The sequence below is a fragment of the Streptomyces albidoflavus genome (assembly GCF_000719955.1).
GTDB classification, from domain to species: domain Bacteria; phylum Actinomycetota; class Actinomycetes; order Streptomycetales; family Streptomycetaceae; genus Streptomyces; species Streptomyces albidoflavus.
In genome coordinates this window covers 56,723-170,862 of record NZ_JOII01000017.1, presented here as the reverse complement: position 1 = coordinate 170,862, position 114,140 = coordinate 56,723, and the positions used below count along the sequence as shown (strand labels likewise).

107 protein-coding genes (1 of these 107 cut by a window edge) are annotated in these 114,140 nt (G+C 72.2%); 71 read left to right on the top strand and 36 right to left on the bottom strand.

Annotated features, from left to right (window positions below; translation table 11 throughout):
• Positions 1–63 precede the first annotated feature (63 nt).
• The gene (gene pssA, locus IF45_RS0119285) at positions 64–963 is read left to right on the top strand and encodes a CDP-diacylglycerol--serine O-phosphatidyltransferase (RefSeq protein ID WP_030308586.1); all 900 of its coding nucleotides are present in this window, start codon (positions 64–66) and stop codon (positions 961–963) included.
• 102 nt (positions 964–1,065) lie between these two features.
• Here pssA and IF45_RS0119280 read toward each other — a convergent pair whose 3' ends face one another.
• Together IF45_RS0119280 and IF45_RS0119275 are read right to left on the bottom strand one after the other, a co-directional pair.
• A complete protein-coding gene (locus tag IF45_RS0119280) occupies positions 1,066–1,902 on the bottom strand; it encodes a DUF3558 family protein (RefSeq protein WP_008403616.1) in 837 nt (278 codons plus the stop codon).
• A 125-nt stretch (positions 1,903–2,027) separates the two neighbouring features.
• A complete protein-coding gene (locus IF45_RS0119275; protein WP_030308585.1) occupies positions 2,028–2,960 on the bottom strand; it encodes a hypothetical protein in 933 nt (310 codons plus the stop codon).
• Between the two features lie 235 nt (positions 2,961–3,195).
• On the opposite strand from IF45_RS0119275, the gene IF45_RS0119270 reads away from it, so the two are divergent.
• Positions 3,196–4,389 carry an RtcB family protein gene (locus tag IF45_RS0119270; RefSeq protein WP_030308583.1) on the top strand — a complete coding sequence of 398 codons (1,194 nt, stop codon included), beginning with the start codon at positions 3,196–3,198 and terminating at the stop codon, positions 4,387–4,389.
• Positions 4,390–4,857: 468 nt separating this feature from the next.
• Entirely contained in the window at positions 4,858–6,291 is a 1,434-nt protein-coding gene (locus IF45_RS0119265) for a SulP family inorganic anion transporter (RefSeq protein WP_030308580.1), read from the top strand.
• Here IF45_RS0119265 and IF45_RS0119260 read toward each other — a convergent pair.
• The 4 genes from IF45_RS0119260 to IF45_RS0119245 all read right to left on the bottom strand — a co-directional run bounded on the left by IF45_RS0119260 (position 6,275) and on the right by IF45_RS0119245 (position 8,393).
• On the bottom strand, positions 6,275–6,484 hold the full coding sequence (locus IF45_RS0119260) for a hypothetical protein (protein WP_003948819.1): 210 nt from the start codon (positions 6,482–6,484) through the stop codon (positions 6,275–6,277). The two genes, IF45_RS0119265 and IF45_RS0119260, sit on opposite strands and share 17 nt — an antisense overlap.
• Before the next feature lie 7 nt (positions 6,485–6,491).
• Complete coding sequence (locus IF45_RS0119255) at positions 6,492–7,265, bottom strand: SDR family NAD(P)-dependent oxidoreductase (RefSeq protein ID WP_003948818.1); 774 nt, start codon at positions 7,263–7,265, stop codon at positions 6,492–6,494.
• Positions 7,266–7,375: 110 nt separating this feature from the next.
• Complete coding sequence (locus IF45_RS0119250) at positions 7,376–7,807, bottom strand: GNAT family N-acetyltransferase (RefSeq protein WP_030308576.1); 432 nt, start codon at positions 7,805–7,807, stop codon at positions 7,376–7,378.
• A 79-nt stretch (positions 7,808–7,886) separates the two neighbouring features.
• Positions 7,887–8,393, bottom strand: a complete 507-nt coding sequence (locus IF45_RS0119245) for a GNAT family N-acetyltransferase (protein ID WP_030308574.1) — start codon at positions 8,391–8,393, stop codon at positions 7,887–7,889.
• Positions 8,394–8,745: 352 nt separating this feature from the next.
• Here IF45_RS0119245 and IF45_RS0119240 point away from each other — a divergent pair, with 352 nt between their 5' ends.
• Complete coding sequence (locus tag IF45_RS0119240) at positions 8,746–9,849, top strand: LLM class flavin-dependent oxidoreductase (protein WP_015507684.1); 1,104 nt, start codon at positions 8,746–8,748, stop codon at positions 9,847–9,849.
• The gene (locus IF45_RS0119235; RefSeq protein ID WP_003948815.1) at positions 9,846–10,574 is read left to right on the top strand and encodes an FMN reductase; all 729 of its coding nucleotides are present in this window, start codon (positions 9,846–9,848) and stop codon (positions 10,572–10,574) included. Before IF45_RS0119240 ends, IF45_RS0119235 begins: the two co-directional genes overlap by 4 nt.
• 89 nt (positions 10,575–10,663) lie before the next feature.
• On the opposite strand, the gene IF45_RS0119230 is transcribed toward IF45_RS0119235, so the two are convergent.
• The 3 genes from IF45_RS0119230 to IF45_RS0119220 all read right to left on the bottom strand — a co-directional run bounded on the left by IF45_RS0119230 (position 10,664) and on the right by IF45_RS0119220 (position 12,905).
• Positions 10,664–10,948 carry a twin-arginine translocase TatA/TatE family subunit gene (locus tag IF45_RS0119230; protein ID WP_030308570.1) on the bottom strand — a complete coding sequence of 95 codons (285 nt, stop codon included), beginning with the start codon at positions 10,946–10,948 and terminating at the stop codon, positions 10,664–10,666.
• 127 nt (positions 10,949–11,075) lie between these two features.
• The gene (locus tag IF45_RS0119225; protein WP_030308568.1) at positions 11,076–12,104 is read right to left on the bottom strand and encodes a sporulation protein; all 1,029 of its coding nucleotides are present in this window, start codon (positions 12,102–12,104) and stop codon (positions 11,076–11,078) included.
• Between the two features lie 171 nt (positions 12,105–12,275).
• A complete protein-coding gene (locus IF45_RS0119220; protein WP_078842895.1) occupies positions 12,276–12,905 on the bottom strand; it encodes a hypothetical protein in 630 nt (209 codons plus the stop codon).
• Between the two features lie 136 nt (positions 12,906–13,041).
• On the opposite strand from IF45_RS0119220, the gene hemL reads away from it, so the two are divergent.
• From hemL to IF45_RS0119180, 8 genes are all read left to right on the top strand, one after another.
• Positions 13,042–14,358 (top strand): glutamate-1-semialdehyde 2,1-aminomutase, encoded by a 1,317-nt coding sequence (hemL, locus tag IF45_RS0119215; protein ID WP_008415763.1) that lies wholly within the window; start codon positions 13,042–13,044, stop codon positions 14,356–14,358.
• 49 nt (positions 14,359–14,407) lie between these two features.
• On the top strand, positions 14,408–15,052 hold the full coding sequence (locus IF45_RS0119210; protein WP_008415765.1) for a histidine phosphatase family protein: 645 nt from the start codon (positions 14,408–14,410) through the stop codon (positions 15,050–15,052).
• Between the two features lie 502 nt (positions 15,053–15,554).
• The gene (locus IF45_RS0119205) at positions 15,555–16,883 is read left to right on the top strand and encodes a polysaccharide deacetylase family protein (RefSeq protein WP_008415768.1); all 1,329 of its coding nucleotides are present in this window, start codon (positions 15,555–15,557) and stop codon (positions 16,881–16,883) included.
• Positions 16,884–17,027: 144 nt separating this feature from the next.
• Entirely contained in the window at positions 17,028–17,654 is a 627-nt protein-coding gene (locus IF45_RS0119200) for a TlpA family protein disulfide reductase (protein ID WP_030308566.1), read from the top strand.
• Between the two features lie 5 nt (positions 17,655–17,659).
• A complete protein-coding gene (locus tag IF45_RS0119195; protein WP_030308563.1) occupies positions 17,660–18,442 on the top strand; it encodes a cytochrome c biogenesis CcdA family protein in 783 nt (260 codons plus the stop codon).
• Positions 18,443–18,444: 2 nt separating this feature from the next.
• Positions 18,445–20,268 (top strand): cytochrome c biogenesis protein ResB, encoded by a 1,824-nt coding sequence (gene resB / locus IF45_RS0119190; RefSeq protein WP_018470408.1) that lies wholly within the window; start codon positions 18,445–18,447, stop codon positions 20,266–20,268.
• Complete coding sequence (gene ccsB / locus IF45_RS0119185; RefSeq protein WP_008415776.1) at positions 20,265–21,350, top strand: c-type cytochrome biogenesis protein CcsB; 1,086 nt, start codon at positions 20,265–20,267, stop codon at positions 21,348–21,350. Before resB ends, ccsB begins: the two co-directional genes overlap by 4 nt.
• A 137-nt stretch (positions 21,351–21,487) precedes the next feature.
• Entirely contained in the window at positions 21,488–22,006 is a 519-nt protein-coding gene (locus IF45_RS0119180) for an SRPBCC domain-containing protein (RefSeq protein ID WP_003948803.1), read from the top strand.
• A gap of 18 nt (positions 22,007–22,024) precedes the next feature.
• Here IF45_RS0119180 and IF45_RS0119175 read toward each other — a convergent pair whose 3' ends face one another.
• A complete protein-coding gene (locus tag IF45_RS0119175) occupies positions 22,025–22,438 on the bottom strand; it encodes a PLD nuclease N-terminal domain-containing protein (RefSeq protein ID WP_018895850.1) in 414 nt (137 codons plus the stop codon).
• Positions 22,439–22,524: 86 nt separating this feature from the next.
• Here IF45_RS0119175 and IF45_RS0119170 point away from each other — a divergent pair, with 86 nt between their 5' ends.
• The 3 genes from IF45_RS0119170 to IF45_RS0119160 are packed head-to-tail and all read left to right on the top strand — an operon-like array spanning position 22,525 to position 25,614.
• Positions 22,525–23,976 carry a menaquinone biosynthesis decarboxylase gene (locus IF45_RS0119170; protein WP_008415781.1) on the top strand — a complete coding sequence of 484 codons (1,452 nt, stop codon included), beginning with the start codon at positions 22,525–22,527 and terminating at the stop codon, positions 23,974–23,976.
• Positions 23,973–24,896 carry a menaquinone biosynthesis prenyltransferase MqnP gene (gene mqnP / locus IF45_RS0119165; RefSeq protein WP_003948800.1) on the top strand — a complete coding sequence of 308 codons (924 nt, stop codon included), beginning with the start codon at positions 23,973–23,975 and terminating at the stop codon, positions 24,894–24,896. The genes IF45_RS0119170 and mqnP overlap by 4 nt, the downstream gene beginning before the upstream one ends.
• 40 nt (positions 24,897–24,936) lie before the next feature.
• Positions 24,937–25,614 carry a UbiX family flavin prenyltransferase gene (locus IF45_RS0119160; protein ID WP_003948799.1) on the top strand — a complete coding sequence of 226 codons (678 nt, stop codon included), beginning with the start codon at positions 24,937–24,939 and terminating at the stop codon, positions 25,612–25,614.
• A 126-nt stretch (positions 25,615–25,740) separates the two neighbouring features.
• On the opposite strand, the gene IF45_RS33390 is transcribed toward IF45_RS0119160, so the two are convergent.
• On the bottom strand, positions 25,741–25,878 hold the full coding sequence (locus IF45_RS33390; protein WP_003948798.1) for a hypothetical protein: 138 nt from the start codon (positions 25,876–25,878) through the stop codon (positions 25,741–25,743).
• A gap of 170 nt (positions 25,879–26,048) precedes the next feature.
• On the opposite strand from IF45_RS33390, the gene IF45_RS0119150 reads away from it, so the two are divergent.
• The 6 genes from IF45_RS0119150 to IF45_RS0119130 all read left to right on the top strand — a co-directional run bounded on the left by IF45_RS0119150 (position 26,049) and on the right by IF45_RS0119130 (position 30,692).
• Entirely contained in the window at positions 26,049–26,504 is a 456-nt protein-coding gene (locus IF45_RS0119150; RefSeq protein WP_008415787.1) for an Lrp/AsnC family transcriptional regulator, read from the top strand.
• A gap of 120 nt (positions 26,505–26,624) precedes the next feature.
• Entirely contained in the window at positions 26,625–27,788 is a 1,164-nt protein-coding gene (gene mqnE, locus IF45_RS0119145; protein WP_008415789.1) for an aminofutalosine synthase MqnE, read from the top strand.
• Between the two features lie 92 nt (positions 27,789–27,880).
• Positions 27,881–28,402 (top strand): GNAT family N-acetyltransferase, encoded by a 522-nt coding sequence (locus IF45_RS0119140; RefSeq protein WP_030308560.1) that lies wholly within the window; start codon positions 27,881–27,883, stop codon positions 28,400–28,402.
• A gap of 135 nt (positions 28,403–28,537) precedes the next feature.
• Entirely contained in the window at positions 28,538–28,837 is a 300-nt protein-coding gene (locus IF45_RS0119135; protein WP_003948794.1) for a DUF4229 domain-containing protein, read from the top strand.
• 161 nt (positions 28,838–28,998) lie between these two features.
• On the top strand, positions 28,999–29,121 hold the full coding sequence (locus IF45_RS33965) for a hypothetical protein (RefSeq protein ID WP_255246336.1): 123 nt from the start codon (positions 28,999–29,001) through the stop codon (positions 29,119–29,121).
• 221 nt (positions 29,122–29,342) lie between these two features.
• Positions 29,343–30,692, top strand: a complete 1,350-nt coding sequence (locus IF45_RS0119130) for a dicarboxylate/amino acid:cation symporter (RefSeq protein ID WP_030308558.1) — start codon at positions 29,343–29,345, stop codon at positions 30,690–30,692.
• 70 nt (positions 30,693–30,762) lie between these two features.
• On the opposite strand, the gene IF45_RS0119125 is transcribed toward IF45_RS0119130, so the two are convergent.
• Positions 30,763–32,541 (bottom strand): glycosyltransferase family 39 protein, encoded by a 1,779-nt coding sequence (locus IF45_RS0119125; protein ID WP_030308556.1) that lies wholly within the window; start codon positions 32,539–32,541, stop codon positions 30,763–30,765.
• Between the two features lie 104 nt (positions 32,542–32,645).
• The gene (locus IF45_RS0119120; protein WP_018470401.1) at positions 32,646–33,200 is read right to left on the bottom strand and encodes a GbsR/MarR family transcriptional regulator; all 555 of its coding nucleotides are present in this window, start codon (positions 33,198–33,200) and stop codon (positions 32,646–32,648) included.
• A 127-nt stretch (positions 33,201–33,327) separates the two neighbouring features.
• On the opposite strand from IF45_RS0119120, the gene IF45_RS0119115 reads away from it, so the two are divergent.
• Together IF45_RS0119115 and IF45_RS0119110 are read left to right on the top strand one after the other, a co-directional pair.
• A complete protein-coding gene (locus IF45_RS0119115; protein WP_003948790.1) occupies positions 33,328–34,269 on the top strand; it encodes an ABC transporter ATP-binding protein in 942 nt (313 codons plus the stop codon).
• On the top strand, positions 34,266–35,879 hold the full coding sequence (locus IF45_RS0119110) for an ABC transporter permease (RefSeq protein ID WP_030308551.1): 1,614 nt from the start codon (positions 34,266–34,268) through the stop codon (positions 35,877–35,879). The genes IF45_RS0119115 and IF45_RS0119110 overlap by 4 nt, the downstream gene beginning before the upstream one ends.
• A 115-nt stretch (positions 35,880–35,994) precedes the next feature.
• Here IF45_RS0119110 and IF45_RS0119105 read toward each other — a convergent pair whose 3' ends face one another.
• Both IF45_RS0119105 and IF45_RS0119100 read right to left on the bottom strand, forming a co-directional pair.
• Positions 35,995–36,678 (bottom strand): hypothetical protein, encoded by a 684-nt coding sequence (locus IF45_RS0119105; RefSeq protein WP_242534335.1) that lies wholly within the window; start codon positions 36,676–36,678, stop codon positions 35,995–35,997.
• 19 nt (positions 36,679–36,697) lie between these two features.
• On the bottom strand, positions 36,698–37,687 hold the full coding sequence (locus tag IF45_RS0119100) for an arsenic resistance protein (RefSeq protein ID WP_030308548.1): 990 nt from the start codon (positions 37,685–37,687) through the stop codon (positions 36,698–36,700).
• A 369-nt stretch (positions 37,688–38,056) separates the two neighbouring features.
• Between IF45_RS0119100 and IF45_RS0119095 the strand changes: the two genes are divergently transcribed.
• Positions 38,057–38,671, top strand: a complete 615-nt coding sequence (locus IF45_RS0119095) for a TetR/AcrR family transcriptional regulator (protein ID WP_010639030.1) — start codon at positions 38,057–38,059, stop codon at positions 38,669–38,671.
• Between the two features lie 7 nt (positions 38,672–38,678).
• On the opposite strand, the gene IF45_RS0119090 is transcribed toward IF45_RS0119095, so the two are convergent.
• Both IF45_RS0119090 and IF45_RS0119085 read right to left on the bottom strand, forming a co-directional pair.
• Positions 38,679–39,563: a MaoC/PaaZ C-terminal domain-containing protein gene (locus IF45_RS0119090; protein ID WP_030308546.1), complete on the bottom strand. Its 885-nt coding sequence runs from the start codon at positions 39,561–39,563 to the stop codon at positions 38,679–38,681.
• 2 nt (positions 39,564–39,565) lie between these two features.
• A complete protein-coding gene (locus IF45_RS0119085) occupies positions 39,566–40,891 on the bottom strand; it encodes a 3-oxoacyl-ACP reductase (protein ID WP_030308545.1) in 1,326 nt (441 codons plus the stop codon).
• Between the two features lie 70 nt (positions 40,892–40,961).
• Between IF45_RS0119085 and IF45_RS0119080 the strand changes: the two genes are divergently transcribed.
• Both IF45_RS0119080 and IF45_RS0119075 read left to right on the top strand, forming a co-directional pair.
• Positions 40,962–42,251, top strand: coding sequence for an acetyl-CoA C-acetyltransferase (locus IF45_RS0119080; RefSeq protein WP_030308544.1), 1,290 nt, complete (start codon positions 40,962–40,964; stop codon positions 42,249–42,251).
• A gap of 202 nt (positions 42,252–42,453) precedes the next feature.
• Positions 42,454–44,406, top strand: coding sequence for an AMP-dependent synthetase/ligase (locus tag IF45_RS0119075; protein ID WP_030308543.1), 1,953 nt, complete (start codon positions 42,454–42,456; stop codon positions 44,404–44,406).
• A 121-nt stretch (positions 44,407–44,527) separates the two neighbouring features.
• Here the strand turns inward: IF45_RS0119075 and IF45_RS0119070 are convergent, their stop codons facing one another.
• Positions 44,528–44,731, bottom strand: coding sequence for a cold-shock protein (locus IF45_RS0119070; RefSeq protein WP_003948780.1), 204 nt, complete (start codon positions 44,729–44,731; stop codon positions 44,528–44,530).
• 323 nt (positions 44,732–45,054) lie between these two features.
• Between IF45_RS0119070 and IF45_RS0119065 the strand changes: the two genes are divergently transcribed.
• Both IF45_RS0119065 and IF45_RS0119060 read left to right on the top strand, forming a co-directional pair.
• Positions 45,055–45,960 (top strand): menaquinone biosynthetic enzyme MqnA/MqnD family protein, encoded by a 906-nt coding sequence (locus tag IF45_RS0119065; RefSeq protein WP_010639020.1) that lies wholly within the window; start codon positions 45,055–45,057, stop codon positions 45,958–45,960.
• A 119-nt stretch (positions 45,961–46,079) separates the two neighbouring features.
• Positions 46,080–50,525, top strand: a complete 4,446-nt coding sequence (locus IF45_RS0119060; protein WP_030308542.1) for a type VII secretion EssC family protein — start codon at positions 46,080–46,082, stop codon at positions 50,523–50,525.
• Positions 50,526–50,609: 84 nt separating this feature from the next.
• Here the strand turns inward: IF45_RS0119060 and IF45_RS0119055 are convergent, their stop codons facing one another.
• Positions 50,610–50,870, bottom strand: a complete 261-nt coding sequence (locus IF45_RS0119055) for a WXG100 family type VII secretion target (RefSeq protein WP_003948777.1) — start codon at positions 50,868–50,870, stop codon at positions 50,610–50,612.
• A 206-nt stretch (positions 50,871–51,076) separates the two neighbouring features.
• On the opposite strand from IF45_RS0119055, the gene IF45_RS0119050 reads away from it, so the two are divergent.
• From IF45_RS0119050 to IF45_RS33385, 4 genes are all read left to right on the top strand, one after another.
• Entirely contained in the window at positions 51,077–51,340 is a 264-nt protein-coding gene (locus tag IF45_RS0119050) for a WXG100 family type VII secretion target (RefSeq protein WP_008415822.1), read from the top strand.
• Between the two features lie 38 nt (positions 51,341–51,378).
• Complete coding sequence (locus IF45_RS0119045) at positions 51,379–52,233, top strand: hypothetical protein (protein WP_030308541.1); 855 nt, start codon at positions 51,379–51,381, stop codon at positions 52,231–52,233.
• Between the two features lie 43 nt (positions 52,234–52,276).
• Positions 52,277–52,918 carry a hypothetical protein gene (locus IF45_RS0119040; RefSeq protein WP_030308539.1) on the top strand — a complete coding sequence of 214 codons (642 nt, stop codon included), beginning with the start codon at positions 52,277–52,279 and terminating at the stop codon, positions 52,916–52,918.
• A 221-nt stretch (positions 52,919–53,139) separates the two neighbouring features.
• Positions 53,140–53,295 (top strand): hypothetical protein, encoded by a 156-nt coding sequence (locus IF45_RS33385; protein ID WP_165395710.1) that lies wholly within the window; start codon positions 53,140–53,142, stop codon positions 53,293–53,295.
• Between the two features lie 52 nt (positions 53,296–53,347).
• Here the strand turns inward: IF45_RS33385 and IF45_RS0119030 are convergent, their stop codons facing one another.
• The 10 genes from IF45_RS0119030 to IF45_RS0118985 all read right to left on the bottom strand — a co-directional run bounded on the left by IF45_RS0119030 (position 53,348) and on the right by IF45_RS0118985 (position 65,342).
• Positions 53,348–54,070 (bottom strand): hypothetical protein, encoded by a 723-nt coding sequence (locus tag IF45_RS0119030; RefSeq protein WP_030308537.1) that lies wholly within the window; start codon positions 54,068–54,070, stop codon positions 53,348–53,350.
• A gap of 29 nt (positions 54,071–54,099) precedes the next feature.
• On the bottom strand, positions 54,100–55,515 hold the full coding sequence (locus IF45_RS0119025) for a hypothetical protein (protein ID WP_008415836.1): 1,416 nt from the start codon (positions 55,513–55,515) through the stop codon (positions 54,100–54,102).
• Between the two features lie 158 nt (positions 55,516–55,673).
• The gene (locus IF45_RS0119020) at positions 55,674–57,086 is read right to left on the bottom strand and encodes a hypothetical protein (RefSeq protein ID WP_030308535.1); all 1,413 of its coding nucleotides are present in this window, start codon (positions 57,084–57,086) and stop codon (positions 55,674–55,676) included.
• Positions 57,087–57,146: 60 nt separating this feature from the next.
• Complete coding sequence (locus IF45_RS0119015) at positions 57,147–57,836, bottom strand: hypothetical protein (protein WP_030308533.1); 690 nt, start codon at positions 57,834–57,836, stop codon at positions 57,147–57,149.
• 16 nt (positions 57,837–57,852) lie between these two features.
• The gene (locus IF45_RS0119010) at positions 57,853–58,512 is read right to left on the bottom strand and encodes a hypothetical protein (RefSeq protein ID WP_018895871.1); all 660 of its coding nucleotides are present in this window, start codon (positions 58,510–58,512) and stop codon (positions 57,853–57,855) included.
• Between the two features lie 128 nt (positions 58,513–58,640).
• The gene (locus tag IF45_RS0119005; RefSeq protein ID WP_030308530.1) at positions 58,641–60,059 is read right to left on the bottom strand and encodes a hypothetical protein; all 1,419 of its coding nucleotides are present in this window, start codon (positions 60,057–60,059) and stop codon (positions 58,641–58,643) included.
• A 126-nt stretch (positions 60,060–60,185) separates the two neighbouring features.
• Positions 60,186–60,797: a hypothetical protein gene (locus IF45_RS0119000; RefSeq protein WP_030308528.1), complete on the bottom strand. Its 612-nt coding sequence runs from the start codon at positions 60,795–60,797 to the stop codon at positions 60,186–60,188.
• Positions 60,794–62,239: a membrane protein gene (locus tag IF45_RS0118995; RefSeq protein WP_030308526.1), complete on the bottom strand. Its 1,446-nt coding sequence runs from the start codon at positions 62,237–62,239 to the stop codon at positions 60,794–60,796. Before IF45_RS0118995 ends, IF45_RS0119000 begins: the two co-directional genes overlap by 4 nt.
• Before the next feature lie 115 nt (positions 62,240–62,354).
• Positions 62,355–63,281 carry a hypothetical protein gene (locus tag IF45_RS0118990; RefSeq protein WP_030308524.1) on the bottom strand — a complete coding sequence of 309 codons (927 nt, stop codon included), beginning with the start codon at positions 63,279–63,281 and terminating at the stop codon, positions 62,355–62,357.
• Positions 63,282–63,341: 60 nt separating this feature from the next.
• Entirely contained in the window at positions 63,342–65,342 is a 2,001-nt protein-coding gene (locus IF45_RS0118985) for a hypothetical protein (protein ID WP_030308522.1), read from the bottom strand.
• Positions 65,343–65,572: 230 nt separating this feature from the next.
• Here IF45_RS0118985 and IF45_RS0118980 point away from each other — a divergent pair, with 230 nt between their 5' ends.
• The 19 genes from IF45_RS0118980 (at position 65,573) to IF45_RS0118885 (ending at position 85,096) form a co-directional block, all read left to right on the top strand.
• A complete protein-coding gene (locus IF45_RS0118980) occupies positions 65,573–66,148 on the top strand; it encodes a hypothetical protein (RefSeq protein WP_030308520.1) in 576 nt (191 codons plus the stop codon).
• A 577-nt stretch (positions 66,149–66,725) separates the two neighbouring features.
• Positions 66,726–68,624: an alpha/beta hydrolase gene (locus IF45_RS0118970; RefSeq protein WP_030308516.1), complete on the top strand. Its 1,899-nt coding sequence runs from the start codon at positions 66,726–66,728 to the stop codon at positions 68,622–68,624.
• Positions 68,625–68,678: 54 nt separating this feature from the next.
• Positions 68,679–69,383 (top strand): hypothetical protein, encoded by a 705-nt coding sequence (locus tag IF45_RS0118965; protein ID WP_030308514.1) that lies wholly within the window; start codon positions 68,679–68,681, stop codon positions 69,381–69,383.
• A complete protein-coding gene (locus IF45_RS0118960) occupies positions 69,380–69,991 on the top strand; it encodes a hypothetical protein (RefSeq protein WP_030308512.1) in 612 nt (203 codons plus the stop codon). The genes IF45_RS0118965 and IF45_RS0118960 overlap by 4 nt, the downstream gene beginning before the upstream one ends.
• 390 nt (positions 69,992–70,381) lie before the next feature.
• A complete protein-coding gene (locus IF45_RS0118955; RefSeq protein ID WP_003948756.1) occupies positions 70,382–71,119 on the top strand; it encodes a hypothetical protein in 738 nt (245 codons plus the stop codon).
• 11 nt (positions 71,120–71,130) lie between these two features.
• The gene (locus tag IF45_RS0118950) at positions 71,131–71,958 is read left to right on the top strand and encodes a hypothetical protein (RefSeq protein WP_003948755.1); all 828 of its coding nucleotides are present in this window, start codon (positions 71,131–71,133) and stop codon (positions 71,956–71,958) included.
• Positions 71,955–73,253: a TadA family conjugal transfer-associated ATPase gene (locus tag IF45_RS0118945; protein WP_018895884.1), complete on the top strand. Its 1,299-nt coding sequence runs from the start codon at positions 71,955–71,957 to the stop codon at positions 73,251–73,253. The genes IF45_RS0118950 and IF45_RS0118945 overlap by 4 nt, the downstream gene beginning before the upstream one ends.
• 5 nt (positions 73,254–73,258) lie before the next feature.
• Positions 73,259–74,266 (top strand): type II secretion system F family protein, encoded by a 1,008-nt coding sequence (locus tag IF45_RS0118940; RefSeq protein ID WP_010638993.1) that lies wholly within the window; start codon positions 73,259–73,261, stop codon positions 74,264–74,266.
• On the top strand, positions 74,263–75,186 hold the full coding sequence (locus IF45_RS0118935; protein ID WP_003948752.1) for a type II secretion system F family protein: 924 nt from the start codon (positions 74,263–74,265) through the stop codon (positions 75,184–75,186). The genes IF45_RS0118940 and IF45_RS0118935 overlap by 4 nt, the downstream gene beginning before the upstream one ends.
• Positions 75,187–75,266: 80 nt before the next feature.
• Positions 75,267–75,515, top strand: coding sequence for a hypothetical protein (locus IF45_RS0118930; RefSeq protein WP_008415871.1), 249 nt, complete (start codon positions 75,267–75,269; stop codon positions 75,513–75,515).
• 237 nt (positions 75,516–75,752) lie between these two features.
• A complete protein-coding gene (locus IF45_RS0118925; RefSeq protein WP_010638991.1) occupies positions 75,753–76,130 on the top strand; it encodes a TadE family protein in 378 nt (125 codons plus the stop codon).
• On the top strand, positions 76,130–76,609 hold the full coding sequence (locus tag IF45_RS0118920) for a TadE/TadG family type IV pilus assembly protein (protein WP_008415873.1): 480 nt from the start codon (positions 76,130–76,132) through the stop codon (positions 76,607–76,609). The genes IF45_RS0118925 and IF45_RS0118920 overlap by 1 nt, the downstream gene beginning before the upstream one ends.
• A complete protein-coding gene (locus IF45_RS0118915; protein ID WP_008415875.1) occupies positions 76,606–77,067 on the top strand; it encodes a pilus assembly protein TadG-related protein in 462 nt (153 codons plus the stop codon). Before IF45_RS0118920 ends, IF45_RS0118915 begins: the two co-directional genes overlap by 4 nt.
• A 920-nt stretch (positions 77,068–77,987) precedes the next feature.
• Complete coding sequence (locus IF45_RS0118910) at positions 77,988–80,927, top strand: AfsR/SARP family transcriptional regulator (RefSeq protein WP_030308508.1); 2,940 nt, start codon at positions 77,988–77,990, stop codon at positions 80,925–80,927.
• Positions 80,924–81,652 carry a prepilin peptidase gene (locus tag IF45_RS0118905; protein WP_030308507.1) on the top strand — a complete coding sequence of 243 codons (729 nt, stop codon included), beginning with the start codon at positions 80,924–80,926 and terminating at the stop codon, positions 81,650–81,652. The genes IF45_RS0118910 and IF45_RS0118905 overlap by 4 nt, the downstream gene beginning before the upstream one ends.
• Before the next feature lie 132 nt (positions 81,653–81,784).
• Positions 81,785–82,444 (top strand): flavin reductase family protein, encoded by a 660-nt coding sequence (locus tag IF45_RS0118900; RefSeq protein WP_030308505.1) that lies wholly within the window; start codon positions 81,785–81,787, stop codon positions 82,442–82,444.
• Positions 82,445–82,486: 42 nt separating this feature from the next.
• Entirely contained in the window at positions 82,487–83,686 is a 1,200-nt protein-coding gene (gene mqnC / locus IF45_RS0118895) for a cyclic dehypoxanthinyl futalosine synthase (protein WP_003948743.1), read from the top strand.
• Positions 83,687–83,700: 14 nt separating this feature from the next.
• A complete protein-coding gene (locus tag IF45_RS0118890; protein WP_030308504.1) occupies positions 83,701–84,333 on the top strand; it encodes an imidazolonepropionase-like domain-containing protein in 633 nt (210 codons plus the stop codon).
• 67 nt (positions 84,334–84,400) lie between these two features.
• The gene (locus IF45_RS0118885) at positions 84,401–85,096 is read left to right on the top strand and encodes a demethylmenaquinone methyltransferase (protein ID WP_010638970.1); all 696 of its coding nucleotides are present in this window, start codon (positions 84,401–84,403) and stop codon (positions 85,094–85,096) included.
• Positions 85,097–85,733: 637 nt separating this feature from the next.
• Here IF45_RS0118885 and IF45_RS0118880 read toward each other — a convergent pair.
• Positions 85,734–86,240: a GNAT family N-acetyltransferase gene (locus IF45_RS0118880; RefSeq protein ID WP_030308501.1), complete on the bottom strand. Its 507-nt coding sequence runs from the start codon at positions 86,238–86,240 to the stop codon at positions 85,734–85,736.
• Positions 86,241–86,342: 102 nt separating this feature from the next.
• Here IF45_RS0118880 and IF45_RS0118875 point away from each other — a divergent pair, with 102 nt between their 5' ends.
• Positions 86,343–87,629, top strand: coding sequence for a geranylgeranyl reductase family protein (locus IF45_RS0118875; protein ID WP_008409051.1), 1,287 nt, complete (start codon positions 86,343–86,345; stop codon positions 87,627–87,629).
• Between the two features lie 97 nt (positions 87,630–87,726).
• On the opposite strand, the gene IF45_RS0118870 is transcribed toward IF45_RS0118875, so the two are convergent.
• Positions 87,727–88,515, bottom strand: a complete 789-nt coding sequence (locus tag IF45_RS0118870; RefSeq protein ID WP_008409046.1) for a C40 family peptidase — start codon at positions 88,513–88,515, stop codon at positions 87,727–87,729.
• Between the two features lie 870 nt (positions 88,516–89,385).
• Here IF45_RS0118870 and IF45_RS0118865 point away from each other — a divergent pair.
• The 15 genes from IF45_RS0118865 (at position 89,386) to recQ (ending at position 108,022) form a co-directional block, all read left to right on the top strand.
• Positions 89,386–89,745 carry an NADH-quinone oxidoreductase subunit A gene (locus tag IF45_RS0118865; protein ID WP_003948737.1) on the top strand — a complete coding sequence of 120 codons (360 nt, stop codon included), beginning with the start codon at positions 89,386–89,388 and terminating at the stop codon, positions 89,743–89,745.
• Between the two features lie 51 nt (positions 89,746–89,796).
• Positions 89,797–90,351 (top strand): NuoB/complex I 20 kDa subunit family protein, encoded by a 555-nt coding sequence (locus tag IF45_RS0118860; RefSeq protein WP_003948736.1) that lies wholly within the window; start codon positions 89,797–89,799, stop codon positions 90,349–90,351.
• Positions 90,348–91,103 (top strand): NADH-quinone oxidoreductase subunit C, encoded by a 756-nt coding sequence (locus IF45_RS0118855; protein WP_018893914.1) that lies wholly within the window; start codon positions 90,348–90,350, stop codon positions 91,101–91,103. The genes IF45_RS0118860 and IF45_RS0118855 overlap by 4 nt, the downstream gene beginning before the upstream one ends.
• On the top strand, positions 91,103–92,482 hold the full coding sequence (locus tag IF45_RS0118850) for an NADH-quinone oxidoreductase subunit D (protein WP_008409042.1): 1,380 nt from the start codon (positions 91,103–91,105) through the stop codon (positions 92,480–92,482). The genes IF45_RS0118855 and IF45_RS0118850 overlap by 1 nt, the downstream gene beginning before the upstream one ends.
• Positions 92,483–92,517: 35 nt before the next feature.
• Positions 92,518–93,354 (top strand): NADH-quinone oxidoreductase subunit NuoE, encoded by an 837-nt coding sequence (gene nuoE / locus IF45_RS0118845; protein ID WP_049977826.1) that lies wholly within the window; start codon positions 92,518–92,520, stop codon positions 93,352–93,354.
• Positions 93,351–94,703 carry an NADH-quinone oxidoreductase subunit NuoF gene (nuoF, locus tag IF45_RS0118840; RefSeq protein ID WP_174905219.1) on the top strand — a complete coding sequence of 451 codons (1,353 nt, stop codon included), beginning with the start codon at positions 93,351–93,353 and terminating at the stop codon, positions 94,701–94,703. Before nuoE ends, nuoF begins: the two co-directional genes overlap by 4 nt.
• A complete protein-coding gene (locus IF45_RS0118835) occupies positions 94,700–97,228 on the top strand; it encodes an NADH-quinone oxidoreductase subunit G (protein ID WP_018468568.1) in 2,529 nt (842 codons plus the stop codon). The genes nuoF and IF45_RS0118835 overlap by 4 nt, the downstream gene beginning before the upstream one ends.
• Before the next feature lie 82 nt (positions 97,229–97,310).
• Positions 97,311–98,687 carry an NADH-quinone oxidoreductase subunit NuoH gene (nuoH, locus tag IF45_RS0118830; protein WP_003948730.1) on the top strand — a complete coding sequence of 459 codons (1,377 nt, stop codon included), beginning with the start codon at positions 97,311–97,313 and terminating at the stop codon, positions 98,685–98,687.
• Positions 98,680–99,378 carry an NADH-quinone oxidoreductase subunit NuoI gene (gene nuoI, locus IF45_RS0118825; protein ID WP_008408177.1) on the top strand — a complete coding sequence of 233 codons (699 nt, stop codon included), beginning with the start codon at positions 98,680–98,682 and terminating at the stop codon, positions 99,376–99,378. Before nuoH ends, nuoI begins: the two co-directional genes overlap by 8 nt.
• Complete coding sequence (locus IF45_RS0118820) at positions 99,375–100,190, top strand: NADH-quinone oxidoreductase subunit J (protein WP_003948728.1); 816 nt, start codon at positions 99,375–99,377, stop codon at positions 100,188–100,190. The genes nuoI and IF45_RS0118820 overlap by 4 nt, the downstream gene beginning before the upstream one ends.
• Positions 100,187–100,486 carry an NADH-quinone oxidoreductase subunit NuoK gene (nuoK, locus tag IF45_RS0118815; RefSeq protein ID WP_003948727.1) on the top strand — a complete coding sequence of 100 codons (300 nt, stop codon included), beginning with the start codon at positions 100,187–100,189 and terminating at the stop codon, positions 100,484–100,486. The genes IF45_RS0118820 and nuoK overlap by 4 nt, the downstream gene beginning before the upstream one ends.
• A 14-nt stretch (positions 100,487–100,500) precedes the next feature.
• Positions 100,501–102,396 carry an NADH-quinone oxidoreductase subunit L gene (gene nuoL, locus IF45_RS0118810; protein ID WP_030308495.1) on the top strand — a complete coding sequence of 632 codons (1,896 nt, stop codon included), beginning with the start codon at positions 100,501–100,503 and terminating at the stop codon, positions 102,394–102,396.
• 5 nt (positions 102,397–102,401) lie between these two features.
• Positions 102,402–104,003, top strand: coding sequence for an NADH-quinone oxidoreductase subunit M (locus IF45_RS0118805; RefSeq protein ID WP_030308493.1), 1,602 nt, complete (start codon positions 102,402–102,404; stop codon positions 104,001–104,003).
• The gene (gene nuoN, locus IF45_RS0118800; protein WP_008408174.1) at positions 104,000–105,649 is read left to right on the top strand and encodes an NADH-quinone oxidoreductase subunit NuoN; all 1,650 of its coding nucleotides are present in this window, start codon (positions 104,000–104,002) and stop codon (positions 105,647–105,649) included. Before IF45_RS0118805 ends, nuoN begins: the two co-directional genes overlap by 4 nt.
• Before the next feature lie 312 nt (positions 105,650–105,961).
• The gene (gene recQ, locus IF45_RS0118795) at positions 105,962–108,022 is read left to right on the top strand and encodes a DNA helicase RecQ (RefSeq protein ID WP_008408173.1); all 2,061 of its coding nucleotides are present in this window, start codon (positions 105,962–105,964) and stop codon (positions 108,020–108,022) included.
• 182 nt (positions 108,023–108,204) lie between these two features.
• On the opposite strand, the gene fahA is transcribed toward recQ, so the two are convergent.
• Complete coding sequence (gene fahA / locus IF45_RS0118790) at positions 108,205–109,425, bottom strand: fumarylacetoacetase (RefSeq protein WP_030308490.1); 1,221 nt, start codon at positions 109,423–109,425, stop codon at positions 108,205–108,207.
• A gap of 215 nt (positions 109,426–109,640) precedes the next feature.
• On the opposite strand from fahA, the gene IF45_RS0118785 reads away from it, so the two are divergent.
• Positions 109,641–109,847: a hypothetical protein gene (locus IF45_RS0118785; protein ID WP_010638944.1), complete on the top strand. Its 207-nt coding sequence runs from the start codon at positions 109,641–109,643 to the stop codon at positions 109,845–109,847.
• A gap of 63 nt (positions 109,848–109,910) precedes the next feature.
• On the opposite strand, the gene IF45_RS33380 is transcribed toward IF45_RS0118785, so the two are convergent.
• A complete protein-coding gene (locus IF45_RS33380) occupies positions 109,911–110,069 on the bottom strand; it encodes a hypothetical protein (RefSeq protein WP_008408170.1) in 159 nt (52 codons plus the stop codon).
• A 254-nt stretch (positions 110,070–110,323) separates the two neighbouring features.
• Between IF45_RS33380 and IF45_RS31450 the strand changes: the two genes are divergently transcribed.
• Entirely contained in the window at positions 110,324–111,319 is a 996-nt protein-coding gene (locus tag IF45_RS31450) for an HAD family hydrolase (protein WP_030308488.1), read from the top strand.
• An 18-nt stretch (positions 111,320–111,337) separates the two neighbouring features.
• Here the strand turns inward: IF45_RS31450 and IF45_RS0118770 are convergent, their stop codons facing one another.
• On the bottom strand, positions 111,338–111,787 hold the full coding sequence (locus IF45_RS0118770; protein ID WP_008408163.1) for a hypothetical protein: 450 nt from the start codon (positions 111,785–111,787) through the stop codon (positions 111,338–111,340).
• A gap of 281 nt (positions 111,788–112,068) precedes the next feature.
• Here IF45_RS0118770 and IF45_RS0118765 point away from each other — a divergent pair, with 281 nt between their 5' ends.
• Positions 112,069–112,917, top strand: a complete 849-nt coding sequence (locus IF45_RS0118765) for a nucleoside/nucleotide kinase family protein (RefSeq protein ID WP_030308486.1) — start codon at positions 112,069–112,071, stop codon at positions 112,915–112,917.
• Between the two features lie 6 nt (positions 112,918–112,923).
• Here IF45_RS0118765 and IF45_RS0118760 read toward each other — a convergent pair whose 3' ends face one another.
• Both IF45_RS0118760 and IF45_RS0118755 read right to left on the bottom strand, forming a co-directional pair.
• Positions 112,924–113,709 (bottom strand): SDR family oxidoreductase, encoded by a 786-nt coding sequence (locus IF45_RS0118760; RefSeq protein WP_008408161.1) that lies wholly within the window; start codon positions 113,707–113,709, stop codon positions 112,924–112,926.
• 98 nt (positions 113,710–113,807) lie between these two features.
• Positions 113,808–114,140, bottom strand: partial view of a CocE/NonD family hydrolase gene (locus IF45_RS0118755; protein WP_003948716.1) — the final stretch only. The gene runs 1,710 nt beyond the window's last position; only the last 333 of its 2,043 coding nucleotides appear in the window; the start codon falls outside the window, past its right edge; it ends in the stop codon at positions 113,808–113,810.

The following is a 114,140-nucleotide window of genomic DNA, read 5'->3' as shown; positions in this document are numbered from 1 at the left end:
TGCTGGCATGATGCTCGCCACCGGTGGCCCGCCGGCGAACGGACGCGCGGAGGAGAGACTGCCTTGACCACGACCGACAGGGACAGGGCGGCGCTGCGTGCCGAGGACACACCCGAGGAGCCACGCCGGAACGCGGGCCGGGACGTGGACCAGGGCGTGAGCGGGGACGTGCCGGGGGAGGCGCCGGGCAGGAGCGGGCGCCAGCCGTCGCCCTCCAGGCTGTCCGCCGCCGACATACTGACCCTGGGGAACGCGGTCTGCGGGTTCTCCTCGGTGTACTTCATCACCACCGCCGTGCTGGTCCCCTACCTGACCGGCGGTCCGGGCGACGGCACCCTCCGGCAGGGCGCGGCCACCGCCGTCATGCTGATCCTGCTGGCCTCCCTCTTCGACCTGTGCGACGGGCTGGTGGCGCGGAAGTTCCGCAGCTCCGGCATGGGCGCGGAGCTGGACAACCTCTCGGACCTGATCAGCTTCGGTCTCGCGCCGGCCTACTTCGTCGTGGTCTGGGGGCTCGTCGGCGAAGGCTCCCACCTGTGGCTGACCGTCGTCGGCGCGGTCGCCGTGCTGCTGGCCGGGGTGCTGCGGCTGGCCCGCTTCTCCGTCACCACCTCGCGGGACGGCATGTTCGAGGGCATGCCGATCCCCTTCGCGGCGCTCACCGTCGTCTCGGTCGTCCTGCTGGAACTGCCCTTCGCCCTCACCCTCGCCCTGGTGGTCGGCGTCGCCTGGCTCATGGTGAGCCGGGTCGAGTACCCGAAGCCGACGGGCCGGATGGCGGTCGCCACGGTCGTCTGGGCCGCCGTCAACATCGGCTGCCTCGTCGCCTGGGCCGCCGGCGCCCCCGGCGCCGAACGCCTGCTGGTGACCGGCTGCGCCCTCCAGCTCTCCCTCGCCGCCCTGCTCCCCCTGGTCGCCACCGGCCGCCGCCTCAAGGCCCGGCGCGACCGACGCGCGGCGTAAACGACCGACGCTCGGCGTAAACGCGGGGAGGTGCCCGGAACGCACCGGAGCCCGGCCACCGGAAGGTGGCCGGGCTCCGAGTGCGGAACGAGAGGGTGTCCGTCACGACTTGCCGGGGGCCGCGCCCTGGCCGGCGTTGTCGTCGTCGTCTTCCTTCGTGGACTTCTTGTCCGCGTCCTTCTCGGGCTCCTTGCCCGAGTCGGCGTCCGAGGAGCCCTTGGCGTCGGAGCTGTTGGCCTTGGTGACCGCCGCGACGGCCTCCTTGCCGGCCTTGGTGGCGTCCTCGACCAGGCCCTCGGTCTTCGGGGAGCTCTGGCCGGCGAGGCCGGCGCCGTTGTAGTCGACGGTCACCACGACGTTCTCGACGCGGGTCACGAGCGACTGCTGCTTGAAGGTGCCTTCCTTCTTCTTCAGCTCGTAGGAGACCACCGTCGCGGCGTCGCCCGTGCCGGAGACCGGCTCGGCGGCGACCTTCTTGGCGTCCTCGGTGGCCTTGGCGTCGGCGATCTGCTTGGCGTAGTACTTCTCGGCGCGCTTCGCGCCCGAGCCGAGCGCCTCGTCCGAGTCGAACCGCATCAGGGAGACGTGCAGCCAGCGGAACTGCGAGCCGTCGACGCCCTTGTTGTCGAGGCTGTTCCACGAGCAGGTGGCGCGCGAGGCGGTGTCGTCGGACTTGCCGGTCTTGCCCTTGAGGCTGTCCGCGTCGGGGACCAGGTCCTTCAGCGTCTTCTTGGAGAGGGTGGAGCACGCCTCCGGGAGCGTGGCGTACGCGGCCTTCTCCACGGCCGGTGCGGAGGCCGCGGACGAGGAGGCGGGCTTGTCCTGCTGCGCGTCCTTGCCGCCGGAGGAGTCGTCCGAGGAGCAGCCGGCGGCCACGAGCATCACCGGGACGGCGGCGCAGGCGAGTATGCGGGTCAGTCGCTGTGCTGGTCGGTGCATGGTTCCTTCGCTCAAGTCGTGCGGTCGGGCCGAACCGGACGGATCGGATGGTCCGAGGGGTCACCGTACGCCGAAGCGGCGGGGCGCCCCACCCGCTCCGGAGGTGCGCGCCGGGGCGCGCGGGGTCACACGTCGCTCAGCCGCTCGGCCAGCAGGACGGCCAACTCACGCGCCTTTTCCTGCATGGACGCACTGTCGGGGACCTCGGCGACCTGCTTCGGCTGGGCCTCGTACTCCACGGTGACGATCACGTTGGACGTGCGGAACACCACAGTCACGGTGCGCTGGCCGGAGCCGGAGGAGGAGGTGGTGAGCTGGTCGTCGATGAAGGCGTCGTCGGCCAGTTCCTGGAGGAGGCGGGGCTCCAGGCCCTCGGCCGGGGCGGACGAGTCCACCGTCTCGTCGGCGGGCTCCTCGCTCTTCCCGGTCCCCTTCCCCTTCTCCTCCTCGCCCTTGCCCGGCTTCTCCGAGGTCTCGGGGGAGGCGCCCTGGCCCGCCTCGTCGTCGGCGGGGGCGGTGGCGCGGGCCTCGTCGCGGTCGGCCTTGGCGGAGTCGTCGGCGCGGCGCTCCGGCTGCTCCTCACGGGGGTCGGAGGGCAGCGGCAGGTCCGCCTCCTTCATCCGGTCCCCGTAGACGGCCTGCGCGCGGGCGTCGTCGCTGACCGAGGCCGAGTACGAGACGACCCGCTCGAAGTCGATCCGCAGCAGGTGCCCGGCGTCCGCCGAGTCCACCTTCCAGCGGCAGCCGGTGCGCCGGTCCGAGTCGTAGGTGACCGAGGAGGTCCCCTCGTACGCCTTCTGCCGCTGCTCCTGGTCCAGTTCGGCCAGTCCCGGCAGCATCGCGTCGAGCGTGCCGGTCTCCACCGCGCGGCAGGGCTGCGGCAGCGTCTGGTACTTGCCGGGCTCGGCCTGGGCGGTGGTCGCCTGGCCGCCGGCCGGCTTGGCGTCGGGGGAGTCCTCGGCCGCCGGGTCGCCGGTGCAGCCCGCCGCGCCGAGGGCGACCAGCAGCATCAGTGTGCCGGTCACCCGTGCCCTGCGGGGATACGCCTTACGCGCCACGGTCGGGGCTCCTCTCGTACGGCTTCGTCACCCGGCGCCGCGCCGGAAATCCGGTTGCCGTGCTGCGGCGGCCGATGGACACAATGTGTATCGCACGCGCCGCCGGGGTCGCCGGTCGCCCGCCCTGTATGCGGGTGTTGCTCCCGTTATTTGGCCAGGTATTCGCGCGTGACGTCCAGCGGCCCCGCCCTCCCTGAGCAGCGTGCGGCCGACGTACCGGGGGAACGAGACAACCATGGCTTACCAGGAGATTCCGGGCGCGCGGGTACCCATCCGCATATGGGCCGACCCGGCGGGGGTCGAGGAGGCGGCGATGCGCCAGCTCCAGAACGTCGCCACCCTGCCGTGGATCAAGGGCCTCGCCGTCATGCCCGACGTGCACTACGGCAAGGGCGCCACCGTCGGCTCGGTGATCGCCATGCGCGACGCGGTCTGCCCGGCCGCCGTCGGCGTCGACATCGGCTGCGGCATGTCGGCGGTGCGCACCTCGCTCACCGCGGGCGACCTGCCCGGGGACCTCTCCCGGCTGCGCTCCAGGATCGAGGAGGCCATCCCGGTCGGGCGCGGGATGCACGAGCGGCCCGTCGACCCGACCCGTACCCACGGCTTCGGCACCAACCGCTGGGACGCCTTCTGGGACCGCTTCGACACCGTCGCCGACTCCGTCCACTTCCGGCGCGAGCGGGCCGCGCACCAGATGGGCACGCTCGGCTCCGGCAACCACTTCGTCGAGGTCTGCGTCGACACCGACGGCGACGTCTGGCTGATGCTGCACTCCGGCTCGCGCAACATCGGCAAGGAACTCGCCGACCACCACATCGGCGTCGCCCGCGACCTGCCGCACAACCAGGGCCTGGTCGACCGCGACCTCGCCGTCTTCGTCGCGGACACCCCGCAGATGGCGGCGTACCGCAACGACCTGTTCTGGGCGCAGGAGTACGCCAGGTACAACCGGACGCTGATGATGGACCTGCTCAAGCAGGTCGTCTCCCGCGAGTTCAAGAAGGCGCGAGTCGCCTTCGAGCCGGAGATCTCCTGCCACCACAACTACGTGAGTGAGGAGCGGTACGACGGGATGGACCTGCTCGTCACGCGGAAGGGAGCGATCCGGGCCGGCAGCGGGGACTACGGGATCATCCCCGGGTCGATGGGGACCGGGTCGTACATCGTGAAGGGGCTCGGGAACGAGGCCTCCTTCAACTCCGCCTCGCACGGGGCCGGGCGGCGGATGAGCCGGAACGCGGCCAAGCGGAGGTTCTCCCTGCGGGATCTGGCCGAGCAGACGCGGGGTGTGGAGTGCCGGAAGGACTCCGGGGTCGTGGATGAGATTCCGGGGGCCTACAAGCCCATCGAGCAGGTCATCGACCAGCAGCGGGATCTGGTCGAGGTGGTGGCTCAGCTCAAGCAGGTCGTCTGCGTCAAGGGGTGACGCCTGCGGCTGGGCCGGACTGGGCTGGGCTGGTCGTTCCGGCTGCGCCCGGCCGGCCTTGCGGTCAGAGATGGCCTCAAGCGCCGGCCGGGCTGAATTTGGCTGGGGTCCGGAGCGTCCGCGTGCGTACAAGATGGCCTCAAGCGCCGGCCGGGCTGTCGATTGCCGGCCGGGCTGTCCATTGCCTGCCGGGCTGTCCATTGCCAGCTGGGCTGTCCATTGCCTGAAGGGCTGATTCTGGTCGTCGGGATGAGTGGTGGCGTTTGCTCGGTACTCTCGGGGAGGTGCCCGGTCGTGTGTGTGCGGGGTGCTGGTCCGTAGTCGCGTGCCGGTTGTGTGGTGCGCCTTAGTACGACAGGTCTCGCGGTTCCCTTGGCTCTTTCCTCTGCTTCGCTGCTGTCCCCTGCCCGTGTTGCCCCTGTGCCCGTGGCGCCGCCCGGTGGCGGGGGGCTGCTGGGGCGGTTCCGGATGTCGCCGCGGCGGTTGTGGACCGAGGTGCTGGCGGGGCTGGTGGTGGCGCTGGCGCTGATTCCGGAGGTCATCAGTTTCTCGGTGATCGCGGGGGTCGAGCCGGCCGTGGGGCTGTTCGCCTCGTTCACCACGGCCGTGGTGATCTCCGTGGTCGGCGGGCGGCCCGCGATGATCTCGGCCGCCGCCGGGGCCGTCGCGCTGGTGATCGCGCCGCTCAACCGGGAGCACGGGCTCGGGTACCTGATCGCCGCCGTGATCCTCGGCGGGGTGATCCAGATCGTGCTGGGGGTGCTGGGCGTGGCCCGGCTGATGCGGTTCGTGCCGCGTGCGGTCATGGTCGGGTTCGTCAACGCGCTCGCCGTGCTGATCTTCCTGGCCCAGGTCCCGGAGATGGAGCACGTGCCCTGGGCGGTCTATCCGCTGATCGTGGGCGGGATCGCGCTGATGGTCGTCTTCCCCAGGGTGACCACCGTGGTGCCGGCGCCGCTCGTCTCCATCGTGGTGCTCACCCTGATCACCGTCGGCGCCGGCCTCGCCGTGCCGACCGTCGGCGACCGGGGCGCCCTGCCCACCTCACTGCCGACCCCGGGCCTGCCGGACGTCCCCTTCACCCTCGACACCCTGACGCTGATCGCCCCGTACGCCCTCGCGCTGGCGCTGGTGGGGCTGATGGAGTCGCTGCTGACCGCGCAGCTCGTCGACGATCTCACCGACAGCCCCTCCGACAAGCGGCGCGAGTCGGTCGGGCAGGGCATCGCCAACGTCGTCACCGGCTTCTTCGGCGGCCTCGGCGGCTGCGCCATGATCGGCCAGACCATGGTCAACGTGAAGACGGCCGGGGCCCGCACCCGCCTCTCCACCTTCCTCGCCGGGGTCTTCCTGCTGCTGCTCTGCCTCACCCTCGGCCCGGCCGTCTCGGCGATCCCGATGGCGGCGCTGGTCGCGGTGATGGTGATGGTCTCCTTCACCACCTTCGACTGGCGCTCGATCGCCCCGGCGACCCTGCGCCGGCTGCCGGTGGGCGAGAGCGCGGTCATGGCGGTCACCGTCGTCTTCGTCGTCGCCACCCACAACCTGGCCGTCGGCGTGATCGTCGGCTGCCTGGCCGCGCTCGGGGTCTTCGCCCGCCGGGTCGCGGGCCGCGCCGAGCTGGCCGTCACCCGGTCCCCGGACGGCTCCACCGTGCGGTACGCGGTCACCGGCGACCTCTTCTTCGCCTCCGCCAACGGCCTCGCCGACCGCTTCGACTACGCCGGGGACCCGGAGAAGGTCGTGGTGGACCTCGGCGCGGCCCGTCTCTGGGACGCCTCGGCGGTCGCCGTGCTGGACGCGATCGCGGCCAAGTACGCCCAGCGCGGCAAGGACGCCGAGGTGACCGGGCTGACCGGCGCGGGCGCCGAGCTGCACGCGCGGCTCAGCGAGCGTGCGTGACGGCGTAGATCATCACGAAGGCGACGATGTGGATGCCGAAGAAGAAGTAGCCCAGCGACCACCAGACGTACTTCTCGGTGCGGGTCTCCTCCGCCAGCCGGCGGCGCTCCTGCGGGGTGGCGACGGGACGTTCGGGCGGCCCGGGGGCCGGGTCGGGCCCGGGTGCTTCCGGGCCGGGGGCGGAGGCGGTCATGGGCGGATCACAGCTCCCGGTGGACCTTGGTGTTGGACGCCTGCGCGCGGGGCCGGAGCACCAGCAGGTCGACGTTGACGTGGCTGGGGCGGGTCACCGCCCAGGCGACGGTGTCGGCGACGTCCTCGGCGGTCAGCGGCTCGGCGACGCCCGCGTAGACCTTGGCGGCCTTCTCGGTGTCGCCCCGGAAGCGGGTCAGGGCGAACTCGTCGGTCTTCACCATGCCCGGGGCGATCTCGATGACCCGCACCGGCGTGCCGACGATCTCCAGCCGCAGCGTCTCGGCGAGGACGTGCTCGCCGTGCTTGGCCGCGACGTACCCGGCGCCGCCCTCGTAGGTGGCGAGCCCGGCCGTGGAGGAGATGACCACCACGGTGCCGTCGCCGCTCGCGGTGAGGGCGGGCAGCAGGGCCTGGGTGATGTTGAGGGTGCCGATGACGTTGGTCTCGTACATCTGGCGCCAGTCGTCCGGGGAGCTGGAGGCGACCGGGTCGGCGCCGAGCGCGCCGCCCGCGTTGTTCACCAGCACCGCGATCTTCTGGAAGGCGGTGGCGAACTCGTCGACGGCGGCCCGGTCGGTCACGTCCAGCGGGTACGCGGTGACGCTGTGCCCCGCCTCGGTCAGCTCGGCCGCGAGCGCCTCGATGCGGTCCTTGCGGCGGGCGGTGAGCACCACCCGGTATCCGGCCTCGGCCAGCTTGCGCGCGCCGGCGGCGCCGATGCCGCTGCTCGCACCGGTGACGACGGCGATCCGGTTGCCGGGGGTGGGCGCGGCGCTCATGACGGTGCTCCTCAGAGAAGGTCGGCGGGACGACTCCCGGGGCCGGACGACCCCCGGAACCATCCGCCAGCATAGGCACCGCGCCCGCCGGGTCCGCGCCCGAGGCGGCCTCAGCGCAGCAGCTTGCCGAAGTGGAAGGCGCGAATCGAGAACCGCTCGCGCAGGTAGAAGCGGTGGGCGTCGGTGCGCTGGGTGCCCGAGTCGAGGTCGAGCACGCGGCAGTCCAGCTCACGGGCCCGGTCCTCCAGGTACGCGACGAGTTCCCGGCCGGCGCCGGTGGAGCGGGCCGCCTCGGCGGTGACCAGGTCGTCGACGTAGAGCTTGCGGATGGCGCTGGTGTTGGCGATCACCCGCCACCCCGCGACCGCCACGCAGCGGCCCTCCACGTCGTAGAGGGCGGTGAAGCGGAGGCCCTGCGGGTGGCCGGTGGCGTAGACGTCCTCCAGGAGGCGGGGGGTGAGGTGGGGGCGGAGTTCGGTGAGGACGGGGAGGGCGTCGGCGGTGAGGCGGGGGTCGCCGGGGGCCAGGTCGATGATGTTCATGGCAGCACGGTAGGCGCTGCGCCCGGCCTGCCTGAGCGGTGGTTCCGGCCTGCGGCCCGGCTCCCGGCCGAAGCGGGGTCTAGCCGTCGGTGTCCAGGTCGATCCGCCAGTCGTTGCACGCGACCCACGTCCCCTTGGGGTACTCCACCCTCGCCTCCCCGGCCAGGGTGAACCCGGCTTTGCGGCAGACCCCGTTGGAGGCCGCGTGGGTGGGGGAGGGGAAGGCGTGCAGGGTGCGGGGGCCGCCTGCGGCCTGGGCGCGGGCGGCGACCAGCCGGGCGGCCGAGGTGGCTATGCCGTGGCCGTGGAGGGCGGGAAGGACGTGCCATCCGGACTCCCAGACCTGCCGCCCCTGCCACTCGCTGAGCCAGAAGCCGATGGCCCCGGCGGGCCGGTGCGCGGTCCCCGGGGGCGCGGCGGTGATCCGGAACATGCGGCCGCCCGCGTCGCCTCCCTCGTCGAGCGCCAGGTACCGGCGGTGACGTGCGGCGAGTGCCTCCGCACTCTCCGGTTCGCCGAGGTGCGCCGTCATCTCCTCGGAGTTCCCCGCGACCAGCAGGGGAAAGTCCTCCTCGGACCAGGGCACGAGCCCGACCTCCCACCGCCCGGAGCCCCCGCTCCCCGTACCGCCACCCGCAACCGCTTGCTCCATGCCGCCCCCGGTCCCGCCGTCCGCCCGCGCGGCCGTCGCGCTCCGCCGAACGTACCGGCCGCCACTGACAGCGCCTCCCGTGGCCGGGAGCGGAGCGCCCCTGCCCCCAGGTGAGGAAGGGGTGACCCTGGCACACTGGTACGAGGTCACTTTGGGTGGGAATGGGGTTTTTGGGCGCCCTTCGTACGCGTTCGCGCAGCCCCTTCGGCCCGGGAATAGCTCACCCCCGAGTTCCGTTGGGTGGGTATAGTTGAACAATCAACAACCTGCGGAAGGTGAGCCAGCCATGCAGTTCGGGATCTTCAGCGTCGGCGACGTCACGCCGGACCCCACCACCGGCCGGACCCCGACGGAGGCCGAGCGGATCAAGGCGATCCTGCGGATCGCGGAGAAGGCGGAAGAGGTCGGCCTCGACGTCTTCGCCACCGGCGAGCACCACAACCCGCCGTTCGTCCCCTCCTCGCCCACCACCATGCTCGGCTGGGTCGCCGCCCGCACCGAGAACCTCATCCTCTCCACCGCGACCACCCTCATCACCACCAACGACCCGGTGAAGATCGCCGAGGACTTCGCGATGCTCCAGCACGTCGCGGACGGCCGGGTGGACCTGATGCTCGGCCGCGGCAACACCGGCCCGGTCTACCCCTGGTTCGGCAAGGACATCCGCGAGGGCATCCCGCTGGCCATCGAGAACTACGCCCTGCTGCACAAGCTGTGGCGCGAGGACGTGGTCGACTGGGAGGGCAAGTTCCGCACGCCGCTCCAGTCCTTCACCGCCACCCCGCGCCCGCTCGACGGCGTCCCCCCGTTCGTCTGGCACGGCTCGATCCGCTCCCCGGAGATCGCCGAACAGGCTGCGTACTACGGCGACGGCTTCTTCCACAACAACATCTTCTGGCCCATGGAGCACACCAAGCGCATGGTCCGCCTCTACCGCAACCGGTACGCGCACTACGGCCACGGGACCCCCGAACAGGCCATCGTCGGCCTCGGCGGCCAGGTCTTCATGCGGAAGAACTCCCAGGAGGCGGTCCGCGAGTTCCGCCCGTACTTCGACAACGCGCCGGTCTACGGACACGGGCCGAGCCTGGAGGAGTTCACCAGCCAGACCCCGCTGACCGTCGGCTCGCCCCAGCAGGTGATCGAGCGGACCCTCAGCTTCCGTAAGGACGTCGGCGACTACCAGCGCCAGCTCTTCCTGATGGACCACGCCGGGCTCCCGCTCAAGACGGTCCTGGAGCAGCTCGACATCCTCGGCGAGGAGGTCGTCCCGGTCCTGCGCGAGGAGTTCGCCAAGGACCGCCCGGCCGGTGTCCCCGACGCCCCCACCCACGCCTCCCTGCGCGCCCGCGCCCGGGAGAGCGCCGATTCCGAGGCGGTGACGAAGTGACCGAGTTCCCCCTCCAGTCCGGCGAGCGCCCCGCCGCCGAGGCCCCCGACGACCTGGCCGACGACCCGCGCTTCAGCGCCGACGAGCCCGTCTCCCCCTCCGGCCCCCTGCGGGTCGTGGTGGTCTCGGCCGGGCTGAGCGTGCCCTCCTCGACCCGGCTGCTCGCCGACCGCCTCGGCGAGGCCGTCGCCCGCGACCTCGGGGCCGCCGAGGTCCCGGTCCGGGTCGACACGGTCGAACTCCGCGACCTGGCGAACGACATCGCGCAGAACTTCACCGCCGGCTTCCCCGGCCCGAAGCTCACCGCCGCCCTCGACCAGGTCACCGGCGCCGACGCGGTCATCGCCGTCACGCCGATCTTCACCGCCTCCTACAGCGGTCTGTTCAAGTCGTTCTTCGACGTGCTCGACCAGGAGGCGCTGACCGGCAAGCCGGTGCTGATCGCCGCCACCGGCGGCACCGCCCGCCACTCCCTCGCCCTCGAACACGCCCTGCGCCCGCTCTTCGCCTACCTGCGGGCCGTGGTCGTCCCCACCGCCGTCTACGCGGCCTCCGAGGACTGGGGCAACACCGACGGGCTCAACCGCCGCATCGACCGGGCCGCCGCCGAACTGGCCGCGCTGCTCGCCGGGACCGGCGGACGCCGCGCGGCCCCCGCCGCCGACCCGCTGGAGGAGGTCGTCCCCTTCGCCGAGCAACTGGCCGCCCTGCGCGTCCAGGAGTGACCGGGGTGAGGCCCGAACGCCGGTGACGGCGACGCGACACGGCGGTGCCCCGAGGTCCGGGGCACCGCCGTGTGCGGGGTCAGGTCACGTCAGACCGGGCGGGAGCCCGGGTTCTGTGGGTCCGGCCGGCCCTGCTGCCCGTCCGCCGGGCGGGGCTGCTGCTCGGGGAGCGGCTCGGTGGCGTAGTACACCGCCTGGCCGGGACGGTCCTGGCCGTCCACGCCCTGGCGGGACTCCTCCTTCATGGCTTTGGCCTCGCTCTTGAGGATGCGTGCCGCCTTGCCCGAGGAACGGGCCAGGTCCGGCAGCCGCTTCACGGCGAGAACGGCGACGATCACGAGCAGGATGACGGCGAGTTCGCTGATGCCGAGCATGGGTGTCCTGTCTGTTCCTCGGGCAGCCGCACCCGCTCGGGGCGACCGGTACTACAGCACTGTAAAAGGGCGGGCGCCCGTGCGACAGGGCCCCTTGCCAGGACCGGCCACCGGGCCCGCCCGGCGGTCAGCCCTCGTCGCCGCCGTCGTCCTCGTCGTCGCCCTCGAAGAAGTCCCCGACCTCGTCGACGACCTCGGCCGCGACCAGGCCGCCCGCGACCCCGACCGCCAGCCCCGCCGCACCGGCGGCGATCGCCGTCCCCATCCCGGGCCCGGACCGGTGGCCGTCGTGGTGCCCGTCGTGATGCCCGTGGTGCCCGCCCGCGTACGGGTCGTGGTGACCGTACGAGGCGTGCGTGCCGTAGGCCGCCCGGTGCTCCACCAGCTGGCGGACCCAGCCGTCGACCTCGGCGGCCCAGTCGCGCGAGGCCACGTCCTCGTGGGAGACGGTGAAGCGGGTCAGGGCGTCGTGGCCCGGGGTGAACATCCCGGCACGCTTGTCGGCCTCCAGGACGACCTCCAGGCCGCCGGGGTGGGCGAGGAAGGTCACCTCGATCTCGTTGACCGCGTGGGCGTACTGGGGCGCGGGGGACAGCTCGATCTCCTGGTAGAAGGGGAGCTGCTGGCCGGTGCCGCCGATCCGGCCGTACTCCAGGTCGGCCGAGCGGAAGCCGAAGCCCAGCTGGCCCAGCGCCTCCAGGATCGCCTCCTGGGCGGGGAGCGGGCCGACCGCCAGCGGGTCCAGGTCGCCCTTGTCCTTGGCGCCGGCCACCGCCAGCTCGGTCCGCACCCCGAGCACGATGCCGAGCGGCTGCCCGTACAGCTCGCTCACCGGGGTCTCCCACGGCAGCACCACCGAGAACGGCACCACCTGTTCCGTCTCGGCCGCCAGCCGGAAGCCGCCGCCGACCACGTACCGCTCGAAGGCGACCGTCCCGTGCTGCTCGCCCTCCTCGGTCTCGGCCTCGACCCGGGCGATCAGCTCCAGGGTGATCTCGGAGATGTCGAAGTCCGAGCCGCCGCCCTTGAGATGGACCCGCCCGGTCAGCGCGCCACCGGGCACGGCCGCGCTGCCGGAACCGGGCGCGGCGTCGAGGACGGTGTCGACGGTGGGCCCGCCCACACCGAGCGAGCCGAGGAGCCGTTTGAACACCATGTCGGGCGTTCTCCTTCACGATCTGCGTACAGTCCTGCCTGCGGAAACTGCTTCTACAGTCCCGTCGAAGCATAGAACTGCCCAGACCGCTGACGATGCATCATCATCCGGTCGGAGAAGCCGAATACGGCTGGAAAACGCCCCTCGTGGCCAGGGGGTGGTGGCTCGTGGCTAGGGCCACACCAGGCAGTAGGGCTGATGCCCCGCCTCATGGAGCCGGTGGGAGAAGTCCTGCCATTCGTGGAGGAGTTGGTAGACGTTGAAGGCGTCGCTCGGGCCGCCGCGGTCGGGGACGGTGGACCAGATGAAGGCCGCCGCGCCGACCGATTCCTCGCCGATGCCCCGCAGGGGGTCCACCACGGTCATCGGGAGCTTGACGACCGCGTAGTCCGGGTGGAGGACGACCAGTTCGAGGGGCGGGACGCGGTGCAGCGGTATGCCCTCGATGCCGGTCAGGACCATGGCCGAGACCGTCTCGGGCTTGATGCGGGTGAACATGCCGCCCATGCCCAGCTCGTCGCCGCCCAGTTCCTCGGGACGCATCGAGAGCGGCACCCGGGCCGCCGTGGCGCCGTTCGGCGCGCCGAAGTACTTGTAGGTCACCCCCACCCGGCCCCCACTCCTGATCTCGCTCTGCCCGGTCTCCCCCCGGTCGGTCCCCTCGCGCGCCGGCTCCACGCCACCGCGTGCCGGTGCCTGGTCCTGAGCCCGAGATGCGGCGTCGCGCCGGTGCTTTCCCCTCCGGGCACGCCGGGGTCCGAGGTCACCGGTCCCCTCGCCCAGTCCGCCACCGCGATGCATATCTCCACCCGAGTGCTTTTCCGCGCCGCACAGCCCGCCGCGCAACCCGATCATCGTGTCATTGGCCTCCCCCGCCGACGTGGAGCGAAACGTCCGCCGAACACCGGTCCGCAGGAACTTCGAAGGCTCTGACACCATGGCTTGTGTGACCTATCAGTACGAAGCCCCAGTTTCGCAGACGCTCTTCGACCGTGCGGCCTCCGTGACACCCGGCGGCGTGAACTCTCCCGTACGCGCTTTCGGCGCGGTGGGCGGTACGCCCCGGTTCATGGTGTCCGGCACGGGTCCGTACCTCACCGACGCCGACGGCCGGGAGTACGTCGACCTCGTCTGCTCGTGGGGGCCGATGATCCTCGGCCATGCCCACCCCGAGGTCGTCGCCGCCGTCCAGGAGGCCGTGGCCCGCGGCACCTCCTTCGGGACGCCCGGTGAGGGCGAGGTGGCGCTCGCCGAGGAGATCGTCGCCCGGATCGAGCCGGTCGAGCAGGTCCGCCTGGTCTCCTCCGGGACCGAGGCGACCATGTCCGCGATCCGGCTCGCCCGGGGCTTCACCGGCCGCGCCAAGGTGATCAAGTTCGCCGGGTGCTACCACGGCCACGTCGACGCGCTGCTCGCCGCGGCCGGCTCCGGGCTCGCCACCTTCGCGCTCCCGGACACTCCCGGCGTCACCGGCGCCCAGGCCGGCGACACCATCGTGCTGCCCTACAACGACCTCGACGCCGTCGCCGCCGCCTTCGCCGCCCACCCCGGCGAGATCGCGTGCGTCATCACCGAGGCCGCCCCGGGCAACATGGGCGTCGTCCCGCCCGGCGAGGGGTTCAACGCCGGACTCGCCCGGCTCTGCCGCGAGAACGGCGCGCTCTTCGTCTCCGACGAGGTCATGACCGGTTTCCGTACCTCGCGGGCCGGCTGGTACGGCGTCGAGGGCGTCCGGCCCGACCTGATGACCTTCGGCAAGGTCATGGGCGGCGGCTTCCCGGCGGCGGCCTTCGGCGGCCGCGCCGACGTGATGGCCTCGCTCGCCCCCGCCGGGCCCGTCTACCAGGCCGGCACCCTCTCCGGGAACCCGGTCGCCACCGCTGCCGGGCTCGCCCAGTTCCGCCTGCTCGACCAGGGCGCGTACGACACGATCGACGCGGTCTCCGCCGAGCTGCGCGGGCTGGTCTCGGCGGCGCTGGCCAAGGAGGGCGTTGCGCACCGGGTGCAGAACGCCTCCAATATGTTCTCGGTGTTCTTCACCGCCGACGAGGTCCGCGACTACGACGACGCGAAGCGGCAGGAAAGCTTCCGCTTCACCGCGTTCTTCCACTCGATGCTGGCCCAGGGGGTCTACCTGCCCCCGTCCTCCTTCGAGTCCTGGTTCGTCTCGACGGCGCACGACGACCGCGCCGTCGAGCGGATCGCCGCCGCCCTGCCGGCCGCGGCCCGCGCGGCGGCCGAGGCCACGGCATGAGCCAGGGCCGGAGAACCAGCCAACGAGCAGCGAAGCGGAAGGGAACGCGATGAGCGCCGACGAGATCACCGTCGTCCATCTGATGCGGCACGGCGAGGTGGAGAACCCTTCGGGGATCCTGTACGGGCGGCTGCCCGGGTACCACCTCTCCGAGCTGGGCCGGAAGATGGCCGACCGGGTGGCGGAGCATCTCGCGGGGCGGGACATCACCCATGTCGTCGCCTCCCCGCTGGAGCGGGCGCAGGAGACCGCGACGCCCGTCGCACAGGCGCACGGGGTGGAGCTGGGGTCGGACGCGCGGCTCATCGAGGCCGGGAACGTCTTCCAGGGGAAGACGTTCGGGGTCGGGGACGGGGCGCTGCGGAAGCCTGCCAACTGGCGGCATCTGACCAATCCGTTCCGGCCCTCGTGGGGGGAGCCGTACATCGACCAGGTCGTGCGGATGACCAAGGCGCTCGACGCGGCTGCCGCCGCGGCCCGGGGGCACGAGGCTGTGCTCGTCAGTCATCAGCTGCCGATCTGGACCGTGCGGAGCTATGTCGAGCGGCGGCGGCTCTGGCACGATCCGCGGCGGCGGCAGTGCTCGCTCGCCTCCCTGACCTCGTTCACCTACCGCGGTGACCGGATCGTCTCCGTCGGCTACTCCGAGCCGGCCCGGGACCTCGTACCCGAACATCTGCTTCCGCGCCGCTGAGGGTTTCTCTCTGTGGGGGTCAGGCCCGGTGGGCCTGGCCCCTTTTTTGTGGCCTCAAGCGCCGGCCGGGCTCGGTGGCCTCAAGCGCCGGCCGGGCTGGGATGGTGCCGGACTCGGGCCCCGGATCGGTGCCGCGAGGCGTCGGCACCGGTCACCGATGGCCTCAAACGCCGGCCCGGCTGAGTGGCCTCAGACGCCGGCCCGGCTTGGTGGCCTCAAGCGCCGGCCGGGCTACTTGGCCTCAAACGCCGGCCGGGCTGATTGACAGCCCGGCCGGCGTTTGAGGCCACCCCACCCAGCCCGGCCGGCACCTGAGGCCGAATAGCCCGGCCGGCGTCTGAGGCCAGAGCCCCGCCGGCGTCTGAGGCGTCACCGTTTGTGACCCCCTGGGGTGAGGCGTGAAGGTCTGGCAGACGGGTGGTCGAGTGGGGAACCTGTGTGTGGGTCTCGGCCTCTAACCCCTTGTCGGCGTTGTATGGGGGCAGCGCGGAAAGGGGATATCATGCGACAAATCACCCGTCGGGACCTGCTGGCGCTGGGTGCGGGAGCGACCGCCGCTCCCCTGCTGGCCGCCTGCGGGGTGGGGAACGCCGGCAGCGGTGGCCCGGGATCGGGGGAAGATCCGGGCGACGGTGAGCAGGGCGGAGGAAAGCCCGACAAGCCCGAGGCGGAACTGATCGGTGACGGCTCGACCTCGTACACCGGGAAGCAGCCGCACCAGCCCGAGGCGCCGAAGCCGCTGGAGCCCGGGGAGAAGCCGCCGCAGTTCGTGGTCTTCTCCTGGGACGGGGCGGGGGAGGTGGGGAACGGCCTCTTCACCCGGTTCCTGGACCTGGCCGAGCAGCACGACGCCCACATGACCTTCTTCCTCTCGGGGCTCTACCTCCTCCCGGAGTCGAAGAAGCGGCTGTACAGCCCGCCGAACAACCCGGTCGGCGCCTCCGACATCGGGTACCTGACCGACGCGCACATCAAGGACACCCTCGCGGGGGTCCGGCGCGCCTGGCTCGACGGCCACGAGATCGGCACCCACTTCAACGGCCACTTCTGCGGCGGCTCCGGTTCGGTGGCCAACTGGACCCCGGCCCAGTGGGGCGCGGAGATCGAGCAGGCCAAGGCGTACGTCCAGCAGTGGCGCACCCACACCGGGTGGGAGGACGAGGACCCGCTGCCGTTCGACTACGACAAGGAACTGGTCGGCGGCCGCACGCCCTGCCTGCTCGGCCAGAACAACCTGCTGCCGAAGGCCCGCGAACTGGGCTGGCGGTACGACGCCTCCTCGCCCGGCGGCCGGCAGACCTGGCCGGTCAAGCGCGAGGGGCTGTGGGACCTGCCCCTGCAGGCCGTGCCCTTCCCGGGGCGCTCCTTCGAGACGCTCTCGATGGACTACAACTTCATGTACAACCAGTCCCAGAACTCCACCAAGGGCCCGCCCGGCAACTACCCGGCCTGGCGCGAGCAGGCGACCGGCGCGTACCTGGCCGGGTTCCGCCGGGCGTACGAGTCGAACCGCGCGCCCCTGTTCATCGGCAACCACTTCGAGGAGTGGAACGGCGGCATCTACATGGACGCCGTCGAGGAGTCGCTGAAGCAGATGGCGGGGGAGAAGGACGTCCGGCTTGTCTCCTTCCGGCAACTCGTCGACTGGCTCGACGTGCAGAAGCCCGAGGTGCTCGGCAAGCTCCGCGCCCTGGGCGTCGGCGAGACCCCGCCCGGCGGCTGGAAGGCGTACCTGAAGGCCGACGGGACGGGGAGTGCGGACGGCACGGACGGCGGCGCCGACGGTACGGGTGACACAGGTGGCGTGGGGCGCAAGGGGCCCGGTACCTGACGTAGAAGGAACGATTCCGCAGCGGGGCCGTCCGGGTCCGTCCGACGCCGTGGCCCGGCCGTCCCCAGCTGCGCGATCTCCTCGCGGCCACCCCGTAGAGGGGGGTGCCCAAGATCCCCGGAACCGGCATGGGAAACTTTTCACATGAGTGCCGCCAGCCGTGCCCCCCGCTCTCGCCGTGTCCTCACCCGGCGCCTCTCGCTGACCGCGTCGGCCGCCGTCGCCGCCCTGCTGCTGACGGCCTGCGGTGAAGGGAACGGCGGGACCACGCAGAGCGGCTCCGGCGCCAACTACGTCGCGGGCAAGGACGGCATCGCCACGGTCGACAAGGGGGAGCGCAAGGACGCCCCCGCCATCGGCGGCGAGACCCTCGACGGCGCCACCTTCGACCTCGCCGACCACAAGGGCAAGGTCGTCGTCGTCAACGTCTGGGGCTCCTGGTGCGCCCCCTGCCGCGCCGAGGCCCCCAACCTGGTCAAGGTCGCCAAGGACACCGCCGACCAGGGCGTCCAGTTCGTCGGCATCAACACCCGCGACTCCAACAAGGGCCCGGCCCTCGCCTTCGAGAAGGACTACGAGGTCGGGTACCCGAGCCTGTACGACCCGCAGGGCAAGCAGATCCTGCGCTTCCCGCGCGGCAGCCTCTCGCCGCAGGCCATCCCCTCCACGGTCGTCATCGACCGGGACGGGAAGATCGCGGCCCGCACCCTCCAGGCGGTGAGCGAGAAGCAGCTGCGGGCGATGATCGACCCGGTCCTCGCGGAGAAGTGACCCCCGTGTCCACGCCCGTGACCGAGGCCGCCGCCTTCCTCGCGGCCACGCCCAACGAGACCGTGCAGGGCGGCGCCCTCCTGCTGGCCCTGCCGATCGCGCTGCTCGCCGGGCTCGTCTCGTTCTTCTCGCCGTGCGTGCTGCCGCTCGTCCCCGGCTACCTCTCCTACGTCACCGGCATCAGCGGTACCGACCTCGGCGAGGCCCGCCGGGGCCGGATGGCGCTCGGTGCCTCGCTCTTCGTCCTCGGCTTCACCGTGGTCTTCGTCTCCGGCGGCGCCCTCTTCGGCGGCATCGGGATGACCCTCCAGGAGCACCGCGAGATCATCTCCCGCGTGCTGGGCGGCCTGACGATCCTGCTCGGCCTCTTCTTCATGGGCGGCATGTCCTGGCTGACCCGCCGGGAGTTCCGCTTCCACGTCAGGCCCGGACGGGGCCTGTGGGGCGCGCCGATGCTCGGGGTCCTCTTCGGCATCGGCTGGACGCCGTGCATGGGCCCGACCCTGGCCGCCGTCACCAACCTCGCCCTCGTCGACGGCACCGCCGGGCGCGGCGCGCTGCTGATGGTGGTCTACTGCCTGGGCCTGGGCGTCCCCTTCATACTGGCGGCCGTGGCCTTCCGGAAGGCGCTCGGCGCCTTCGGCTGGGTCAAGAAGCACTATGCCTGGGTGATGCGGATCGGCGGCCTCATGCTGATCGCCACCGGCCTGCTCCTGGTCACCGGCGCCTGGGACCACCTGGTCCAGGAGATGCAGGTGTGGACCAGCGGCTTCGAGGTGGGGATCTGACCGTGCCCGACCGACCCGTACCCCCGCCCGCCGAAGACCCCGAAGAGAAGCGCGAAGGCACCCTGGTGACGAACAGCCCCGATCCGGCGAAGGCGGACACCGCCGTCGCGGACGACCGCGAGCTGAGCGAGGCCGGCTCCCAGCTCTCCACGACCCCCCTGGAGGCGCCGGAGGAGGGGCAGTCCGTCCCGGGCTCCTTCGGCGGTGTCCGCAAGCCGGGCCTGGGCGGCGCGCTCGCCTGGACCTGGCGCGAGTGCGCCGGCTGGGCCCGCTGGTTCTGGCGGCAGCTCACCTCGATGCGGGTCGCGCTGATCCTGCTCTTCCTGCTCTCCTTCGGCGCGATCCCCGGCTCGCTCATCCCGCAGACCGGCATCGACGAGATGAAGGTCGAGGAGTTCCGCGAGGCCCACGAGACGCTCTCGCCGATCTACGACAAGCTCGGCCTCTTCAACGTCTACAGCTCGGTGTGGTTCTCCGCGATCTACATCCTGCTCTTCGTCTCCCTCATCGGCTGCATCGTCCCGCGCACCTGGCAGTTCGTCGGCCAGCTCCGCGGCCGCCCGCCGCGCGCCCCGCGCCGCCTGGACCGGCTCCCGGCGTACGCGACCTGGCGCACCGAGGCCGATCCCGAAGAGGTGCGTCAGGCCGCGCTCGGGCTGCTGAAGAAGCGCCGCTTCCGGGCCGACCGGGCCGGCGACGCCGTCTCCGCCGAGAAGGGCTTCCTCCGCGAGGCGGGGAACCTGATCTTCCATGTGTCGCTGATCATCATCCTGGTGGCCTTCGGCATCGGCCAGCTCTACAAGTACGAGGGCGGCAAGCTCATCGTGCAGGGCGACGGCTTCTCCAACACGCTGACGCAGTTCGACGACTTCAAGCCCGGCAGCCTCTTCGACACCGAGGACCTGCCGCCGTTCAGCTTCACCCTGGACAAGTTCAGCGGCACCTACGAGCCGTCCGGGCCACAGCGCGGCACCCCGCGCACCTTCGAGGCGGACGTCACCTACACCGAGTCGCCGGACGCCGCGCCGAAGAAGCGGACCATCGAGGTCAACCGGCCGCTGGAGATCGACGGCTCCAAGGTCTACCTGATCAGCCACGGCTACGCCCCGGTCGTCACCGTCCGGGACGGGCGCGGCGAGGTCGCCTTCAAGGGCCCCGTCCCGCTGCTGCCGATCGACTCCAACTTCACCTCCACCGGGGCCATCAAGGTCCTGGACGGCTACCGCGACAAGGACGGCGAGAAGACCCAGCTGGGCTTCAACGCGTTCTTCGTGCCGACCTTCGCCGGTGAGGGCAAGGGCGAGATGTTCTCGCAGTTCCCCGCGCTGGACTTCCCCGTGCTCGCGCTCTCCGCGTACCACGGCAGCCTCGGGGTGGACTCCGGGCTGCCGCAGAACGTCTACCAGCTCGACACCAGCAAGATGACCGAGTTCAAGGACGAGAACGGGGAGCTGCTCAAGCAGCGCATGCTGCCCGGCGAGACCATGGAGCTGCCCGACGGCATGGGCTCGGTCACCTTCGAGAAGGAGATCGAGGAGTGGGCCAGCTTCCAGGTGTCGCACCAGCCCGGCAGCGGACTGGCGCTCACCGGAGCCGTCGCGGCCATCGCGGGCCTGGCCGGCTCCCTGTTCATCCAGCGGCGCCGGGTGTGGGTCCGGGCCGTGCGGGGTGACGACGGCGTGACCGTCGTCGAGATGGCCGGACTCGGCCGCAGTGAATCCGCGAAGCTTCCCGAGGAACTGGCCGAGCTGGCCGGGGACCTCCACGACCGGGCGCCCACCGCCGCCGAACCCGACGCCGTACCTTCCGAAGGGGCAGAGAAGTGAATCTCGCCGCCGCCGCCAACGAGAACCTGGCCCAGTACAGCAACTGGCTGGTCTACTCCTCGATGGCCGTCTACACCCTGGCCTTCTTCGCCCACATCGCCGAGTGGGTGCTCGGCGGGCGCAGCAAGGTCGGCCGCACCGCCGCCGCGCTCAGCGGCGGGCAGGGCGAGAAGGCCGCCGCGCCCGCCGTGACCGTCCGCCAGAAGGACGGCGGGACCGCCGTCCTGGACCGGCCCAAGGTCGTCACCCGCTCGGCCGCCGGCACCCGCGACGTCCCCGACGGGCCCGGCGCCGCCGGCCACGACGCGCAGGGCGACGTCTACGGCCGGATCGCGATCTCGCTGACGGTCCTCGCCTTCGTCCTGGAGGCGGCCGGCGTCGTCGCCCGCGCCCTGTCGGTGCAGCGCGCGCCCTGGGGCAACATGTACGAGTTCTCGATCACCTTCACCACGGTGGCCGTCGGCACGTACCTGGGCTTCCTCTTCGCCAAGAAGAAGGTCCGCTGGGTCGGCCTGCCCCTGGTCACCACGGTCCTGCTCGACCTGGGCCTGGCCACCACGGTCCTCTACACCGACAGCGACCAGCTGGCCCCCGCCCTCGACTCGTACTGGCTGTGGATCCACGTCTCCACCGCCATCTTCTGCGGCGCCGTCTTCTACCTCGGCGCCGTCGGCACCCTCGGCTACCTGCTGAAGGACTTCTACGAGGCCAAGGTCGCCCGGGGCGAGAAGACCAGCGCGCTGCGCTCCTCGATCATGGAGCGGCTGCCCGCCGCCTCGACCCTGGACAAGTTCGCCTACCGGGTCAACGCCGCCGTCTTCCCGCTGTGGACCTTCACCATCATCGCGGGCGCCATCTGGGCCGGCGACGCCTGGGGCCGGTACTGGGGGTGGGACCCCAAGGAGGTCTGGTCCTTCATCACCTGGGTCGCCTACGCCTGCTACCTGCACGCCCGCGCCACCGCCGGCTGGAAGGGCCGCAAGGCCGCCGCCCTGGCGCTGATCGCCTTCGGCTGCTGGCTGTTCAACTACTACGGCGTCAACATCTTCGTCACCGGCAAGCACTCCTACGCCGGAGTCTGACCGGACACCGGACACCGGACACCGGACACCGGACACGCCCGGGAGGGGCCGGCCCGCACACGGGGCCGGTCCCTCCTGCGTGTCCCGCCGCGTGTCACAGGGAGCGGCCCGGCACGTCGCGGCCGATCCTTGAGGCTATGACCGACAGCACCGTCCGCCCCGGCGCGGGCCACGCCTGGGGGCACTACCAGACGCTCCGCTTCCTGCTGCCCCTGCCGCACCCCGTGGACCGCGTCTGGCAGGCGGTCGCCACGCCGGAGGGACTGCCGGGCTGGCTGGCCGCCGCCGAGGTGCTGGAGCCGCGGCTCGGCGGGGCCGTCACCCTGCGCTGCCTGAGCGGCGGCGGGCTCCCCGAGGAGGCCGCCGTGGTCACCGGCCGTGTCACCGCCTGGGACGTCTGGCGGGTCGCCGAGTACACCGTCGCGCCGTACCACGGCCGGGTCCGCTTCCACCTGGAGCCCACCGGGCCCGACGCCACCGCCCTGCGCTTCACCAACGAGTTCAAGGGCGGCGCGGCGATGCGCCTGGACGCCCTCGCCGGCTGGCACCAGCACTTCGAGTACCTGCGCGAGGCCCTCGACGGCCGCGCCCCCGACTGGTCCACCTGGACCCTGGACCGCTGGCGCCAGCTGCGCGACGCCTACGCCGCGGGCTGAGCCCCGTACACCAGGCCCCTACTTCTCCTCGTCGGGGTCCTTGGGACGCGGCTCGTCCTTGGACTCGCGGCGCTTCAGCTCCTCCTCGCGGCGGCGCAGGTCCTCCTCCCAGCTCTCCCGGAAGGCGGTGTCGTCGGAGGCGTCCGGGCCCTTCCCGTCGTCCTTCAGCGACTTGAGGAAGTCCGGGTTGTCGTCCGGCGCGACCCAGCCGCCGCCCGAGCGGCGTCCGGCCAGCGGGCCGGGGCCCGCCGTGGCGCGGTCCTTGCCGACGATCAGCCAGGAGATGGAGCCCACCAGGGGGAAGAGCAGCACGAGGATGGCCCAGAGGGGCTTCGGGATGTGCTTGATGTCCTTCTCGTCGGTGGTGATGCAGTCGATGAACGCGTAGATGCTCAGTGCCAGAGGCACAAGGATCATCAGCACCCGGAGCATGAGGCGTCCCCCTGTGTGTGGCGGTAGGAGACCCGATCAGGGCCCCATTACCGGCCAAGGTTAGCCGGTGCCGGATACTGGACGGCATGGCTTACGACGATCTTCGCTCGCTCCTCCGCGCCCTGGAGCGCGATGGCGACCTCAAGCGCATCAAGGCCGAAGTCGATCCGTACCTGGAGATCGGGGAGATCGTCGACCGCGTCAACAAGGCCGGCGGCCCGGCGCTGCTCTTCGAGAACGTCAAGGGCTCGGACATGCCGCTGGCGATGAACGTCTTCGGCACCGACCGGCGGCTGCTCAAGTCGCTCGGGCTGAAGTCCTTCGACCAGATCACCGAGAAGATCGGCTCGCTGCTCAAGCCGGAGCTGCCGCAGGGCTTCATGGGGATGCGGGACGCCCTCGGCAAGCTCGGCTCGGTCGCGCACATCCCGCCGAAGAAGGTGAAGGACGCGCCCGTCCAGGAGGTCGTGCTCCAGGGCGACCAGGTCGACCTGGACCGGCTCCCGGCCCTCTTCACCTGGCCCGAGGACGGCGGCTCCTTCTTCAACCTGGGCCTGACCCACACCAAGAGCCCCGTCAACGGCATGCGCAACCTCGGGCTCTACCGCCTCCAGCGCCACGACAAGCGCACCATCGGCATGCACTGGCAGATCCACAAGAACAGCCACAACCACTACCAGCTGGCCGCCCAGCGCGGGGAGCGGCTGCCGGTCGCCATCGCCTTCGGCTGCCCGCCCGCCGTCACCTACGCCTCCACCGCGCCGCTCCCCGGGGACATGGACGAGTACCTGTTCGCCGGGTTCCTCCAGGGCAAGCGGGTCGAGATGGTCGACTGCAAGACGGTCCCGCTCCAGGTCCCGGCCCAGGCCGAGGTGGTCCTGGAGGGCTGGCTGGAGCCGGGCGAGATGCTGCCCGAGGGCCCGTTCGGCGACCACACCGGCTTCTACACGCCGCAGGAACCGTTCCCCGCGCTGACCATCGACTGCGTGACGATGCGGCGCCGCCCGCTGCTCCAGTCGATCGTGGTCGGCCGTCCACCGACCGAGGACGGGCCGCTGGGCCGCGCCACCGAGCGGTTCTTCCTGCCGCTGCTCAAGATCATCATCCCGGACATCGTCGACTACCACCTGCCCGAGGCCGGCGGCTTCCACAACTGCGCGATCGTCTCGATCGACAAGAAGTACCCGAAGCACGCGCAGAAGGTCATGCACGCCATCTGGGGCGCGCACATGATGTCGCTGACCAAGCTGATCATCGTGGTCGACGCCGACTGCGACGTCCACGACCTGCACGAGGTCGCCTGGCGGGCGCTGGGCAACACCGACTACGCCCGGGACCTCACCGTCGTGGAGGGCCCGGTCGACCACCTCGACCACTCCTCGTACCAGCAGTTCTGGGGCGGCAAGGCCGGGATCGACGCGACCAAGAAGCTGCCCGAGGAGGGGTACACCCGCGACGGCGGCTGGCCCGAGATGGTCGTCTCCGACCCGGACACCGCCGCCCTCGTCGACCAGCGGTGGAAGGAGTACGGACTGTGAGCGCCTCCGCCGCCTCCGAGGCCGTGGGGCCCGAACCGGTGCGGTCGGGGAAGGTCAAGAGCTTCCTCAGGCTGGTGATGATCGAGCACTCGGTCTTCGCGCTGCCCTTCGCCTACATCGCCGCCTTCACCGCGGGCTTCCTGATGGACGGCCGGGTCCACTGGCTCGACCTGCTGCTCGTCACGATCGCCATGGTGGGCCTGCGCACCTTCGCGATGGCCGCCAACCGGATCATCGACCGCGAGATCGACGCCCGGAACCCGCGCACCGCCACCCGCGAACTGGTCACCGGCGCCGTCTCGGTCCGCTCTGCCTGGACCGGCGCGCTGGTCGCCCTCGCCGTCTTCCTGGCCGCGGCCGCCGCGCTCAACCCGCTCTGCCTGGCGCTGGCCCCCGTCGCCGTGGTGCCGATGGTGGTCTATCCGTACGGCAAGCGGTTCACCCACTACCCGCACGCCATCCTCGGCCTCGCCCAGGCGATGGGCCCGGTCGGCGCCTGGCTCGCCATCACCGGGGCCTGGTCGTGGGAGGCCGTGGTGCTGGGGCTCGCGGTGGGCGTCTGGATCGGCGGCTTCGACCTGATCTTCGCCTGCCAGGACGTGGCGGCCGACCGCGCCCACGGCGTCAGGTCGGTCCCGGCCCGCTTCGGCATCCCGGCCGCCCTGTGGGGCGCCCGCGTCAGCCACGCCGTGGTGACCGGCCTCTTCGTCTGGTACGGCCTGCTCACCGACGCCGGGGTGCTCTTCTGGACCGGCCTCGTCGTGGTCGCCGCGGCCTTCGTCTACGAGCACTCCATCGTGCGGCCGCACGACCTGTCCCGGCTCAACCGGGCCTTCTTCACCACCAACGGCTTCATCGGCATCAGCCTCTTCGTCTTCGCCTTCGCCGACCTGCTGGTCCGCGGGCTGAGCCTCGGCTGAGCCCGGCCGCCGTCACCCGTACACGAGAGGAAGGGCGTCCATGACCGCCGACCGGCGCCGCCCCTGGATCGTCGGCGTCTCGGGCGCCTCCGGCACCCCGTTCGCCGCGGCGGTGCTGCGCGGCCTGCTGGCGGCCGGCGAGGACGTCGACCTGGTCGTCAGCCGGGCCGCCCGGCTGACCCTGCTGGACGAGACCGGCATCTCCTTCCGCGACGCCCACTGGCGCGAGGACCTGGCGGCCTGGCTGGCCCGGGGCGCCGACGGCAAGCCCCACACCTTCGAGGTGGCCGACGCGCTGGCGGGGGAGCGGGTGCGGTACTGGCCCGCCGGGGACCTGGCGGCCGGGCCCTCCTCCGGCTCGTACCCGGCGCGCGGGATGCTGGTGGTGCCCGCCTCGACGGCGAGCGTGGCCGGGATCGCGCTGGGGCTCTCCAAGGACCTGCTCCAGCGGACGGCGAGCGTCACCCTCAAGGAGCGCAGGCCGCTGGTGGTGACGGTGCGGGAGACCCCGCTGAACCGGGCCACGCTCCAGCAGCTGGTGGCGCTGGACGAGGCCGGCGCGATCGTCCTGCCCGCCTCCCCGGCCTTCTACGCGGGCGCCACCCACATCCAGGACCTGGTCGACTTCGTCGCCGGGCGGGTGCTGGATGCGGCCGGGGTCGGGCACGGGCTGTACCGGCGCTGGCGCGGGGAGCTGGGCGGGGGGCGTCCGGCGTGAGACCGGCCCGCCCACGACGACCGGCGCGGACCCTGTCGGGTGCCGCGCCGGGACGGTGCGTGGACGGGCCCGTGGCCCGTCCTGTTCAGCGCTGTTCTTCGGTGTCAGCGCTTGGTTCGCGCTCGGTCAGCGCTTCTTCGTGGTGCGCCGCGGGCCCCGGGTCCGGTCGACCTTGTGGGCGGCTGCGGGCTGGTCGGAACGCGAACGGTTGGCCAGCTCCTGGAGGGAGCGCATGTGCGCGTAGGCCATCTCGATCGTGTACACGGTGTGGTCACTCCTGATGATCGTCTTTGATCGTTCCCCTGGCTGAGCGGTCGGGTGGCAGTCGTTGGCGAATCGCTCCGATCAGGAAAGATTCTCAGGACCTTGACCCCGCTCGCCTTTGATTCTATACATAGTTCCGCGAGAACGCTAAACAATGGAAGGCTTCTGGTATGGACGCGGTGGACAGGCAGCTCATTCAGGCGCTCCGGGAGAACGGCCGGGCCTCCTACGCCGAGCTGGGCCGGCTCGTCGGGCTCTCCGGGCCGAGCGTCACGGACCGCATCAACCGGCTGGAGGCCGCCGGGGTCATCACCGGCTACCGCGCCACCGTCGCCTCGGAGGCGCTCGGCCTCGGCGTCACCGCGCTCATCGGCATCTCCCTCTCGGACGCCGCCGACCACGAGGACGTGGCCCAGCGCCTGCGCGACCTGCACGAGATCGAGGACTGCTGGTTCATCGCGGGCGACGACTCGTACATGCTCAAGGTCCGCGTCGGCAACGTCGACGGCCTGGAGCGCACCATCCGCCGCCTCTCCGGCACCCGGGGCGTCTCCCGCACCCGCACCACCGTCGTCCTCTCCACCAAGTGGGAGAACCGGGTGGGGGAGCTGCCTGAGGAGGAGTGAGGGGACACTTCGCAGGGCCCCGGCGGGCGGCTTCGGTGCGTCGGGGCCCTAGGCGTAGGCTCGACCCGGTTCCTCCGGCGACGGGAGGGGCCGCGACGCAGGCGAGAGGAAGGCAGCCGGATGGACGCGGGGCTCAAGCGTGAGCTGGAGGAGAAGGTCCGGGCCGGTGAGCGGCTGACCCGCGAGGACGGCATCGCCCTCTACGGCTGCGACGACCTGGCGTGGCTCGGCGGCCTCGCCCACGAGGTGCGGACGCGCAAGAACGGCGACGTCGTCCACTTCAACGTCAACCGCCACCTCAATATGACCAATGTGTGCACCGCCTCGTGCGCCTACTGCTCGTTCCAGCGCAAGCCGGGCGAGAAGGACGCGTACACGATGCGGATCGAGGAGGCGGTGAAGCTCGCCAAGGCGATGGAGGGCGAGAACCTCACCGAGCTGCACATCGTCAACGGCCTGCACCCCTCGCTGCCGTGGCGGTACTACCCGCGCTCGCTCTCCGCCCTCAAGGAGGCGCTGCCGCAGGTCTCCCTGAAGGCGTTCACCGCCACCGAGATCCACCACTTCGAGACCATCTCGGGCATGCCCGCCTCCGAGATCCTCGACGAGCTGATCGAGGCCGGCCTGGAGTCGCTGACCGGCGGTGGCGCGGAGATCTTCGACTGGGAGGTCCGTCAGCACATCGTCGACCACGCCACCCACTGGGAGGACTGGTCGCGCATCCACCGCCTCGCCCACGAGAAGGGGCTGAAGACCCCGGCGACGATGCTCTACGGCCACATCGAGGAGCCCCGCCACCGCGTCGACCACGTCCTGCGGCTGCGTGAGCTGCAGGACGAGACCGGCGGCTTCCAGGTCTTCATCCCGCTGCGCTACCAGCACGACTTCGTGGACATGAAGGACGGCAAGGTCCGCAACAAGCTCCAGGCCCGCACCACCATGGCCACCGGCGCCGAGGCGCTGAAGACCTTCGCCGTCTCCCGGCTGCTCTTCGACAACGTCCCGCACGTCAAGGTCTTCTGGGTGATGCACGGCGTGCAGACCGCCCAGCTCGCCCTCCAGCACGGCGCCGACGACATGGACGGCTCGGTGGTCGAGTACAAGATCACCCACGACGCCGACAACTACGGCACGCCGAACAAGCTGACCCGCGACGACCTCCTCGACCTGATCCGCGACGCAGGGTTCCGGCCCGTCGAGCGGAACACCCGGTACGAGATCATCCGTGAGTACGACGGCCCCGACGCGGGGCGCCGCGACGAGCCGCAGCCGATGCGGGTCTGAGTCCGCCCCGCCGGCTCCCGCTCCTCCGAGAGGCCCCGTCCGCAGTGCGGACGGGGCCTCTCCGCTTGCCTGGTAATGGCTAGCATCGCCCCATGACCCTTACGTTCACGGTGGACCCGCCGCAGACCCCGGAGCTGCGCGACCAGATCATCGGCCTGTGGACCGACGTCTCCAACGCCGGTGGCGCCGTCGGCTTCGTCCCGCCCGTCACCACCGAGGACGTCCGGCCCGACTACCTCAAACACCTCGTCGCCCTGGAGTCACGCCAGATGCACCTGGTCGCCGGCCGGGACGAGGACGGCCGGGTCGCCGCCACCGCCTTCCTCGGCCGCAACACCCACCGGCTCCAGCGCCACTGGGTCTGGGCGTACACGGTCATGGTCCACCCCCGCCTCCAGGGCCAGGGGTGCGGACGTGAGCTGATGGACGCCGTCGAGCGGGCCGGGCGCTCCTTCGACGGCATCGAGGCGATTCGGCTGACCTGCCGCGGCGGCACCGGCGTCGACCGCTTCTACGCCTCCTGCGGCTACCAGGAGGTCGGCCGCGTCCCGGGCATGATCCGGGTGGGACCGGGCGACGACCGCGACGACATCACCATGCTGCTGCCGCTCTGAGCCGTGGCCGCGCCGGGCGGCGGATGCCTGGAATGCCGGACACCGGCCCCCTGCGGGTGGCCGCCTCGGGGGCCCGTGTTTCACTGGATGCGCCCGCCCCTGTGGGGCCCTGTTGACCGGAAGAGTGGATTCCTCATGCTCCGCTACACCCTGAAGCGCTTCGGGATCTTCGCCGCCTGCTTCGTGGTCGTCGGACTGCTGGTCCAGTTCGGGATCGTGCCCAAGGGCGTGGGCGGCTCCAACGTCCTGTGGATGCTCCTGCTGGCCATGGTGATCTCGGCGCCCATCAGCTTCGTCGCCCTCCGCAAGGACCGCGACCAGGCCTCGGTGAACGTGGTGGCCAAGGTCGACCGCACCAAGGCCAGGCTCGACGCCAACCGCAGCCAGGAGGACGCCGCCGTCGACGCGGCCGCCACCGCGGGCAAGTCCGGCTGACCTCGCTCTTCCCGGCCCCGGCAGGCCGGCCCTTCGGGCCGCCGCCGGGGCTTTCGCGTGCCCGGGGAGCGTGCGGCGCGGGCAGGGGGCGCGTGAGGCTTTCCCCACTCCCCAAAGAAGTCCTTTGATGTTCCCAAAGTACCGGTGTTAACGTATCCGCCATGATGACCGCAGCCGCGCACCGCCAGGCCAGGAGCACCCCGCTCGTGGCGCGTCTGCACGTCGACCTCTGCCGCCGCGTCTCGGCGGCGTGTCGCCGTCCGGCGCTCTGCCGCACCACCTGAGACCCGCCCGGCGGGGGCCGACGCACGACCGCGTCACGCCGCTCAACCCCGCCGCCCGGGCCCGGCCCTTCGGGGCTCTCAGCCACCGGCACCGCCCACGACGCCCGGCCGCACGGTCATCCCGTACGTCCGCTCCCGCGCGCTTCGCACCGCGCGGGAGCGCGTGCCCCGGGCACAGCCCTTCGTCCCCCACCCCCACCGCATCCCACCGGAGTGTGTCCGTGTCCGCGCAGAACCCTGCCTCCGAGCCCAGCCCCGAGGACGCCCAGGCCAGAGGGGCCGGGCAGCCCCGTACCGGCTCCCGCATACCGAAGATCCCCTTCTGGGCGCAGATACTCGGCGGCCTCGTCCTCGGTGTGCTCCTCGGCTGGCTCGCCCGCAGCCAGCAGATCGACTGGCTGGTCACCACGCTGGAGCAGGTCGGCGGCGTCTTCATCGGCCTGCTGAAGCTGGCCGTGGCCCCGCTCGTCTTCTTCGCGATCCTGGTCTCCATCACCAACCTGCGGAAGGTGAACAACGCCGCCCGGCTCGCCTCCCGCACGCTGCTCTGGTTCATGATCACCTCGCTGATCGCGGTCGCCATCGGCCTCGTCATCGGCCTGGTCACCAACCCGGGCGCGGGCACCGGCCTCACCCCGAAGGACGGCGCCAAGCCGGAGAACACCGGCTCCTGGATCGACTTCCTCACCGGGATCATCCCGACCGACGTGATCACGCCGTTCACCGAGCTGAACGTGCTGCAGATCGTCTTCATGGCCGCCGTCGCCGGTATCGCCGCGCTCCAGCTCGGTGAGAAGGCGCAGCCGATCCTCGCCCTCAGCGAGTCCGTGCTGAGCCTGCTCCAGAAGGCCCTGTGGTGGGTCATCCGCCTCGCCCCGATCGGCACCGTCGGCCTCATCGGCAGCGCCATCGCCACCTACGGCTGGGACCTGATCGGCAAGTACGCGACCTTCACCGCCGACATCTACATCGGCTGCGCGATCGTCCTCTTCGGCGTCTACCCGCTGCTGCTGTCGACCGTCGCCAAGCTCAACCCGGTCCAGTTCTTCAAGGGCGCCTGGCCCGCGATCCAGCTGGCCTTCGTCTCCCGCTCCTCGGTCGGCACCATGCCGGTCACCCAGAAGGTCACCGAGCGGCTCGGCGTGCCGAAGGAGTACACCTCCTTCGCGGTGCCCTTCGGTGCCACCACCAAGATGGACGGCTGCGCCGCGATCTACCCGGCGATCGCCGCGATCTTCGTCGCGCAGATCTTCGACATCCAGCTCGGCCTCACCGACTACCTGCTGATCGCCTTCGTCTCGGTCGTCGGCTCCGCCGCCACCGCCGGACTCACCGGCGCCACGGTCATGCTGACCCTGACCCTCTCCACCCTGGGCCTGCCCATGGAGGGCGTCGGCCTGCTCCTCGCCATCGACCCGATCCTGGACATGATCCGCACCGCCACCAACGTGGCCGGCCAGGCCCTCGTCCCGGTCCTCGTCTCGGCGCGCGAGAACATCCTCGACCGCACGGCGTACGACAACGCGACCAGCTTCGAACTGGACGCCAAGGAAGCGCCCGCCGCCGCCTGATCCAGGCGCGACACGGTCCGCGACGCCCCGCCCTCCTCCGGGAGAGCGGGGCGTTCCGCGTGGTGTGGGGTCAGTCCGGCACCCGGACGGTCACCACGTGCGCCTCACCCAGCACCCCGGTCGCCGGAAGCCTGAGCACCGTCCGCTCCATGCCCCGCGTCAGCTTCGCCAGCCCCGGGTCACCGGGCTGGTGGCGCCCGCGCTCGTACCGGACGAAGGAGACCCGGGTGCCCGGCGCCGGGGGACCGGCGGCCCGGTACTGGCGGTACGTCATCGCGTCGCACCCCGAGTACCAGCCGCTCTCCGGTTCGTACCCGGTGACCAGCAGGCAGGGGGTGCCGTCGGCGGCGAGGGCGCGGGCCACCGGGACCGTGGAGCGGGCCTGGCCGGTCGGGCCGGGCATGGCGCCGTGGGCCACCGACTGGGCGGTGCCGGCGGTGGTCAGCAGGGCGAGCGCGCCGATCCCCGCGAGGAGCCGGCGCCGCTGTTCCCCGGCGGCCCGGGCGAGCGCCTGCACGCCGAGCACGGTCAGCAGGACGACCGGCAGGTAGACGAAGCGCGGTTCGCCGTCGGTGGCCACCCCGAGCAGCACGAAGACCAGTACGGAGGTGAGCCCGAGGAAGGCCCACCGCCGGGTCTGGGGACCGGGCTCACCCGCGCGCCGCAGCCGCCGCACCGCCGCGTACGCCGCGACGAACCCGGCCGCCATCACCACACCGCCGAGGTCCCCGGCGAGGCGGTACGGGAAGATCGCCAGGTAGTAGAGAAGCCCGTCCCCGACGAACTGCCGCTCGGCCTGCGAGGTGGCCCAGAACACCAGCCCCAGCGGCGACCCGGTGACCTGGATCGCGTGCACGAAGTGCGGGACGAGCCCGGCGAGGATCACCGTCCCGGCCACCGCCAGCTGCCGCCCCCGGGCAAGCCAGGCGCGCGCCCCGTACGCCGTCAGCGCCGCCAGCAGGATGGCGGCGAGGTTCCCGGCGACCCCGTACCGCAGGTAGAAGGCGGCCAGCACGAAGGGCGGCAGGGCCAGCAGGGCGCGCGAGCCGGGGTGTTCCTGGGCGCGGGTCAGCAGGTACACCACGACCAGCAGGAGGCCGGTGCTGCCGATGTCGTTGAGGAACTCGGGGAGCCGCCGCAGGAAACCGAGGCCGCACAGGACGAGCAGCACGGTCAGCACGGCCCGGCGCGGGGTGGTCCACCGGGCCGCCACCAGGTAGGTCACGGTGAGCATGGCGAGGGCGAGCAGCAGGGTCACCGCGCGCAGCGCGCCCACGTCGGCGTGCAGGCGCAGGGCGAGGGTGCCGAGCAGCGGCAGTCCGGGCGGGCGGTACTCGCCCCAGCCGGCGGCGGGCGGGCCGCCTTCGGTCCAGGAGCGGGCCTTGTTGGCGTAGACCGACTCCTCGTGGCCGATCCAGGGCTCGTGGTCCTGGAGCGCGGCCCAGAGCAGCGCGGCGAGGCCGAGGACTCCGGCGGCCAGGGCGGCGGGCGGGATCGCCGTGAGGCGGGCGCGGAGTCGTGGCGGCGGGCCGGGCAGGGCGGCGAGGGCGGCCAGGAGTCCGGTACGGCCCCACCAGAGCAGGGGAGCGGCGGCCAGGAGCAGCGGCCAGGGCTGCCGGCCGGGGAGCGGGGCGCCGCAGGCCAGGGCGAGTTGCTGGAGGGCGGCGAGGGTGGTGAGGGCGGCGCCGGTGCGCCAGACCCAGGGGGATGCCGGGCGGGGTCCCGGCCCGGGTATCGGGACCGTGGCGCCGTCGGCCGTGGTCTCCGTCGTCTGTCGGGCTGTCAGGACGCACCTCGCGAGGGGCTCGGCCTCGCGGGTGGGGGGCGCGCGGGCAGGGGCTCCGGGCACGCCGGAGGAGGGCCGGGCGGCCCACGGCGGCGAGTATGCCCGTCGGCCCGGCCGCGCGGGCCGGGTTGCGTAAGGGTTTGGCCACAGCTTCCGGTGAGGGAGCGTCAGCCGTTGTCGGCCGGTCCGGGGCCGGTGGGGCCGAAGACCTCTTCGCGGTGGGCGCGCCAGCGGCTGAGCAGGCGCTCCATCTCGTTCCGCATGAAGTCGAAGAACTCCAGCGTCTCGGCCATCCGGCGGCCCGGCGTGGTCTCGGGCCCGACCGTCGCGATCCCGTCCCGCAGGGTGTCCGACCAGCGGATGAGGCGGGCGTCCCGGCTGGTCAGTGCCTCGTACCACTGGTCGGGGTGGAGGCGGTACCGGTCGCGCCGGGAGCCGGGCTCGCGTTCGCGGCGGACCAGGGTGATGTTGACGAGGTAGCTGATGGCGCCCGAGACGGCGGCCGGGCTGATCCGCAGCTGCTCGGAGAGCTGGGCGGAGGTCATGACGCCCTCGGGCGAGGAGAGCAGCGCGCCGAAGACCCGCGCGGCCATCCGGGGCATCCCCGCCTCGACCATGTCGGCCGCGAACCGCTCGACGAAGAGCGACAGTTGCTCCTCGCCGGGCTCGTCGTTCCGCTTCTCGTTCCCGTCCGCACCGCTCGCGCTGTTCGCCTGGGGCACGCGACCCTCCCTCTCTCTTCCGCTTCACCGCTCCGCCCGCCCCCGCCCGACGGATCACCGGCACGGGCCCGACTTTATACGCTTCCTTATCTTCACAATTTTGTGAACGTACCGTACGTTCAGAAACATGACGACGAGCATCACCGCCTTAGCGCTACGGAAGACCTTCGGCCGTACCCGCGCCCTCGACGGACTCGACCTGGAGGTCGAAGCCGGCGAGGTGCACGGCTTCCTCGGGCCCAACGGCTCCGGCAAGTCCACCACCATCCGCGTCCTGCTCGGCCTGCTCCGCGCCGACGGCGGCACCGTCCGCCTCCTCGGTGGTGACCCCTGGCGCGACGCCGTCCCGCTCCACCGCCGCCTCGCCTACGTCCCCGGCGACGTCACCCTCTGGCCCAACCTCTCCGGCGGCGAGGTCATCGACCTCTACGCCCGCCTGCGCGGCCCCCTCGACCCGGCCCGCCGCGCCGAACTCCTCGACCGCTTCCAGCTCGACCCGGCCAAGAAGGGCCGTACGTACTCCAAGGGCAACCGGCAGAAGGTCGCCCTGGTCGCCGCCTTCGCCTCCGACGCCGAGCTGCTGATCCTGGACGAACCCACCTCCGGCCTCGACCCGCTGATGGAGGAGGTCTTCCAGTCCTGCGTGCGCGAGGCCCGCGACCGGGGCCGTACCGTGCTGCTCTCCTCGCACATCCTCAGCGAGGTCGAGACCCTCTGCGACCGCGTCTCGATCATCCGCGACGGCCGCACCGTGGAGACCGGAACCCTCGCCTCCCTGCGCCATCTCGCCCGTACCGCCCTCACCGCCGAACTCACCGACCCCGCCCGGCTCCCGGAGGGCCTCGACCGCCTCCCCGGCGTCCACGACGTCCACACCGACGGCCACCTGGTGCGGCTCGCGGCCGAACCCGAGGGGCTCGACGCCGTCCTGCGCGCCCTCACCGCGGCGGGCGTCCGCTCCCTCACCGCCACCCCGCCCACCCTGGAGGAACTCTTCCTCCGCCACTACCAGCAGGAACCGGCCGGCTCGGCCGAACGCCCCGCCGCTACGGAAGGAGCGGCCCGATGAGCGCCGCCGCCCTCCCCGCCACCGCCCGCCCGGCGGGCGGCGGCCGCCCCTTCGCCGGCACCGGCGCCCTCTACCGGCTCGCCCTGCGCCGCGACCGCGTGCTGATCCCGCTCTGGGTGCTGGGCATCGGCGGCCTGCTCGCCGCCGGCCCGCCTGGACTCGCCGCCCTCTACTCCACCGCCGCCGAACGCGCCCAGGCCGCCGCCGGCATGAGCGGCAACAGCTCCCTGCGCGCCCTGTACGGGCCGGTGCTCGACGACTCCCTCGGGGCCCTGGTCGTCTGGCGGTACGGGGTGGTCGCCGCTGTCCTCACCGCCGTGATGAGCCTGCTCCTGGTCGTCCGGCACACCCGGGACGAGGAGGAGAGCGGCCGTCAGGAGATGGTCTCCTCGGCCATGGTGGGCCGCCGCGCCCCGCTCACCGCAGCCCTGCTCACCGCTGTGACCGCCAATCTCGCCGTGGCTCTCGTCGCCACGGCCGCGCTCGGCGGCGAGGGCCTGCGGGGGGCCCTCGCCCACGGGCTCGCCCTCGGCGCCACCGGCCTGCTCTTCGCGGCCGCCGCCGCCACCGCCGCCCAGCTCACCGAGAGCGCCCGCCTCGCCCGGGGCCTGGGCGCCGCCCTGCTCGGCGCCGCCTTCGTCCTGCGCGCGGCGGGCGACGCCGCCCGTGACGACGGCTCCTCGCCGCTGACCTGGCTCTCCCCGCTCGGCTGGGCGCAGAACATCCGCCCGTTCGCCGGCGAACGCTGGTGGGTGCTGGCCCTCTTCGCCGCCGCCACCCTCGCCCTGGCCGCCCTCGCCCACACCCTCGCCGCCCGCCGCGACCTGGGCGCCAGCTTCCTCGCCGCCCGCCCCGGCGCCCCCGAGGGCCGCCTCGGTACGCCCGGGGCGCTCGCCTGGCGGCTCCAGCGGGGCACCCTGCTCGGCTGGACGCTCGCCTTCGCCCCCGCCGCCGTCCTCTTCGGCAGCCTCGCCGACGGCGCCGGCGCGCTCCTGGAGGACGACGACTCGACCCGCGAGATCCTGATCCGCCTCGGTGGCGAACAGGCGATCACCGACGCCTTCCTCGCCGCGATGACCGGCGTCCTCGGCATCCTCGCCGCCCTCTACGCCGTCGCCGCCGTGCTCCGCCTGCACACCGAGGAGACCGCACACCGGGCCGAACCGCTCCTCGCCCACCCCGTCGGCCGCCTCCGCTGGGCCGCCGGCCACCTCCTGATCGCCTTCGCGGGCCCCGCCGTCCTCCTCACCGCCGCCGCCCTGGGCCTCGCCCTCGGCCACGGCCGCGACCTGCCCGCCCTCCTCCTCGGCTGCCTGGCCCAGCTCCCCGCCGTCTGGACCCTGGCCGCCGTCGCCTTCACCCTCTACGCCTTCCTCCCCCGGGCCGCCCCGGCCGGCTGGGCGATCGCCACGCTCTGCCTGCTCATCGGCTGGGTCGGCCCGGTCCTCGACCTGCCCGCCGTGGTCATGGACCTCTCCCCCTTCACCCACGTGCCGAAGCTCCCGGGCGCCGACCCCAACTGGGCCCCGGTGGCCGCCCTGGTGGTGGTCGCGGCGGCGGTGCTGGCGGCGGGGCTGGCGAGGCTGCGGCGGAGGGATCTGCTCACCTGAGGGGACCTGCCCCTCGCCCGGCGCCGGGGGGCAGGGCTCGCGGGGAACCTCTTCGACGACGGCCTCCGCGAACCGCCACGACCCTCGGTTGCCGAACGCCTCGGCCCGCAGAAGTTCACGCAGCCGGGCCTCCCGCTCCTCCACCTCGCGGGTGCCCTGCGGCACCTGCCGCGCCGGGCGCACTCGCACGGCCGCCCTCACGCCTCCGGCCGCGCCACGCAACCCACCCGACGCCCGCCACCGCCACCAGCATCAGCCCCGCCGCACCGGCCAACTCGGCGGCGGGGTCGGCCTGTCCGGGCGTCCGGGGGTGTATCTCACCCTCGGGGTCCACGAGCACGGTGAGCCGCCGCCCCACGTCGTAGAGGTCCGAGGTGGTCTCCATCTCGCCCGGGACCGTGCCGCCGTCCTCCGCCCGCTCCAGGGTGTAGTGGGAGTGGCGCCCCTTACGGCCTTCGGCAGGGTCGAGCCGTTCCGCGACCACGGTCACCGCGACCTGCTCGCCCCGCTGCCGCAGCGTGAGGTCCTCACGGGCCAGGCCCGCCACGTACCCGGCCGCAGCCGAGGCGGCCACCGCGAGAAGCGCCGCCCCGAGCGCCGTCTCCGTGGGGCCGAGCCGGCGGAGCAGCAGGGCGAGCACGACGCCGTGGACGCCCCACAGGCAGACCTGGAGGAAGGCGGGGAGGCCGCCCGCCAGGACGTACATGCCGCAGGCTGCCGCGAGTACGTAGCAGCAGACACCGACCGCCGCCGCCACTCGGAAGGCGCGTGACGGCCTGGCGCCGCTGCCTGCGTTCACGGGCGCCTCTCCGTCCCTCTCACGACTGGGACACGTCGTTCGCCGGGAGCAGTCGCGGGACGAGCCGGACGTACACCACCATGCCCACGACCTCCACCAGTGTCTGCGTCACCACCACGGCCCCGGCGGCCGCGAACCGGTCCGGCAGGGCCAGCGCCAGCGGGAGGACGACCAGGGAGTTGCGGGTGGCGCCGGTGAAGACGACGGCGCGTCCGGCCGGGGTGCCGAGGCGGAAGAGGCGGGCCACCACCAGCCCGGCGAAGGCCATGACCACCAGGAAGGCGACGTAGAACGGGACGACGGCGGCCACGTCGCCGAGGCTGTCGCCGATTTTGGGCACCTGGGAGGCGACCACCGTGAGCAGGGTCGCCGCCATCAGCGGGACCATGGCGGTGCCCGCGGCGTCGGCGGCGCGCCGCCCGGCGGGCCTGCGGGCCGCCCAGCCCTGGACCGTCCACGCCAGCGCCAGCGGGATCACGATCAGCACGAGGAACGCCTCGACGAACGGCCCCACTTCGACGACCTCGGCCAGCTCCGCCCCCATGAACAGGTAGAGGAACCCGGGCAGCAGCACCATCTGCGCGACCAGCAGCAGGGGAGTGGCCGCCAGCAGACGGCGGCTGGAACCCCCGGCCAGGCCGGAGAAGACGATCACGTAGTCGATGCAGGGGCAGAGCAGCACCAGCAGGACACCGATCCGCACCGCCTGGTCCGCCGGGAGCAGCACGAACATCGCCGCCACCACCAGCGGCACCACGACGAAGTTCACCACCAGCACGGCCGCCAGGAACCGCCCGTCCCGCAGCGACCGGAACAGCTCGGCCGCCGGCACCTGGAGGAAGGTGACGAAGAGCAGGGCCCCCAGCACCGGGTTGACGGCGTGCTCCAGCCCCGGCGCCAGTCCGGGCGCGGCCCACCCCACCAGCGCCCCGGCCACCATGGCCCCCACGTACACCGCGACCTGGTGCACCTCCATCCGCTCGACCAGCCCCACCCGCTCCTGGGCCACGTCCCCACTCCCTCACTCGCCGTCCCGCCGTGCGGGGCCAGCCTCGCACGGTCAGGAAGCACGGACGCACGGCCACTACGCCGGCCGACCCTGGCCGGCGATCGAGGCCGCTTTCCAGCCCGGCCGGCGTTTGAGGCCAATCAGTGACCGGCACCGGAGTGCCGCTCCCGACCCAGCCCCAGCCCGGCCGGCGCCTGAGGCCACCCCCGTGCCGGAGTCCCCGGCAAGCCTCACCGAGAGCCCGCCCGCCCCCGGGCATCCCCCGGGCAACGCCAGACCCCCGTACTCTTGGACGGGACTTTTTGACTCAGGGAGGCGGGCCGCGTGGCCGAGACGAAGTCCGGTCGGGGGACGGGGCGGAGCAAGCGGATGCCCCGCGAGGTGCGGGAGCGGCAGATGCTGGACGCCGCCGTGGCCACGTTCGCGCGCCACGGCTACCGGGCCGCCTCCATGGACGGCATCGCCGAACTGGCGGGCGTGTCCAAGCCCTTGGTGTACCTGTACCTGAACTCCAAGGAAGACCTCTTCACCGCCTGCATCCGCCGCGAGGCGGCCGCGCTGGTGCGCGCGGTGCGCCAGGGCGTGGACCCGGCGACGCCCCCGGACCGCCAGCTCTGGGAAGGGCTCGGCGCCTTCTTCACGCACACCGCCGAGCACCCGGACGGCTGGGCGGTGCTGCACAACCAGGCCCGCACCAGCGGCGAGCCCTTCGCCCGCGAGGTCGCCACGATGCGGGCGGACCTGGTGGCCTTCGTGACGGAGCTGATCGCGGCCGCCGCCCGCGAGGCCCACGACGACCCGGAGCTGGGCGACCGGGAGGTGGCGGGCCTCGCCCACGCCCTGGTGGGCGCCGCCGAGTCGCTGGCGGGGTGGGCCGACACCGACGGCTCGGTCACCGCCAAGGAGGCGGCCTCGACGCTGATGAACTTCGCCTGGGCCGGCCTCGGCAACCTCATGGAGGGCGAGCGCTGGACCCCGCGCTGAGCGGGGCCTACGCGGCTTCCAGCGGCACCGCCCGCCCGCTCACGTGGAGCCGGCCGGGAGTACCGTCCGGCCGGTCGGGGCCGCGCACGGTGAAGTCGGGGCCTGCGGAGGCGTAGACCACGGTCGAGGGGAGCAGTACGGGGGCGTGGAAGGTGGCGCTCGCCGTGACCGGGCCCCGGACGGCGTGGGCGGCGAAGGCGCGGGCCGCCGTCCACATGCCGTGGGCGATGGCGCGCGGGAAGCCGAAGGGCTTGGCGGTCAGCGCCGAGAGGTGGATCGGGTTGCGGTCGCCGGCGACGGCGGCGTAGCGGCGGCCGAGGGAGGCGGGGAGCTTCCAGGTGTCCTCGGCGGGGAGGGCGGCAGGTTCGGCCGGGCGCCCGCCGTCCGCCGGGGCGTTGGCGCCGGAGTGCCGCGCCAGATAGGTGGAGCGCGAGGACCAGACGGTACGCCCGGCCATGCGCGCCTCGGTCACCACGACGGCCTCGGTGCCGCGCCGGTGGGGCCGGAACTCCTCCACGTACACGATCAGTTCGGGCCCGTCGTCGCCGCGCAGTTCGCGGTGCTGGGTGATGGTGATCGAGGTGTGGACCAGGCCCATCAGCGGGAACGGGAAGGCGGCCGAGGTCATCAGGCGGAGCTGGAGCGGGAAGCCCAGCAGGTGCGGATAGGTGACGGGCAGGACCGACTGCTCGTCCGGGACGCCGTCGGCGGCGAAGCCGCACAGTTCGGCGTACGAGCGGAGGGCCTTCGGGTCGACCTCGGCGCGGGAGAGGACGAGCCGGGTGGCGGGGGGTGCCGCACCGGACGAGGCGCGCTTGAAGAGCGAGGTGGCGCCGCCCTTGGCGAGCAGCGGGAGGAGCGCGGGCGGGGTGGCGAGGTGGGTGTCGGCCATGGTCAGGCCCCCAGCAGCGACTGGCCGCAGACCCGGACGACCTGGCCGTTGACGGCGCCCGAGCCGGGGTGCGCGAACCAGGCGGTGGTCTCGGCGACGTCCACCGGGCGCCCGCCCTGCGCGAGGGAGTTCATGCGGCGGCCCGCCTCGCGGATGAAGAGGGGGACGGCCGCGGTCATCCTGGTCTCGATGAAGCCGGGGGCGACCGCGTTGACGGTGACGCCGTGCTCGGCGAGGGCGCGCGGCCCCAGCGAGCGGACCAGGCCCACGATCCCGGCCTTGGAGGCGGCGTAGTTGGTCTGGCCGGAGTTGCCGGCGAGGCCGGCTATGGAGGCGGTGGCGACGATACGGCCGCCGGGGCGGATCGTGCCGGCCTTGAGCAGGGCGTCGGTGGTGGTGAGGACCGAGGCGAGGTTGACGTCGAGGACGGAGGCCCAGCGGTCGGCGGGCATGTTCTGGAGCCGCCGGTCGCGGGTGATTCCGGCGTTGTGGACGAGGATGTCGAGGCCGTCGGGGAGGGCGGCGGCGATGCGTTCGCCCGCGTCCTCGGCGGTGATGTCGAGCGGCAGCGCGGTCCCGCCGAGCCGTTCGGCGACAGCGACCAGGTCGGACTGGGCGGCGGGCACGTCCAGGACGACGACGTGCGCCCCGTCCCGGGCGAGGGTCGCCGCGACCGCCTCGCCGATGCCCCGGGCGCCCCCGGTGACCAGCGCGGTCCGCCCGGCCAGCGGCTTGTCCTCGTCGGCGGCCCCGGTCGCGGCGGCCTGCTCGCCGAGGGTCCCGGTGGTGATGACCTGCCCGCTGACGTAGGCCGACTTCGGGGAGAGGAGGAAGCGGAGGGTGGATTCGGCGCCGGGGACGTCGGTGATCCGGACCAGCTGCACGGTCCGCCCGCGTCCGGCCTCCTTGCCGAGGGAGCGGACGAAGCCCTCCAACGCCTGCTGGGCGGCGGCCTGGTGGTGGTCGGCCGGGTCGGGGACGGTGCCGAGGACGACGATCCGGCCGCTGTCGCGGACGCCCCGCACGACGGGGTGGAGCGCCGCGTGGACCGCGCCGAGCCCGGCGGTGTCCCGTACGCCGGTGGCGTCGAGGACGACGGCGGCCGGGCGCTCGGCCTGGTCGCGTACGTCCAGCCCGGTGCGGGACAGGGCCGCCGCCAGCGCGTCGCGGTGGGCGGAGATCCCGGCGGTGAGGTGGAGCAACGGCCCGTCCAGGGTGGGGCGTTCGGCCGACCAGCGGCGCAGCTCGGCGGGCTGGGGCAGGCCGAGCCGGCGGGTGGCGAACCGGCCCGGGGTGGAGTGGGTGAAACGCAGATAGCGGTCGGCCATTGTCGAACTCCCGGGTTGGTCGGTAATTTACTTCCGAGTAAGGTTACTCAAGGGTCAGGAGCTGGTCGAGATGAAACCGTCCCACCGCAGCACGCGTCCGGTCGCCGTCATCGGCGGCAGCCGCATCCCGTTTGCCCGCTCCGACGGCCCGTACGCCACCGCCTCCAACCAGCAGATGCTGACCGCCGCCCTGGACGGCCTGGTCGAGCGGTACGGCCTGGGCGGCGAGCAGGTCGGCGAGTTCGTCGCCGGGGCCGTCCTCAAGCACAGCCGCGACTTCAACCTCGCCCGCGAGACCGTCCTCGGCTCCGCCCTCGACCCGCGTACCCCCGCCTACGACATCCAGCAGGCGTGCGGCACCGGGCTCCAGGCGGTCATCGCCGCCGCCAACAAGATCGCCCTCGGCCAGACCGAGTCGGCGATCGCGGGCGGCTCCGACACCGCGAGCGACGCGCCGATCGGCCTCAACGACCGGCTCCGCCGCATCCTGCTGGAGGCCCGCCGCGCCAAGTCCACGGGCGCCCGCGCCAAGGCGCTCGCCAAGATCCGGCCCGGCCACGTCGTCCCGGACATCCCGCGCAACGCCGAGCCGCGCACCCACCTCTCCATGGGCGAGCACGCCGCCGTCACCGCCCGCGCCTGGGGCATCAGCCGCGAGGACCAGGACGAACTGGCCGCCACCAGCCACCAGCGGCTCGCCGCCGCCTACGAACGCGGCTTCCTCGACGACCTGGTCACCCCCTTCCGCGGCGTCGCCCGCGACCAGAACCTCCGCCCCGGCTCCACCACGGCCAAACTCGCCACCCTCAAGCCCGTCTTCGGCACCGACCACCCCGGCGCCACCATGACCGCGGGCAACTCCACCCCGCTCACCGACGGCGCCGCCACCGTCCTGCTCGGCAGCGAGGAGTGGGCGCGGGCCCGCGGCCTGACCCCGCTCGCCCACCTCACCTGGTACGAGACGGCCGCCGTCGACTTCGTCTCCGGCGACGTCACCGACTGCGTGCCCGAGGCCGACGGCCTGCTGATGGCGCCCACCCACGCCGTGCCCCGGCTGCTGGAACGCGCCGGACTCACCCTCGCCGACTTCGACCTGGTCGAGATCCACGAGGCCTTCGCCTCCCAGGTCCTCGCCACCCTCGCCTCCTGGGAGAAGCAGGGCCTCGGCACCGTCGACCGCGACCGGCTCAACGTTGCCGGCTCCTCACTCGCCACCGGCCACCCCTTCGCCGCGACCGGCGCCCGCATCGTCGCCACCCTCGCCAAACTGCTCGCCGAACGCGGCGGCCCGGGCCGGGGGCTGATCTCCATCTGCGCCGCCGGGGGCCAGGGCGTCACCGCGATCCTGGAGCGCCCCTGACGGCCGACCGGCCCGCCCTCACCACACGTCCCCCGACCGCACACACCGCCGACTCCACCCGACTCGACGTCCGAGCAACCCTCGTACGCACCGGTGACCGTCCGCACCGGACCGCACCGGTACGCGCGCCCGTACCGGCACCCCGTCCCCCGGACCGGGACGCCGCCCGCCCGCCGAGCCCACCTGCCGAGGAGCCGCCCTCATGACCGCGCCCACCACCCCGCCCGCCACGCCGCTCGCCCGCACCACCGGGGAGGACGGGCGGCCCCGCCTGGTCGAACCGGAGCTGACCCGGGTGGACGGCGCGGTCCGCGAGGCCGCCGTGCTGCCCTTCGCCCCGCCCCCGGCCACCGGCTCGCTCGCCGACATCCCCTTCGACAACGCCCGCGAGGCGCCCGGCGAGGCGGTCCTCTCCCGCAAGGACGCGGCGGGGCGGTGGCAGGACCTGAGCGCCGCCGACTTCGCCGCCGACGTGCTCGCCCTCGCCAAGGGCCTGGCCGCCACCGGCCTGGAACCCGGCGACCGGCTCGCCATCATGGCCCGCACCACCTACGAGTGGACGCTGCTGGACTTCGCCGCCTGGGCCGCCGGCCTGGTCACCGTCCCGGTCTACCCGACCTCCTCGGCCTTCCAGACCCGCTGGATACTCCAGAACTCCGGCGCCAGGGCCCTCGCCGTCGAGACCGCCGAACAGGCCGCCGCCCTCGGCCCCGAACGCGACCGGCTCCCCGACCTCGCCCACCTCTGGTCCTTCGCCACCACGGAGAAGGACCCGGTGGGCGACCTCGGCCGCCTCAAGGAGGCCGGGAGCGCGGTCCCCGACGAGGAGATCACCCGCCGCCGTACCGCACTCACCCCCGACACCACCGCCACCCTCATCTACACCTCCGGCACCACCGGCCGCCCCAAGGGGTGCGTCCTGACCCACGGCAACTTCTTCGCCGAGGTCGACAACGCCATCGAACTCCTCCACCCGGTCTTCAAGTCGGTCTCCAAGGACCCCGCCTCCACCCTGCTCTTCCTCCCCCTCTCCCACGTCTTCGGCCGGATGGTCGCCATCGGCTGCCTGCGCGCCCGGGTCCGCCTCGGCCACGCCCCCAGCATCAGGACCGAGGACCTCCTCGCCGACCTCGCCGGCTTCCGCCCCACCTTCCTCCTCGCCATCCCCTACGTCCTGGAGAAGGTCTTCAACACCGGCCGCGCCACCGCCGAGAAGCTGGGCCGCGCCTCCTCCTTCGACCGGGCCGCGCGGATCGCCCGCTCCTGGGGCGAGGCCACCGAGGCCCAGCAGCACGGCACGGGCCCCGGCCCCGGCCTCGGCCTGCGCACCGCCCGCACCCTCTACGACCCGCTGGTCTACCGCCGTATCCGCGCCGCCCTCGGCGGCCGCGTCCGGTACGCCATCTGCGGCGGCTCCCCCCTCGGCCGCCGCCTCGCCGCCTTCTACGCCGGTGCGGGCATCGAGATCTTCGAGGGGTACGGCCTCACCGAGACCACCGCCGCCGCCGTCGTCACCCCGCCGCTCAAACCCCGGCTCGGCACGGTCGGCTGGCCGCTGCCCGGCGGCCGGGTGAAGATCGCCGACGACGGGGAGGTGCTGCTCGGCGGCGGCCACGTCTTCTCCGGCTACTGGGACGCCGAGAGCGGCGAGATCACGCGCGGCCCGGTCGACGGCTGGTTCCCCACCGGCGACCTCGGCGCCCTCGACGAGGACGGCTACCTCACCATCACCGGCCGCAAGAAGGACATCCTCATCACCACCGGCGGCAAGAACGTCGCCCCGGCCCCGCTGGAGGACTGGCTCCGCGCCCACCCGCTGGTCGGCCAGTGCATGGTGGTCGGCGACGACCGCCCGTACATCACCGCCCTGCTCACCCTGGAGCCCGAGGGGATCGCGCACTGGCGGAAGATGCGGAAGAAGGAGGCGCTGACCACCGAGAAGCTGCTCGCTGACCCGGAGCTGCTGGAGGCGCTCCAGAAGGCGGTGGACGATGCCAACAAGCTCGTCTCGCGCGCCGAGTCCATCCGCCGCTTCACCGTGCTGCCGGTCGACTTCACCGAGGAGGCCGGCCACCTCACCCCCTCGCTGAAGATCAAGCGGCCGGCCGTCGAGAAGGACTTCGCCGAGGAGATCGAGGCGATGTACCGGAAGTGAGACCGGCGGGCGGGCCGGGAAAGGCAGGAGCCCCGTCTTCTCCGCCGAGGCGGAGGAGCGGGGCTCCTTGGGTACTGCTATCGGGACCGGATCAGTCGGCCACTCCCAGCTGAGCGGATGCTCAGGCGGGGGTGACGTTCTCCGCCTGCGGGCCCTTCGGGCCCTGCGTGACGTCGAAGGTCACGGCCTGGTTCTCCTCGAGGGAGCGGAAGCCGTTGGCGTTGATCGCGGAGTAGTGGACGAAGACGTCGGGGCCTCCGCCTTCCTGGGCGATGAATCCAAAGCCCTTTTCGGCGTTGAACCACTTCACGGTTCCGGTAGCCATAAGCCCTCCTTGGGCCAAAGGGTTGCCCTGCTCCAGAACCTGCAAGTGTGAAAACAAGTGCAAAAGTCTGAAAATGACGAGAGCCTGCGGTCACATGCTCCGCAGGCTCTGTACTGCAAGGGAAACCAAACTGCAACTTGCGGCGAGCCTAGCACGCAGAAGCTCGGCACCGGTAGAGGGAAAGATCACTTCACCCGGATGTTTGATTGCCGCAGGTCAGGCGTTGACAACGGTACACCTGCCGTACTCGTGGCGTCGCGCGCCCGGCACCGCTCGGCGGGCCCCGGCGCGAGCGGGGTCCGCGGCGGAGCTAGCCTCACGAGGTGGACAATTCTCGCGCTGACGCATCCGACGACCTCCCGACCGACTCCAGCGCGCGAGCGCACCGCGACGCGCCCGCCGGGCCCAGCAGGCCCCGGGTCGGCCACATCCAGTTCCTCAACTGCGTCCCCCTCTACTGGGGACTCGCCCGCACCGGGACCCTGCTCGACCTGGAGCTGACCAAGGACACCCCCGAGAAGCTCTCCGAGCAGCTCGTCCGGGGCGACCTCGACATCGGCCCGATCACCCTGGTCGAGTTCCTCAAGCACGCCGACGGCCTGGTCGCCCTCCCCGACATCGCGGTCGGCTGCGACGGGCCCGTCATGTCCTGCGTGATCGTCTCCCAGCTCCCGCTGGAACAGCTCGACGGCCGCCGGGTCGCCCTCGGCTCGACCTCCCGCACCTCGGTCCGCCTCGCCGAACTGCTGCTCGCCGAGCGGTACGGCGTCACCCCGGACTACTACACCTGCCCGCCCGACCTCGGCTCGATGATGCAGGAGGCCGACGCCGCCGTCCTCATCGGCGACGCCGCCCTGCGCGCCAGCCTCCACGACGCCCCACGCCTCGGCCTCCAGGTCCACGACCTCGGCCAGATGTGGAAGGAGTGGACGGGCCTGCCCTTCGTCTTCGCCGTCTGGGCCGCCCGCAAGGAGTACCTCGCCGAGCAGGAGCAGACCGTCCGCCAGGTCCACGAGGCCTTCCTCGCCTCCCGCGACCTCTCCCTGGAGGAGGTCGCCAAGGTGGCCGAGCAGGCCGCCCGCTGGGAAGCCTTCGACGCCCCCCTGCTGGAGCGTTACTTCACCACCCTGGACTTCCGCTTCGGCCCCGAACAGCTGGGGGGAGTGCGGGCCTTCGCCTCGCGGATCGGGGCGGGGGAGGTGCCGGTCAGGCTGCTGCCGGCGGGGTGAGGGCCGCCCGCGCACCCCGGAGCGGGACGAAGGGGACGGGCCCGCGTACGGGCGGGTACGGCGCCGGAGCGTTCCGTTAGCCTCGACGGACCAGTGGGCTGACGGGGAGGAACACGGCCATGCGTGTGTTGGTGACCGTAGTCGGGGAGGGCGCCCAGCCCCACGACGTCATGGTCGACGCGGAGGAGTCGGCCACCGCCGCCGACGTCGCCCTGGCGCTGACCGGCGCCGAACCCTTCCAGAAGGGGGCCGGTGGCGTCGTCACCGCCCTGCGCGCCCCCGCGGCCGGCGGCGGACACCACCTCTCCCTCTGGGCCGACGGCCAGCTCTGCGACCCGGCCGCCCCCGCCTCCGCCGTCCTCAGCGACGGCATGCGCGTCTCCACCGACGACAGCGTCGGCCCGCTGCTGCGCCGGGGCGAACCGGTCGGCTGGTACGAGATACGAGTGGCCGGCGGGCCCGCCTCCGGACGGGTCGTCCGGCTCGGCGCGGGCGCCGCCGACATCGGCTCTGGCGCCCACTGCACCGTGCAGGTCCCCGACCCGACCCTTCCCGCCACCGCGCTGCGCGTCCGGATCGACGTCCAGGGCGAAGCGGTCCTCGTCCCGGCGCCCGACACCGAGCTCACCGTGCTGGTCGACGGCGAGGAGGCCGACGGGGAGACCCCCTGGCCGCTCGGGGACACCGTCCGGGTGGGCGACACCCTTCTCGTCCTCGACCGGGCCGTCGCCCCCGACGCCCACCTCTCCCGGATGAGCGAGGGCGGCCTCGCCTACAACCGGCCGCCCCGCCTCAACCCGCTGCGGCGCCGCTCCCGGCTGATCGTCCCCCAGCCGCCCACCAAGGCGGAACGGGCCAAGTTCCAGTTCATCATGGCGTTCATGCCGATGCTCTTCGGCATCACCATGTGGCTCATCACCAAGCAGATCTTCATGCTGCTGTTCTGCCTGATGAGCCCGCTGATGATGGCCGGCCAGTGGATCAGCGACAACCGCGACGGCAAGAAGAAGCACCGCACGTCGATGAAGCAGTACCGCCAGGACCTCGCCGCCCACGAGGAACTGCTCGCCACCACCTGCAAGCAGGAGCAGCGCGAACGCCGCGCCGAGATGCCCGACCCCGCCGAGATCCTGCTCTTCGCGACCGGGCCCCGCCGCCGCCTCTGGGAGCGCCGCCTCACCGACCCGGACGCGATGCTGCTGCGGATCGGCACCGGCACCCTCCACTCCGACGTGGAACTCGCCCTCGGCCGGGGCGGCATGTGGGGCGAGGAGGACCGGCCCGACCAGCCCGAACTCCCCGACGTCCCCGTCGCCCTGCCTTTCCAGGACCTCGGCGTCGTCGGCGTCGCGGGCGACCGGGCCCGCGCCCTGTCGACCGCCCGCTGGCTCACCGTCCAGGCCGCCGCCCTGCACAGCCCCCGCGACCTCTCCGTCGTCTGCCTCACCTCGCACACCCCGTCCGGCGCCGACTGGTCCTGGCTGCACTGGCTGCCGCACACCGCCCCCGCCCAGGGGCAGGACTGCATGGCGCTGGTCGCCTTCGACTCCGAGACGGTCGCCCGCCGGGTCAACGAACTCCTCGGCGAGCTGAACCGCCGCAAGGCCGCCCGCGACAACCACAACGCGCTGGGCAACCTCTACCCGGACACCAACGTCCTCGTCGTCCTGGACGGCGCCCGCATCCTGCGCCGCATGCCCGGCGTCCCCCAACTCCTCACCGAGGGACCCCGCTTCGGCATCTACGCGCTCTGCCTCGACGAGGACGAGCGGCTGCTCCCCGAGGAGTGCCGCGCCGTCGCCGCCTGGACCGCCGACAGTTCGCACCACTTCCGGCTGCGCGGCCACGGCCTGGAGGAGGCCGGGGAGGTCCTCGGCGACCAGGTCACCGCCGACTGGTGCGAACTGCTCGCCCGCTCCCTCGCCCCGGTCCGCGACGTCAGCCGCGACGACGCCGACAGCGCCCTGCCCACCGCCGCCCGCCTCCTCAACCTCCTGGAGATGCCCGACCCGGCCGGCGCCGACATCGAACGGATCTGGCGGGCCGGCGGCTCCACCACCGCCGCCCCCATCGGCATCGCCGCCGACGGCACCTTCGTCCTCGACATCCGCCGCGACGGGCCGCACGCCCTGGTCGCCGGCACCACCGGCGCGGGCAAGTCCGAACTCCTCCAGACGATCATCGCCTCGCTCGCCGTCGCCAACCGCCCGGACGCCCTCAACTACGTCCTCATCGACTACAAGGGCGGCAGCGCCTTCATGGACTGCGCCCGGCTGCCGCACACCGTCGGCATGGTCAGCGACCTCGACGCCCACCTCACCGAACGCGCCCTCGCCTCGCTCGCCGCCGAGCTCCACCGCCGCGAGGAGATCCTCTTCAACACCGGCACCAAGGACATCGAGGACTACAACGACACCCGCAAGCTCCGGCCCGAACTCGAACCGATGCCCCGGCTCGTCCTGGTCATCGACGAGTTCGCCTCCCTCGTCGCCGAACTCCCCGACTTCATCGCCGGCCTCGTCGACATCGCCCGCCGGGGCCGCTCACTCGGCGTCCACCTGATCCTCGCCACCCAGCGCCCCGCCGGTGTGGTCAGCGCCGACATCCGCGCCAACACCAACCTGCGGATCGCCCTGCGCGTCACCGACGCCTCCGAGTCCCTCGACGTCATCGAGGCCCCCGACTCCGGCGCCATCGCCAAGTCCACCCCGGGCCGCGCCTACGTCCGCTCCGGCGCCCAGTCCCTGGTCGGCGTCCAGTCCGCCCGCATCGGTGGCCGCCGCCCCGCCGTCGGCGGAACCGGCCCGAAGGCCACCCACACCCCGGTGCCCTGGCAGGCGTACAGCCGCCCGCTGCCCCGCAAGGCCGAGGCCGAGGACGACGGGACGATGGTCACCGACCTGGCGGTGCTGGTCGACGCGGTCCGCGGCGGGGCCGAACTGATGGGCTTCAGCGAGCAGCGCAGTCCCTGGCTGCCGCCGCTCGCCGAGCAGATCTCCCTCGACGGCATGGCCGCCTACCCCCCGCCCCCCGCCGGCCACGACGACGTCCAGCCCGTCCCGTACGGCCTCGTCGACCGGCCCTCCGAGCAGAGCCGCCGGCCGCTCGTCCTCGACCTGGTCCACGGTGAGCACACCATGCTCGTCGGCGGCGCCCGCTCGGGCCGCTCCACCGCGCTACGCACCCTCGCCGGCTCGCTCGCCCGCTCCACCTCCCCGCACGACGTGCACGTCTACGGCATCGACTGCGGCTCCAACGCGCTCCTGCCGCTGATCCGGATGCCGCACGTCGGCGCCGTCGTCAGCCGCGACGAGCCCGACCGCGCCCGGCGGCTCATCAACCGCCTCCTCGTCGAGATCGCCCGCCGCCAGCAACTCCTCGCCGCGGAGGGCGCCTCCAGCGCCGCCGAGCAGCGCGCCGGGGCCGCCCCCGAGGACCGGCTGCCGTGGATGGTGCTCCTCCTCGACAGCTGGGAGGGGTTCATGTCCACCTTCGAGAGCTACAACTACGGGCAGCTCATCGAGATGGTCCAGCGCATCTTCCGTGAGGGCTCGGCCGTCGGCCTCAAGGTCGTCATGACCGCCGACCGCACCGGCCTCAGCGGCCACGTCGCCTCCTCCTTCGCCGACCGCCTGGTCCTGCGCTTCGCCGACGCCAACGACTACTCCACCGCCGGACTCCAGGCCCGCGAGGTCCCCAAGAGCATGCCGCCCGGCCGCGCCCTGCGCGTCACCGACACCGGCGTGGACGAGACCCAGATCGCCCTCCTCACCGAGGACCCGGCAGGCCAGGCCCAGGTCCGCGCCCTGCGCGAACTCGCCGACGCGGCGGGCGAGCGGTACGGCCGGCTGCCCGCCGACCGGCGCCCGCTGCGGGTCGACGCGCTGCCCGCCCGCATCGGCGCCGCCGAGGCGATGGCGCTGGAGCCCGACTTCACCCCGCCCTCACCGCTCTGGGCGCTGCTCGCGGTCGGCGGCGACGAACTCGCCCCGCTCGGCATCGACCTGGAGGAGGACGGCCCCGGCTACGTCATCGCGGGCCCGCCCAAGTCGGGCCGCTCCACCGCGCTCCGCTCGGCCGCCGAATCCCTGCTGGCCCGGGGCACGCCGGTCATCCTCGTCCTGCCCCGGCGCTCCCCGCTGCGTACCCTCGAAGGCCGCGACGGCGTCCTCGGCATCCTCGACTCCGAGTCCCGCGAGGACGACCTGGAGGAGCTGGAGGAGAAGGCGGCGGGCCGCCCGTACGTGGTCCTCGTCGACGACGCCGAACTCGTCTACGACACCTCGCTGGACGAGGCGCTCGAAGGCGTCGTCAAGAAAGGCGCGGACGGCGGGGTCGGCCTCATCGCCGCCGGCACCTCGGACACCCTCGCCGGGCAGTACCGCGGCTTCGTGGTCGACGCGCGCAAGTCCCGCAACGGTCTGCTGCTCACCCCGCAGAGCCCGCAGGAGGGGGAGCTGTTCGGCATCCGGCTGCCCGCCAACAGCGGCGGCGGCCCGGCCGGCAGCGGCCTGATGGTCTCCGGCGGCACCTTCCAGCCGGTGCAGGCGGTCATGGTCTCCTGACCGCCCCGCCCCGCCGCGGGCACGCGAAAGGGGAGCCGCCCCGGCCGGGGCGGCTCCCCTTTCGCGTCGGCTGCCTGCCTGGGATCAGGTGGCGCGCTCGATGTTGTCGGCGCTGGTCTGCGCGGACTTGCCGGCCTCGTTGAGGGTCGTCACCCACTTCTCGAAGGTGGGCTTCACTTCCTGCCAGTCGTCACGGAAGCGGTCCGCCTTGGGGCCCTTCCAGTAGCCGGTGCTGTCGGAGGTGGCCGACTGCAGCGCCTTGATCAGCGCCTGCAGGTCGGTGGCCTTCCGGTTGAAGGTTTTGGAAAGTTCCCGGAGTCGAGTGAGATCTGCACCGCGATCCATGACGATCCTCCCCGTGTAGACAACGATGAACGGACGATCCGTTCGTATCAGGGGACGCTATCGCATGGGAAGCAGTTCCCCGGAAGGGAGTTGGTGGAGATGCGGAGGGGGTCTCGCCGCCCCCGCCGTCGCGGCTCCCGGCTGCCCCTGGCGACCTCTGTGCCGATCGCTATGCTGGACGGGATCGAGCGACGGGGGAGACGGAAATGGCCGATCCGCAGATCGAGGAGCTGACCCAGCGGGCGCAGCGGCTGCGTTCGCTGGCCGACCACATAGACGGTCTGGTCGATCAGCCCAAGCGGCACTCCACCACCCAGATGAAGAGCTGGTCGGGGCCGAACGCCGACGCGGTCCGGGGCAAGCTCAGGACCTGGCACACCACGTGCACCAACGTGGCGAAGTCCCTGCGGGACGAGGCCCAGCAGTGCACCAACGACGCCAAGGACCTGAAGAAGGACGACAAGAAGTGAACCGCGTCGCCGCGGACTCACGGGAGGAACCGAGACCAGTGCCCTCGTACGACAGCTCGCGGGCGCGCCTGCGCCTCGCAGACCGCCACATAGCAGTCCTCGCCCACCTGGTCGACGGCCAGAACCCGCCCGACGAGCTGTGGGACTCGCTGCTCGAGCTCCAGGCGGCGGCCCTGGTCGGAGCCGAGGGTGAACTCTCGCAGGTCCTCGCCCCGCTGCTGAGCGCCCTCGCCGAGCCCATGGTGATGGTGCAGGTGGAGGTCACCGGCGAGCACGGTCCGGTCAACCACGGCGTCGTCATCGGCCAGGAAGCGGTCTACTCGCACGACGGCTGGCCCGGCGAGGAGGAGTCCGAGTACACCCCGGTGGAGCCGACCTTCCTGGTGTGGGAGCTGGCCCGCAAGGTCAACCTCCGCAAGGACCGGGTGGCCGCGCCCGAGCGGCCCGTCTCCCGCCTGGAGACGACCATGGCCACGCTCGACGCCGCCTTCACCGCGCTCGCCGAGCCGAGCGAGGACGAGGCCGCCCTGCTCGCCGCCACCCGCGCGGCCGTGCAGGAGGCGGACAGCAGCCTCACCGGCGACGTCCTGGAGCTCTTCGTCGAACTGGTCGCCTCCCTCAACTCCCACTGGCGGATCACCACCGTCTGGGACGGCGACCACGAGGGCGAGCGCACCGCCATGGTCCGCGCCCTCGCCGTCTGGGACGCGGGCCCCCTCGGCTACTGGATCCGCGAACAGCCCGCCGAGCCGATCCTGCCGGGCGCCGTGGGCCCGGACTCGCCGCTGGTCCTCGTCGCCTCGGACGTCGGCGAGATCTGGGACAAGGTCACCGACCTCCTCCCGGACAAGGAGGACCTGCACGTGGACATGGCGGGTACGCCGAACACCTGACCCGTACTTCGCCCCCTCCCCCCCACCACCGCAGGCAGGACGTATGAGTTCCCCCCAGCCCGACTTCCTGGGCCCCGACGTCGCGTACCAGGCCACCCCGCAGAAGCCGGGGAAACCGCGCAGGCCGTGGCGGGCGACGCTGGTGGTGGCACTCCTCCTGCCTCCGGTGCTGCTGGGGTCGGGGTGGCTGGCGCAGAGCGACAGCACGCTGCTGCTCCTGCTCGGCGTCATCGTGGCCATGGTGGCCCTCCTCGTCGCCTGGGCCTACGCGGGAGCGGGCCCCGGCACCTTCGTCGCCATCTTCGGCCTCGCCTTCATGCTCTTCGTGGGACCGGCGATGGCGGAAACGTTCCTGGACCGGCAGGGCGTGCGCACCCCTGCCGTCGTCGCCGGCTTCGGCGAGATGAGCCCCCGGTACGACCGGGCGCGCACCTGCAAGCTGGTCTGGGAGGACCGCGACACCGGCGAGATCGGCCGGGTCGAGACCGGCGGCCTGTCGGCCTGCACCGACGACATCAAGGCCGGCGACCCGGCCGTCGTCGTGGTCGACCCGACCGGCTGGCAGTTCCCCCGGATGGCGGACGACGTGGAGTCGGCCTCCACCACGACATGGGCGGTCACCGGCGGGCTGTTCGTGGCGATGGAGCTGATGTTCCTGTGGGGACGGGCGCGGAAGTTCGGCTGAGGGGCGCGCCTTGTGACGCAGAAGGGAAAGCGGAAGCGAAGCGCGGGCTGACTGGACGCCGCCGCCGAAGTCCGCGCGCACCTTGGCCTTGGAGCGGGAGTGGGCCCGGCGGAAGGCTCTGGCCACCGTGCCCGCCGTGCCGCGACGCCGGCAGATCATCGGGATCTCCGCCTTCGGGCTGGCCGCGGTGGGTGACCTTCGCTCCCCAGGACCCCAGCCGCGTGCTCACCTCCAGGTGGGTGGCGGACCCGCCGCTCGTGACGACGCCCCTGCTGGTGGTGGCGGTGTGCGGGTTCCCCTTCGTGGTGCTGCCCTGGTTCGTGATGGTGCGCCGACGGCGGCTGTTGCGGGCACGGGCGCGGATCATGGCGGAGTAGACCGGGCGCACCCGGCCCCGGCAGCACCGGTGCCGGGGCCGGGCGCCACGGCTCAGCTTCCCGCGGCCCCCTTCGCGGGCTTCGGTCCGTCCCCGATCAGGGCGAAGGCGAAGGCGAGGCGGCGGTCGAGCCAGTCGGTGCGGACGGAGACCGTGTCACTGCCCTCGGACTCCATCACCTTCTCCTCGCCCGCGTACCAGTGCAGCGTGCGGGGCTTCTTCTGCTTCTTGGCGCCGTCCTGGGCGGTGAGGGCGCGGGTGACCAGGTCGACGGCGAGGCCCGTCGAGGCGCCCAGCTTCTTGCCCGGGCTCTTCAGGCTGCCGAGCTTGCCGGTGCCGGTGACCTCGGGGTGGCCGGGCTGGTCGATCCGCCAGGTGTGCGGGCTGAGCGGGCCGCCGGCCACCCGGCGTACCGTGCCGACCAGTTCGCCGGACGCGTCCCGGACCGCGTACAGCAGGTCGCGGCCGTCGGTGTCCGGGGCCATGACCGTGCACAGGAGGTGCTGGAGGCCCGGGTCCTCGAAGAGGGCGAAGGCGGCGCCGGGGGCGGCCCGTCGGGCGTCCTCGCTCTCGCCCACGTACGCGCAGGGGGCGTGGACGCGCTGGGCGAGGGGACCGCGGAGTACGCGGACGGCGTGCGCGCCCAGGACGGCCTGCGGGCGCCTGTTGCCGCGCGGCCGCTCCACCCAGCCCACCACGAACCGGTCGGCGTCGGCCCAGCCGACCTGCTCCACCGGGGGGTCCGGGTTCGGGCTGTTCGTGCCACCACGTGTCATGCGTCGTCCTCCGTGCGTACCGGAACGGGTCAGAACCAGTTTCTCGGGTCGGCCTTCTTGGCCAGGTCCTTGGCCCCGTCGACGAGTTTGCCGCCCTTGTCCTTGGCCCAGTCGACGGCCTTGCCCGCACCCTTTTTGATGTCGTCCCAGTTCTCGACGATCTTGGCGCCGCCGTAGATGGCGCCCGTGACCACGGCGGCGCCGATGGTGATCGGGTTGGGGGCGACCATGGCGGCGGTGAGGGAGGCGTTGAAGCCGACCTCGGCGACATCGGCGACGTACCCGGCGCCGTTGCGCTTGAAGGCGTCGACCGGGTTGCCCTGCGAGATGACGTTGGCCGCGCTGACGCCGGTGGAGACCACGCCACCGACGACGCCCGCGCCGCGCAGGAACCCCGCCGCCTTCGCGGTACCGGCCGCCGCGAACCGGAGCGAGGAGCCGGGGTTGGCCATGCCGCCCCGGGCGGTGAAGAGGTTCCGGCCGACGGTGGTGAGGCTGGCCTGCGCGGAGCGTGTCACGGCCTGCCCGGAGTGGGTCACGCCGCCGTACCGTGCGGCGAGGCCGTCGTGGCCGACCAGGAAGTTGATGGCGGGGTTCACGCGCAGGTTCCGCGCCAGGGACGAGCGGCGCAGGGCGTCGTAGCCCGTGCCCAGCCACGTCGCACGCACACCGCTGGTCAGCGGGACGCGGCTGAGGTTCTGGTACAGGGAACTCTGCTGGAACAGCGCGCCCAGCCGCCCCGGCAGCCAGGCGCCCGGCGCCGACAGGGAGCGGATCGGCGGGCGCACCCCGACCAGCCAGTTGCCGGCGGACCGGACCCAGCCGAGGTTGCTGGCACGCATGGTGACGCCCAGCCGCGTCTTCCACGTACGCAGGGCGCCCTGCTTCAGGGAGTTGCCGACCAGCACCTTGGTCAGGGAGGCGCCCTGCACGGTGAAGACGGTGCCGGCCGCGACGATGGAGCCGTAGTCGCCCACCGCCTTGATCATGCGCTCGATGGTCTGCTCGTGCGGACCGAGCCCCGGAATCCTGGAGAGGGCGTTGGCCTGGAGGCGGGTCACCCAGTCCTTCAGGGACTCGTTCTCCTGGCGCTTGAACGATTCCGCGTTCGGGTCGTCGCTCGCGGCCACCGAGTTGGCGAGCAGCAGGGCGTCAGGGGTGAGCCCCTCGCCCTTGTACTTCGCCAGGTCCTTGTCGGTGAACCCCGCCCACCGCAGCCCCGCTTCGGGATCACCGTCCTCCAACCGCGCGAAAGTGGCGCGTTTCCGCAGATCGGGCGCGGTGTCGGAGACCCAGGAGCGCAGCGGGCGCAGGGTGGTCAGCTTGCCGGTGACCCCCAGGTTCGAGGCCCGGGTGAACGCCTCGTCCAACTTGTCCGAAAGCCCCCCACGCCCGTCCAGCAGCTTCGCGAGCTGCTCCAGATCCTGCGGATTGACCGTCCTCACGCTGTATCCCCCGTTCGCTGCCTCATCCGTGCGAGCCGGTACGCCGCCGCTCGCCACGAAGCTCAGTACGAACACGGTACTGGGCGACGACAGGTGTGTAGTAGGGGCGGTGGCGGGGGGTGAGAGCGGTTGGGGGGATTCGCCGGCATAGGGAACAGTCAGAACCAGTTGGCCGGATTGGCCTTCTTGGCCAGGTTCTTCGCTCCCTCCACCATGTCTCTCCCGGCCGCCCCGGCCTTGGCGCCCAGCCAACGCCCTGCCTTCTGGGCGCCGCCCTTCACGTCGTCCCAGTGCTCGACCACCTTGGCCGTGACGTACACAGTGCCGGTGACGGCCACCGCGCCGAAAGTGATCGGGTTCGGAGCGATGGTGGCGGCGGTCATGGAGGCGTTGAAGCCCACCTCGGCGACGTCGGCCACGTATCCGGCGCCCTTGCGTTGGAACGCATCGACCGGGTTGCCCTGGAGCCGCAGGTTGTTGAGGCCGTACACGGTCTGCCCGGCGCTCAACAGGATGTTGCCGGCTCGGAGGAATCCGGTGACCTTGGCTGTACCAGCCAGGGCCGCCTTCGTGGAGGCGAAGCGGCCGGAGTTCCTGCGGGCTTCCCGGTAGAGGGCGAAGCCTGCTTTCCTGAGCCCTGCCTGGGCGCCGCGCGTGATCTCGGCCCCGGAACGGTTGGTCAGATTCAGGCTTCTCGTCAGTGTGTCGTCACCGAGGACAGCTGTCAGCCATCTGTTGGTCCGAGGACTGAGCCTGCCGACGACCTGTCTGGCCCCGTCATACCCGTGCCCCAGAGCGAGATCGTTCATCCTGCTGAGTACGGGTACCGCACTGAGGTTGCGGTAGAGGGTGTTGCCCTGGAAGAGGGCCCCAAGACGAGAGGGGAGCCAGCTACCGGGTGCCGACAGGGCGCGAGGACTTACCTTGATCCGCCCTACCACCCTTCCTATCTGCTTCGCGAGAGGAGAATCTCTCGCCTTGAGACCGTCGGCAATGCGAGAGAGGTGGCTCCCGAAGGCGTTGGTCCCCTGCGCGACGGCCAGACTGGAGCCGATCAGCAAGGTCCTGCCTCCTACGCTGAGCACCGAGGCTCCGTCGCGAGCCAGCTCCACGAACTTGGTGACTGTGGCCTCGTGGGCCTCCAGCCCCGTGAGGTCGGCGAGAGCATGGCCGGCCAATCGGTTGAGCCAGTCGTCGATACTCTCCCGGTCCCGCCTACGGAACGCTTCCGCACCCGGATCACCGCTCGCAGCAACGGAGTTGGCCAGCACGATGGTCTCGGCCCTCAGTGCTGCCCCGCCGTACGCCTTCAGCTCGCGGTCGCTGAAGCCCGCCCAACGCAAGCCGGCCTCCGGATCGCCATCTTCCAGACGAGCGGTGATCGCACGGTTGCGGAGGTCCGGCGCTGTGTCGGAGACCCAAGATCGCAAGGGACGCAGGGTGGCCAGTTGGCCGGAAACGCCTAGATTGGAGGCTCGTGTGAATGCCTCGTCGAGTCTCTCTTGAAGCCCGCCGCGTCCGTCGAGGAGTTTGGCGAGCTGTTCCAGATCTTGGGGATTTACCGTCCGCACTCGATTCCTCCGTTCTGAGACTGTGCGGCCAAGGGCGCTCGCGTGAGCGTTCGCTACCGCTCAGAGGGCGATCGGGTCCTTGTCTCCGATCAGCGCGAACGCGAAAGCCAGGCGCCGGTCGAGCCAGTCGGCGTGAAGGTGAGTCGGATGGCGGTCTTGGGTCTCCATGACCAGTTCGTCGTCAGCGGTCCAGGTGAGGCGCCGGGGCGCCGCAGTGTCTTTCCCCTCGCCGGGCAGCACGCTGTCGAGTGCCACGTTCGCGAGACTGATTCCGGCTTCGCCGGCGAACTGGCGCGGACTGTAGGTAGCCCAGCGACTGCGGCCCACGACGACTGGCCGCCCAGGCTGCTCGATGCGCCACGTGTGCCGGCGCAGGCCCTTGCGGGGGAGGCGCTGGATGACGCCGATGCGGGTGCCTTCGGCGGTGCGGACTACGTGGTGGCCGATGCCGTCCTTCTCGTGGCGGTGGGAGACCGAGCAGAGCAGGTGGGCGTGGAGGGGGTCGGTGAAGAGGGTGTGGGCGATGTCGGGTCCGCCGGTGTTGTCCTGGGGGAAGCCGAGGTAGGCGCAGGGGCGGAGTATGGGGCCGTAGGCGTCCTCGTCGGTGACGCGGATGGCCGTGGGGCCGTCGACGGGGCGGCGGTAGCCCTTGGTGGGCGGGCGTTCCGTGGACCCGATGGTGAAGGTGGTGACATCGCGCCAGTCGGCGGGTTCGACCGGGGGGCGCTTCTCGCGGCGGAGGAGGGACATGGGGGCTTTCGGACTGTCAGCTGGTGGCTGCGCCGTGGCGGGGCTTGTCGTCGTCGCCGATGAGGGGGAAGGCGAAGGCGAGGCGGCGGTCCAGCCAGTCGGCGGTGATGGTCATCTTCTTGCTGGCTTCGGAGAGCATGACTTCCTGGTCACCGATCATCCAGTAGAGAGTGCGGGGCTTCTTGGTCTTGACGCCGTCGGCCTCCGGGATGGCGGCGGCGACCATGCGAGCGGCGGTCACGAACGCCTTCTCCGTCTTTGTGGGAGCGCTCGTGATCTCCCCCGCGCCGGTGATCTGGGGGTGGCCTTGCTGGTCGATGCGCCAGGTGTGACGGGTGAAGCGGCCACCCGCGACGCGGCGCAGGGTTCCGATGGGGGCGCCGGTGGCGTCGCGAACCTCGTAGCTGAGGGTGCGGCCCTCCTCGACCGGCCCCATGACCGAACAGAGGAGGCGTTCGTGGGCCGGGTCCTCGTACAGGGTGAAGGCGGCGCCGGGGACGCGGGAGGCGGTCTGCTCGTCCGAACCGGCATACGCGCAAGGCACGTTGACAGGATGCTCTTCCGTTCCCATGGGGACGCGGATGGCGCGGTCGCCGAACTTGTTGCCGGGCTGCTCGGGGGTGTGGGGGCGCCAGACCATGCCGAGGACGAAGGTACGGACGTCGTGCCAGTCCACCTGCGCGGGCGCCGGTGGCGGAGGCGGTGCCTCGCTTTGCGCGCGCTCGCTTCTTCCTCGCCCGAATGCCATGTGTGCCTCCTGTTCGGAGCGCCGGGGACGCCCTGTGGTTCGTACGATGCCGCCTGTCAGAACCAGTTTCTCGGATCGGCCTTCTTTGCCAAATCCTTGGCCCCGTCCAAGACTTTGCCGCCGGTGTCCTTCGCCCAGTCCACCGCCTTGCCCGCACCCTTCTTGATGTCGTCCCAGTTCTCCACGACTTTCGCCCCGCCGTAGATGAGGCCGGTTCCGACGACAAGGCCGATGGTGACGGGGTTCGGTGCGACCGTTGCGGCGGTGAGGGAGGCGTTGAAGCCCACCTCGGCGACGTCGGCGACGTACTCGGCCCCCTTCTCCTTGAAGGCGTTGACCGGATTGCCGTGCGAAACGACGTTGGCGACGCTGACGCCGGTGGAGAGTGCGTTGCCGACGACGTTCGTCGTACGAAAGAAGCCAGCCGTCTTCACTGTTCCGGCCACGGCGAAGCGCAGCGACTTGCCAGGGTTGGCCATGCCGCCGCGGAAGTTGAACAGCCTCTGGCCGACCCTGGCGAGATTGGCGTTGGCGGCTCGTTTGACCTCCTGGCCGGAGTGCGTGAGTCCGCCGAACCGGGCGGCGAACTTGTCGTTGCCCACAAGGCGGCTGATCGTTCTGTTGACGCCGATGGATCGCACGGCCGGGGCGGAGCGCAGGTGGTCGTAACCCCGTCCCAGCAAGTCGGCGCGCCAGCCGGCGGTGAACGGCACACGGGTCAAGGTCTGATAGAGGCGGTTGCCCTGGAACATGGCGCCCAGTCGCCCCGGCAGCCATGTGCCCGGCGCTGACAAGGAGCGGATCGGAGGGCTCCAGCGGGCCAGGGAGACGCCCCGTTGCCGGATGAAGGGGAAGCGGCTTCGCTGGAGGGCGCCGGCCACGCGGTTCTTCCAGACAGCCCCCCGGCCATTCTTGAGCGAGTTCCCCACCAGCACCGTGGTCAGGGAAGACCCCTGCATCACCACTCTGGTCCCGGCGCTCATGATCGCGTGGGCGTTGCTGGCCGCGTCGTACAGCGTGCCGACAGTCGCCTCGTGGGGCGCGAGGCCGGGCAGCTGCGCGATGGCGTGGACCTTCAGGCGGTCGAGCCATTTGTTGAGGGATTCGTTCGGTTCGCGCTGGAACTGGAACGCGTCGGGGTCCTCGCTGGCGGCAACGGAGTTGGCGAGAAGGATCTCGTCGGGGGTGAGTCCTTCCCCCTTCCGGAGTCGGGCCAGTTCCTTGTCGGTGAATCCGGCCCAGCGCAGTCCGGCCTCCGGGTCGCCGTCCTCCAGGCGGGCGAAAGTGGCGCGTTTGCGCAGGTCAGGTGCGGTGTCGGTGGCCCAGGACCGGAGTGGGTGCAGGGTGGTCAGCTTGCTGGTGACGCCCAGGCTGGAGGCCCGGGTGAACGCCTCGTCGAGCTTGTCCTGGAGTCCGCCGCGTCCGTCGAGCAGCTTGGCGAGCTGTTCGAGATCCTGCGGATTGACCGTCCTCACGCCGCCTGCTCCGTTCATCCCGCTGCCTGGTGTCACGCCCGGACGAAACGTTAGGCAACGGAGGAACGGTGCTCGGCGGCCGGGTGCGGTATCCGGCCATGGGGGCGGAGGGCGCTGTTCCGCTCCTCACACGTGGACATCCTCGAACAACACCCGCACCCCCGCCTCAGACAAGGTCACCCCCAGGGGGCGGATGCGGGTCGTCCGGAGTTCTATCGCCTCGCCGGAGTGGAGGTGGAGGTCGGCTGCGGCGCGTCCTCGGCCGGCGGGGAGGAGGAGGACGCCGAGGATGTCGGCGAAGGGGATGTCGAGCGATTCGCCGCTCTCGGAGCGGAGTTGGAGGGTGTCGTCCTGGACGGAGACCACGGCGTCGCGGGGCGGGGTGGTGTCCCAGAGGTGGCCGGGGGCGCGGCCCGGTTCGTTGAGGCCCGTGCGGACCGGGTGGCAGTCGGGGCCGAGGGGGTGGGCGGCGCGGATCTCGGTGATCAGGGCGGCGGCGCGGCGGCGTTCGGCGACGCGCAGGGCGAGGGGGATGCCGGCGGCGAAGCCGATGAGGAGGAAGGTGAGGCCGACGGCGCCGAGTTCGGCGCGCTGCACGGTCAGGCAGTAGGCGGCGACGGCGAAGGGGACACCGGTGAAGACGGCGTACAGGGTGAGGGCGTCGGCGGCGGGTTCGACCAGGACGCCGCGTTCGCCGGAGGCCAGGCGGGCGCGTCTGCGGGCGCGTTCCTCGGTCATCTCGTACGGGCCTTCCGGGTGGTGGGGGAGGTGCACGAGCGTGCCGGGCGCGGGCGGCTGCGGGGGCGGAGGGAACGGTCCTCCCCGGAGACCGGGCGTTCGAAGTGCGAGCGGCTCCGCAGGTGGTGCCAGCACCAGGGAGCGAACTGGAGGAGGAGGCCGGCCAGGCCGAGCAGGGCGGAGGTCCGGGCGGCGGCCGGGGACTCGATGCGGACGACCGGCGCCCACCAGAAGGAGAAGCTGGAGGAGAACATCATGAACACCGTGGAGTTGAGTGTCCCGATGCTGCGGGTGAAGAGCGCGTCCTGCCGTGCCTCCTTCGCCCTGGGCCCGGGAAAGGCGGCGCCGGGGCCCCTGGTGAGACTCGGGGTCAGCGCCACCGCGCTCACCTTCCGCTCCTCGCAGGGCAGCGGCACCGCACGACGGAACCGGCCCCATGCCGCCTCTCCGCCCGGCCCCGCGAACCAGTCGGCCCACGCGCCGATCGGCGCCCGGACCCCCGATGCGTAGCGCAGTTCCACCCCGACGGGTTCGCCGTCGGGGCCCGTCAGCCTGACCACCGCGACGACTCCCGCAGGGCCGGAGAGGGCACGGCGTACGTCGGCACCGTACGGGTCGACCACCGATAGCTCGCCGGGGAAGACCCGCAGGACGGCCCGGGTGACGAAACGCCTGGTGGCCACAGTGCCGTCCTCTTCGGGCGGCCCGGGGTAGGGGGAGATTTCCACAAGCGGGGCCGGATCGAGACGGGCGGCCGAACGGTTGCGCAGGGCGGTGACGCGTCGCACCGTCAGCCGCGCCACGGGGGCGAGGAACGCGGTCACCGCCGCCAGCAGCATCAGCGAGGGCAGGCTCGCCTCGGAGAAGAACAGCACCGTGAACGCGAGGAACCACACGCCGCCCAGCGCGATGCGCAGTGCCTGGTACCACAGGGGAAGGGCCGGCCCCGGGCTGAGGAGGAGGGTCAGCTCCTGCCACCAGGGCACGCGTGGCGCGTCGGCCCGGTCCTGGGTGGTCCGTTCGACCGGGATGCCGCACGCCTTGAACAGGGCGGCGATCCCACTGCGCCGCACCGCCTCCTCGAAGTTCAGCCAGGGCGCGCCCGCCGGAATCCACTGGTACGGCAGGAGCCGGGCCACCGGGCGCCCCGACGCGTCCAGGAGCCACACCTCACCGGCGCCACGTTCACGGGCGGCCGTCTCGGCGTCCGGGAAGACCAGCACCGCCCGGCTGATGCCCTGCGGGCCCGACAGCGGGTACCGCCTCTCGCGGCGCTCGCCGAAGAACCCGCGCGAGCGCAGGACGAGCGCCTTGCCGTCGAAGAACAGGCGTGACCAGATGCTGATCTCGACCCCGGACCCCGGTTCGGCCGCGGGGCGGAGCGCCGGCTCCGGCGCCGTGCGAGGCCGGTCGTGGGGGCGTACCGCGTCGGTGGTGGACATCGCTGGGGAACTCACTGCCGTGGGCGGAGGGGGCTGGCGCCCACCGTACGAGAGCCTGCCCGTACCGTCCACGGGCGGTTCCGGCTGAACCTGCCCGGACGGCGGTCGCCGCCCGTCAGCCGCCGGTCCCGTCCTCCTCCAGCAGCCTCCGGAGCTGCGGGGAGAGTTCGGGTACGGCCGCCTGGGCCGCTCGGAGGTCCGCCAGGTGGCGCAGGGCCGCCTCCCGGCCGCGCTCCTTGCGGACGCCCTGCCGGTGGCCCAGCACCCAGACGGCGATCGCCGAGGCCAGGCCCAGGACCAGGCCGGCGTATCCGACCGGCTGGTCCTCGACGTAGGCCCAGACGGCCGCGCCGGCTCCGGCCAATGCCAGCAGCCCTCCCAACTCGTCGTGCCAGCCGCCCTGACCGGCCGTCCGCTCCCAGGCGGTGACCTCGGCCGGCTTGTGCGGGGGCCGGACGTCGCCCGCGTCGCGGGGAGCGGACGGCGGCGGTGGCGGGGTCGTGCCCGTGGCCGCTCCGGGCGGCGCGACCTCTGGCAGCGGGTACCAGGGTTGACTCGATCCGCCGGCCTTCCCCACCAGCCAGTCCGGTACGTGGGTCAAGGCCAGGCCGTGCGCCTGAGCGAGGGCGAGAACCTCGCGGTAGGCGGCGAGGACCGGGTCCCGGCGGGCCCGCTGCCACCGCGCCACGGCCCACCCCATGGCGGCGACCGCCAGAACGGCACAGACGCCCGCGCCGGCGAGGAGGGCCGGGCGGTGGGCCGTGAGTGGGGGCGAGATCTGGTCGGCGACCGCCAGCCCCGCCGCCACGATCAGGAGCAGGAAGGCGAGGCAGCCGGGGCCGGTCGTGGCCGAGCCGCCGGCCAGGGCGTCACGTCCCCGCCGCAGTTCTTCCCGCACCTTCTCGTCGTCCGTGAAGTCCACGCCCACCCGCTGCCCCACGCGGCGTACGGCCTCGTGCAGGGCGGGGTCACGGCGCAGCTCGGCGCCGCCCACCGGAAGCAGTGGCGGGGCGGTCGGGGACGTGTCGCGGCTGTCGGACATGGCGGGCAGCGTACCCACTTGCGGGTGACAGGGATGCCGTCGGGCCAACTTCCGTGCCGCTCAACGTCGTTCGGCGGCTCGACGGAAGTCACCCCGGTTCACCAGCGGGGCCAGCGGGCCGCCGGTGAGGGAGCCGTAGCCGGTGGCCGCCCACAGGCTCTGCTCCGGCGGGACCTCGTAGTACGGGGCGAGGCGGCCCTCGTGCCGGACGGTGAGGGACTGCGGGGTGCGGCGGGCCGCGAGGGCGGCGGCGCACTCCGCGCAGACGGCGACCGTCAGCAGGTCCCGGCGGCCCAGCATCCGCCAGGACGCCTCCCCGGCGGTCGCCAGGCCGTGGAACGGGTTGAAGAAGCAGGTCAGCGGCGTGTGCGGCTGGGCGGGGACCGGGCGGCGCGAAAGCAGCCGCCTGCGGCGGGGCCGGGCCGCGTTCATCGCCGCCCGGATGGGCGCGGTGCCCTCCTCGACCAGGGCGACCACGCCGGCGAGGTCGGCGAGGTCGCGGGCGCCGTCCAGCACGGTCCCGGCGGCGGCGTACGCGTCGAGCGCCCGCTCCATGCCGGGCGTTCCGCCGGGCAGCGCGACCGGGGCCTCCGCGATCAACAGACCCAGCTCCGGCAGGAGTTCGGCGGCCTTGTCCCGCATCCGGACGAAGGCCGCCTCCTCGGCGGTGGTGAAGGCGGTGCGCGGTTCCGCCCGGCGCTCGCCGGGGTGGCGCCGGACGTACACCGCGCCGATGGCCGCGCCCACGAACAGCGGCAGGAGGACGAGCCAGTTGACGCTTCCGCCCGCCCCGGCCTGCCCGGCCAGCGCGACGACCGCCGCCAGCCCGAGGGCGGCCGAGGCTGCCAGGAGCAGGCCGCGCCGGTCACGGACTCGGGACGGTTCTGTACGCACCGGCGTCTCCTTGATCTCGCGGACGAGGGCGTCGAGGCCCCCGTGGACGCCGGGCAGCGGGCCGGCCGCCTCCAGGTACGGCACCCGGGTGCGGCGCGGACCGGGCAGCAGGAGCAGACCGGGGGGCGGGCTGACGAAGGGGAGCCGGAGGTAGTCGGAGCACAGGGAGCAGACGGGCAGTTCGGTGCCGGGGCCACCGCCCGGCACCCGCAGCCGCTCGCGGAGGCCGGCCGGGCCGTGCAGCGGGTTGAGTGCGCAGCAGGCGGCGGCCATCCGCACCGGCGGCCGCGTACCGGGCCGGGCGCCGCAGGTGCCGAGCCCCGCGCGGACGCAGCGGACGAGGACGAGGGCGGCGGCGAGCGCGGCGGGGTCGCGGTGGCGGTCGCGGTGGCCCCCACCCACCTCGTCCGGGTGGCCGACGGCCAGCACGGCGGCGTCCAGCCCGGACCAGGCCCATTCCCTGGCAGCCCCGGCAGGCAGGGCGGCGTTATCGAACTCGGCCAGTGCACGCCGCAGTTCACGCTGGAGCGCACCGGTCAGCCAGCGACGGGACGGCTCGGCCGGCGCGGTGAACACCGGCTGGGCGTTGTCCCGCGCGTACCGCAGGACGAGCGGGACCCCGTGACCCAGCCGCCCGCGGACCACGTGGAGGAGCGCGGCGCCGACCCGGACCAGGAGGAGCAGCAGCAGCGCGGCCACCGGCCCGACGAGAAGCAGCCCCGGCCAGAAGTCCCCCGACCACAGCGGCGCCAGCTCCCGTACGCCCTCCCGCCCGGCTCCGGTCCGCTCGCCGGTGGCCCCCAGCGTCCACAGCGCGGCCCCGGCCACCGCCACGGCCACCCCGGCGGCCGCCCGCGCCTCCCCTCGCGTGGGCCTCAGCGCGGGCGGCTCCTCCTCCGACCCCGCCGCGATCACCCGCCCGTACCGGGCCCGGCGTACGACCGTGCCCGACAGCAGGACGCTCAACGGCAGCACGGCCAGCAGCCCTCCGGTCACGAAGCTCTGGTTCCGCCGCTCGACGGGCGAGGTGAGCCCGTCCGCCCCGGCAAGCACGTGCCGGGCCCCCTCCGGCGCGACGACGTGCGCGGCGACCACGAACCCCGCGCCGAGCGCCAGGGCGACCAGCAACACGGAGAGCCATGAGGCGGTGGGGCGGCGGTCGGTCATCGGGCTTCCCCCCCCCATGCCGGTGTGCCCGTCGGCGTTTCCTCCCAAGGACCCTATTACCCGCCCTGATGCGCTGACCGTCACCCGCTGGACCGAAGGGCCCGGACCACCTGATCTCGGCCGACTCTCGCAGGCTTCGCCGTACCGCTGCGAGGCGTGTGGCGGTGGTGCGAGGCTCGGACGGCGGTCGGCGGAACAGCCGCCGGAACCCGAGAGGAAGGAGCGCCGGGGTGGGCGGGCTCGACAGGACGCGTGGCGTGCGGCTGAGGCGGTCGGTCGTGGCGGCGCTGGCGCTGTCAGGGATTCTGGCCGGCTGCGGGCTGGGCGAGCCGAAGCAGACCTACGAGCAGGCGTACGAGGCGATGCGTCCGGATGCCATGGCGGCGATGAAGGAGGCGTGGCCGGGTGTGGAGATGGCGAAGGACTCCGGTGGCACTGAAGAGTGCGGAGGGTTGGACATCAGCGCGGACAAGGATGCGAGCAAGCTGTCGGCGCACGTGACTTATCGGGGAAACATCCGGCCGGGGGACGAGCGCAGCCTTGCGGAGTTGGCGCGAGCGGCCGGGAAGCGGCTGATGGAGCGTGGGTGGCGCAGTGGCGTCGAGGGGAGAATACCGGACGAGGAGGGCCTGAAATTTTCGGTGAAATCCTCTAGCAGAGTGAGATTGCAGATGGAGAAGCCCGGGGTTGATGGCTGGGCCGTCGTGTTGGTGCACGCGGACGAGCCGAATGATTACGGTGTTTCGATGTCCGTGTCCACGAAATGCCTGCGAAACCCCGCATGGGGGAACAGGGAGGAGGGGTGATGGCCCGGCCTGCGGGAGGCCTGACCCCGCCGCGCGTCGGCGGTCACTAGTTCGTTTCGTCGACCTCCTTCAAGGCCAGCGCAGCGGATTTCTGTTCCAAGGAGGCGGCCGCCACTCGGAGCTTGGCCGTGTGCACCCGGAGCTCACCCCGTACGCGTGTAGCTGTGGGGCCCTGCCACCGATCGGCTGACGAAGGCTTCTCGTCTTTGGCGATTCGGGTGGCCTCCTCCAAGAGTCCTCCGACGTCGTCCGCAAGCTTGTGCAACTCGATGTGCTTTTTCGGCACGGCAGTTCCCCCTTGTGCGAGGCTTGATGTCCCCAGTGTGGTGCCGGGGATTGCGTGGCGGGCCACGGTAGCCGGTCGGGAAGCGGTAGGTTCTATTCCGCCCGGTTCGGCCATCACATTTCAGCCCCGTGCGCGCGAAAAGTGTGCCAGATGCGCTCAGCCCATGGCCCGACCCGTCGCAGGTCGTGTGGTGGCGCTGTCCGGGAAGGACACTCAACCCAGGGAAGTTTCAGGCCAGTTCAGTCACTTTTTGGCGTCGGCGCGAACTAGTGGCAGATACCTTTCCGAGCCATGGGAATGGTTCTCGCTGATCCGGTGATGCTGGAGAAGCTCGCCGCGTCGATGGATCGCACCGCCAAGGAAATCCCCGCGCTGAGGAGGAAAGCGTCCGAACTGGATGTCCTGAGTGAGGTCGGCCACCTGTCGCCGCTGCTGAGCTATCTGAACGAAACGGCCCGTGAACTGCGGAAGAAGGCCGGCATTCTGCGCACACCGTCGGAGTCCCCCTTCGGCGCACTCGCGCAGTACGGGTTACCCGCCGGGTTGGCGCGCAAGCCGGGGGCGGGCAAGGAGTTCGAGGCCGGGCTGAAGAAAGTTCTGGCCAAGTACGAGACGGCCGTGCCGGAGGCGCGAGCACGGGCGGTCAAGGACTACGTGGAAGGTCTCACGCCCGAGCAGCAGGCCGCGTTGGTGGTCGCCGACCCGGCGACGGTCGGCAACCTTGACGGTGTGCCGCCGCCCCTCAGGTTCGCGGCCAACCGGATCTCCATACAGCGGCAGTACGAGAAGGAGAAGCGACACCTGGAGGGGCTTGCGGCCGACGGCCCCGCCTCTCACCGCTCCTTGGTGCGACTGAAGGCGCTGGCGCAGTTCCTCGCCCCGCGGACACAGAAGACCAGGAATCCGAAGGACGGTTCGCCGGTTTACAGCGACGTGCCGCGCCAGTTTCTGGTCTTCCAGCCCGATGCGGGCTCCGTCGCGGACCCTGAACAGTCTCCCTTCGCGGACGGAAAGATAGCCGAGGTTGTCGGGAACCTGGAGACCGCGAAAGACGTGGCCTTCCGCATCCCGGGAATAACCAATCGTCTCGACAACTTTCAGGGTTTCACTCAGGGAGCCTTCGATCTGATGGCTGACCCGAAAGGGTTCGAGCGAACTGACGGCGCTGTGGTCAGTTGGCTGGGGTATGACACGCCAGAGCTAGGAGATTCGATCGACCCGGCGAAGGCCGAGGCAGGCGGGCGTGACCTCGGAGTCTTCCGGCGTGGAATCGACGTGAATCTGCGTCCTGACGTGACGACGGGGATATTCGCGCACAGTTACGGCACTCTGGTCACAAGTAAGGCGTTGCAGTACGGGATGGACGACGTCAACAAGGTTGTCTTCATGGGTAGCCCAGGGCTCGGCCCCAATATTCGCAGCATGGCAGATTTCGACATGCCGAATACGCAATTCTTCGCCATGCGTGCCCCCGAGGATGTGGTTTCTTATACCCAAGGTCACGGAGGCGACCCGGCGGATTTCCCGGATGCCATACGGTTGGGGACCAAGGGGGCGGTCGGTCATTCCGAGTACTACAAGTTGGGAAAGGGGGGTCTGGGCAATTTGAGGAGGGTCTTCGCCGGTGAGAACGACCAACTGGAGACCACCGACACCACCCTGGACGAGGAGATGATCGGCGCAACCGAAGTCCGCAGCCTCGTCGGATTTCTCCAGGAGCGCCTGACGCCGGACGAAGTCGCCCGTCTCGGTGGGGACATCGACCCGATCGCCCAGGGCATCGTCAGCGGACGGATGGGTTTCACCGACGCGGCGGGGCCCCTGTACGTGAGTCTCAAGGACCACGACCTCCTCGACAAAGTACCGCCCAGCGAGCTGTTCTCCGAGGTCACTTCGCTGGCGAGTGACGTCGCGGCGAAGGAGACCAACAAGAGGATGCTGGCGGGCGGTTCCTCGGAGGAGAAGGCCATCCTCTACGCGGGCGCCGCCAAGGCCGCCTCGTGGGGTCTGGCCGAGGTCGTCACCCAGCCTCTGGAGGTCGCCGCCAAGGGCACCCGCGCCGTCAACAACTGGACGCAGTTCGCGGAAGTCCTGGCTGAGGGCGACCTGAACACCGAAACCTGGAAGAAGTCTCTCGACAAGGGCTCTGACGCGGTGACCGCGACCATCGACCTGCTGAACCCTTTCTGACCCGCAGATCCCGCACGGCACGTCCCCTCCTCCTAGGTGAAAGATGCGCGCCCCATGCCACAGAAGCGATCCAGTCCCGGCCCGTCCCAGCTCGCCGAATCCGTCAGGCCGGTGATCGACTCGGTACTGCCCGGGGCCGAGGTGACCCTGATCAGTTCCCCCCTGTCCGTCCACGGCGTGGCTGTGACGGCCGTCAGCTCCGTGGACACGCGTACGGCCGACCAGCTCTACGACGCCTTCGCCTCCCGCCTGCGGGAGGACGGCTGGTCGGTGGACGAGCGGCCGAGGGCGGTGGACGAGCCGTATGTGGTGGCGGGCAAGGCCGGCCTGGGTGCCGCCGGCTTCAGTTGCCGACCGGGAGGCGTCTCCTTCAGCCTGCTGCCGGACAGCACCCGCGAGAGGCCGGCCGGGGTGGACCTGCCCAACGAGCGGGAAGCGGCACAGCGAGCGGTCGCCGCCGAGATCCGGGAGGCGATCGGGACGGCCTTCCGTCGGCCCGTCCACCCGGACGACCTCTTCGGCGAGCCGGAACCCGGTTCTGTACGGGTGGCGGGATGGCCCCGGGGTGGGGACGGGCCGGACAATGAGGCAGCACTGGAAGCGAGTTCCGCGTATCTGCGAGCGCGTGGCTGGCAGGACCTCCCCGAGCCGACGGACAGCGACGACCGTTCCGTGAGCCTCTACCGGGAGGGAGTGAAGGGTGCCCGCCTTTACGCGGCCAACGGGCAGCTCATCTTCACCGGGGAGGTCAGGGGATGACGGCGACACGGACGCCCAGATTCCCGGGGCGGGCGACCTACCGGCAGGCGGCGGTGGTGCTCCTGGTCTCCGGCCTGCTGGCCGGGTGTGGTCTGGGAGAACCGGACCAGACCTACCAGCAGGCGTACGACGCGATGTATCCGGACGCGAAGGCGGCGACGGAAGCGGCTCTGCCCGGGGTGGAGGTGGAACAACTCACCCGGGACACTACGGAGTGCGGGGGGCTGGACATCTCCGCGGACAAGGATGCCAGCAAGCTGAGCGCGTATGTGACGGTCGGCGGTGAGGTGGATGCCGACGACCGGCGCAGCCTCGCGGATCTGGTGCGAGCGGTGGGGGCGCGGCTGGTGGATCAGGGATGGAGGGCCCAGATTCCGGACCGTTCTGTCGTCGGCGGTGAATCGCCGGCGCCGGAGGGGGAGCTCGCCTTGACGGAGAACTCCGAGGAGGCCGCTGAGATGTCACTGCGGAAAGCGGATGTGCACGGTTGGGTGAACATCCGGGCCGATGTGGTGGAAGGGTTCGACTGGCGTGAGGTCACTACGTCCGTGGCTACGAAGTGCCTGCGCAACTCCGAGTGGAAGGAGGGCGAGGACCAAATCTGGTGACCGGCCGCTCGGTGGCGTTCTGGGGAGATTCTGGGGAGATGCGGGGCGCAGGGGGCTCGCGGAGGGCCCGTGCGCGGGGCTGCGGACCGGTCCAGGCAGGGTGCGGAAGTGAGCGTGACGAGGTTCCAGGGGCGGGCCGGGAACCGTCCGGCCCGTCTCCGGCGTGAAAAGCACCAGTCCGCCAGCCGGTCCTGAGGGCAGTTCAGCCCTTGAGGCAGCCCCCTTCGCTGCTGATACGGTGCGATGGCCCGACGCGTGACCATGCGCGGCGCGCCGGACTGCCAGACGGGGTGGGGCGCGGCGGACGACCGCAGGTGGTGTCACCTAGCTTGCGGACCGGGCGGGCCACGGTGTCATGACGACAGATTCTTGGGTACGGGGAGCGGCTGCGTGAAGATCCAGGAGCGTGCGGGTGGGGGCAACAACCGGGCCTCCGCACCGGCTCAGCCGGGTGCGGGGGAGCGGCTTCCCACGCCGCCCAGGGAGCGCAAGCCGGCCCTCGCGGCCCTCGCCGTCCTCCTCATCCTCGTGGGCGCCCTCGGCGCGACCGTGCTGGTGCTGCGCGCGGGCGACCGAATATCGGCGATCAAGATCGAGAAGGAGATCCCGGTCGGGGCCGCCGTCACCGACGACGCCGTGACCGAAGTCCTCGTCGCCGCCGACGAGTCGGTGCACTACGTCGAGTGGTCGCAGCTCGCCTCGCTGAAGAAGCTCAAGGCCAAGTACACGATCCCGAAGGGCGCCGTCGCCGTCGGGGAGATGTTCGCCGAGGGCACCGGGCTGCCCGAGGGCAAGGTCAACGTCGGCCTCTCCCTCAAGGAGGGCCAGTACCCCTCCGGGCTCAAGCCCGGTGACACCGTCACCGCGTACCGGGTGGGCGACGCCGCCGCCAAGTCGCGGAACGACGGGGCCGAGACCGGTTCCGGTTCGGCCGCGGGTGCCCCGCTGGTCGAGAGCGCCCAGATCGCGCTGGTCCGGGAGGCCGAGGAGGGCTCGGTCAGCTCCGGCACCCTGCCCGTCACGGTCACCGTGGACAAGGCCGTCGCCGGCCCGCTCGCCCAGGCGGCCAACGCCGGTGAGGTCGCGCTGGTGCGTCTGCCCGCCGGCGGCGCCTCCGACGGCAACTGAGGGGGCCCGCCATGGCCTTGATCGCCCTCGCCGCCGACAAGGGATCGCCCGGCGTCACCACCGCCGCCGTCGCGCTGTCCGCCGTCTGGCCCCGCCGTGTCCTGCTCGCCGAGACCGACCCGGCCGGCGGTGACCTGCTGTACCGCAGCGCCGCCGCCCACGGTGGCTCGCTCGACCCGAACACCGGCATGCTGTCGATAGCCGCCACCGCCCGGCGCGGCCTCGTCCCCGACCAGCTCTGGGACCACACCCAGCCGCTCTCCGGCGGACTCGACGTCCTGGTCGGCATCGGCAGCGCCGAGCAGGCCGCCGGCTTCACCGGGCTCTGGCCCACGCTCGGCCAGTCCTTCGCCCAGCTCGGCGACTCCCCGCACGCGCCGGCCGACGTCATCGCCGACTGCGGGCGGATCAGCGGCGACACCGCCGCCGTCGAACTCTTCCCGTACGCCCAGCTCGTGCTGCTCGTCTCGCGGACGACCCCGGAGGCGCTGGCGCGCGTACGGGACCGGGCCAGTCATCTCACGCAGCGGCTGCACGGCGGGCCGCGCGGGGCCGCGGGGATCGCGACGCCGCTGATCGGGGTCGTGCTCGTCACCGACCCGGGCGGCTCGGCCAAGCTCGTCCACCAGGTCAACGACATGCTGGTGGCCGGGCAGACCGGGGCCCGCGTCGTCGGCACCCTCGCCGACGACCCGGCCGGGGCCGACCAGCTCGCCGGGCGCCGGCGCGGGCGGCTCGACAAGTCGCTGCTCATCCGGTCCGCCCGGAAGATCAGCGCCGACCTGTACCAGCAGTTCGGCGCCGCCTGGAGCACCCCCGCCGCGGGGGCCGGGCGATGAGCGTCGACCACCAGCTCGTCAAGCGGTTCCGGCAGGAGGCCGGCGACCGCATCGCCGAGCAGCGCCGCCTCGACCAGATATCCGGCGTCGCCGCGATGTCCGGCGAGGACGAGCGGCAGTACGCCCGCGCCGTCATCGCGCAGATCCTGGAGGAGTACGCCCGCGCGGAGATCAACGCCGGGCGCACCCCGCTGGACGCCGAGACCGAGGAGCAGTACGCGGCCGCCGTGCACGCGGCGCTCTTCGGCGTCGGCCGGCTCCAGCCGCTGCTGGACGACCCCGAGGTCGAGAACATCGACATCAACGGCGCCGACCAGGTCTTCGTCGGGTACGCCGACGGCCGTGAGGCCAAGGTCGACCCGGTCGCCGAGTCCGACGAGGAACTGGTCGAGCTGATCCAGATCCTCGGCGCCTACTCCGGTCTCTCCTCGCGCCCCTTCGACTCCGCCAACCCCCAGCTCGACCTGCGGCTGCCCGACGGCTCCCGGCTCTCCGCCGTCATGGACGTCACCCGCCGCCCGGCCCTGTCCATCCGCCGGGCGCGCATGGGCAAGGTCTTCATGTCGGACCTGGTCGGCAACGGCACCCTCACCCCCGAGGTCGGCCACTTCCTGGCCTGCGCCGTCCGCGCCCGGAAGAACATCATGATCGCCGGGGCCACCAACGCCGGAAAGACCACCCTGCTGCGGGCGCTGGCCAACGAGATCCCGCCCGCCGAGCGCCTCATCACCGTCGAACGCGCCCTGGAGCTGGGCCTCGACACCTTCGCCGACCTCCACCCCAACGTGGTCGCCTTCGAGGAGCGCCTGCCCAACTCCGAGGGCCAGGGCCTGATCTCCATGGCCGAGCTGGTGCGCCGCTCCCTGCGTATGAACCCCTCGCGGGTGATCGTCGGTGAGGTCCTCGGCGACGAGATCGTCACCATGCTCAACGCGATGTCGCAGGGCAACGACGGCTCGCTCTCCACGATCCACGCCAACAGCTCGCACGAGGTCTTCAACCGCATCTCGACCTACGCCCTCCAGGCCAGCGAGCGCCTCCCCATCGAGGCCAGCCAGATGCTCGTCGCCGGCGCCGTCAACTTCGTCGTCTTCATCCAGCGGCGCAACAACTACCAGACCGGCGGCCGGCTCCAGCGCATGGTGACCTCCATCCGCGAGGTCAACGGCGTCGACGGACGCGTCCTGTCCAGCGAGATCTTCGCCGAGACCCCGGACGGACGCGTCGTCCCGCACGCCCCGATCGCCTGCCTCGACGACCTGGTGGCCTTCGGCTACCGGGGGAACTGGGCGTGAGCCGCATGAGCCATCCCCTGCACCTCGCCGCCGGCGCCCTCGACGGCATGGGCGGCCTCTTCTCCCTCCCCGTGCTGTACGCGCTGGGCTGCGGCCTCGCCGTCGGCGGCGGCATCGCCCTGCTCGTCACCGCCATCCGCGGGCTGCCCGCCAAGCCCGAGCACGAGAAGGCCAAGGCCGGTGAACGCGCCGCCGAACTGCTCCGGTTCGCCGGACAGCGCGGCTCGCTCGCGGCCGGCGTCGGCCTGGTCGTCCTGCTGGTCACCCGCTGGGCGGTGGCCGGTATCGCCGCGGGCGTCCTCGTCTTCTTCTGGGACAAGCTCTTCGGCGGCGCCGCCGAGGAACGCGCCGCGATGCGCCGCGTGGAGGCGCTCGCCTCCTGGACCGAGTCGCTGCGCGACACCATCGCCGGCGCCGTCGGCCTCGAACAGGCCATCCCGGCCTCGGCCCGCGCCGCCGCCCCCGTCCTCCGCCCGCACCTGGACGCCCTCGTCGACCGGCTGCGCTCGCGCACCCCGCTGCCCGAGGCGCTCCAGCACCTCGCCGACGAGATCGACGACGCCTCCGCCGACATCATCGTCGCCGCGCTCATGCTCAACGCGCGGCTGCGCGGCCCCGGTCTGCGGCAGGTCCTCGGCGCGCTCGCCAAGTCGGCGCGCGAGGAGGTCGACATGCGGCAGCGCGTCATGGCGCAGCGCTCCTCGACCCGCCGCTCCGTGCAGATCGTCGTCGCCGTCTCGGTCGCCTTCGTCCTCGGACTCGCCGTCTTCAACCGGGACTTCGTCGCCCCGTACGGCACCCCCGTCGGCCAGGCCGTACTCGCCTGCGTCTGCGGCCTCTTCGCGCTCGGCTTCTGGTGGCTGCGCAAGCTCTCCACCATCGAGACGCCGGAACGCTTCCTCGTCCGCGACCAGCCCGCCGTCCAGCAGTTCGTCCGGCCCCGCACCCCTGACGCGCCGGGCCAGGCCGCGCCCTACGGGGCCGCCCCCGAGCAGGAAGGGACGCGGCGATGAGCCTGACCACGCCGATCCTCATCGGCGCCGTCCTCGGCCTCGGCATCTACGCGCTGGTCCGCGCCCTGATGCCGGCCAAGTCCAGCCCCGTCGCCCAGGTCGCCCGCATCGACGCGCTCCGCGCCCGGGGCAGCGCCTACTCCTCGGGGCGCGGCACCGGCGACAGCACGGGCCGCCTCGACACGCTGCGCGCCAAGGTCGGTACGCGCGTCGCCGAGCTCTACTTCCAGCAGGGCTGGGAGCAGCGCTCGCTCCGCGCCGACCTCGCGGTCCTCGACCGGAGCTGGGAGAAGTTCCTCGCCACCAAGGTGCTGCTGGCGGGGGCGGGGCTCTTCTTCGGGCCGTTCCTCTTCGTCATCGTGTGGCGGCTCGGTTTCGGCTCCAGCCCGATCATCCCGGTCTGGATGGCGCTCGCCTTCGCCCTGGTCTTCTTCTTCCTGCCCGACCTGGAGGTCCGCCGGGACGCCGCCGACCGCCGCCGCGACCTGCGCCGGGTCATCGGCGCCTACCTCGACCTGGTCTCCATGAGCCTGGCGGGCGGGCGCGGCCTGCCCGAGGCACTGATGGCGGCCGCCGAGGTCAGCGACGGCTGGGCCGCCAAGCGCATCCGCAACGCCCTCAACGACGCCCGGATCACCGGACACAGCCAGTGGCAGGCGCTCGGTGAACTCGGTGAGGAACTGGGTATCGAGGAGCTGAAGGACCTGGCCGCCTCGCTGGCCCTGGTCGCCGACGACGGCGCCAAGGTCCGTGAGTCGCTGGCCTCCCGCGCGGAGACCATGCGGCACCGCGAGATGGCCGAGATCGAGGGCGCGGCGGGCGAGAAGTCCCAGTCCATGCTCGTCGCCCAGCTCCTGCTCTGCGCCGGCTTCCTCGTCTTCCTGATCTTCCCGGCCGCCATGCGTGTGTTCCAGGTCTGACCGGCACCCGACACCCGACCCTCCGACTTCACCGACCCGTCGACCCCGTCGACCCACCGACCCCACCGAGAGGACTCGCCATGCGATTCGGACGGAGCTTCAGCCACCCCGCCGTCGACTTCCTGATCACCTTCCTCCAGGCGCGCGTCGAGCGCGCCCGGGACGAGAACACCGACCGCGGTGCCTCCGCGGTCGAGTGGGTCATCATCTCCGCCGTCGTCGTCGCCATCGTCGGCGTCGTCGCGGCCATCCTCAACGCCGCCCTCAGCGAGGGCGCCAACAAGGTGGGCGACTGCATCAAGGGCGCCGACGCGGGCAGCACCTGCTGACCCCGCTCCTCTCGCCCCGGACGCCCCGGGGTCCGGGCCACGCGCCCGGACCCCCTCCCGTCCACCCATGAGCCCGCCTGTCCCAGGAGTCCCGAACCCGTGCAGCCCGTACCGAGAAGGCCAGGCCCCCGAGGGGGTGCGCGCAGACCGTGCCGTGCCGTACCGGCGCGCGGCTCCGTCCTGCGCCGGTTCGCCGCCTCGCGGCGGGCGGCGGCCAGGGAGTCGGGCGACAGCGGGATGACGGCGATCGAGTTCGTCTTCCTCACGCCGATCCTCTTCTTCATGATCTTCGCGACGGTCCAGTTCGCGCTGTACTTCTTCGCCGACCACGTCGCCCAGGCCGCCGCCCAGGCCGGGGCCCGCAAGGCCCGCGCCACCGCCGACGAGAACCCCGGGGGCTGGCGCGGCGAGGCCCGCACGGTCACCAACGCCTACATCCGGCAGCTCGGCCCGCAGCTCGTCGTCAGCCCGGACGTGACGATGCTCCAGCCCGAACCGAACACCGTGGGCGTGGAGATCACCGCCCGCATCCCCACCGTCTTCCCCGGGCTCGACCTCACCGTCCACGCGCAGTCCTCCGGCCCGGTCGAGCGCTTCGTCGAGGAGGGCGGCTGATGACTCCGACGGCACCCGCGGCGCGGCTCGCCGCGCTGGTACGGGACCGCCGGGCGCGGCTCGGCCTCGCGCGCCCCTCCGCCGCCTCCGCCGACGCGGGGATCTCCACCATCGAGGTGGTCATCCTCGCCCCGGTGATGATCCTCTTCATCCTCGTCCTGGTCGCCTTCGGGCAACTGGTCGACGGGCGAGGCGCGTTGGACGGGGCCGCCCGGGACGCCGCCCGCGCCGGGTCGATCCAGAAGGACCACGGCACCGCCCTCGCCGAGGCCCGCCGCGCCGCCGAGGCCAACCTCGCCGACGTCTGCACCGGGCCCGTCAGCGTCCGCCAGACCAGCGCCGGGTTCGAGCCGGACACCCTCTTCACCGTCGAGGTCAGCTGCCAGATCCGGGGCCTCGCCATGATCGGCGTCAACGTCCCCACCACGCTCACGGCGAGCTTCAGCTCGCCCCTGGACCCGTTCCGGAGGACGGCGTGACGATCCCCGCGCGCCTGCGCGCCGCCGCAGACCGCCGCCGGCTTGACGACCGGGGCTCCGGCGCCGGGGCCGTCATCATCTTCGCCCTCGTCTTCCTCACCCTCGCCGCCTTCGTCATCGACGGCGGACTCTCCATCTCCAAGCGCGAACGCGCCGCCGACATCGCCGAACAGGCCGCCCGCTACGCCGCCCAGGACATCGACCGCGAAGCGCTCTACGAGGACGAGGGCGGCCCCGCCCCCATCAACTACGCCAACTGCGGCGCGCGGGTACGCCAGTTCGCCGCCGAGATGGGCATGAACGGCGCCGACATCGCGGCCAGCGGCTGCGTGGCCGCCTCCGTCGACCAGGTCGAGGTCGAGATCCAGCTCACCTACGACCCGGTCTTCACCGGCATGTTCTACGGCGGCGCCGTCACCGTAAAGGGCCGCTCGACCGCCGAAAACGCCGTCGGCTGACCCCTGCGGGGCCGCACCCCCCCATCAGCCTCGTCCCCCACTGGGCTGCCTCTGCCTGCCCCCTCTTGCCCGTACCGGTCAAGGATGGCCTCAAACGCCGGCCGGGCTATAGGGATTCGCGGTTTCTCCGGCACGTGGGTGGGGTGGGGCCGCGCCGGGGCACCTCCTCACAAACTGCATGGTGCGGGGTCAATTGGAGTATGGCTGCCTCGTGTGCAGTTTGCTGCGGGGGCACCCCGACCCGTCCCCACCCCACGGTCTCGTACGCGGCCGACCACCGGAGAGTGGATAAGGCCGTCCCCGATGCAGGGCGTCTCCACAGCCACCACCGTCATCGCTTCAGGTCGCCACAAAGATTAATCGGGGACGGCCTGTCTTCTCCCCTCCCACCGGCGGACCGACGCCGACGAGACGGGAGGGCGGGGACGGGTCGGGGTGCCCCCGCAGCAAACTGCACACACGGCCGTCTTGAAGCGACTGACCCCGCACCATGCAGTTTGTGAGGAGGTACCCCGGCCCGGCCCCGCCCGGCACACGCGGGGAACGACCCGCGACCCTCACAGCCCGGCCGGTGTTTGAGGCCAATCAGTGACCGGCACGGGCGACAACCGGCACCCCCAGCCGCGGCGCAGCCACACCCCACCCACAAGACAGCCCGGCCGGCTCTTGAGGCCACCACAAGCCCAGCCCTGGCAAGCCAGCCCAGAAGCCCCCAAGTTCCCCCGGCAGGGAACCACCAACCCCCCCTGCCCGGTCCCTACAGCCAGGGACGCCAAGCTCACCCCCCCCAAATTCGCGGGGCCGGCCCCGCATCCCTTCGACAGGGTCAAGCCGACTAAGTAGGCTCAAGCCAAACCCACCCGACCCCGTACGACAGGCGGCCCAGGCCGCCCCCGTACCCCGTCCACAGGACTGTGCCCATGGCCCGCCGCACCCCCCAAAGCTCGACGCGCTCGACGCGACAGCCGCAGCCCCAGCCGCTGCCCCGCACGCGGCGGACCTTCGGCGACTTCGCCAAGGCGGTCCTCGCCTTCCTGGCGCTGGCCGTGCTCGTGGTCGGCGTGCCGCTGGCCCTGGCCTCCGTGATCGGCTGGCCGCTGCCGGACGAGGCGCCCTCGCTGGACATGCTCCAGCGGGAGATCACGGTCGACACCTTCCTGAACGTGCTCGCGGTCGTGGTGTGGTTCGCCTGGGCGCAGTTCACCGCCTGTGTGCTGGTCGAGGTGAAGGCGGCGCTCTCCGGCGTGGGCCTGCCCTCCCGGGTGCCGGGCGCGGGCCCGAGCCAGGCGCTGGCACGTCAACTGGTCGCCGCCGTCCTGCTCCTGGGCGCGACCGCCGCCAGCTTCTCGCCCGGTCTGGGCCAGCTCGGCCAGCAGCTGGAAGGGCACCAGCAGCCCGCCGCCGCTGCCGCCCAGCAGACCCCGGGCCTCTTCGGCCAGGACCGGGCCGCCGCCCAGTCGGCCGCCTCCGCCGTCGCCGAACAGGCGGGCGCCCAGGCGGAGCAGGCCGCGGCGAAGCCGAGCGCGGCCAAGGGCGACACGAAGTACTACCGCATCCAGCCGCCCGAGGGCCGCCACCACGACTCCCTGTGGGAGATATCGGAGCGTCACCTCGGCGACGGCCGCCGCTACCACGAGATCTACCAGCTCAACAAGGACCGGGTGCAGCCCGACGGTTCGCGGCTCTCCGAGGCCAGCCTCATCCGGCCGGGCTGGATCATGGAGATGCCCGCCGACGCCACCGGCGGCGAACTGGTCGAGATGCCCGACGAGGCCCCCAAGGTCTCCGAGGAGCTCCGCGAGCAGATCGCCGACTACGCCAAGTCCGGTGACACCGCCACCGGCGGCGGCTCGGCCGCCCAGGAGCAGAAGCCCGACGTTGGCGCCACCGACCGCGACACCCAGCAGATCTCGATCCCGACGGAACGCCCGGCCGAGCAGCCCCAGGTGGCCGCCCCGGCCGCCGAGGGCTTCTCCTTCGGCCTCCCCGAGGCCCTGATCACCGCGCCGCTGCTCGCCGCCGGCCTCCTCGGCGCCCTCGGCCGGCGCCGCCGGGCCGCCCTGTGGCAGTCGGCGATGAGCGCCGTCGGCGGCCGCCGCGGCATGGAGCCGCCGGTTCCGGCCGGCTCCGCCGCCGACGTCCAGGACGCCCTGCTGATCGGCGCCGACCCCGAGGGCGTACGCCTCCTGGACCGCTCGCTGCGCGGCCTCGCCGCCTCGCTGGCCGACGAGTCGCGCCCGCTGCCCACCGTCTACGCGGCCTGGCTCAGCGACGGCGACCTCCACCTCCAGCTCGCCCAGCCCGCAGGTGAGCCGCCCGCGCCGTGGCAGACCGGCCAGGACGAGACCTTCTGGATGCTGGCGCGGGCCGACGGCGAGCGGTACGGCGACAGCGAGGCGGCCGCGCCCTTCCCGGGCCTGGTCTCGCTCGGCACGCTCGACGACTCGCGCCTCCTGCTCAACCTGGAGGCCGTCCCCGGCATCGTCTCGCTGAGCGGCGCCGCCGCCGACCGGGACGCCGTCTTCGCCTCGGTCGCCGCCGAACTCGCCACCAGCGGCTGGTCGGACCGGATGACCGTCACCCTGGTCGGCTTCGGCGAGGAGCTGACCGCCATCGCCCCGACCCGGCTGCGCCACCTCGACGGGGTCCCCGCCCTGCTGGAGACGATGGAGGCCGAGACCCGCCAGCGGCGCGGCGCGCTCGGCACCGCCGGCCACGACTCGGTCCTCACCGGCCGCACCGGCCCGGCCCAGCACACCCGCTGGGCCCCGCACCTGGTCCTGCTGGCCGCCGAGCCCACCGCCGAGGAGGCCACCCGCCTCGCCGAACTGGCCGCCGACGCCCCGCGCCTCGGCTTCGGCTACTTCATCGGCACCGAGAGCGGCGAACTCCCCGGCGCCGCCTGGGAGATGGAGATCACCCCGGAAGGCCGCCTGCTCGCCCCGCTGCTCGGCCTGGAGCTGGACGCCCAGCGCGTCGAGGCCGCCGAACAGCGCGCCCTGGTCGACCTGTTCACCACCGCCGACCCGGACCACGAGCCCGAGCCGGGCGCCGCCCCGCCGCCCTTCCTGGTCGACGTCACCGAGCAGGGCCGCCCGGCCGTCTACGCCCGCATGGTCGGCCCGTACGAGATCATCGGCATCGACGCGCCCGACGGCTCCCGCTCCCTCCTGCTCCACGAGGCGCTGGCCCAGCTCCTGCTGCACCGCGAGGGCGTCCACGTCCGCGTGCTCGCCTCGGCGCTCTGGCCGCGCGGGGTCACCGAGGACGTGCGGGACGCCCTGGTGGACCGGCTGCGCGACTGGCTCGGCACCGACGAGGACGGCACGCCGCGCCTGACCACCGACGAGGCGGGCCGCCTCCACCTGGCCAAGTCGGTCGTCTCCGACCTCGACGTGCTCCGCTCGCTCTACCACGAGGCCACCCAGGGCCGCGGTGCCACCGACCGTGCCGTGCGCGGCCGGGCCCTCACCGACGCCCTCGGCCTGGTCCGGGGCCCGCTCCTCGCCGACCGGCCCGAGGGACGGTACGGCTGGCTCTCGCACGAGATCGTCGACGCCCAGCTCCCGCTCCTCGTCGCCGACATCGGCCTCGCCCTCTCCGCCTTCCACCTGGAGAAGGAGCGCGCCGGCAAGGCCATCGAGGCGCTGGAGCGCGCCCTGTCCACCGCCCCCGACGACGAGCGCCTCTGGAACGAACTGCTCCGCGCCACCCACGCGAGCGGCGACACCGAGGCCCTCGCCCGCCGCGCCGCCGACCTGGTGACCCGCAGCGGCGCCCGGGGCCTGCCCCCGCGCACCGAGGCCCTCCTCGACGAGCTGCTCCCGGCCTGGCGCGACACCGCGTCCGCCGCCGGGTGACCGGCCCCCTATGGCTCGCCCCGCTCGCCGCCCTCTGGGGCGCGGGCTGGGGCGCGCTGCTGCCCCGCGCCGCGTACCGCTTCGCCGCCCCGGCGGGCGAGGAGTGGCACACCGCCTGCCCCCAGGGCCACCCGCTCGGCGGCTGGCTGGGCGGGCCCAACTGCCCCGACTGCCGTACGCCGTTGGGCCGCCGGGCGCTCCCCGTACTGCTGGCCGCCGCCCTCTGCGCCGGCCTCGCCCTCACCACCGGGCCGCGCCCAGAACTGGCCGTCTGGCTGCTCGCCGCCCCCGTCGGCCTGCTCCTCGCCGTGGTCGACCTGCGCGTGATGCGGCTCCCCGACCCCCTGACCCTGCCGCTCGCCGCCGGGGTCCTCGCCCTGCTGGGGGTGGCCGCCGCCCTGCCCGGCGCCGCCGGTTCCTGGCTCGGCGCCCTGTACGGCCTGCTCGCCCTCGGCGGCGGCGCCTTCGTCCCCTTCCTGATCAACCCGGACGGCTTCGCCTTCGGCGACGTGAAACTCTGCCTCGCCCTCGGCGCCGCCCTCGGCTGGTACGGCCTGGGCGCCGTCTTCCTCGGCGCCTTCGCGGGGCTGCTCGTCGGCGCGGTCCACGGCCTCTTTCTCGTCCTGGCGAAGGGCGCGGGCCGCCGCACCGCCTTCGCCTTCGGCCCGAGCCTGCTGGCCGGCGCGTACGGCGTGCTGCTCGTCGCGGGGGCGGCTGCCGCCTGAGCCGGGCGGCAGCCGCCCGGAAACGCCAGGTCGCATTCCCGCCAGCGTCGCCGCCCCGCCCGCGAGAGGGTCGAAGAGGCCGCGCCCCCCCGCGCGCGGACCTTCCGCCGGACTCCGCGAGAGGCACCGCCCATGCACGTCGTCCCCGGGCTCAAGGTCCTCTACTTCGGCACCCCGGTGGTGCTGGTCGGCACCCGCAACGAGGACGGCACGGCCAACCTCGCGCCGATCTCCTCCGCCTGGTGGCTCGGGCGGTACGCCATGCTCGGCCTCGGCGACGTGGCCCGGACCACCGCCAACCTGCTGCGGGAGGGCGAGTGCGTCCTCAGCCTCCCCTCCCCGGCCCTGGCGGACGCGGTCGACCGCCTCGCCCTCACCACCGGCAGACCCGACGTCCCGGAGAGGAAGGCCAGGCAGGGCTACCGGTACGAGCCGGAGAAGTTCGCGGCCGCGCACCTGACCGAGCAGCCCGGCGAGCTGGTCCGCGCCCCGCGCGTCGCCGAGTGCCCGATCCAGCTGGAGTGCCGGGTCGTCGCCTCCCACCCCTTCGGCGGCCCCGGGATGCACGCCACCGCCTTCCAGGTCGAGGTCGTGCGTACCCACGTGGAGGAGGGCCTGGTCATCCCGGGCACGCACCACGTGGACCCGGACGGCTGGGACCCGCTGATCATGAAGTTCTGCGAGTTCTACGGCGGCGGCCAACGGCTGCGCTCCTCGCGGCTGGCGGACGGCTGGGAGATGCCCCACCAGCGGCCCGGAGGCGAGCGAACCACGCAAAACAGAAGAGCGTAGGCTGACGGGGACCAGTTCCCCGCGCCGAGAGGTGTCAGCCGCGTGACCGAGAAGGCCGACCTCCAGTCCGTCCTCGACCGTGCCGCGGCGGGCGGCCGCATCACCCCCGAGGAGGCGGTGGCGCTCTACCGGGACGCCCCGCTGCACGCCCTCGGTACCGCCGCCGACGCCGTACGCCGCCGCCGGTACGCCGGTACGGAGCACATCGCGACGTACATCATCGAGCGGAACATCAACTACACCAACGTCTGCGTCACCGCCTGCCGCTTCTGCGCGTTCTACGCCGCGCCGAAGGACACCGCGAAGGGCTGGACCCGCGACCTCGACGACATCCTGCGCCGCTGCGCGGAGACGATCGAGCTGGGCGGCACGCAGATCATGTTCCAGGGCGGCCACCACCCGGACTTCGGCGTGGAGTACTACGAGAAGCACTTCGCCGCGATCAAGAAGGAGTTCCCCGAGCTGGTCATCCACTCGCTCGGTGCCTCCGAGGTCGAGCACATGGCGCGGATCTCCAAGACCACGGTCGAGGACGCCATCGAGCGCATCCACGCCGCCGGTCTGGACTCCTTCGCGGGCGCCGGCGCCGAGCTGCTGCCGGTCCGTCCCCGCAAGGCCATCGCCCCGCTCAAGGAGTCGGGCGAGCGCTGGCTGGAGATCATGGAGACCGCCCACCGGCTGGGCGTCGAGTCGACCTCGACCATGCTCATGGGCACCGGCGAGACCAACGCCGAGCGCATCGAGCACCTGCGGATGATCCGCGACTCGCAGGACCGGACCGGCGGCTTCCGCGCCTTCATCCCGTACACGTACCAGCCGGAGAACAACCACCTGAAGGGGCGCACGCAGGCGACCCTCTTCGAGTACCTGCGGATGATCGCCATCGCGCGGCTCTTCCTCGACAACGTCGCGCACATCCAGGGCTCCTGGCTGACCACCGGCAAGGAGGTCGGCCAGCTGTCGCTGCACTACGGCGCCGACGACCTCGGGTCGATCATGCTGGAGGAGAACGTCGTCTCCTCGGCCGGTGCCAAGCACCGCTCCAACCGCCTGGAGATCATCGACCTGATCCGCAAGGCCGGCCGTGTCCCCGCCCAGCGCGCCACCACCTACGAGCACCTCGTCGTCCACGACGACCCGGCGAACGACCCGGTCGACGACCGCGTGGCCTCGCACATCTCCTCCATCGCCATCGACGGCGGCACGGCTCACCCCGAACTGAAGCTGCTCGCCCCCAACTGACCGGGCCGCTTGCCGTGCTGACCCTCCACACCGCCCCGCTGCTGCTGCCGCCCGGCGCCGCTCCGCTGCCGGACGGCGCCGTCCTGGTCCAGGGCGAGGCGGTGCTGGCCGTCGGCCCCCGCGCGGACCTGGCCGCCGCCCACCCCGGCGCCCGCGTCCGCGCCTGGCCCGGCCTGCTCACCACCGGCCTCACCCACGCCCGCGCCGTCCCCCTGCTGGAGGCGGCCTACCACCCGGACCCGCGCGAGTACGACCAGCTCGGCGAGACCCCGCTCACCGGCGACGCCCTCGCCCGGCTCGCCCCCGACCGGACCCGCCGGTCCGGCAGCGTCCGGCGCGGCCTCCAGCGGCTGCTGCGGCACGGTGTGACCCGGGTGGCCGGAGCGGTCACCGACCCGGCCGTGCGCTCGGCGCTGGCGCGGTCCGGGGTCTCCGTCGTCCCCGGGCCGGCTTCGGCTCCGGGCCCGGTGTCCTTCGACCCCTTCACGGGCGGCCACGACGCCCTCTCCGGCGTCCCGCTCGCCCCCGGCGTCCGGGCCGACCTCGCCGCCTTCGACGTGCCCGACGCCGCCGCCCTGCGGGACGGCGGAGCCGCCGCCTGCGTGGCGACCGTGCTGGCCGGGCGGCTGGTGCACCGGGCTCGCTGAGCGGGGCGGGGCACGCCGGGGGTGGCCCGGCCCCGGGGCGCGCGGCGGCCGGAGGCACAATGGCGGGGTGACGCGTGCATCTCTGGACAAGCAGCCGCAGGAAGTCGCCTCGATGTTCGATGACGTGGCGGCCCATTACGACCTGACCAACGACGTGCTGTCGCTGGGGCAGGCCCGGCTGTGGCGGAAGGAGGTGGCCCGCGCCGTCGACGCCCGGCCCGCGCAGAAGATCCTCGACCTGGCGGCCGGCACCGCGACCTCCTCGCAGCCCTTCGCCCGCGCCGGGGCGTACGTCGTGCCCTGCGACTTCTCGCTCGGGATGCTCCAGGTCGGCAAGGGGCGCCACCCCTGGATGCCGTTCACGGCCGGCGACGCGATGCGGCTCCCCTTCCGCGACGACACCTTCGACGCCGTGACGATCTCCTTCGGCCTGCGGAACGTCCAGGACACCTCGGCCGCCCTCGCCGAGCTGTACCGGGTGACCAAGCCCGGCGGCCGGGTCGTGATCTGCGAGTTCTCCCAGCCGACCTGGGCGCCGTTCCGCTCGGTCTACACCGAGTACCTGATGCGCGCCCTGCCGCCGGTGGCCCGCGCCGTCTCCTCCAACCCGGACGCCTACGTCTACCTCGCCGAGTCCATCCGCGCGTGGCCCGACCAGCCTGCGCTGGCCGGGCTGCTCCAGAAGGCCGGCTGGGGCAGGGTCGCGTGGCGCGACCTCACTGGGGGGATCGTCGCCCTCCACCGCGGCTACAAGGCTCCCTGAGCCCGCCCCCTCCGACCACCCCGAAAGCGCCGCCTAGCGCCGGCGCCCGCCACCGACTGGCCTCAATCGCCGGCCGGGCTGTGGTGTGGCTGCGCCGCGACTGGGGGTGCCGGCCTTCGCCCGTGCCGCGGGGTCAATTGGAGTATGGCGGCCGTGTGTGCAGTTTGCTGCGGGGGCACCCCGACACGTCCCCACCCCACGGTCTCGTACGCGGCCAACCGCCGGAGAGTGGGATTGAGGCCGTCACCGATACAGGGCCTCTCCACAGTGACCACCGTCGTCGCTCTCGCTCGCCACAAAGATCGATGGGTGACGGCCTTGTCTTTTCCCTCCCACCGGCGGGACGACGCCGACGAGACGGAAGGGTGGGGTCGTGCCGGGGTGCCCCCGCAGCAAACTGCCGTGCTCGGCCGTCTTGAAGCGACTGACCCCGCACCTGGCAGTTTGTGAGGAGGTACCCCGGTGCGGCCCCGCCCGACCCAACCGGCGAACGCACCGCGACCCTCATAGCCCGGCCGGCGTTTGAGGCCAATCGGTGACCGGCACGGTCGGGACGGAGCCCAGCCGAAAAATCAGCCCGGCCGGCGCTTGAGGCCAAAGGCCAGGGCGGCCCCAGCCCAGCCCACCCCGACCCCCGTCAGAGCTTGAGCCGGTAGCAGAGGGCGGCACGGCCCGAGGGCGTACGAAACTCCTCGGGCCCACCCATACCGAGCCGCCGAGCCACGGCGGAGGAACGATGGTTGGCGGCGTCGACGAGGGCCACCACCTCCTCGACCCCGGCGGCCCGCACCCGCTCCAGCGTCTCGCGGGCAGCGGCGGTCACGTACCCCTGGCCCCACGCGGACCGCGTCAACCTCCAGCCGATCTCGATCTGCCCCACGGCGGGGCTCCAGTCGTGCGGCCAGGGCTGGGCACCGGTGAAGCCCAGCACCTCACCCCGGGCATCGGTCAGCGTCCAGAAGCAGAAGCCGTGTTCGGCGTCGTGCCGGCGCTGGCGGGCGGTCATCTCCTCGTAGACGGAACGCTCGGCGGACTTCCCGCCGAGGAACTCCATGACCTCGGGGTCGTCGAACGCCCGGTGCCAGGCATAGGCGTCCTCCTCGGTGGGGACGCGCAGGCCGATCGCGGGCGGAGGGTTGGTCATCTTCGGTGCGGCCCTTCAGTTCGGTGACAGGTACCGCTGCATAGACTGCACCTGTCCCGTGCCGGACGGCACCCGATAACCCAGTCCCGGGGAGAGCCAGCAGTGAACGAGCCCCGCACCGAACAGACCGCGGATGTCATCGTCGTCGGCGCCGGGCCGGCCGGCTCGACGACCGCCTACCACCTGGCCAAGGCCGGACTCGACGTCCTGCTCCTGGAGAAGACGGCCTTCCCGCGCGAGAAGGTCTGCGGTGACGGCCTCACCCCGCGCGCCACCAAGCAGCTGGTGGCGATGGGCATCGACATCTCCGAAGAGGCCGGCTGGCTGCGGAACAAGGGCCTGCGCATCATCGGCGGCGGCCACCGCCTCCAGCTCGACTGGCCGGATCTCGCCTCCTTCCCGGACTACGGACTGGTCCGCAAGCGCGACGACTTCGACGAGCAGCTCGCCCGCCAGGCCCAGAAGGCCGGCGCCCGCCTCCACGAGCGGTGCAACGTCGGCGCCCCGATCACCGACCCGCGCACCGGCCGCATCACCGGCGTCGAGGCCAAGCTCGGCGAGGAGAAGACCCCGGTCACCTTCCACGCCCCGCTGGTGGTCGCCGCCGACGGCAACTCCACCCGGCTCTCCCTCGCGATGGGCCTTCACCGCCGCGAGGACCGCCCGATGGGCGTCGCGGTCCGCACGTACTTCACCTCGCCCCGCCACGACGACGACTACCTGGAGTCCTGGCTGGAGCTGTGGGACAAGCGCGGCCCCGGCCCGGACCGGCTGCTGCCCGGCTACGGCTGGGTCTTCGGCATGGGCGACGGCACCTCCAACGTCGGCCTCGGCGTCCTCAACACCTCCGCCTCCTTCAAGGAGCTGGACTGGCGCGAGGTGCTGAAGGCGTGGACCGCCTCCATGCCCGAGGAGTGGGGCTACACCGAGGAGAACATGACGGGCCCGATCCGCGGCGCCGCCCTCCCGATGGCCTTCAACCGCCAGCCGCACTACACCAAGGGCCTGCTCCTCGTCGGCGACGCGGGCGGCCTGGTCAACCCGTTCAACGGCGAGGGCATCGCCTACGCCATGGAGTCCGGCCAGATCGCCGCCGACGTCATCGTCCAGGCCCACGCCCGCTCCACCCCGGCCCAGCGCGAACGCGCCCTCCTCGGCTACCCGAAGGTCCTCAAGGAGACCTACGGCGGCTACTACTCCCTGGGCCGCGCCTTCGTGAAGCTCATCGGCAACCCCAAGGTCATGAAACTCGCCACGGAACGCGGCCTGACCCACCCGGTCCTGATGCGCTTCACCCTCAAGATGCTGGCCAACCTCACCGACCCCACCGGCGGCGACGCGATGGACCGCGTCATCAACGGCCTGACCAAGGTCGCGCCGAAGGCGTGACGCCGGGTGCGGGCAGGGCCCGTACGCACAGCGGAAGGCCCGCCTCCCTTCAGGGAGGCGGGCCCTCGCGTGTTCTGGGGACGGGGGTACCGCTAGCTCACAGGACGCGGACCGCGCCGTCGGCCGGGTAGCCGGAGAGGTCCTGGATGACGACGCCCTTGGAGGGGTTGGCGGCGTCGAGGTACTTGCCGTCGCCGATGTAGACGCCGGTGTGGTACGCCGAGCCCTGGCCGCCCCAGTAGAGGATGTCGCCGACCTGGAGGTTGGAGGTGCCGACCTGGGTGCCGGCGGTCGACTGCTCCTGCGAGGTGCGCGGGAGGTCCACGCCGACCTGCTTGAAGGCGGCCTGCACGAGGCCGGAGCAGTCCCAGGAGTTGGGGCCGGTGCCGCCCATGACGTAGGCGTCGCCGACCTGCGCCTGGAGGAAGCTGATGACCGAGGCGACGGAGCCGGAGGCCGGGGCCGGGACGTCCTGGCTCGGCGCGGAGGCGCTGGAGCCCGTGGACGACGAGGTGGCGGCGGCGGTCTGCACACCGGACAGGTCGGTGCGCTCGGCGCTGCGGGCGGCCCGCTCGGCGGCGGCGGCGCGCTCCTCGGCCTTCTTCTTGGCGGCGGCCTCGGCCTTCTTCTCGGCCGCCTTGTGCGCCTTCTTGGCGTCCTTGACGGCCTTCTCGGCCGCGGACTGCTGCTCGGCGCGGTACTGGTACGCGTCGGCGGCCTGCTGGGTCGCCTCGGCGGAGAGGGCCGCCTTCGAGGTGAGGGTGGCGGTCAGCGTGGGCATCTCGATGGTCTCGGTGACCGGTTCGGCGGCCGTGGCGGCGTTGGCGCTGCCGGCGACCGCGATGGTGCTGAGGACGCCACCGGCGACTCCGGCTCGCAGCGCCATGGTCGACGTGCTGCGGCGGCGGGGCTTCCGGTGGCTGCGTATGGGAGCGGAGTGGGACATGGGACAACCGCTACCAGGGTCGTCCGGTTACCCACAAGAAACGTGGGGTGCGCCACAGCTGTCCGTTTTGCCCGCCGAACGCGCGGCGCACGAGCCCTTATTGACGCCACAACGGGCAAAACGGGCCGTCGTGATCATGCGTGTGATCACTGGTTTTCCGCGTTACGCCCGAATTGCCCACGGCATACCACCGCAGTGGGCGGATGGCCAAGCCCCGGATTCGGCCGTCCCTGGCGACGTGGCGCAGGTCACGGAACGGTCACTGCGTCAGCTGCGTCCCGCGCGCTCGTGAACGTGTGCACGCGCACCGGTGCGGAGGAGTCCCGGACCCGGTGCGGAGCGCTTGCGGAGGTGCGGTGGCGAGGAGTCCGCTTTTCGCCGGTCCGTCCCGAGTCGGCCGGAGGGTGAAGCTCCGCTTGCGTGTGGCCGGATAGATGGCCTGTCCCTATATCAAGCCGGGGTGTCCATCGCAAAGTTGCTCCGGACAGACGATCTTGCTAGCGAAACCCCCTCCCACCTGCTCCGATGATCGAAGATGTCACCTCTGGTGATCACTCGGGTGCTTCACGTGTGAAGATCACCGCTCATCCGACTTCATGATCCTTCGTCAGGTGGTGGAGATCACAAAGACGTTGGCGACCCCCGTGTCGCAGATCACAGGACGGCAGGCATAGGATGCGGGGCAGTTGGGCTTGTGAACTGCCTCACATGTTCGCGATCTTCGTGGGCGTGCGGGGCGGATCGGGCGGAATCGCCGAGGGGCCCACGTCGCCGAATGCAGTCAGTGCCGACTGAGAGGAGCGAGGAGCGGTGAACGCGTATGCGCCCATCCTCGTACTGGGAGCCCTGGGGGCGGCCTTCGCGGTCTTCTCCGTGGTCATGGCCACCCTGATCGGACCGAAGCGGTACAACCGGGCCAAGCTCGAAGCCTACGAATGCGGCATCGAGCCGACCCCGACTCCGGCCGGCGGTGGGCGATTTCCCATCAAGTACTACCTGACGGCGATGCTCTTCATCGTCTTCGACATCGAGATCGTCTTCCTTTACCCCTGGGCCGTGAGCTTCGACGCCCTGGGGCTTTTCGGGCTCGTCGAGATGCTCCTCTTCGTGCTCACCGTCTTCGTCGCCTACGCCTACGTCTGGCGCCGCGGCGGCCTGGAATGGGACTGAACCGCACGCCCACGAGGGATCACGAGGGATAGAGGGGTCTGAGAGCCACCCATGGGACTCGAAGAGAAACTTCCGAGCGGTTTCCTGCTCACCACCGTCGAACAGGCCGCGGGCTGGGTACGCAAGTCGTCCATGTTCCCGGCCACGTTCGGCCTCGCCTGCTGCGCCATCGAGATGATGACCACCGGCGCCGGCCGCTACGACCTGGCCCGCTTCGGCATGGAGGTCTTCCGCGGCTCGCCCCGGCAGGCCGACCTGATGATCGTCGCCGGCCGGGTCAGCCAGAAGATGGCGCCCGTACTGCGCCAGGTCTACGACCAGATGCCCAACCCCAAGTGGGTCATCTCCATGGGCGTCTGCGCCTCCTCCGGCGGCATGTTCAACAACTACGCGATCGTCCAGGGCGTCGACCACATCGTCCCCGTCGACATCTACCTGCCGGGCTGCCCGCCGCGCCCCGAGATGCTCGTCGACGCGATCGTCAAGCTCCACCAGAAGGTGCAGAGCTCCAAGCTCGGCGTCAACAAGGAGGAGGCGGCCCGCGAGGCGGAGGAAGCCGCCCTCAAGGCGCTGCCCACCATCGAGATGAAGGGGCTGCTGCGGTGAGCGACACCCACCAGGACCCCGAGGAGCCGCGCGAGGAGTCCGCGCTCCCGGCCGCCCGCCGCGAGGGCGGCGACGTCATCGGCGTCCGCCGGGGCATGTTCGGCGCCCAGGACACCGGCGACACCAGCGGGTACGGCGGCCTCGTCCGCACCGTCTCGCTCCCGGGACCGGCCAGCCGGCCCTACGGCGGCCCCACCTCCCGCGAGGGGTACGGCGTCTTCGACGAGATCGCCGACGAACTCGAAGGCGCCCTCGACGAGCAGGGCCTGCTCCCGGCGAACGCCATCGACCGCACCGTGGTCGACCGGGGCGAACTCACCTTCCACATTGAGCGCGAGCACCTGCTGCGCGTCGCCCGCACCCTGCGGGACGACCCGGCGCTCCGCTTCGAGCTGTGCACCGGGGTGAGCGCCGTGCACTACCCGGAGGACAAGGGGCGCGAGCTGCACGCCGTCTACCACCTGCGCTCGATCACCCACAACCGGCTGATCCGCCTGGAGGTCTCGGCCCCCGACGCCGACCCGCACATCCCCTCGCTGGTTCCGGTCTACCCGACCAACGACTGGCACGAGCGCGAGGCGTACGACTTCTTCGGCCTGATCTTCGACGGCCACCCCGCGCTGACCCGGCTGATGATGCCCGACGACTGGCAGGGCCACCCGCAGCGCAAGGACTACCCGCTCGGCGGCATCGCCGTCGAGTACAAGGGCGCCCAGATCCCGGCTCCCGACCAGCGGAGGTCGTACAGCTGATGAGCACTTCCCACCCCCGGCAGGAGGCCGGGCACGCAACCGCCGCCGAGGAGGACGCGGTCGGCTACTCGGCCGGGCGCGAGACCACCGAGGGCACCGTCTACACGGTGACCGGCGGCGACTGGGACGAGATCGCCGAGGCCGCGGCCAAGTCCGACGACGAGCGCATCATCGTCAACATGGGTCCCCAGCACCCGTCCACCCACGGCGTGCTGCGGCTGATCCTGGAGATCGACGGCGAGACCGTCACCGAGGCCCGCTGCGGAATCGGTTACCTGCACACCGGCATCGAGAAGAACCTCGAGTACCGGACCTGGACGCAGGGCACCACCTTCGTCACCCGCATGGACTACCTGACCCCCTTCTACAACGAGGCCGCCTACTGCCTCGGCGTGGAGAAGCTCCTCGGCATCGAGGACCAGGTACCCGACCGCGCCTCGGTGATCCGTGTCCTGCTGATGGAGCTGAACCGGCTCTCCTCGCACCTGGTGGCCATCGCCACCGGCGGCATGGAGCTGGGCGCCACCACCATCATGATCTACGGCTTCCGCGACCGCGAAGTGGTCCTCGACCTCTTCGAGCTGATCACCGGCCTGCGCATGAACCACGCGTTCATCCGCCCCGGCGGCCTCGCCCAGGACCTCCCGGCCGGCGCCCTCGACCAGGTCCGCGAGGGGGTGAAGACCCTCCGCAAGAACATCGACGAGTACGACAAACTCGCCACCGGGAACCCGCTGTTCCAGGGCCGCATGAAGGGCATCGGGTACCTGGACCTGGCCGGCTGCATGTCGCTCGGCATCACCGGGCCGGTGCTCCGCTCGACCGGCCTGCCGCACGACCTGCGCAAGACCGACCCGTACTGCGGCTACGAGACGTACGACTTCGAGGTGCCGACCGCCGACACCTGCGACTCCTACGGGCGGTTCCTCATCCGGCTCGCCGAGATGCGCGAGTCGCTGAAGATCGTCGAGCAGTGTCTCGACCGGCTCCGCGAGCCCGGCGAGGTCATGGTCTCCGACAAGAAGATCGCCTGGCCGGCGCAGCTGGCCCTCGGCCCGGACGGCCTCGGCAACTCCCTCGACCACATCAAGAAGATCATGGGCACCTCGATGGAGTCCCTGATCCACCACTTCAAGCTGGTCACCGAGGGCTTCCGGGTCCCGCCCGGCCAGGCGTACGCCGCCGTCGAGTCGCCCAAGGGCGAACTGGGCGCGCACGTCGTCTCCGACGGCACCACCCGCCCCTACCGGGTCCACTTCCGCGACCCGTCCTTCACCAACCTCCAGGCCGTGGCGGCCATGTGCGAAGGCGGCCAGGTCGCCGACGTCATCGTCGCCGTCGCGTCCATCGACCCCGTGATGGGAGGCGTCGACCGGTGACCGCCACACCGCCCAGCCCCTCGGTGGCCCTGGGCATGCCCCAGCTCCCCGCCCCCGCGTACCCGGCCGAGACCCACGCCCGGCTCAAGGCCGACGCCGAGGCGATCATCGCCCGCTACCCGGACTCCCGCTCCGCGCTGCTGCCGATGCTCCACCTCGTCCAGTCCGAGGAGGGGTACGTCACCCGGACCGGCATGGCCTTCTGCGCCGAGCTCCTCGGCCTGACCACCGCCGAGGTCACCGCCGTCGCCACCTTCTACACGATGTACCGGCGCAAGCCCTCGGGCGACTACCAGGTCGGGGTCTGCACCAACACGCTCTGCGCCGTCATGGGCGGCGACGCCATCTTCGACGAGCTGAAGGAGCACCTCGGCGTCGGCAACGACGAGACCACCGAGGACGGCAAGATCACCCTGGAGCACATCGAGTGCAACGCGGCGTGCGACTACGCCCCCGTGGTGATGGTGAACTGGGAGTTCTTCGACAACCAGACGCCCGACTCCGCCAAGCGTCTCGTCGACGACCTCCGCGAGGGCCGCACCGTCGAGCCCACCCGGGGCGCGCCGCTCTGCACGTACAAGGAGACCGCGCGCATCCTCGCCGGCTTCCCCGACGAGCGGCCCGGCGCGGTCGAGGCCACCGGCGGTGCCGGGCCCGCCTCGCTGATCGGCCTCAAGCTCGCCAAGGGGGAGCTGCCGCAGCAGCGCGTGGTCCACCCGCGCGGCCAGGACGGCGCCCCCGACGCCACCGGCCCCGCCCCCTCGCCCGCCGAACACCTCAGTTCGCACGACGCGCCGCAGCAGACCGCGCCGTCCGACCCGGAGAACCCGGCCGGTCCGGTCACCGGCGACGGCTCCGAGGAGGGGAAGTGATGACGGTGGCCACCGAGATGAACCAGACCAGCCCCGACAAGCTGCTCGCACCCGTCCTGTCGGCCTTCTGGGACCAGCCCGAATCCTGGACCCTGGAGACCTATCGCCGCCACGACGGCTACGAGGGGCTGCGAAAAGCCCTCGCGATGAGCCCCGACGACCTCATCGCGTACGTCAAGGACGCCGGACTGCGCGGCCGTGGCGGCGCCGGCTTCCCCACCGGGATGAAGTGGCAGTTCATCCCGCAGGGCGACGGCAAGCCGCACTACCTCGTCGTCAACGCCGACGAGTCCGAGCCCGGCACCTGCAAGGACATCCCGCTCCTCTTCGCCAACCCGCACTCCCTCATCGAAGGCATCGTGATCGCCTGCTACGCGATCCGCTCCAGCCACGCCTTCATCTACCTGCGCGGCGAGGTCGTCCCCGTCCTGCGCCGCCTCCACGAGGCGGTCCGCGAGGCGTACGAGGCCGGCTACCTCGGCAAGGACGTCCTCGGCAGCGGTCTCGACCTCGACCTCACCGTGCACGCGGGCGCCGGCGCCTACATCTGCGGTGAGGAGACCGCCCTCCTCGACTCGCTCGAAGGCCGTCGCGGCCAGCCCCGCCTGCGGCCCCCCTTCCCCGCCGTGGCCGGCCTCTACGCCTGCCCCACCGTGGTGAACAACGTCGAGTCGATCGCCTCGGTTCCCGCCATCCTCCAGCAGGGCAAGGAGTGGTTCCGCTCGATGGGCAGCGAGAAGTCCCCGGGCTTCACGCTCTACTCGCTCAGCGGCCACGTCGCCGGACCCGGCCAGTACGAGGCGCCGCTCGGCATCACCCTGCGCCAGCTCCTCGACATGAGCGGCGGCATGCGCCCCGGCCACCGCCTCAAGTTCTGGACGCCCGGCGGCTCCTCCACCCCGATGTTCACCGACGAGCACCTCGACGTCCCCCTCGACTACGAGGGCGTCGGCGCCGCCGGCTCGATGCTCGGCACCAAGGCGCTCCAGTGCTTCGACGAGACCACCTGCGTGGTACGCGCGGTCACCCGCTGGACGGAGTTCTACGCCCACGAGTCCTGCGGCAAGTGCACGCCCTGCCGCGAAGGCACGTACTGGCTCGTCCAGTTGCTCCGCGACATCGAGGCGGGCCAGGGGAAGATGTCCGACCTCGACAAGCTGAACGACATCGCCGACAACATCAACGGCAAGTCCTTCTGCGCGCTCGGCGACGGCGCCGCTTCCCCCATCTTCTCCTCGCTCAAGTACTTCCGCGACGAGTACGAACAGCACATCACCGGCAAGGGCTGCCCCTTCGACCCCGCGAAGTCGACGCTCTGGGCGGACCAGCACCTGGAGGCCAAGGCATGACCGTGACGACCGGCGCCGCACCCGGCACCCCGGCCGGGGTGCCGCCCGAGGACCTGGTGACGCTCACCATCGACGGCATCGAGATCTCCGTGCCCAAGGGCACCCTGGTGATCCGCGCCGCCGAACTCCTCGGCATCGAGATCCCGCGCTTCTGCGACCACCCGCTCCTCGACCCGGCCGGCGCCTGCCGCCAGTGCATCGTCGAGGTGGAGGGCCAGCGCAAGCCGATGGCCTCCTGCACCATCACCTGCACCGAGGGGATGGAGGTCCGCACCCAGCTGACCTCCCCGGTCGCCGAGAAGGCCCAGCGTGGCGTGATGGAGCTGCTGCTCATCAACCACCCGCTGGACTGCCCCGTCTGCGACAAGGGCGGCGAGTGCCCGCTCCAGAACCAGGCGATGCAGGTCGGCGACCCCGACTCCCGCTTCGAGGGGAAGAAGCGGACCTACGAGAAGCCCGTCCCGATCTCCACCCAGGTCCTCCTGGACCGGGAGCGGTGCGTGCTCTGCGCCCGCTGCACCCGCTTCTCCAACCAGGTCGCGGGCGACCCGATGATCGAGCTGATCGAGCGCGGCGCGCTCCAGCAGGTCGGCACCGGCGACGGCGACCCCTTCGAGTCGTACTTCTCCGGCAACACCATCCAGATCTGCCCGGTCGGCGCCCTCACCTCGGCCGCCTACCGGTTCCGCTCGCGCCCCTTCGACCTGGTCTCCTCGCCCAGCGTCTGCGAGCACTGCGCCGGGGGCTGCGCCACCCGCACCGACCACCGCCGGGGCAAGGTCATGCGGCGGCTCGCCGCCGACGACCCCGAGGTCAACGAGGAGTGGATGTGCGACAAGGGGCGGTTCGGCTTCCGCTACGCCCAGTCGCCCGAACGCCTCACCCAGCCCCTGGTCCGCTCCGAGAGCGGCGTCCTGGAGCCGGCCAGCTGGCCGGAGGCGCTTCAGGCGGCGGCGCGCGGGCTCAACGCGGCCCGCGGCCGCGCCGGAGTCCTGACCGGCGGCCGCCTCACCGTCGAGGACGCCTACGCGTACAGCAAGTTCGCCCGGGTCGCGCTCGACACCAACGACATCGACTTCCGGGCCCGCCCGCACAGCGGTGAGGAGGCCGACTTCCTCGCCTCCCAGGTCGCCGGACGCGGACGCGACCTCGACGGCGGCGGCCTCACCTACGCCGACCTGGAGCAGGCGCCCGCCGTCCTGCTCGCCGGGATCGAGGCCGAGGAGGAGGCGCCCGGCGTCTTCCTCCGGCTCCGCAAGGCGTGGCGCAAGAAGGGCCAGCGCACCTTCGCGCTGGCCACCCACACCACCCGCGGCCTCACCAAGGCGGGCGGCACCCTGCTCCCCGCCGCCCCCGGCACCGAGACCGAGTGGCTCAAGGCGCTCGGCACCGGCTTCGGCCTGGAGGGCGTGGGCCAGGAGGCGGGCGAGGCGCTGCGCGCCGAGGGCTCCGTCATCGTCGTCGGCGAACGGCTCGCCACCGTCGAAGGCGGCCTGACCGCCGCCGTCCGCGCCGCCGCCGCCCTCGGCGCCCGCCTGGTGTGGATTCCGCGCCGGGCCGGGGAGCGCGGCGCCGTCGAGGCCGGGGCGCTCCCGTCGCTGCTGCCCGGCGGCCGCCCGGCCACCGACCCGCGCGCCCGCGACGAGGTCGCCGCCGCCTGGGGCGTGGCCGAACTCCCGCCCCGCTACGGCCGCGACACCGGCCAGATCGTCGAGGCCGCCGCCTCCGGCGAGCTGACCGCGCTGCTGGTCGGCGGCGTCGAGGTGGCCGACCTGCCCGACCCCGCTCGCGCCCGGCAGGCTCTGGACCGGGCGGAGTTCGTGGTCTCGCTGGAACAGCGGCCCTCCGAGGTGACCGAGCGCGCCGACGTGGTGCTCCCGGTCGCCGCCGTCGCCGAGAAGTCCGGCACCTTCCTCAACTGGGAAGGACGCTCCCGGATGTTCGAGGCGGCGCTCAAGCCCGAGCAGATGACCCGCCGCCTCGCCCCCGGCGACCTGCGCGTCCTGCACATGCTGGCCGACGCGGTCGCCGAGGCGGACGAGACGGGCCGCGGCGAACTGGCGCTGCCCGACATCCGCGCCGCCCGCCGCGAACTGGACCGGCTCGGCGGCTGGGACGCCCGCCCGTCCCGCCCCGCCGTGCCCCCGGAGGCCCCGGCCGGCTCCGCGCTGCCGAGGCCCGCCGCCGGCGAGGCCGTCCTCGCCGGGCACCGGATGCTGCTCGACCAGGGGCTGCTCCAGCGCGGCGACGAGGCGCTGGCCGGGACCCGGCACGCCGCCCCGGCCCGGCTCTCCGCCGCCACCGCCGCCGAGATCGGGGCCGCCGACGGCACCGTCCTCACCGTGGCGGGCCCGGCGGGCAGCGTCGAACTGCCGCTGCTCGTCACCGACATGCCCGACCGGGTGGTCTGGCTGCCGCTCAACTCCACCGGCACCGGGGTGGCCTCGGACACCGGGGCCGTCCCCGGCCAGCTGGTGCGGATCGCGCCGGCCGCCGAGGCCCCGGCGGAAGTGGAGGAGTCGTGAACCCTGAGCGCACCGGAGGTGCCGCCGTGCCCGCAACCCCCGTCCACCGCGCCCGTCGCGCCCGAGCCCGGGGGGTGGCGGCGTGAGTCCGATCCTGCTGGCGGCCGAGGACCTCTCGATGTTCGGCCGCGACCCGTGGTGGCTGGTCCTGGTCAAGGCGGTCTTCTGCTTCGCCTTCCTGCTGCTGACGGTGCTCTTCGCGATCGTCTGGGAGCGCAAGGTCGTCGCCTGGATGCAGCGCCGCATCGGCCCCAACCGGGCCGGTCCCTGGGGCATGCTCCAGTCGCTGGCCGACGGCGCCAAGCTGATGCTGAAGGAAGACGTCGTCGTCAAGCGCGCCGACAAGGCCGTGTACGTGCTGGCGCCGGTCATCGCCGCGATCCCCGCCTTCATGGCGTTCGCGGTGATCCCCTTCGGCCCCGCCGACAACCAGGTCTCGATCTTCGGCCAGCGCACCACGATGCAGCTGACCGACCTGCCGATCGCGCTCCTCTACATCCTCGCGGTCGCCTCGATCGGCATCTACGGCATCGTGCTGGCCGGCTGGTCCTCCGGCTCGACCTACCCGCTCCTGGGCAGCCTGCGCTCCTGCGCCCAGATGATCTCGTACGAGATCGCCATGGGCGCCGCCTTCGCCTCGGTCTTCCTCTACTCCGGCTCGATGTCGACCTCGACCATCGTGGAGTCGCAGGCGGACCGCTGGTACATCGTGCTGCTGCCGGTCTCCTTCCTCATCTACATCGTGACGATGGTCGGCGAGGTCAACCGCGCCCCCTTCGACATGCCGGAGTCCGAGGGCGACCTGGTCGGCGGCTTCAACACCGAGTACTCCTCGATCAAGTTCGCGATGTTCATGCTCGCCGAGTACATCAACATGGTGACCGTCTCGGCGGTGGCGGTGACGCTCTTCCTCGGCGGCTGGCGGGCCCCCTTCCCCGTCACCGCCTTCTGGGAAGGGGCCAACCAGGGCTGGTGGCCCATGCTCTGGTTCACCCTCAAGCTGCAACTGCTGCTCTTCCTCTTCATCTGGCTGCGCGGCACCCTGCCCCGGGTCCGCTACGACCAGCTGATGAAGCTCGGCTGGAAGGTGCTCATCCCGGTCTCCGTGGTCTGGCTGATGCTGGTCGCCACCGTGCGGACGCTGCGGAACGAGAACATGCCGTTCGCCGACATCGCCCTGTACGTCTTCGGCGGGCTGATCTTCCTGCTGCTGCTCTCCTTCGTCATCGACTTCTACCGCGACCGCCGCGACCAGGAGCGAGAAGCCGGACAGCGCACGGAGGAACCCGCGTTCGACCCGATGGCCGGCGGCTACCCGGTGCCGCCGCTGCCCGGCCAGGCCCTGCCCCCGGTGCCCCGGCGGCCCGCACGCGGCGAGCGGGAGCTCGTTGTCAGTGGGGCGCCGGACACTGTGAGTGACCGTGGTGACACGGAAGGAAAGGAGGCGTCCGATGACTGAGGGAGCCAATCAGTCGGACCAGGGGTTCCAGAACCCCGTCGCGGGCTTCGGCGTGACCTTCAAGGCCATGTTCAAGAAGCGGCTGACCGAGCAGTACCCGGAGCAGCCCAAGACGACGGCGCCCCGCTTCCACGGCCGCCACCAGCTCAACCGCCACCCGGACGGGCTGGAGAAGTGCGTCGGCTGCGAGCTGTGCGCCTGGGCCTGTCCGGCCGACGCCATCTACGTCGAGGGCGCGGACAACACCGACGAGGAGCGCTACTCGCCCGGCGAGCGGTACGGCCGCGTCTACCAGATCAACTACGCCCGCTGCATCCTCTGCGGCCTGTGCATCGAGGCGTGCCCCACCCGGGCGCTCACGATGACCAACGAGTTCGAACTGGCCGACTCCTCGCGGGAGAACCTGATCTACACCAAGGACCAGCTCCTCGCCGGGCTGACCGAGGGCATGGTCGACTCCCCGCACGCGATCTTCCCGGGCACCGACGAGCAGGACTACTACCGGGGCCTGGTCACCGAGGCCGCCCCCGGCACGGTCCGCCAGCCGGCCGTCTCCAAGGGCGAGCCCGCGGTGGTCGACAGCGAGCCGGTCGCCGCGGCCGAGGGCGCTCCGGCGGCCCCGGCCCCGGCCTCCTCGCCCGCCGCCTCGGCCGGATCGGCCGCCAAGCCCGGTCAGGAGGGACAGGGATGAGCCTGCTCGCCGCCTCCGCCACCTCCACCGGCGAGGCCGTCCAGTTCTGGATCCTCGGCACGGTCGCCGTCCTCGGCGCCCTGTCGACGGTCCTGATGAAGAAGGCGGTGCACAGCGCGCTCTGCCTGGCCGCCACCATGATCGTCCTGGCCGTCTTCTACCTGGCCAACGGCGCGTACTTCCTCGGCATCGTGCAGATCGTCGTCTACACCGGCGCGATCATGATGCTCTTCCTCTTCGTGGTCATGCTGGTCGGCGTCACCGCCGCCGACTCGCTCAAGGAGACCCTGAAGGGCCAGCGCTGGCTGGCCGCCCTCGCCGCCCTCGGCTTCGGCATCCTGCTGATCGCCGGCATCGGCCAGGTCGGCATCAGCCAGTTCAACGGCCTGGCCGCCGCCAACTCGGGGGGCAACGTCCAGGGCCTCGCCGCGCTGATCTTCACCAAGTACGTCTTCGCCTTCGAGATCACCGGCGCCCTGCTCATCACCGCCACGGTCGGCGCGATGCTGCTCACCCACCGCGAGCGCACCGAACGCGCCTCCACCCAGCGCGAGCTGGCCGAGAAGCGCGTCCGCGAGAACACGCACGTACCGCCGCTGCCGGCCCCCGGCGTCTACGCCCGGCACAACGCGGTGGACATCCCCGGCCTGCTCCCCGACGGCACCCCGTCCGAGCTGACCGTCAACAAGACGCTGCGCGAGCGCGGCCAGATCCGGGACGTCTCCCAGGAGGCCCTCGACGACCTCAAGGCGCTGGAGCAGCGCTCCGCCGAGCGTCTGGGCCGTGACCGGGAGGAGGAGAACGCCCAGTGAACCCCGTCAACTACCTCTATCTCGCGGCGCTGCTGTTCACCATCGGGGCCACCGGTGTGGTCATCCGCAAGAACGCCATCGTCGTCTTCATGTGCGTCGAGCTGATGCTCAACGCCTGCAATCTTTCGCTCGTCGCCTTCTCCCGCATGCACGGCAACCTCGACGGCCAGATCCTCGCCTTCTTCACGATGGTCGTCGCCGCCGCGGAGGTCGTGGTCGGGCTCGCGATCATCGTGTCGCTGTTCCGTGCCCGCCATTCGGCCTCGGTCGACGACGCCAGCCTGATGAAGCTGTAAGGGGTCGCTGAATCGTGGAGAACCTGATTGCGCTGCTCGTCGCGGCGCCCCTGCTCGGAGCCGCCGTGCTCCTCCTCGGCGGCCGGCGCCTGGACCGCGCCGGCCACCTGCTCGGCACCGTGATGGCGGCCGCCTCCTTCGGCCTCGCCGTGGTGCTCTTCACCGACATGCTGGGCCGCGCCGGGGACGACCGGTCGCTGCACCAGCACCTGTTCAGCTGGATTCCGGTGGGCGGCTTCCAGGCCGACGTCGCCTTCCAGCTCGACCAGTTGTCGATGACCTTCGTCCTGCTGATCACCGGCGTCGGCACCCTGATCCACGTCTACTCCATCGGCTACATGGAGCACGACGAACGCCGCCGCCGCTTCTTCGCCTACCTGAACCTCTTCCTCGCGGCGATGCTCCTGCTCGTCCTCGCCGACAACTACCTCCTGCTGTACGTCGGCTGGGAGGGCGTCGGTGTCGCCTCGTACCTGCTGATCGGGTTCTGGCAGCACAAGCCGAGCGCGGCGACGGCGGCGAAGAAGGCGTTCCTGGTCAACCGCGTCGGCGACGTGGGCCTCTCCATCGCGATCATGCTGATGTTCACCACCTTCGGCACCTTCGCGTTCGGCCCGGTCCTCACCTCCACCGGCGAGACCAGTGAGGGCAAGCTCACCGCCATCGCCCTGATGCTGCTCCTCGCCGCCTGCGGCAAGTCGGCCCAGGTGCCGCTCCAGTCCTGGCTGGGCGACGCGATGGAGGGCCCGACCCCGGTCTCCGCCCTGATCCACGCGGCGACCATGGTCACCGCCGGCGTCTACCTCATCACCCGCTCCGGCGCGATCTTCAACGCCGCTCCCGACGCCCAGACCGTGGTCGTCGTGGTCGGCGCGGTGACGCTCCTCTTCGGTGCGATCGTCGGTTGCGCCAAGGACGACATCAAGAAGGCGCTCGCCGGCTCGACCATGTCGCAGATCGGCTACATGGTCCTGGCGGCCGGGCTCGGCCCGATCGGGTACGTCTTCGCGATCATGCACCTGGTGACGCACGGCTTCTTCAAGGCCGGGCTCTTCCTCGGCGCCGGCTCGGTCATGCACGGCATGAACGACGAGGTGGACATGAGGAAGTACGGCGGCCTGCGGAAGTACATGCCGGTCACCTTCGTCACCTTCGGCCTCGGGTACCTGGCGATCATCGGCTTCCCCGGCCTCTCCGGCTTCTGGTCCAAGGACAAGATCATCGAGGCGGCCTTCGCCAAGGGCGGCGCCGAGGGCTGGATCCTCGGCGCGGTCACCCTGCTGGGCGCCGCCCTCACCGCGTACTACATGACGCGCGTGATGCTGATGACCTTCTTCGGCGAGAAGCGCTGGCAGCCGGACGCGGAAGGAAACGAGCCGCACCCGCACGAGTCCCCGAAGTCCATGACGATCCCCATGATCGTGCTCGCCTTCGGCTCGGTCTTCGCGGGCGGACTCTTCAGCCTGGGTGACTCCTTCATCAAGTGGCTGGAGCCGGTCACCGCCTTCGAGCACGGCCACTCGCCGCTCAGCGCCGCCGTCGTCACCTCGGCCACCGTGGTGGTCCTGCTGATCGGCGTCGGGCTGGCCTGGCTCCAGTACGGCCGCAAGCCGGTGCCGGTGGTCGCGCCGCGCGGCTCGCTGCTCACCCGGGCGGCCCGCCGCGACCTCGGCCAGGACGACTTCAACCACGTCGTCCTCGTCCGCGGCGGCGAGCACCTGACCCGCTCCCTGGTCTACGTCGACCACACCCTGGTCGACGGCGTGGTCAACGGCACGGCCGCCTCCGTCGGCGGCCTCTCCGGCCGGCTGCGCAAACTCCAGACGGGTTACGCCCGTACGTACGCGGTCTCCATGTTCGGGGGTACGGCGGTGCTCATCGCCGCGACCCTGCTGATGAGGGCGGTCTGATACCGATGTCGTTTCCCCTGCTGACAGCGACGGCCGCGCTCCCGGCGATCGGCGCGATCGTGACGGCCGCCGTCCCGGCGGCCCGCAGCCGCTCCGACGGCGACGGACCACGGGGCTCCGGCACGGCCAAGGTCGTGGCGCTCCTCTTCTCCGTGGCCACCTTCGTCCTCGCGATGACGGTCCTGGTCCGCTTCGAGCCCGGCGGCGCCCGGTACCAGCTCACCGAGTCCTACGACTGGATCCCCGCCTTCGGCGTCCGCTACGAACTGGGCGTCGACGGCATCGGGGTGGCGCTGATCGCGCTGACCGCCCTGCTGATCCCGTTCGTCATCCTCGCGGGCTGGCGCGACGCCGACCACCTGGAGAACAGCTCCAGGCGGTGGCGCCCCACCCAGGGCTTCTTCGCGCTGATCCTCATGGTCGAGGCGATGGTGATCCTCTCCTTCGAGGCCACCGACGTCTTCCTCTTCTACCTCTTCTTCGAAGCCATGCTGATCCCGATGTACTTCCTCATCGGCGGCTTCGGGGACCGGGCGAGCGGCACCGACGAGGCGCAGGCCGCCACCCAGCGGTCGTACGCGGCGGTCAAGTTCCTCCTCTACAACCTGGCCGGCGGCCTGATCATGCTGGCCGCCGTCATCGGGCTGTACTCGGTGGCGGGCACCTTCTCGCTCAGCGAGATCGCCCAGGCCCGGGCCGACGGCACGCTGGAGATGGCCGCCTCCACCGAGAAGTGGCTCTTCCTCGGCTTCTTCTTCGCCTTCGCGATCAAGGCGCCGCTCTGGCCGCTGCACACCTGGCTGCCCAACGCCATGGGCGAGGCCACCGCCCCGGTCGCGGTCCTCATCACGGCCGTGGTCGACAAGGTCGGCACCTTCGCGATGCTCCGCTTCTGCCTCGGCCTCTTCCCCGAGGCCAGCAAGTGGGCGACGCCGGTGGTGCTGGTCCTCGCCCTGGTCTCGATCATCTACGGCGCCCTGCTCGCCGTCGGCCAGCGCGACATCAAGCGGCTGGTGGCGTACGCCTCGATCTCGCACTTCGGCTTCATCATCCTCGGCATCTTCGCCATGACCAGCCAGGGCCAGTCCGGCGCCACCCTCTACATGGTCAACCACGGCCTGTCGACGGCGGCGCTGATGCTGGTCGCGGGCTTCCTGATCTCCCGGCGCGGTTCCCGGCTCATCGCCGACTACGGCGGGGTCCAGAAGGTCGCCCCGGTCCTCGCCGGGACCTTCCTGGTCGGCTCGCTGGCGACGCTCTCGCTGCCCGGACTCGCCCCGTTCGTCAGCGAGTTCCTGGTCCTGGTCGGCACCTTCACGCGCTATCCGGTGATCGGCATCATCGCCACCGTCGGCATCGTGCTCGGCGCGCTCTACACCCTGGTGCTCTACCAGCGCACCATGACCGGCCCGGTCAAGCCGTCGGTCGCGAAGATGCCTGACCTCAAGGTGCGAGAACTCGCCGTCATCGGCCCGCTGATCGCGCTCCTGCTCTTCCTCGGCGTCTACCCGAAGCCGCTGACGGAGCTGGTCGACCCGGCGGTCGGCCACACCCTCTCGGACGTACAGCAGAAGGACCCGAAGCCCGACGTGGAGGCGGCCAAGTGAACGCAAACGCCGTCCACACCCTGTGGACAAGCGCGGCGGCCGACCCGATCTCCAAGATCCCGTCGCCGACCATCGAGTACGCCCAGCTCGCCCCCGTGATGATCGTCATCGGGGCGGCCGTCATCGGCATCGTCGTGGAGGCGTTCGCGCCCCGCCGGGCCCGCTACCACATCCAGCTCTGGCTGACCGTGGTCGCGCTCGGCGCCGCCTTCGCCTCCGTCGTCGCCCTCGCGGTCGGCGGGTACGCCACCACCAAGCAGACCAGTGTCGCCATGGGCGCCCTCGCGGTGGACGGGCCGGCCCTCTTCCTCCAGGGCGTCATCCTGCTCTCCGGCGTCCTGGCCGCCTTCACCTTCGCCGAACGCCGCCTCGACCGGGCGCACGGCAAGCGGGTCGACTCGTTCGTGGCGCAGGCCGGGGCCGTCCCCGGCAGCGAGGCCGAACAGGCCGCCGTCAAGGCCGGGTTCGCCACCACCGAGGTCTTCCCGCTGATGCTCTTCGCGGTCGGCGGCATGATCGTCTTCCCCGCCGCCAACGACCTGCTGACCCTCTTCATCGCGCTGGAGGTCTTCTCCCTCCCGCTCTACCTGATGTGCGCCCTGGCCCGCCGCCGGCGGCTCATGTCGCAGGAGTCGGCGGTCAAGTACTTCCTCCTCGGCGCCTTCTCCTCCGCCTTCCTCCTCTTCGGCATCGCCCTGCTCTACGGCTACTCGGGCTCCGTCTCGTACGCCGTGATCGCCGACGTCGTCGATGGCACGCTGATCAGCAACGACCCGGTCCTCGCCCAGACGATGGGCAACGACGCGCTGCTCCTGATCGGCATGGCCCTGGTCCTGATGGGGCTGCTCTTCAAGGTCGGTGCCGTCCCGTTCCACATGTGGACGCCCGACGTCTACCAGGGCGCCCCGACCCCGGTCACCGGTTTCATGGCCGCCGCCACCAAGGTCGCCGCCTTCGGCGCCCTGCTCCGCCTGCTCTACGTGGTGCTGCCCGGGATGCGCTGGGACTGGCGGCCGGTGATGTGGGGCGTGGCCATCGCCACGATGGTGGTCGGCGCGATCGTCGCCGTCACCCAGACCGACGTGAAGCGGCTGCTGGCCTACTCCTCGGTGGCGCACGCGGGCTTCATCCTCGCCGGTGTGATCGCCGCCACCCCGGCCGGCGTCTCCTCCGTCCTCTTCTACCTCGCCGCCTACTCCTTCGTGACCATCGGCGCCTTCGCCGTCGTCACCCTGGTGCGGGACGCCGGGGGAGAGGCCACCCACCTCTCCAAGTGGGCGGGGCTCGGCCGGCGCTCCCCGCTGGTCGCCGCGGTCTTCGCGGTCTTCCTGCTGGCCTTCGCCGGAATTCCGCTGACCAGCGGCTTCTCGGGGAAGTTCGCGGTCTTCTCGGCGGCGGCCGAGGGCGGCGCCGGGGCTCTGGTGATCATCGGTGTCCTCTCCTCCGCCGTCGCCGCCTTCTTCTACGTCCGGGTGATCGTCCTGATGTTCTTCAGCGAGCCGCGCGCCGACGGGCCGACCGTCACCGTGCCCTCGCCGCTGACCATGAGCGTGATCGGCGTGGGCGTCGTGGTCACGGTGGTGCTGGGGGTCGCTCCCCAGTACTTCCTGGACCTGGCGGGCCAGGCGAGCGTCTTCGTCCGCTGATCCCTGCCCCGCCCGGCCACCCGCCGCCGCCCGGCGCCTCTTCCCGGAGGGCGCCGGGCGGCGGCGTTTCCGCGCCCGGAGCCGGCCCAGCCGCTTCTGGACAACTCCGTCACCCTCCCGCCCGGCCCTCGTTTCCGCAGCTCACCGCCGGTGTGACGGCCGACCCTGTGGACAACTTCCCGGGGTGTCCCTCCGGCCCCCTACGCTGGAGGCAGTCCCAGGGGCCCCACGTGGTCCCCGGGCACCCGCAGGGAGCGGACGGGCAGGCGAGCGAGGGGCACGGGGCACGGAGCGATGAACGGAACGAGCGGCATGGCGAGCACCAGCACGGACGGCGGCACCCCCGCGTACGACGGCCCCGAGGGCTTCCCCGACGACCTCTTCGACGGCGGCCCCCCGGAGGAGGACCCCTTCGGCGACGAGCCCTTCCCGGACGAGGCGTTCGGCGAGGACGGCACCCGCGAGGAGCTGTCCGGCGCCTTCCCCGAGGGGAGCGGCGAGGCCCCGGTCCACGACCGCCGGGACGCGCTCGCCACCCTGCGCTCCGTCTTCGGGTACGACGCGTTCCGCGGCGACCAGGAAGCCGTCATCGACCACCTGGTCGGCGGCGGCGACGCGGTCGTCCTCATGCCCACCGGCGGCGGCAAGTCCCTCTGCTACCAGATCCCGGCCATGGTGCGCCCCGGCACCGGCGTCGTCGTCTCCCCGCTGATCGCCCTCATGCAGGACCAGGTCGACGCCCTGCGCGCGGCCGGCGTCCGCGCCGGCTTCATCAACTCGACCCAGGACTTCGAGGAGCGCCGCCTCACCGAGGCCGAGTTCCTCGCCGGCGAACTGGACCTGCTCTACCTCGCCCCCGAGCGGCTGCGCGTCGACGCCACCCTGGAACTGCTCTCACGCGGCAAGATCTCCCTCTTCGCCATCGACGAGGCGCACTGCGTCGCCCAGTGGGGCCACGACTTCCGCCCCGACTACCTGGCCCTCTCCGTCCTCGGCGAGCGCTGGCCGGACGTCCCGCGGGTCGCCCTCACCGCCACCGCGACCGACGCCACCCACCAGGAGATCACCCGCCGGCTCGCCCTGCCCGACGCCAAGCACTTCGTCGCCAGCTTCGACCGGCCCAACATCCAGTACCGGATCGTCCCCAAGAACGACCCGAAGAAGCAGCTCCTCACCTTCCTCAAGGAGGAGCACCCGGGCGACGCGGGCATCGTCTACTGCCTCTCGCGCAACTCGGTCGAGCGCACCGCCGACTTCCTCCGCGACCACGGGGTCGAGGCCGTCCCGTACCACGCGGGGCTCGACGCGCGGACCCGCGCCACCAACCAGTCCCGGTTCCTGCGCGAGGACGGCCTGGTCGTCGTCGCCACCATCGCCTTCGGCATGGGCATCGACAAGCCCGACGTCCGCTTCGTCGCCCACCTCGACCTGCCGAAGTCGGTCGAGGGGTACTACCAGGAGACCGGCCGCGCGGGCCGCGACGGCCGCCCCTCCACGGCCTGGATGGCGTACGGCCTCCAGGACGTCGTGCAGCAGCGCAAGCTCATCCAGTCCGGCGAGGGGGACGAGGCGCACCGGCGCCGCTCCCAGTCCCACCTGGACGCGATGCTCGCCCTCTGCGAGACCGCCCAGTGCCGCCGCGCCCAACTGCTCCGCTACTTCGGCCAGGAGCCCACCGGCGAGAACTGCGGCAACTGCGACACCTGCCTCACTCCGCCGGAGACCTGGGACGGCACGGTCGCCGCGCAGAAGGCCATGTCCACCGTGGTCCGCCTCAAGCGCGAGCGGAACCAGAAGTTCGGCACCGGCCAGATCATCGACATCCTGATGGGCCGCAAGACGGCCAAGGTCATCCAGTTCGACCACGACCAGCTCTCCGTCTTCGGCGTCGGCCAGGAGCTGAGCGAGGGCGAGTGGCGCGGGGCCGTGCGCCAGCTGCTGGCCCAAGGACTGCTGGCCGTCGAGGGGGAGTACGGCACGCTGGTCCTCACCGACGAGGCGGGCGAGGTGCTCGGCGGCCGCCGCGAGGTCCGCTTCCGCAAGGAGCCCAAGAAGGCCCCCTCGTCCCGGGGCAGCAGGTCCGGCTCGGCCGCAGGCTCGGGCGGCCGCAAGAGCAAGGCCGTCATCGACCTCCCCGAGGAGTCCCTCCCCGTCTTCGAGGCCCTCCGCGCCTGGCGCGCCGCCCAGGCCAGGGAACAGGGCGTCCCCGCCTACGTGATCTTCCACGACGCCACCCTCCGCGAGATCACCGCGGCCCGCCCCACCACCCTCGACGCCCTCGGCCAGATCGGCGGCATCGGCGACAAGAAACTCCAGAACTACGGCCCGGGAGTACTGGAGACCTTGGCGGAACAGGGGATCGGCGAGGGCTGAGCCGCCCCAGTCAGCCCGGCCACATCCCAGCCCGGCCGGCGTTTGAGGCCGTCTTGTACGCGCGCCCGGGGCCGCGAAGCCCGGCCACATCCAGCCCGGCCGGCGCTTGAGGTCACCGTGAACGCCCCCGGGGGCGACCGGGCCGAGCCGAAAGACAGCCCGGCCCGGCGCGAGCCGAACGATCAGGTGCGGGGTACGACAGTGCCCCGCACCTCGCCCAGTCCCACGGGCACCCCCTGAGCCCCGGGCGCCCAGGCCCGCAACACCACCTCGTCCCCGTCCTCCAGGAAGCTCCGCTCGCCGGAGCCCAGCTTCAGGGGCCGCTCTCCGTTCCAGGTCAGCTCCAGCAGCGACCCCCGCTGCCCCGCCTCGGCCCCGCTGACGGTCCCGGACCCGTAGAGGTCCCCGGTGCGCAGCGAAGCCCCGTTCACCGTGGTCTGCGCCAGCATCTGCGCGGCCGTCCAGTACATCGTGGTGAACGGCGGCTCGGACACCACCTCCCCGTTGATCTCCACGCTGATCCGCAGGTCGTACCCGCCGGGTTCGGCCGAGGAGTCGTCCAGGTAGGGCAGCAGGGCCTCGTCGCGGGCGGGCGGCACGACCCGCGCCGTCTCCAGCGCCTCCAGCGGCGTCACCCAGGCCGACACCGAGGTGGCGAAGGACTTGCCCAGGAACGGGCCGAGCGGCACGTACTCCCACGCCTGGATGTCCCGGGCGGACCAGTCGTTGAGCAGGCAGAGCCCGAAGACGTGGTCCCGGTACGCCTCCAGCGGCACGGCGCGCCCCCGCTCGGAGCCGACACCGACGACGAAGCCGACCTCCGCCTCGATGTCCAGCTTGACCGAGGGACCGAAGACCGGCGCCGGGTCGGCGGGCGCCTTCCGCTGGCCGCTGGGCCGCACCACGTCCGTGCCGGAGACCACGACGGTGCCGGAGCGGCCGTGGTAACCGATGGGCAGGTGCTTCCAGTTGGGGGTGAGCGGGGTGGGCGCGTCGGGGCGGAAGATGCGGCCGACGTTGGAGGCGTGGTGCTCGCTGGCGTAGAAGTCGACGTAGTCGCCGACCTCGAAGGGCAGGTGCAGGGAGACCTCGGCGAGCGGGTGGGCGTGGCGCTCGACGGCCGGGTGGTGGGCGGGGTCGGTGACCCAGGTGGTCAGCGCGGCGCGCACCTGCGACCAGACCGGGCGACCGGCGGCCAGCAACGGGTTGAGGGTCGGGCCGGTCAGCAGGGCGGCGTGCGGCGAGCCCAGTTCCGCGGCGAGGGCACCCGCGTCCAGGACGTGGTCGCCGAGGCGGACGCCGACCCGGCGCGGGGTGTCGCCGGGCGAGAAGACACCGTACGGAAGGTTGTGCGGACCGAAGGGGTGGCCTTCGGGGAGGGCGAGCGGGGTGAGCTCGGGCATCTGGGTGCGGCCTCGCTTTCCGTGCGTGCGGTCGTTGAGCCCGCGGGACGCCCGCACCCCGGACAGGGGGCCGCGAGGCAGCCGTGGGCCGGGCCACACGTTACGTGCGCGGAACCCGCCCGCGGCAGGGGTGCCCCGCCCTCCCGCCCCGGCCTGCGCGCAAGCGCTCCCCGAAAGGGGGCGTACGGGGACAACAGCGGTGGTACAACCGCCACATGGCCTCTTCATACCGCACCAACGACGGCCACACCGTGCGCATCGGCAGCACGGTGTGGGGCGTGAACGGACAGGGCCCCTTCACCCTGGTCGAGCCCGAATCGGCCCCCGAGGGCTGGGTCTCCGTGGTGAGCGCCGACGGCGAGGACTGGCGCCTCCACGCTCCCGAGGACATCGCCCTCTACTACGTCACGACGCGGCCCTAGCGAGACCGCCCGCCCAGGCGGGCCTCCCCGTCACTCCTCGCGCCGGTCATCTCCTCGCGCCGGTCACTCCTCGCGTTCGAAATCCGCCTCAGCCTCCTCCTCGCCGAGATCGTTCTGCGCGGCGGTGTACAGATCGTGCACGAACGACCGCGCCCGGTTCTCCTCAAGCCCCGGGGCGGTGTCGCGCAGCCGGTCGGTCCAGGTCTCAATCGGGTCACTCATACCTCCAGCAGACAACGCCCCCACCACCCTCGCCACCCGAACGGCCCCCGGCGACGCCCCGTCCTCGTCACACCCGGTCCGGCCGAACCCCACCCCGCGCCGCAGGCACCCCCCGAACGGGGTGACCGCGCCCCCACCCGGCCACCCCGCACCCCAGTCCGCGCAGCCGGCCCCCCAACGCCCCTCCGCGCCAGGGAAATCCGGGCATGCCGGGGTGGCGCATGCCAGGGGCCTATCTCCGTATCGTGGGGATCATGGCCCTCCTCCCCGCACACCCGTCCCCCGCGCCCCCCGAGGCGCCACCCCACCCGCCGCACGCGCACACCCCGGTCCTCACCCAGCCGGGCCCCGCGCAGGCGGACGCGCAGCCGGGCCCCGCGCAGGCGGAGGCGGAGGCCGACTCCGCCCTCTGGCGGGCGCCGAGCCGGGAGCGGCCCCGGCCGGCGGGCGGCCGGCGGACGTACGGGCTGGTCGCAACCGACCTGGACGGGACGCTGCTGCGGGCGGGGGACCGGGTCTCGGCCCGTACGCGGGCCGCGCTGGAGCTGGCGCGCGGCGCCGGGGCCCGGCACATCGTGGTGACGGGGCGGCCCGTGCCGGGGGTGCGGGGGCTGCTGGCCGCGCTCGGGTACGAGGGGATCGCGGTCTGCGGCCAGGGCGCCCAGGTCTACGACACGGCGAGCGGCCGCATGCTGAGCGCCCTGACCCTGGACCGGGAGACCGCCGCCACCGCGCTCGGCAAGATCGAGGCGGAGACGGGCGCGCTCTACGCCGCCGTCGACCAGGACGGCACCGACGGGCACACGCTGATCGAGCCCGGTTACCGCATGGCCCATCCCACGCTGCCGGCCCGCCCGGTCCCGCACCGCGACGCCCTGTGGGAGCGGCCGATCGCCAAGGTCCTGGTCCGCCACCCGGAGCTGACCGACGACGAGCTGGCCGCCACCGCGCGCTCGGCCGTGGACGGCCTGGCCACGGTCACGATGGCCGGGCCGGGCACGGTCGAGCTCCAGCCGCTCGGGGTCACCAAGGCCACCGGCCTGGCCCGCGCCGCCGAACTGCTCGGCCTCGGCCCCGCCGACACCCTCGCCTTCGGCGACATGCCGAACGACGTGCCGATGCTCCAGTGGGCCGCGCACGGCGTCGCCATGGCCAACTCGCACCCGGAACTCCTCGCCGTCGCCGACGAGATCACCACCAGCAACGAGGAGGACGGCGTGGCCCGGGTCCTGGAACGCGTCTACGGCTGACCGGGGCCGGAGCCGGAGTCAGCCCAGTTCGCCGCTCTCCCCGACCGTCGCCTCGCAGGCGTCGCAGAGGGTGAGCCAGAGGCGGCGGGTGCGGCGCAGCCGGGCGGGGGCCGCGCACCGTTCGCACAGGCTCTCGCTGCGGGCGATGGTGGCGTCGAGCAGCTCGTGCAGCCGGGCGTGCTCGTCGGGGGTCCAGCTCCGCTCGCCCGGCCGCCACGGCCGGGGGAACGCCTGGAAGGAGAGCCGCCCGTACTTCTGCTTCACCGCGAGGAGTTCGTACGCCGGGAACTCGGCGGATATCCGGTGGTGGCAGTCGAGCACCAGCCGCCGCCAGCCGGGGCCTATCGCGAACTGCTGGCCCGCCGTGCGCAATCGGGGCCGGAGCACCTCCAGCGCGGCGGCCGGCGGCGGGGCGGGCGGACCGGTCGCCTCGTCAGGACCGGGCGGCTGGTGTCCCAGTACCGTCATCCCTGCCTCCTCGAAGCGTCGCGCCGCCGTCACACCCGGGTGGCATGTGCGGGACATCACTCCACGACAGTGTGCACGGTGCTTGACGCGGGCGGAGGGCCGGGGCGCGATCCGGTCCCCGGACGGCCGGGATCGGGCGGTATCGTCCCGGTCCGGGCCGCCTTCGGGCGCCCGCGCGGAGCCGCCCGGGTGGGGCCGCGCCCGATTCCGGCGCCCAAGCCGCCTGTTCACGTCGTACGGGGGCGAGCCGTCCGGTGGCCGTCCGGCCGAGAGGAGTCCGCGTGTCGCAGGGCAAGGAACCAGCCGTTCCCGGCCGGAAGGGGCCGCCCGGCCCTGCCCCGCGGGCGGTCTGGATCGGCGGGCCGCCCGGCGCCGGCAAGACCACCCTGGCGCGGGCGCTGGCCCACCGCCGGGGCCTGCGCCTCTACCGGAGCGACACCCTGACCTGGGAACACCGCGACCGCGCCCTGGCCGCCGGCCACCCGGCCGCCACCCGCTGGGAGGCGCTGACCCCGGCCGACCGCTGGTCGGCGCCGCCCGCCGCCCTGCTCGCCATGTCCCTGCACGCCGAGCGCGGCGCGATGATCGCCGACGACGTACGGGCGCTGGGGCCCGGCCCGCTCACCGTGGTGGAGGGGACGCCGGTCACCCCGGACACCGTGCCGGACCCGGGCCGCGCGGTGTGGCTGATGCCCTCGCCGGAACTCCAGCGCCGCCGCCTCGCCGAACGCGGCCTGCCCGAGGGCGTCCACACCCTGTACACGCTGCTCCTCGCCGACCTGGCCGCCCGGATTCAGGCGCACGGCCTCGCCGGCCGCGTCGTCACGGTGACCCCCGACGCCACCCCGGCCGCCACCCGCACCGCCGCCGAGACCCTGCTCGCCGGCCCCCTCGCCGAAGGCCCCACCGCCACGACCCCGGACGAGCGCCGGACCCTGCGCCGTGCGGAGAACGAGGCGGTGGCCACCCAGTACCGCACCTACCTCGCCCGCCCCTGGACCACGGGTGACCCCGACACCGTGCCCGTCACCTTCTCCTGCGAGTGCGCCGACCCGGAGTGCACCGCCCAGCTCACCCGCCCGCTCGGCACCTTCCCGCCGGCGGGCGGGGGCGCGCTGCGGTGTCACTGACCCGTGTCAGTACTGGTACGACTGGCCCCCGTCGATGGGTACGACGGAGGCGTTGATGAATCCGGCGGCGCCGGAGAGGAGGAAGGCGACGAGGTGGGCGACCTCCTCGGGCCTGCCGAAGCGCCGCATGGGGTTGACGCTGACGAACTGGCGTCCCGCCTCCTCCCAGTTGTCGGGGTCCATCTGCTTCAGGGAGGCCTCGACCATGTCGGTCATGATGGCGCCGGGCGCGATGGCGTTGACGGTGACGTTGAACTTGCCGTACTCCACGCCGGAGTTCCGGGTGAGGCCGACCACGCCGTGCTTGGACGCGGCGTATCCGGACTGGTTGCCGACGCCTCGCAGGCCACCGACCGAGGCGGTGTTGACCACTGATCCGTGGCCCTGGTCCTTGAGGACCGGCAGGACGTACTTGAGTCCGAGGAAGACGCCGCGCAGGTTGATGGCGACGACCCGGTCGAACTCCTCGGCGCCGTACTCCTGGGTGAGGTTCTGCCGGCCCTCGATACCGGCGTTGTTGAAGAAGCCGTCGATGCGGCCGAACGCGCTCATGGTCTCGTCCACGTACGACCGGACCGCGTCCTCCTCGGAGACGTCGGCGACGATCCGGACGACCTCGGTCCCGGGCGCGGCCTCGGCGACGGCGGACGCGCTGGCGGTGAGCCCCTCCTCGCTCACATCGACCAGCGCGACTCTGGCCCCTTCCCGGGCGACCCGGACGGCCGCGGCCCTGCCCAGTCCGGCGCCGCCGCCGGTGATCAGAACGGTCCTGCCGTCAAACGCTCCTGCCATCGCTGCTCTCCTTCGCTGCTGCTCCGCGCGTTGGTGGCGGCGCGGAGGCGATGCGGTCCGGGCGGTCGCCGGGCCGTCCTGCGCTCTCCTCGCCCCCGTTATCCCGCCGTCCGCGGAATCCGCCGCTCCCAGGTCCGCTGGAAGATCACCTCGCCCCCTTCGGAGCAGGTCAGCTCGTTGTGGGTGAGGAAGTCACCGGCGTCGCAGGTGATCTCGGAGCGGGTGCGGACCTCGGCGTCCCAGGCCAGTTCCGGGCGGCGCAGACGGACCGTCCAGGAGGAGCGGGTGGCGGCGCTGAGCGGGTCGTTGTCGGTGATCGTGTACTGCTCCAGGGCGTCCTCGTGGAACTCCAGGCCGTCGGGGTAGATCCGGGTGCCGCCGTACCGGGGGTCGACGTCCAGGCGCCAGCTCCCGGCGGCCACGTCGTGGAC

Coding starts and splice junctions, on each gene's coding strand:
- IF45_RS0119160 (WP_003948799.1), top strand. CDS start 24,937: ATGACCGCCGACCGGCGCCGCCCCTGGATCGTCGGCGTCTCGGGCGCC.
- IF45_RS0118785 (WP_010638944.1), top strand. CDS start 109,641: ATGGCCTCTTCATACCGCACCAACGACGGCCACACCGTGCGCATCGGC.
- IF45_RS0118870 (WP_008409046.1), bottom strand. CDS start 88,515: ATGGCGCTGCGAGCCGGAGTCGCCGGTGGCGTCCTCAGCACCATCGCG.
- IF45_RS0119000 (WP_030308528.1), bottom strand. CDS start 60,797: ATGACCGAGGAACGCGCCCGCAGACGCGCCCGCCTGGCCTCCGGCGAA.
- IF45_RS0119080 (WP_030308544.1), top strand. CDS start 40,962: ATGAAACCGTCCCACCGCAGCACGCGTCCGGTCGCCGTCATCGGCGGC.
- IF45_RS0118945 (WP_018895884.1), top strand. CDS start 71,955: ATGAGCGTCGACCACCAGCTCGTCAAGCGGTTCCGGCAGGAGGCCGGC.
- IF45_RS0119095 (WP_010639030.1), top strand. CDS start 38,057: ATGCCCCGCGAGGTGCGGGAGCGGCAGATGCTGGACGCCGCCGTGGCC.
- IF45_RS0118940 (WP_010638993.1), top strand. CDS start 73,259: ATGAGCCATCCCCTGCACCTCGCCGCCGGCGCCCTCGACGGCATGGGC.
- IF45_RS0119040 (WP_030308539.1), top strand. CDS start 52,277: ATGAGTTCCCCCCAGCCCGACTTCCTGGGCCCCGACGTCGCGTACCAG.
- IF45_RS0119200 (WP_030308566.1), top strand. CDS start 17,028: ATGAGTGCCGCCAGCCGTGCCCCCCGCTCTCGCCGTGTCCTCACCCGG.
- IF45_RS0119085 (WP_030308545.1), bottom strand. CDS start 40,891: ATGGCCGACCGCTATCTGCGTTTCACCCACTCCACCCCGGGCCGGTTC.
- IF45_RS0119180 (WP_003948803.1), top strand. CDS start 21,488: ATGACCGACAGCACCGTCCGCCCCGGCGCGGGCCACGCCTGGGGGCAC.
- IF45_RS0119135 (WP_003948794.1), top strand. CDS start 28,538: ATGCTCCGCTACACCCTGAAGCGCTTCGGGATCTTCGCCGCCTGCTTC.
- IF45_RS0119260 (WP_003948819.1), bottom strand. CDS start 6,484: ATGACCGCCTCCGCCCCCGGCCCGGAAGCACCCGGGCCCGACCCGGCC.
- IF45_RS0118860 (WP_003948736.1), top strand. CDS start 89,797: ATGGGACTCGAAGAGAAACTTCCGAGCGGTTTCCTGCTCACCACCGTC.
- IF45_RS0118950 (WP_003948755.1), top strand. CDS start 71,131: ATGGCCTTGATCGCCCTCGCCGCCGACAAGGGATCGCCCGGCGTCACC.
- IF45_RS33965 (WP_255246336.1), top strand. CDS start 28,999: ATGATGACCGCAGCCGCGCACCGCCAGGCCAGGAGCACCCCGCTCGTG.
- IF45_RS0118805 (WP_030308493.1), top strand. CDS start 102,402: ATGTCGTTTCCCCTGCTGACAGCGACGGCCGCGCTCCCGGCGATCGGC.
- IF45_RS0119150 (WP_008415787.1), top strand. CDS start 26,049: ATGGACGCGGTGGACAGGCAGCTCATTCAGGCGCTCCGGGAGAACGGC.
- IF45_RS0119225 (WP_030308568.1), bottom strand. CDS start 12,104: ATGGTGTTCAAACGGCTCCTCGGCTCGCTCGGTGTGGGCGGGCCCACC.
- nuoE (WP_049977826.1), top strand. CDS start 92,518: ATGCCCCAGCTCCCCGCCCCCGCGTACCCGGCCGAGACCCACGCCCGG.
- IF45_RS0119280 (WP_008403616.1), bottom strand. CDS start 1,902: ATGCACCGACCAGCACAGCGACTGACCCGCATACTCGCCTGCGCCGCC.
- IF45_RS0119075 (WP_030308543.1), top strand. CDS start 42,454: ATGACCGCGCCCACCACCCCGCCCGCCACGCCGCTCGCCCGCACCACC.
- mqnE (WP_008415789.1), top strand. CDS start 26,625: ATGGACGCGGGGCTCAAGCGTGAGCTGGAGGAGAAGGTCCGGGCCGGT.
- IF45_RS0119250 (WP_030308576.1), bottom strand. CDS start 7,807: ATGAACATCATCGACCTGGCCCCCGGCGACCCCCGCCTCACCGCCGAC.
- IF45_RS0118995 (WP_030308526.1), bottom strand. CDS start 62,239: ATGTCCACCACCGACGCGGTACGCCCCCACGACCGGCCTCGCACGGCG.
- recQ (WP_008408173.1), top strand. CDS start 105,962: ATGGCGAGCACCAGCACGGACGGCGGCACCCCCGCGTACGACGGCCCC.
- IF45_RS0118970 (WP_030308516.1), top strand. CDS start 66,726: ATGGGAATGGTTCTCGCTGATCCGGTGATGCTGGAGAAGCTCGCCGCG.
- IF45_RS0119175 (WP_018895850.1), bottom strand. CDS start 22,438: ATGCTCCGGGTGCTGATGATCCTTGTGCCTCTGGCACTGAGCATCTAC.
- IF45_RS0119170 (WP_008415781.1), top strand. CDS start 22,525: ATGGCTTACGACGATCTTCGCTCGCTCCTCCGCGCCCTGGAGCGCGAT.
- IF45_RS0118820 (WP_003948728.1), top strand. CDS start 99,375: ATGAGCCTGCTCGCCGCCTCCGCCACCTCCACCGGCGAGGCCGTCCAG.
- IF45_RS0119270 (WP_030308583.1), top strand. CDS start 3,196: ATGGCTTACCAGGAGATTCCGGGCGCGCGGGTACCCATCCGCATATGG.
- IF45_RS0118965 (WP_030308514.1), top strand. CDS start 68,679: ATGCCACAGAAGCGATCCAGTCCCGGCCCGTCCCAGCTCGCCGAATCC.
- IF45_RS0118930 (WP_008415871.1), top strand. CDS start 75,267: ATGCGATTCGGACGGAGCTTCAGCCACCCCGCCGTCGACTTCCTGATC.
- IF45_RS0119205 (WP_008415768.1), top strand. CDS start 15,555: ATGCGACAAATCACCCGTCGGGACCTGCTGGCGCTGGGTGCGGGAGCG.
- IF45_RS0119090 (WP_030308546.1), bottom strand. CDS start 39,563: ATGGCCGACACCCACCTCGCCACCCCGCCCGCGCTCCTCCCGCTGCTC.
- IF45_RS0119050 (WP_008415822.1), top strand. CDS start 51,077: ATGGCCGATCCGCAGATCGAGGAGCTGACCCAGCGGGCGCAGCGGCTG.
- IF45_RS0118985 (WP_030308522.1), bottom strand. CDS start 65,342: ATGACCGACCGCCGCCCCACCGCCTCATGGCTCTCCGTGTTGCTGGTC.
- IF45_RS0118770 (WP_008408163.1), bottom strand. CDS start 111,787: ATGACGGTACTGGGACACCAGCCGCCCGGTCCTGACGAGGCGACCGGT.
- IF45_RS0118850 (WP_008409042.1), top strand. CDS start 91,103: ATGAGCACTTCCCACCCCCGGCAGGAGGCCGGGCACGCAACCGCCGCC.
- IF45_RS33380 (WP_008408170.1), bottom strand. CDS start 110,069: ATGAGTGACCCGATTGAGACCTGGACCGACCGGCTGCGCGACACCGCC.
- IF45_RS0118960 (WP_030308512.1), top strand. CDS start 69,380: ATGACGGCGACACGGACGCCCAGATTCCCGGGGCGGGCGACCTACCGG.
- IF45_RS0119240 (WP_015507684.1), top strand. CDS start 8,746: ATGCAGTTCGGGATCTTCAGCGTCGGCGACGTCACGCCGGACCCCACC.
- IF45_RS0118900 (WP_030308505.1), top strand. CDS start 81,785: ATGCACGTCGTCCCCGGGCTCAAGGTCCTCTACTTCGGCACCCCGGTG.
- IF45_RS0119015 (WP_030308533.1), bottom strand. CDS start 57,836: ATGTCCCTCCTCCGCCGCGAGAAGCGCCCCCCGGTCGAACCCGCCGAC.
- IF45_RS0119220 (WP_078842895.1), bottom strand. CDS start 12,905: ATGCATCGCGGTGGCGGACTGGGCGAGGGGACCGGTGACCTCGGACCC.
- IF45_RS0119110 (WP_030308551.1), top strand. CDS start 34,266: ATGAGCGCCGCCGCCCTCCCCGCCACCGCCCGCCCGGCGGGCGGCGGC.
- IF45_RS0118880 (WP_030308501.1), bottom strand. CDS start 86,240: ATGACCAACCCTCCGCCCGCGATCGGCCTGCGCGTCCCCACCGAGGAG.
- IF45_RS31450 (WP_030308488.1), top strand. CDS start 110,324: ATGGCCCTCCTCCCCGCACACCCGTCCCCCGCGCCCCCCGAGGCGCCA.
- IF45_RS0118990 (WP_030308524.1), bottom strand. CDS start 63,281: ATGTCCGACAGCCGCGACACGTCCCCGACCGCCCCGCCACTGCTTCCG.
- fahA (WP_030308490.1), bottom strand. CDS start 109,425: ATGCCCGAGCTCACCCCGCTCGCCCTCCCCGAAGGCCACCCCTTCGGT.
- IF45_RS0119115 (WP_003948790.1), top strand. CDS start 33,328: ATGACGACGAGCATCACCGCCTTAGCGCTACGGAAGACCTTCGGCCGT.
- IF45_RS0119070 (WP_003948780.1), bottom strand. CDS start 44,731: ATGGCTACCGGAACCGTGAAGTGGTTCAACGCCGAAAAGGGCTTTGGA.
- IF45_RS0118835 (WP_018468568.1), top strand. CDS start 94,700: ATGACCGTGACGACCGGCGCCGCACCCGGCACCCCGGCCGGGGTGCCG.
- IF45_RS0118920 (WP_008415873.1), top strand. CDS start 76,130: ATGACTCCGACGGCACCCGCGGCGCGGCTCGCCGCGCTGGTACGGGAC.
- IF45_RS0119230 (WP_030308570.1), bottom strand. CDS start 10,948: ATGCTCGGCATCAGCGAACTCGCCGTCATCCTGCTCGTGATCGTCGCC.
- IF45_RS0119255 (WP_003948818.1), bottom strand. CDS start 7,265: ATGAGCGCCGCGCCCACCCCCGGCAACCGGATCGCCGTCGTCACCGGT.
- IF45_RS0118910 (WP_030308508.1), top strand. CDS start 77,988: ATGGCCCGCCGCACCCCCCAAAGCTCGACGCGCTCGACGCGACAGCCG.
- IF45_RS0119055 (WP_003948777.1), bottom strand. CDS start 50,870: ATGGATCGCGGTGCAGATCTCACTCGACTCCGGGAACTTTCCAAAACC.
- IF45_RS0118760 (WP_008408161.1), bottom strand. CDS start 113,709: ATGGCAGGAGCGTTTGACGGCAGGACCGTTCTGATCACCGGCGGCGGC.
- IF45_RS0118925 (WP_010638991.1), top strand. CDS start 75,753: ATGACGGCGATCGAGTTCGTCTTCCTCACGCCGATCCTCTTCTTCATG.
- nuoI (WP_008408177.1), top strand. CDS start 98,680: ATGACTGAGGGAGCCAATCAGTCGGACCAGGGGTTCCAGAACCCCGTC.
- IF45_RS0119060 (WP_030308542.1), top strand. CDS start 46,080: ATGCGTGTGTTGGTGACCGTAGTCGGGGAGGGCGCCCAGCCCCACGAC.
- hemL (WP_008415763.1), top strand. CDS start 13,042: ATGGCTTGTGTGACCTATCAGTACGAAGCCCCAGTTTCGCAGACGCTC.
- IF45_RS0119265 (WP_030308580.1), top strand. CDS start 4,858: ATGTCGCCGCGGCGGTTGTGGACCGAGGTGCTGGCGGGGCTGGTGGTG.
- IF45_RS0119140 (WP_030308560.1), top strand. CDS start 27,881: ATGACCCTTACGTTCACGGTGGACCCGCCGCAGACCCCGGAGCTGCGC.
- IF45_RS0119030 (WP_030308537.1), bottom strand. CDS start 54,070: ATGACACGTGGTGGCACGAACAGCCCGAACCCGGACCCCCCGGTGGAG.
- IF45_RS0118935 (WP_003948752.1), top strand. CDS start 74,263: ATGAGCCTGACCACGCCGATCCTCATCGGCGCCGTCCTCGGCCTCGGC.
- IF45_RS0119210 (WP_008415765.1), top strand. CDS start 14,408: ATGAGCGCCGACGAGATCACCGTCGTCCATCTGATGCGGCACGGCGAG.